At 48.5% G+C, this 115,343-nt stretch carries 81 protein-coding genes (1 of these 81 running past the window's edge); 31 read left to right on the forward strand and 50 right to left on the reverse strand.

Going from position 1 to position 115,343, the window contains the following annotated elements:
- Positions 1 to 248: 248 nt before the first annotated feature.
- The 11 genes from V7S65_RS30685 to V7S65_RS30735 form a co-directional block, all read right to left on the reverse strand.
- Complete coding sequence (locus V7S65_RS30685; RefSeq protein ID WP_336389396.1) at positions 249 to 1,004, reverse strand: hypothetical protein; 756 nt, start codon at positions 1,002 to 1,004, stop codon at positions 249 to 251.
- Positions 1,005 to 1,073: 69 nt separating this feature from the next.
- Positions 1,074 to 2,687: an alkaline phosphatase PafA gene (gene pafA / locus V7S65_RS30690; protein WP_336389397.1), complete on the reverse strand. Its 1,614-nt coding sequence runs from the start codon at positions 2,685 to 2,687 to the stop codon at positions 1,074 to 1,076.
- 9 nt (positions 2,688 to 2,696) lie between these two features.
- The gene (locus V7S65_RS30695; protein WP_336389398.1) at positions 2,697 to 4,838 is read right to left on the reverse strand and encodes a hypothetical protein; all 2,142 of its coding nucleotides are present in this window, start codon (positions 4,836 to 4,838) and stop codon (positions 2,697 to 2,699) included.
- Between the two features lie 10 nt (positions 4,839 to 4,848).
- Positions 4,849 to 7,074: a glycoside hydrolase family 20 zincin-like fold domain-containing protein gene (locus V7S65_RS30700; RefSeq protein ID WP_336389399.1), complete on the reverse strand. Its 2,226-nt coding sequence runs from the start codon at positions 7,072 to 7,074 to the stop codon at positions 4,849 to 4,851.
- 45 nt (positions 7,075 to 7,119) lie between these two features.
- On the reverse strand, positions 7,120 to 8,340 hold the full coding sequence (locus tag V7S65_RS30705; protein ID WP_336389400.1) for a metallophosphoesterase family protein: 1,221 nt from the start codon (positions 8,338 to 8,340) through the stop codon (positions 7,120 to 7,122).
- Between the two features lie 5 nt (positions 8,341 to 8,345).
- On the reverse strand, positions 8,346 to 9,824 hold the full coding sequence (locus tag V7S65_RS30710) for a SusD/RagB family nutrient-binding outer membrane lipoprotein (RefSeq protein WP_336389401.1): 1,479 nt from the start codon (positions 9,822 to 9,824) through the stop codon (positions 8,346 to 8,348).
- Positions 9,825 to 9,836: 12 nt separating this feature from the next.
- Positions 9,837 to 13,304 (reverse strand): SusC/RagA family TonB-linked outer membrane protein, encoded by a 3,468-nt coding sequence (locus tag V7S65_RS30715; RefSeq protein WP_336389402.1) that lies wholly within the window; start codon positions 13,302 to 13,304, stop codon positions 9,837 to 9,839.
- 20 nt (positions 13,305 to 13,324) lie between these two features.
- Complete coding sequence (locus V7S65_RS30720) at positions 13,325 to 14,305, reverse strand: FecR family protein (RefSeq protein ID WP_336389403.1); 981 nt, start codon at positions 14,303 to 14,305, stop codon at positions 13,325 to 13,327.
- Positions 14,306 to 14,386: 81 nt separating this feature from the next.
- Positions 14,387 to 14,983, reverse strand: coding sequence for an RNA polymerase sigma factor (locus tag V7S65_RS30725; protein WP_336389404.1), 597 nt, complete (start codon positions 14,981 to 14,983; stop codon positions 14,387 to 14,389).
- 87 nt (positions 14,984 to 15,070) lie between these two features.
- The gene (locus tag V7S65_RS30730; RefSeq protein ID WP_336389405.1) at positions 15,071 to 16,015 is read right to left on the reverse strand and encodes a dihydrodipicolinate synthase family protein; all 945 of its coding nucleotides are present in this window, start codon (positions 16,013 to 16,015) and stop codon (positions 15,071 to 15,073) included.
- Between the two features lie 20 nt (positions 16,016 to 16,035).
- Positions 16,036 to 17,565, reverse strand: coding sequence for a sodium:solute symporter (locus tag V7S65_RS30735; RefSeq protein WP_079472364.1), 1,530 nt, complete (start codon positions 17,563 to 17,565; stop codon positions 16,036 to 16,038).
- A gap of 139 nt (positions 17,566 to 17,704) precedes the next feature.
- Between V7S65_RS30735 and V7S65_RS30740 the strand changes: the two genes are divergently transcribed.
- The 9 genes from V7S65_RS30740 to V7S65_RS30780 all read left to right on the forward strand — a co-directional run bounded on the left by V7S65_RS30740 (position 17,705) and on the right by V7S65_RS30780 (position 30,327).
- Positions 17,705 to 18,562, forward strand: coding sequence for an AraC family transcriptional regulator (locus tag V7S65_RS30740; RefSeq protein WP_336389406.1), 858 nt, complete (start codon positions 17,705 to 17,707; stop codon positions 18,560 to 18,562).
- A gap of 97 nt (positions 18,563 to 18,659) precedes the next feature.
- Complete coding sequence (locus V7S65_RS30745) at positions 18,660 to 19,172, forward strand: hypothetical protein (RefSeq protein WP_336389407.1); 513 nt, start codon at positions 18,660 to 18,662, stop codon at positions 19,170 to 19,172.
- A 101-nt stretch (positions 19,173 to 19,273) separates the two neighbouring features.
- Positions 19,274 to 19,813 carry an RNA polymerase sigma factor gene (locus V7S65_RS30750; RefSeq protein WP_133256293.1) on the forward strand — a complete coding sequence of 180 codons (540 nt, stop codon included), beginning with the start codon at positions 19,274 to 19,276 and terminating at the stop codon, positions 19,811 to 19,813.
- A gap of 49 nt (positions 19,814 to 19,862) precedes the next feature.
- Entirely contained in the window at positions 19,863 to 20,885 is a 1,023-nt protein-coding gene (locus V7S65_RS30755) for a FecR family protein (protein WP_336389408.1), read from the forward strand.
- Positions 20,886 to 20,971: 86 nt separating this feature from the next.
- Complete coding sequence (locus V7S65_RS30760) at positions 20,972 to 24,421, forward strand: SusC/RagA family TonB-linked outer membrane protein (protein ID WP_336389409.1); 3,450 nt, start codon at positions 20,972 to 20,974, stop codon at positions 24,419 to 24,421.
- Between the two features lie 21 nt (positions 24,422 to 24,442).
- Entirely contained in the window at positions 24,443 to 26,152 is a 1,710-nt protein-coding gene (locus V7S65_RS30765; protein ID WP_336389410.1) for a SusD/RagB family nutrient-binding outer membrane lipoprotein, read from the forward strand.
- 42 nt (positions 26,153 to 26,194) lie between these two features.
- A complete protein-coding gene (locus V7S65_RS30770) occupies positions 26,195 to 27,547 on the forward strand; it encodes a PhoPQ-activated pathogenicity-related family protein (RefSeq protein ID WP_336389411.1) in 1,353 nt (450 codons plus the stop codon).
- Complete coding sequence (locus V7S65_RS30775) at positions 27,547 to 29,157, forward strand: glycerophosphodiester phosphodiesterase family protein (RefSeq protein ID WP_336389412.1); 1,611 nt, start codon at positions 27,547 to 27,549, stop codon at positions 29,155 to 29,157. The genes V7S65_RS30770 and V7S65_RS30775 overlap by 1 nt, the downstream gene beginning before the upstream one ends.
- 90 nt (positions 29,158 to 29,247) lie before the next feature.
- Positions 29,248 to 30,327 (forward strand): hypothetical protein, encoded by a 1,080-nt coding sequence (locus V7S65_RS30780; RefSeq protein WP_336389413.1) that lies wholly within the window; start codon positions 29,248 to 29,250, stop codon positions 30,325 to 30,327.
- Here the strand turns inward: V7S65_RS30780 and V7S65_RS30785 are convergent.
- The gene (locus tag V7S65_RS30785) at positions 30,324 to 30,761 is read right to left on the reverse strand and encodes a hypothetical protein (RefSeq protein WP_336389414.1); all 438 of its coding nucleotides are present in this window, start codon (positions 30,759 to 30,761) and stop codon (positions 30,324 to 30,326) included. The two genes, V7S65_RS30780 and V7S65_RS30785, sit on opposite strands and share 4 nt — an antisense overlap.
- Positions 30,762 to 30,772: 11 nt before the next feature.
- Entirely contained in the window at positions 30,773 to 31,174 is a 402-nt protein-coding gene (locus V7S65_RS30790) for a winged helix-turn-helix transcriptional regulator (RefSeq protein ID WP_079472373.1), read from the reverse strand.
- Positions 31,175 to 31,255: 81 nt separating this feature from the next.
- Here V7S65_RS30790 and V7S65_RS30795 point away from each other — a divergent pair, with 81 nt between their 5' ends.
- Positions 31,256 to 32,155 (forward strand): NAD(P)H-binding protein, encoded by a 900-nt coding sequence (locus V7S65_RS30795; RefSeq protein ID WP_111580307.1) that lies wholly within the window; start codon positions 31,256 to 31,258, stop codon positions 32,153 to 32,155.
- A 38-nt stretch (positions 32,156 to 32,193) separates the two neighbouring features.
- On the opposite strand, the gene V7S65_RS30800 is transcribed toward V7S65_RS30795, so the two are convergent.
- Both V7S65_RS30800 and V7S65_RS30805 read right to left on the reverse strand, forming a co-directional pair.
- Positions 32,194 to 33,012, reverse strand: coding sequence for an HAD-IIA family hydrolase (locus tag V7S65_RS30800; RefSeq protein ID WP_079472375.1), 819 nt, complete (start codon positions 33,010 to 33,012; stop codon positions 32,194 to 32,196).
- A gap of 174 nt (positions 33,013 to 33,186) precedes the next feature.
- Entirely contained in the window at positions 33,187 to 33,984 is a 798-nt protein-coding gene (locus V7S65_RS30805; protein ID WP_336389415.1) for an alpha/beta fold hydrolase, read from the reverse strand.
- Positions 33,985 to 34,050: 66 nt separating this feature from the next.
- Here V7S65_RS30805 and V7S65_RS30810 point away from each other — a divergent pair, with 66 nt between their 5' ends.
- On the forward strand, positions 34,051 to 34,641 hold the full coding sequence (locus V7S65_RS30810) for a TetR/AcrR family transcriptional regulator (protein ID WP_079472377.1): 591 nt from the start codon (positions 34,051 to 34,053) through the stop codon (positions 34,639 to 34,641).
- 2 nt (positions 34,642 to 34,643) lie between these two features.
- Here the strand turns inward: V7S65_RS30810 and V7S65_RS30815 are convergent, their stop codons facing one another.
- A complete protein-coding gene (locus V7S65_RS30815) occupies positions 34,644 to 35,036 on the reverse strand; it encodes a DoxX family protein (RefSeq protein WP_336389416.1) in 393 nt (130 codons plus the stop codon).
- Positions 35,037 to 35,102: 66 nt separating this feature from the next.
- Positions 35,103 to 36,656 carry an MFS transporter gene (locus V7S65_RS30820; protein ID WP_336389417.1) on the reverse strand — a complete coding sequence of 518 codons (1,554 nt, stop codon included), beginning with the start codon at positions 36,654 to 36,656 and terminating at the stop codon, positions 35,103 to 35,105.
- Positions 36,657 to 36,837: 181 nt separating this feature from the next.
- On the opposite strand from V7S65_RS30820, the gene V7S65_RS30825 reads away from it, so the two are divergent.
- From V7S65_RS30825 to V7S65_RS30855, 7 genes are all read left to right on the forward strand, one after another.
- On the forward strand, positions 36,838 to 39,288 hold the full coding sequence (locus V7S65_RS30825) for an ABC transporter permease (RefSeq protein ID WP_336389418.1): 2,451 nt from the start codon (positions 36,838 to 36,840) through the stop codon (positions 39,286 to 39,288).
- A gap of 137 nt (positions 39,289 to 39,425) precedes the next feature.
- Entirely contained in the window at positions 39,426 to 40,424 is a 999-nt protein-coding gene (locus V7S65_RS30830; RefSeq protein ID WP_336389419.1) for a lipid A-modifier LpxR family protein, read from the forward strand.
- Between the two features lie 78 nt (positions 40,425 to 40,502).
- The gene (locus V7S65_RS30835; protein WP_159454429.1) at positions 40,503 to 41,408 is read left to right on the forward strand and encodes an AraC family transcriptional regulator; all 906 of its coding nucleotides are present in this window, start codon (positions 40,503 to 40,505) and stop codon (positions 41,406 to 41,408) included.
- A gap of 225 nt (positions 41,409 to 41,633) precedes the next feature.
- On the forward strand, positions 41,634 to 42,662 hold the full coding sequence (locus V7S65_RS30840) for an efflux RND transporter periplasmic adaptor subunit (RefSeq protein ID WP_079472382.1): 1,029 nt from the start codon (positions 41,634 to 41,636) through the stop codon (positions 42,660 to 42,662).
- Between the two features lie 39 nt (positions 42,663 to 42,701).
- Positions 42,702 to 45,821, forward strand: a complete 3,120-nt coding sequence (locus V7S65_RS30845) for an efflux RND transporter permease subunit (protein WP_200817347.1) — start codon at positions 42,702 to 42,704, stop codon at positions 45,819 to 45,821.
- A 45-nt stretch (positions 45,822 to 45,866) separates the two neighbouring features.
- A complete protein-coding gene (locus tag V7S65_RS30850) occupies positions 45,867 to 47,150 on the forward strand; it encodes a TolC family protein (RefSeq protein WP_336389420.1) in 1,284 nt (427 codons plus the stop codon).
- A 31-nt stretch (positions 47,151 to 47,181) separates the two neighbouring features.
- On the forward strand, positions 47,182 to 47,784 hold the full coding sequence (locus V7S65_RS30855; RefSeq protein ID WP_111580300.1) for a TetR/AcrR family transcriptional regulator: 603 nt from the start codon (positions 47,182 to 47,184) through the stop codon (positions 47,782 to 47,784).
- 55 nt (positions 47,785 to 47,839) lie between these two features.
- Here V7S65_RS30855 and V7S65_RS30860 read toward each other — a convergent pair whose 3' ends face one another.
- Positions 47,840 to 49,384 (reverse strand): alpha/beta hydrolase-fold protein, encoded by a 1,545-nt coding sequence (locus tag V7S65_RS30860; protein ID WP_336389421.1) that lies wholly within the window; start codon positions 49,382 to 49,384, stop codon positions 47,840 to 47,842.
- A gap of 122 nt (positions 49,385 to 49,506) precedes the next feature.
- On the opposite strand from V7S65_RS30860, the gene V7S65_RS30865 reads away from it, so the two are divergent.
- The 7 genes from V7S65_RS30865 (at position 49,507) to V7S65_RS30895 (ending at position 58,975) form a co-directional block, all read left to right on the forward strand.
- The gene (locus V7S65_RS30865) at positions 49,507 to 49,860 is read left to right on the forward strand and encodes a hypothetical protein (protein WP_133256291.1); all 354 of its coding nucleotides are present in this window, start codon (positions 49,507 to 49,509) and stop codon (positions 49,858 to 49,860) included.
- 6 nt (positions 49,861 to 49,866) lie between these two features.
- Positions 49,867 to 50,070: a helix-turn-helix transcriptional regulator gene (locus V7S65_RS30870; protein ID WP_111580297.1), complete on the forward strand. Its 204-nt coding sequence runs from the start codon at positions 49,867 to 49,869 to the stop codon at positions 50,068 to 50,070.
- 52 nt (positions 50,071 to 50,122) lie between these two features.
- Entirely contained in the window at positions 50,123 to 50,689 is a 567-nt protein-coding gene (locus tag V7S65_RS30875; protein WP_111580296.1) for an RNA polymerase sigma-70 factor, read from the forward strand.
- Between the two features lie 61 nt (positions 50,690 to 50,750).
- Positions 50,751 to 51,764 carry a FecR family protein gene (locus V7S65_RS30880; protein ID WP_336389422.1) on the forward strand — a complete coding sequence of 338 codons (1,014 nt, stop codon included), beginning with the start codon at positions 50,751 to 50,753 and terminating at the stop codon, positions 51,762 to 51,764.
- A gap of 100 nt (positions 51,765 to 51,864) precedes the next feature.
- On the forward strand, positions 51,865 to 55,221 hold the full coding sequence (locus tag V7S65_RS30885) for a TonB-dependent receptor (protein WP_336389423.1): 3,357 nt from the start codon (positions 51,865 to 51,867) through the stop codon (positions 55,219 to 55,221).
- 11 nt (positions 55,222 to 55,232) lie between these two features.
- Entirely contained in the window at positions 55,233 to 56,018 is a 786-nt protein-coding gene (locus V7S65_RS30890) for a hypothetical protein (protein ID WP_336389424.1), read from the forward strand.
- A gap of 140 nt (positions 56,019 to 56,158) precedes the next feature.
- On the forward strand, positions 56,159 to 58,975 hold the full coding sequence (locus tag V7S65_RS30895) for an outer membrane beta-barrel family protein (protein ID WP_336389425.1): 2,817 nt from the start codon (positions 56,159 to 56,161) through the stop codon (positions 58,973 to 58,975).
- 50 nt (positions 58,976 to 59,025) lie between these two features.
- Here V7S65_RS30895 and V7S65_RS30900 read toward each other — a convergent pair whose 3' ends face one another.
- Entirely contained in the window at positions 59,026 to 59,841 is an 816-nt protein-coding gene (locus tag V7S65_RS30900) for a GLPGLI family protein (RefSeq protein ID WP_336389426.1), read from the reverse strand.
- 159 nt (positions 59,842 to 60,000) lie between these two features.
- On the opposite strand from V7S65_RS30900, the gene V7S65_RS30905 reads away from it, so the two are divergent.
- Both V7S65_RS30905 and V7S65_RS30910 read left to right on the forward strand, forming a co-directional pair.
- Positions 60,001 to 61,506 carry a sensor histidine kinase gene (locus V7S65_RS30905; protein WP_133256290.1) on the forward strand — a complete coding sequence of 502 codons (1,506 nt, stop codon included), beginning with the start codon at positions 60,001 to 60,003 and terminating at the stop codon, positions 61,504 to 61,506.
- Between the two features lies 1 nt (position 61,507).
- On the forward strand, positions 61,508 to 62,191 hold the full coding sequence (locus V7S65_RS30910; RefSeq protein WP_111580290.1) for a response regulator transcription factor: 684 nt from the start codon (positions 61,508 to 61,510) through the stop codon (positions 62,189 to 62,191).
- 98 nt (positions 62,192 to 62,289) lie between these two features.
- Here V7S65_RS30910 and V7S65_RS30915 read toward each other — a convergent pair whose 3' ends face one another.
- A complete protein-coding gene (locus tag V7S65_RS30915; protein WP_336389427.1) occupies positions 62,290 to 63,168 on the reverse strand; it encodes a polysaccharide lyase in 879 nt (292 codons plus the stop codon).
- Positions 63,169 to 63,214: 46 nt separating this feature from the next.
- A complete protein-coding gene (locus V7S65_RS30920) occupies positions 63,215 to 64,843 on the reverse strand; it encodes a glycosyl hydrolase family 18 protein (RefSeq protein ID WP_336389428.1) in 1,629 nt (542 codons plus the stop codon).
- Positions 64,844 to 65,024: 181 nt separating this feature from the next.
- Here V7S65_RS30920 and V7S65_RS30925 point away from each other — a divergent pair, with 181 nt between their 5' ends.
- Positions 65,025 to 66,155 carry a M23 family metallopeptidase gene (locus tag V7S65_RS30925; RefSeq protein ID WP_336389429.1) on the forward strand — a complete coding sequence of 377 codons (1,131 nt, stop codon included), beginning with the start codon at positions 65,025 to 65,027 and terminating at the stop codon, positions 66,153 to 66,155.
- A gap of 2 nt (positions 66,156 to 66,157) precedes the next feature.
- On the opposite strand, the gene V7S65_RS30930 is transcribed toward V7S65_RS30925, so the two are convergent.
- Complete coding sequence (locus V7S65_RS30930) at positions 66,158 to 67,060, reverse strand: AraC family transcriptional regulator (protein WP_079472396.1); 903 nt, start codon at positions 67,058 to 67,060, stop codon at positions 66,158 to 66,160.
- Positions 67,061 to 67,238: 178 nt separating this feature from the next.
- On the opposite strand from V7S65_RS30930, the gene V7S65_RS30935 reads away from it, so the two are divergent.
- Complete coding sequence (locus V7S65_RS30935) at positions 67,239 to 67,640, forward strand: GlcG/HbpS family heme-binding protein (RefSeq protein ID WP_079472397.1); 402 nt, start codon at positions 67,239 to 67,241, stop codon at positions 67,638 to 67,640.
- An 18-nt stretch (positions 67,641 to 67,658) separates the two neighbouring features.
- Entirely contained in the window at positions 67,659 to 68,849 is a 1,191-nt protein-coding gene (fdhA, locus tag V7S65_RS30940; RefSeq protein WP_079472398.1) for a formaldehyde dehydrogenase, glutathione-independent, read from the forward strand.
- An 87-nt stretch (positions 68,850 to 68,936) separates the two neighbouring features.
- Here fdhA and V7S65_RS30945 read toward each other — a convergent pair whose 3' ends face one another.
- The 11 genes from V7S65_RS30945 to V7S65_RS30995 all read right to left on the reverse strand — a co-directional run bounded on the left by V7S65_RS30945 (position 68,937) and on the right by V7S65_RS30995 (position 90,296).
- Positions 68,937 to 70,214 (reverse strand): TCR/Tet family MFS transporter, encoded by a 1,278-nt coding sequence (locus V7S65_RS30945; protein ID WP_111580364.1) that lies wholly within the window; start codon positions 70,212 to 70,214, stop codon positions 68,937 to 68,939.
- 255 nt (positions 70,215 to 70,469) lie between these two features.
- Positions 70,470 to 72,161, reverse strand: coding sequence for a GH39 family glycosyl hydrolase (locus V7S65_RS30950; RefSeq protein WP_336389430.1), 1,692 nt, complete (start codon positions 72,159 to 72,161; stop codon positions 70,470 to 70,472).
- Between the two features lie 6 nt (positions 72,162 to 72,167).
- Positions 72,168 to 73,799 (reverse strand): hypothetical protein, encoded by a 1,632-nt coding sequence (locus V7S65_RS30955; protein WP_336389431.1) that lies wholly within the window; start codon positions 73,797 to 73,799, stop codon positions 72,168 to 72,170.
- Positions 73,800 to 73,809: 10 nt separating this feature from the next.
- A complete protein-coding gene (locus V7S65_RS30960) occupies positions 73,810 to 76,113 on the reverse strand; it encodes a heparinase II/III domain-containing protein (RefSeq protein WP_336389432.1) in 2,304 nt (767 codons plus the stop codon).
- Positions 76,114 to 76,122: 9 nt separating this feature from the next.
- Entirely contained in the window at positions 76,123 to 77,526 is a 1,404-nt protein-coding gene (locus V7S65_RS30965; protein ID WP_336389433.1) for a glycosyl hydrolase family 28 protein, read from the reverse strand.
- Between the two features lie 3 nt (positions 77,527 to 77,529).
- Positions 77,530 to 78,609 carry a serine hydrolase domain-containing protein gene (locus V7S65_RS30970; protein ID WP_336389434.1) on the reverse strand — a complete coding sequence of 360 codons (1,080 nt, stop codon included), beginning with the start codon at positions 78,607 to 78,609 and terminating at the stop codon, positions 77,530 to 77,532.
- A 9-nt stretch (positions 78,610 to 78,618) separates the two neighbouring features.
- Positions 78,619 to 80,517, reverse strand: coding sequence for a glycoside hydrolase family 97 protein (locus V7S65_RS30975; RefSeq protein WP_336389435.1), 1,899 nt, complete (start codon positions 80,515 to 80,517; stop codon positions 78,619 to 78,621).
- 6 nt (positions 80,518 to 80,523) lie between these two features.
- Positions 80,524 to 83,997 carry a cellulose binding domain-containing protein gene (locus tag V7S65_RS30980; RefSeq protein ID WP_336389436.1) on the reverse strand — a complete coding sequence of 1,158 codons (3,474 nt, stop codon included), beginning with the start codon at positions 83,995 to 83,997 and terminating at the stop codon, positions 80,524 to 80,526.
- Between the two features lie 18 nt (positions 83,998 to 84,015).
- Positions 84,016 to 85,758, reverse strand: coding sequence for a RagB/SusD family nutrient uptake outer membrane protein (locus V7S65_RS30985; RefSeq protein WP_336389437.1), 1,743 nt, complete (start codon positions 85,756 to 85,758; stop codon positions 84,016 to 84,018).
- 22 nt (positions 85,759 to 85,780) lie between these two features.
- Positions 85,781 to 89,050: a SusC/RagA family TonB-linked outer membrane protein gene (locus tag V7S65_RS30990; protein WP_336389438.1), complete on the reverse strand. Its 3,270-nt coding sequence runs from the start codon at positions 89,048 to 89,050 to the stop codon at positions 85,781 to 85,783.
- Between the two features lie 202 nt (positions 89,051 to 89,252).
- Entirely contained in the window at positions 89,253 to 90,296 is a 1,044-nt protein-coding gene (locus V7S65_RS30995; protein ID WP_336389439.1) for a LacI family DNA-binding transcriptional regulator, read from the reverse strand.
- 215 nt (positions 90,297 to 90,511) lie between these two features.
- Between V7S65_RS30995 and V7S65_RS31000 the strand changes: the two genes are divergently transcribed.
- Positions 90,512 to 91,624: a LacI family DNA-binding transcriptional regulator gene (locus tag V7S65_RS31000; protein WP_336389440.1), complete on the forward strand. Its 1,113-nt coding sequence runs from the start codon at positions 90,512 to 90,514 to the stop codon at positions 91,622 to 91,624.
- Here V7S65_RS31000 and V7S65_RS31005 read toward each other — a convergent pair.
- The 17 genes from V7S65_RS31005 to V7S65_RS31085 all read right to left on the reverse strand — a co-directional run.
- Positions 91,530 to 92,762, reverse strand: coding sequence for an MFS transporter (locus tag V7S65_RS31005; protein ID WP_336389441.1), 1,233 nt, complete (start codon positions 92,760 to 92,762; stop codon positions 91,530 to 91,532). The two genes, V7S65_RS31000 and V7S65_RS31005, sit on opposite strands and share 95 nt — an antisense overlap.
- A gap of 33 nt (positions 92,763 to 92,795) precedes the next feature.
- Entirely contained in the window at positions 92,796 to 94,295 is a 1,500-nt protein-coding gene (locus V7S65_RS31010) for a S41 family peptidase (protein WP_336389442.1), read from the reverse strand.
- Positions 94,296 to 94,317: 22 nt separating this feature from the next.
- On the reverse strand, positions 94,318 to 95,634 hold the full coding sequence (locus V7S65_RS31015; protein ID WP_079472402.1) for a MutS-related protein: 1,317 nt from the start codon (positions 95,632 to 95,634) through the stop codon (positions 94,318 to 94,320).
- Positions 95,635 to 95,647: 13 nt separating this feature from the next.
- Positions 95,648 to 96,946 (reverse strand): MutS-related protein, encoded by a 1,299-nt coding sequence (locus V7S65_RS31020; RefSeq protein WP_336389443.1) that lies wholly within the window; start codon positions 96,944 to 96,946, stop codon positions 95,648 to 95,650.
- A 10-nt stretch (positions 96,947 to 96,956) separates the two neighbouring features.
- Positions 96,957 to 99,287 (reverse strand): Gldg family protein, encoded by a 2,331-nt coding sequence (locus V7S65_RS31025; RefSeq protein WP_336389444.1) that lies wholly within the window; start codon positions 99,285 to 99,287, stop codon positions 96,957 to 96,959.
- A 9-nt stretch (positions 99,288 to 99,296) separates the two neighbouring features.
- The gene (locus V7S65_RS31030; protein ID WP_336389445.1) at positions 99,297 to 100,223 is read right to left on the reverse strand and encodes an ABC transporter ATP-binding protein; all 927 of its coding nucleotides are present in this window, start codon (positions 100,221 to 100,223) and stop codon (positions 99,297 to 99,299) included.
- 36 nt (positions 100,224 to 100,259) lie between these two features.
- Positions 100,260 to 101,045, reverse strand: coding sequence for a DUF4397 domain-containing protein (locus tag V7S65_RS31035; RefSeq protein ID WP_079472406.1), 786 nt, complete (start codon positions 101,043 to 101,045; stop codon positions 100,260 to 100,262).
- Between the two features lies 1 nt (position 101,046).
- The gene (locus V7S65_RS31040) at positions 101,047 to 102,492 is read right to left on the reverse strand and encodes a RagB/SusD family nutrient uptake outer membrane protein (protein WP_336389446.1); all 1,446 of its coding nucleotides are present in this window, start codon (positions 102,490 to 102,492) and stop codon (positions 101,047 to 101,049) included.
- A 64-nt stretch (positions 102,493 to 102,556) separates the two neighbouring features.
- Positions 102,557 to 105,928 (reverse strand): SusC/RagA family TonB-linked outer membrane protein, encoded by a 3,372-nt coding sequence (locus V7S65_RS31045; RefSeq protein WP_336389447.1) that lies wholly within the window; start codon positions 105,926 to 105,928, stop codon positions 102,557 to 102,559.
- A gap of 225 nt (positions 105,929 to 106,153) precedes the next feature.
- Positions 106,154 to 107,338 (reverse strand): FecR family protein, encoded by a 1,185-nt coding sequence (locus tag V7S65_RS31050; RefSeq protein WP_336389448.1) that lies wholly within the window; start codon positions 107,336 to 107,338, stop codon positions 106,154 to 106,156.
- 51 nt (positions 107,339 to 107,389) lie between these two features.
- Positions 107,390 to 107,968, reverse strand: coding sequence for an RNA polymerase sigma factor (locus tag V7S65_RS31055; protein ID WP_079472410.1), 579 nt, complete (start codon positions 107,966 to 107,968; stop codon positions 107,390 to 107,392).
- A gap of 94 nt (positions 107,969 to 108,062) precedes the next feature.
- Complete coding sequence (locus tag V7S65_RS31060; RefSeq protein WP_336389449.1) at positions 108,063 to 108,950, reverse strand: DMT family transporter; 888 nt, start codon at positions 108,948 to 108,950, stop codon at positions 108,063 to 108,065.
- A complete protein-coding gene (locus V7S65_RS31065; protein ID WP_336389450.1) occupies positions 108,928 to 109,134 on the reverse strand; it encodes a hypothetical protein in 207 nt (68 codons plus the stop codon). The genes V7S65_RS31060 and V7S65_RS31065 overlap by 23 nt, the downstream gene beginning before the upstream one ends.
- 44 nt (positions 109,135 to 109,178) lie before the next feature.
- Positions 109,179 to 109,589 (reverse strand): VOC family protein, encoded by a 411-nt coding sequence (locus tag V7S65_RS31070; protein WP_111580278.1) that lies wholly within the window; start codon positions 109,587 to 109,589, stop codon positions 109,179 to 109,181.
- Positions 109,590 to 109,771: 182 nt separating this feature from the next.
- A complete protein-coding gene (locus V7S65_RS31075; RefSeq protein ID WP_336389451.1) occupies positions 109,772 to 113,050 on the reverse strand; it encodes a TonB-dependent receptor in 3,279 nt (1,092 codons plus the stop codon).
- A gap of 44 nt (positions 113,051 to 113,094) precedes the next feature.
- Entirely contained in the window at positions 113,095 to 114,108 is a 1,014-nt protein-coding gene (locus V7S65_RS31080; RefSeq protein WP_336389452.1) for a fasciclin domain-containing protein, read from the reverse strand.
- Positions 114,109 to 114,110: 2 nt separating this feature from the next.
- Positions 114,111 to 115,343: the 3' portion of a hypothetical protein gene (locus tag V7S65_RS31085; RefSeq protein ID WP_336389453.1), read on the reverse strand. 75 nt of this gene lie beyond the right edge of the window; 1,233 of the gene's 1,308 nt are visible here — the last part of the coding sequence; its start codon lies beyond the right edge, outside the window — the gene reads right to left on this strand; its stop codon occupies positions 114,111 to 114,113.

Below are 115,343 nucleotides of genomic sequence, written 5' to 3' on the forward strand. Positions count from 1 at the left end.
AGGACTAAAAACTTATATTGTAAACTTCAAACAGGATTATCTAACAAAAGTGTAAACCTATACCAGGACTAGACCCATACCCTCAGCCCGGAATTTTTAGCGACCTCATGTGGACATAGTGCATGGATAGTGCATCAATAGTGCATGAGGAGTGCATGAGGAGTGCATGCGAATAGTATAGATAGTGCATGGATGGTCCATGAGATACCCATGTCCGAAGTATTGGAGAGGCATCCGGGAAGTAACCATTACACCTGTCTTTCAAAGGGAATCGAATTTTCAAGTAGTAGCCGCTGCCGCAGCTTATCCGCGTATTGATGCGCAAATTTCTCTTTCTCATCTTTAGGCAGATGCAGATAGATCTCTTCCCGCTTTTCCTGGTCGTCCTGGTCGTCCTGAAATGGTTTTACCACCTGCAAATAATGCACATAATGACCGAATTCATGAGGCAATGTTCTGTATAATTGGGTGCTTCTTACATTGTCAGCTTCCAGCAATGCAGTATAATTCCTTTTGCTTTCTGTAAAGAAATGTCCGTCGCTGCGAAGCCTGGCTAATTCCTGCTGACCATCAGGATCAAGCTTACGTGACCATTTCAGTTTGCTCTTATAGTCAGCCGCTTCCAGTATAACTGCAGGATAATAGTCATCCTCAAACTCATAGGAGTAAATAAGCCGTCCCCAAACCCCTGAGAGAATTGCCTCTTTTCTTTTGGGCTGACGTAATACAATGAGTTTCAAATTACCATAGTCAGCAGGAGGAATATAACTGATCATCCTTTCGATATCTTTTACAGTACAGGCATGCTTGAAAGAAGTCGTATTTTTTTCGATAACAAAAAGAAATGTATGTCCATTTATAACCCGTTCTTGCTTTTCGTATGTTCCCAGGCGCTCATAAAACATCCGGTAGTCCGCGGACTTTGGTATAGTGAGCGTATTTTGCTGGCCATGTCCTTGTTTGGGAGTACCGATATTCCTGTTTCTCCGGGTGGGATTACGCACAAATTCATTTTTTCCGAAGATATATAAAATAGCGGTATCAGCTTTCAATGATGCTACTCAACAACATCTCTACTTAAACACCTCCCAAATCACCTCCCCGATATTCCCACCCGGCACCTGTATATTCAGCAGCGCCGCCACTGTAGGCGCAATATCCGTCATACCGGTGGTACGGTAGGTTTTCCCGGGCTTAATCCCCCAGCCCATCCATACAAGCGGGATATGCGCATCATATGGATACCACAGGCCATGTGTGGCGCCGCTGCGACCACCATCTTTCCAGCCGGCCTGCATCAGCAGGATCACATCGCCGCCGCGTTGCTTATTGTAGCCATTTATCAGCATGGTGCGTAATGGCTCATGCAAAGCGGCCGTACCGAGGTCGTGTAAACTAACGGCGTCGGCTATACCGGGCGTTGCTTTCAGTTTCTCTGTTACCAGTGTTATTACCTGTTGCAGGGGAATGTTCCGGGCGGCAAAGGCGGGCCGGTTGAGATACAGCTGGTAAGCCGACAAAGCCACTATGCCATTTGCCACACCAAAATGTTCCGCAATAGCGGTGTTGATATCTTTCAATACCGCGTCTGCATCCAGCAAACCGGTTGGCAGCCGGTGTGTTTCAAGGAAGCCGGGCGACTGCGACACGCCATGATCAGCGGTGATAAAATAGAGATAGTTTCCTTTGCCGAATCTTTTATCGAGATAGGTGAAGAATGCTTCCAGGTCTTTATCAAGCCGCAGATAGAGATCTTCTTCTTCAATAGAGTTAGGACCAAACTGGTGGCCAACAGCATCAGGAGAAGAAAAGCTGACGGCCAGAAAATCTGTTTCTGTACCGGCGCCGAGCGCGTACCCCTCTATGGCTGCTTTGGCAAAAGCAAAAGTAAGCGTGTTGCCATAAGGAGTGGTACGTATGGAGTTCTTTTCCCTGCCGGTAAAAGTATGCGGAAACACCGGCGCCTTTTCATGACCAAATGATTTCTCATAGTCTTTATTATCCGCATCACTTTGCGTATAGCTGCTGATGGGATATAATGTTTCCCAGCCTTTGTCCAGGTATTTCACCGGGAGCTGTTGTTCATTGAAGCGTTGCGCCCATTCGGGCAGCGCCTTCATGTAATAGCTGCTGGAAATAAAGTTGCCCGATTTACCATCATACCAGAAAGCCGCATTGGCAGTATGCCCTGCAGGAAGAATAGAGGCCCTGTCTTTCAGCGCTACGCCTACTACTTTGCTTTTGAAATTGGTGGCCAGCCGCAGCTCATCTGTTACGGTAGAAACAAGCAGATTGCGGGGCGACATATTCCCTGCTTTTCCTTCTGCGCCTACCGTGGTTTCGGTGCTGTCTTCCGTGCAGTACATGGATCGCTGTAACTCCCGGCTGTACCAGTCGTTGTCCACGATGCCATGCACTGCCGGGCTGCTGCCGGTATATACGGAAGTATGTCCGCAGGCAGTTACCGTAGGCGCGTAATTGATATACGTTTGCTCGCATTTAAACCCTTCGCGCAACAGGCGTTTAAAGCCGCCATTCCCATATCTTGCGGCGTAGCGGTACAGGTAATCCCAACGCATCTGGTCTACCATCATGCCTACTACAATTTTGGGTTTGGGTGCAGGCGACTGTGCCGCCGCATTCATCGCCAGCATCAACAGGATGCCTGCCGTATAAAGTTGTTTCATACTTTTAAATTATTCTAATACTTTCAGGTAACGCGCCATCCAGTAGGGCAACAAAAATTCATCTCCCGCCAGCTCGGATTCGCCGTTGCTGCCACCATCCAGGGTAAAGGCATTGGCGTTATGACGGTGTACGGGCTGTTCATCCAGTGGCAGCAGCACTTCGGTGTACTGGTGCCGGAAATTTGGCGGAAGGAGGGTAATATCTTTACGGTTAGAATTGGTAATCTTCCAGCTAATCAGGTCCATCGGGAAAGTTTGCAGCCACCAGGTAGTGGCAGATGCGTCGAAGTCTCCTGTGGTGGCCAGTGTAATCAGGTTCCATACGGCGTTCTTCTCCGGTTGCTCCACTTCCCAGTGGTTACGGATAGCGCCTTTGTATTGTGCCTTCAGCTCATCGGTGAATGCGTATTTATACAACACCCAATAAGTAAGAAAAGCCATTTCATCGTCAGAATGATTCCAGTCGCCCATCCCCATATCAATTCCCTGATGCAGGTATCCCGGTGTGGGTTTGATGGTGCGATAGTCGATCTGTATATTTTTCAGATAGCCGTACTTGTTAAGTAGTTTATAGGCTTCTGTTTTATATTTTTCTTTGCCTGTTAATTTATACGCCAGCTGTAAACCCGCAATGATAGTAGTGCTGCCCAGTCGCCGGTCGCCGATGGTAGTCGGGTACCAGTTGATGTACTCCGGATTCCAGCGGGCCCAGAGCGTGGGCTTGTTATCAATGTCCACCATTGTATACTTATGATCTACAATGTGCGTCATGATCTTATCAATAAAAGCAGTGACCCGTTTCTTTTCCTCCGGCGTTTCTGCCACCATCTCGTTTAATACCGCGGTAATCCAGATATAGGCTACATATTCATCGCTGCTGGTATGGCCCTTCCACTCCCATTCGGGATCGGGTGAATCGCGCCATCTTTCAGGGTCAGAATTTTTATAGCCTTTTCTTTCAAATGTCCGGGAAGGAAATCCTGTTAACTGGTTGATGGATAAAATTCTTTCAAATGCTTCAAACGCTTCCCAGGCATATCTTTTAGCCGTTGGATCATGTGTAACCGCATACCGGAAAGCCTGGCTGCCGAGGTAAAAGCTGCTCCACAATCCGTCATTATCAGTATCCGCCATTTCAGCTGATCCTACGTCGCCGGGAGGATTCAGGTGGAGGTTGGCGATGAAGCCATAACGGATGTGCCGCTCACGGATCTTGCGCTCAAAGAAAGCGGTTTTCTGCGCGAGTGTTTGTTGTATAAAAGCAATTTTATTAAGACCGGTACCGGTTAATACATACACATCACCATGACTATCGGCGGCCATACTTTTCACCACATCCTGATCCAGCCAGCGTTTGGAAGCAAAGTAACGGTAGGTGCCGGAATCGGTGTGCATAAAAGCACCAGCACCGGTGCCTGCCCATATATGCCCGTTGGTTACCAATAGCTCACTGATAACGGGAACGGGTACACGCGTTTGCAGCGACATACTCGTATCACCACTGTTGCGGTTAATACCATAGTAGCCATTAGCAGTACCAAGCAGGATATCGTTTCCTTTGAAAGCCATTGCGGTAGCATCTTTCACCATATGTACCGGTACAAACCGGTGGTCCTTCAGCGCATACACGGCTTTATTGGTTAAAATAAAGAAAGTGCCTCCATTGGCTTCCATCCGTTGCACGCCTTCAGGAATAAGCGGCAGCTCCTCCAGTTTTCCGTTGTTACCAATGGCAAGTGCATTGCTGCCAGACAACAACATACGACCGGCAGCATCTACTGCTATCCGGTTAAATTTCCCCTGCGGGAGATTGATATACGGGATGCCTGCATAGCCATTGGTCAGGCATTTATCTGCATAGAGATAATATAAATGACCACTTCCTTCCTGTGTAGTAACATCCACGGGGATCTTCTGCGCCAGCGGGCGGAAACGCAGATCGCGCACCAGGTCATTTCCGCTGAGGCGATAAAAGCCCTGCTTCGTAAGCACCTGTACGTTATCGTTGTAATCGGTGATCACTTTGATCAGCTCCAATCCCTGCGGAACGTTGTACTTAACAGAAACCGCCTGTGTAAAAGGCAGGTCGGACGTGGCACGGGCAGAACACGACAGCAGCAGGGCTGCCGCCAGGTAAGTTATTTTCTTCATCCCAATAATTTTATAATTTAATGAGCCACACTTCTGTGACCCTTGAATGTTGTCGCCAGTTAAGATGTTCTTCGTCGATGTTATCCCATGTCAGCAGCAGGGTACCGCTTTTACTGATAGCTGCGGGTACCGGAAATTCTTTTATTTCTCCTATTCCTTTGTTATAGAGAGATGGCTTGAGCAATACGCCATTCGCGCGCAGCAGGCTTTCGCCATAACCTGTTATTCTCACCACGTAGTGCGCGGTAGTATCGAGGTGATCATAACGCATGGCGGAAGGCCAGCGAAGGCTCACCATCCACGACAACCGTTTACGGCTGTAACCACTCTCCCACCAGTCGAACCCCGGCGTATCACTGCGGCGCATCAGCGGATCGGTGTGCAGGTCCTCTGGCCGGACTACATGCGGTGATTTTGATACATTGCCAATATCATCGTAGAAACTACCTGGCCCCGGATTCTCCCATCTCCCTATAGTATCCAGCGCCTTACGCTGCTCTGCCAACGGAAGCGTTTTGATATAACGGAACTTATCTTCCAGCCACCAGCGGTTATTCAACGGCCGGTCCAGGAAATCCAGCACCGCCCCTCTTTCCGGCCCGGCGGCTTTATACTTTGCCACACTGGTTTGCAGGGATACCGATTTATACAGCTCATCGCACAACGCTACAATACGATCGCGCCATTGCGGCATTACTTTTTTATCTGCCTGTTGCAATATCTTTTCGGCATTGGCGATCTCATTGCCCTTATGCTCGAGCAAGGTGCGGTTCACCTCCGCTTCCAGCGCGGCTTCCCGGATGGCACGCTCACGGGTATACGCATCGTAATAGGCTCTTAACAAACACATCTGCCAGCGCCAGTTGCCGGACAATTCTCCGTGTAGCCGTTCCTGTTGCTGCCACAGTGCAAGCGTGGCCGTTATACCACCATTATCTGCCACCGGTCCCTCCCAGTTCTTTTCCAGCGCAAGGATACCATCTGCTATCAGCTCCGGTGAAGCGGAAGGGAAAAAGTAATTGGCGTACTGGGTCATCATCTCCCGCACATCGGCCTGGCTGTTCCAGCCCAGCATGCTCCAGAGCATTTTATTGATATCATCGTGCGCGCCATCGGAGTAGCTGATAAAGCCATCCATATCGGGCGCAATAAAACGGTAGACGTTTGCATAATATACCGGCTGCGGATTCACCGGCTCACGGCCAAGGCTAAACGCAAATGCCGGGTCCCACCACACTACGGGATAGTCGCAGCGAACGGTATGGGTAATATCCGGGTAATGACGGATCTTGTATTGCGGTGGCAAAGCTGCACGGGTATCTTCCAGCGTAGGACTGGAAGGCCCCACTACTATACCTCCCAGCCACAACGGTTTGTATTGATGGATATAGGAATAAACGAATGCGCACTCCGTGGAATCGTAGCCTTGCAGCGATAACCAGATAGCAGCTTCCGGGTGATACTGTTTTAAGGGAACGGCTAAGTCCTCCAGCAATGGCAGCACCAGCTGCGGCGCATTGTTGCCGGGATCGCCACCGGGGAAGAACACCGCATCCAGCCGCACCGATTCGCGGAACAGCGTATCAAACTGCATCAGGAAATGATGTCTTTTAGCAGTATCCTTCAGGTCAAAAGTAGCGGGTGTCCATACTGAAAAATCCAGGTCGTATTTTTTACAGTACCCGCTGATCCGGCGGGTCATTTCGTTGGAAGAAACGGTGAAATGCGGCGATGCCGGCATAAACGGAATGGCTTCTATACTGTTAGCCCCAAAGATGGCCAGGTCGCGGATATACTGTTCATATTGTTCCGGCGTCCACCCGTCGTAGGAGTTAGCCAGGTTGCGGTAACCGATCTGGTGACCACGGATACCCTTTTCAGGTGTGGCATCTGCATTGATCACCTCCGGTAACACGGCCTCCTTTTGCCGGTACTGCATGATGCGCAGCAGGTAGCCCGCACCATATAACAAACCGCGGGGGCCATCTCCTTCTATGAGAATGGTACGCCCTGTGGTGCGGATATGATAAGACTCCTTATCACATTTCTTTGTTTGAAAGATGATCACCCTCCCTTTTTCCGGCGTCTGCGCTGTAATGGGCCATACGATACCAGTACGGCGTTTCACTTCTTCCTGTAATACCTGTGCGGCGATCTGCTTATCTTTCGATACAATCGTTACCTGTGCTATACAGAGTTGCGGAATGAAAAACAATATGATAAGGAATCCTCTCATTATTTCATAAACTGATTAATATAAAAAAAAGGAATAGCAGGACGGTTATTTCATTTTATTCTTCAGGAGATTTTCTCCGTTGGCTTGTTTCTCCAGGTCAAACGCATCATACAATTCGCCGGTGGTTGTGTAGGCGCGGAACGATACCATCTTTGGTTTCACATCCACTACCTGGAATAGCTGTGTATAGGAGCCGGTGCGGGTCATCCACGGCTGCGGATTTATCTCCGACATTTTGGGTCCGCTTACAGACACCACGTATACCGGTCCCTTGTTGCCATCGCGGCCACGTGCGTAGGTATGGTCATGCCCCTGCAATACGAGGTCTACTTTATACCTGTCGAATAGCGGCTTAAAGTTTTCACGCAGCCGCTCATTGTTGCGGCTCTTCTTGGTGGATAATACCGGGTGATGGAACGTGATGGCCGTCCACCGGTTGGGATTGTTTTTCAGCAACTGTTCCAGCCACACCTTCTGACGGGCCAGTAATGTATCGGATATTTCCACCTCCTGTGAGTTGAGTGAAATAAAACGCATGCCCTGTACATCTGTATAGTAGCAGGTTTCCTCCAATCCCACCGGACCGTTTTCCGGCAAGGTAAACTGTGGCCGCCAGAAAGCAGAAGGAACATCCTGCCCTGCAGCGTTTTCGTAATATTCGTGGTTACCCGTGGTCATCATACCGGGAACGGTGCCATGAATAAAGCCACCTGCCTCAAACCATTGCTGCCATTCGTTGTTATTATTGCCCCTGTTCACGAGGTCGCCCGCATGAATGATGAGGCGCGCATCCGGCGCCACCGACCAGGCTTTGCGGATAGTTCTTGACCACATGGAAAAGATGTTTACCTGCGCATCTCCCAGGTAAATAAATGAAAACGGTTCGCCCGGCAATCCTGCTGTGCGGAAGGAAAACCATTCACTCCAGTTGTCCCCCTGCCCTACGCGGTATACGTAGTTGGTATTGGGTTGGAGGTTGTTGAACGTAAAATGATGATACCGTACCGGTAAGGAATCTGCGAAAGGCGGTGTTGTAACCGCAGTATATCGTACAGCCGTTGCCGTGAAACGCGGATCGGCAGTAGCAGGCGCCAGTTCGGCATAACTGATAGCTGCATCCTCACTGGTTCTCCAGGTAACAGCTGCTGAACGGGAAGGGTCTTCCGTTACATTCAATACAATCCTGTCGGGCCGCAAACGCTGGGCATATGCTTGTTGTAAAAAGCAGGTGGCCAGCAGCCACCCGCTTATCAGTATTTTCTTCATAGCTTTTACTTCAGGTACCACATCAGCGTGGTTTGTTTATCTGCTCCAAATACGGTGAGTGCTTTCTGGTATTGTTCTTCATTGGTATCTCTTTCGCCGGTAGGATAAATATATCGTTTAGGCAGCACCGTAGTGGACGACATAGGACCCAGTACAAATTTAGGCAGGCCGGTGCGGCGGTTATCAAACCACGCTTCCGCGCCTTTCAGGAAACCGGCAATCCACTTCTGACCGATGAGTTGTTCCAGGGTACCATTGTATTTTACAGACGCCTGGTTGAAATAACCGGCATCAATGGCAGCCTGATCTACGCCATAAAATTTCATGTTGGCATGGATGCCATCATAGTAGAGGCTTTCGGCTGTTTTACCCGGCACGGTTACTTTGCCCGCCTGCACACACTCTGCGAGGATGAAACAAACTTCTGCATAGGTAAGCATGCTGGCTTTTAACATATCCGCCTTGCTGCTGCTGAACAAAGAAGAAAGACGGGAGATATTATTCTTACCCCCATTATAATCGTAAGGTGCAGGAATCGCATTAGGTACACCCACATAAGGATTGGGATCTGTTTTCCATCCTGTCAGCGAATCCACGCGCGCTATCCATACTTTCAGGCGGGGGTCATTCCGTTGTAATAATGCATCCACAATTTCCTTGCTGGGCTTGCGCTTATCGAATTCATCATATGAACTCGCCTGCAAACTACCCGGCCAGCTGTTGGCAGCTACAGCGCCCTGGTAAATGATTTCCGCGTTATCTGCATTACTTTCAAAGATGGGATACTTACTTTTATTGTTCAGGATCTCCTGCATTTCTGTGAATGCAGTGGGATAGTTTTTAGAGATACGCAACAACATCCGCAAACGGAGTGAGTTGGCAAACTTCCGCCAGTTCAGCGGCTCTCCTTTGTACATCACATCTGCTTTAGTATCTACCTTATCGGTCATGGTGGACAGCTCGTCATTGGCTTCTTTCAGCGTTTGCAGTAAAGCCGGGTATACCGCCTGTTGCGGATCATACTTCGGATGCGCCAGCGTTTGACTCTTCAGCAACAACGCTTCACTGTATGGAATATCGCCAAACAGGTCAGTGATATATGCAAAGTTAAAAGCTTCCAGCACCTTGCCTACAGATACGTACTGCGGCACATTCAGCTTCTTTGCCAGGTCCATCATTTCCCGGTTGGATGATAACTTTGAATAGTAGCCATCCCAGCTTTGAGGGCCCCAGTCGAACTTATCGTTTCCCTCGTTCCGCACCATCGTGATATAACGACCGGCAGAAGCAGGCTTATCAAAGTAAGCTTCTTTCTGGTAATCATACGCGGTATTGATCAGCACGGAGGACAACAGGAATTCAGGATTGATCACTTCCGACTCGTTCGGATTCACATTGATATCTTCCAGCCCCTTTTCGCAGGATGCAAAGAGAACGCCGAAAATCAGTATCAGGTATTTAAAAGGCATGCGTTGCATAACCATATAATTATTGGTTTAGAAATTGAAACCTACCTTAGCGCCATAAGAACGGGTGTAAGGTAATCCCCAGCTGGCTACGCCCGGAGAGAAACTACCGTTGGAGATCGTCATTGCCGTTTCCGGATCGTACCCTTGTTCTGCAGCAGTCCAGGTAAACAGGTTGCGTGCAATCAGTGATACTGTCAGATTTCCCAGTGGCAGCTTGCCCAGTGTTTTCTTTGAAAAGGTATAGGTGAGAGATGCTTCCCGGAGCTTTACATAACTGGCGTCGAAAGTAGACCGGCCATTGAAACTCCAGTAGTATTCACCATAATAGTTTTCCGGATCGGTAACCTTATCATTGAGTTTGTATTTACCATTTCCGTCATCTATATAACCGAAAAGGATCATGCCATCTGTGCGGTTGTTGCCATCTGCATCTTTCCAGGCCAGGCCACCGGTTTTCGGATCACGACCCGGAACCGTGGTTTGTGTACGGCCATCACTCAACAGGTTCTTTGCCACATAAGAGAAGAAGTTACCGCCCTGGCGCCAATCGATCAGCACATTCAGCGTAAACCCTTTGTAAGTAAAGGTATTATTAATACCGAGCATAAAGTCGGGGTTATAGTTACCTATCTTTACATAATCATTTAACTGCTGGTAACCACCTTCATCACTCAATAAAGGCTGACCTTTAAATTCCCCATCCGGTACGGTAGCCCAGGTTTGCGCATACATGTCGCCCATTTCAGCGCCTTCTTTTACAAGGAAGCGGATCCCTTCTGCACTGCCCAACTGGTAACTGCTCACGCCATCAATCAGCTTCAGCACTTTATTACGGTTACGGGTATAGTTTAATTGCAGATCCCAGCGGAATGGCCCTGCTACCGGTGTTGCATTCAACCCGATCTCAATGCCTTTGTTCCTGATCTTACCGGCGTTGGTTACCATGTTGGAATAACCTGTAGCCATTGTTACCGGTATCCTGATGATCTGGTTACGGTTTACGGTGTTATAATAAGTAAAGTCGATACCGAGTCTTCCTTTCAGGAAACGAACATCTGCCCCAAATTCATGCGAGGTAGCAATCAGTGGTTTCAGCCGGTTATTTTTCAGCACATTGCTGATGTTTGCCAGCTTCACATCGTTCCAGTCCTGGCCAAAGCTGAAGGTATTGTACAAATTATAGGGATCGGTATCACCACCCACCTGTGCCCAGTTGGCACGGATCTTTGCAAAAGACAATGCATCCGATTTAATACCCAGCATATCTGATACAATCAGGCTCAGTGAAGCCGAAGGATAGAAATAGGAATTGTTGCCGGCGGGCAGGGTACTGGACCAGTCGTTACGCGCTGTCAGATCCAGGAATGCATAGTTGCGGAAGCTCACCTGTCCCATGCCGTACACGCTGTTGATCCGTTTGGTATACCTGCTGGAATTATTTACTACCGTACCTGCTTTGGCATTGGAAATATTGTATAATCCTGGAATCACCAGTGCTTCTGATTTCTGGCTGGAGCCCTTGCCGGTTTGGTTCATGCGGTTGGCGCCTGCGGAAACAGATACAAAGAAATCGGAGTTGATATTCTTTTTATAACTCAACAGGAAGTCGGTATTCTGTTCCCTGAAAAATTCTGTTTCAAAAGCATACGCGCCGGTTGGGTTCTTTACTGCACTGAAAGGACGTTTACTTTCGCGTGTTTCAGAGTAGAGATCCATGCCGGTACGGCCCATCAGCGATAAGTCTTTCGTGATCTGGATATTCAGTTCCACGTTACCGGTCATACGGTCACGGTCAAACCCGTTGATGAATTCATATGCCACCAGGTAAGGGTTATCGGTAGATCCGGGTACATGTGAAAACTGCTTCAGTCCTTCTTTACCGGGCAACCAGTAGTTGCGCAGCTGCCTGATATCTACGTTCGGTGTAGTGGTATATACGATGTTACTCACGCTCCCCCGGTTAAAAGTAGGCCGGTTGCCGCTGCTGTTTTTCGTATAGCCGATATTGGTACTCACCCTGATGCTGGAATTCAGATTATATCCTGCTGCTAGGTTGAGCGTATTTCTTTTCAGATCGGTATTTGGAATGATGCCTTCATTTTTCAGGTTGGTAAACGACAGGCGGAAGTTACCATCCTTGTTATTACCGGTGATGGCAATGTTATTGGTGAAGGTAGATCCGGTACGGAAGAAGTCCTTATGCCGGTCGGGGTAAGATACCCAGTCGGTTGGAATAGGCTGTCCGTTTGCATCCAAAGGGCTGTTCCATTGTACATGTTTGGTACCTACGTCCAGCCGCGGTCCCCAGGAAGCGTCAGAAATAGTTTCATCAGAACCTTCACGGTCGCCGGAACCAAATTCATTCTGGAATTTCGGAAACAGCCAGGGCTGATCAAACATGGCGCTGGAGTTAACGGAAACGCCTAAACCTTTAGTGGCGCCTGAGCCGGATTTGGTGGTGATGAGGATCACGCCGTTGATAGCGCGGGAGCCATATAAAGCGGAGGCGCTGGCGCCTTTCAGTACAGAGATGCTGGCGATATCATCCGGGTTAATATCCGAGATGGTGCTGCCATAATCCACTACTACCTGTCCTACGGGTTGTTTCGGGTTACGCACCGCCGGTGCAATGGGGATACCATCCACTACATACAAAGGCTGGTTATAGCCTTCCATGCTGCTTTGGCCGCGAATGGTTACCAGCGAGGTACCGCCCGGATCAGAGCTGGTGCTTCTTACGTTTACACCGGTTACTTTACCGGCTAAGGCGTTGGCAATGTTAACTTCTTTTACGGTGCTTACCTGGTCGCCTTTCAGCGTGGCAATAGAGTAGCCGAGTGCTTTCTCCTGGCGCTTAATACCGAGGGCGGTAACTACCACGTCGTCCAAACTGCGTACGGTAGCCACTAACTGCACCTGCAGGTTACCGTTGCCGGCCACTGCTTCTTTTGATTGGTAACCAACGGAGCGGAATACGAGCACCGCATTGCTGCTTGCTACCTTAATGGTAAACTGTCCGTCTACGTTGGTAGCCGTACCATTCGAGGTTCCTTTTTCATGTACGCTTACACCGGGAAGGGCTACACCGCTTTCATCGGTGACGATGCCTTTTACGGTAACTTCCTGTGCTTTGGTGGTGTTGGCTTCCCCGCCGGAAGGACGGATCGCGTAATCATGATCGCTTAATTTTACTGCCTGTAAACCCAGTGGTGTAAGCATTTTCGTTAGCTGGACTTCCAGGTTACTGTCGGTAACACGGAGTTGTTTTCCTGCTACAAATTTATCCGCTACCTGTGTGGGCGAATAATTAAAGCTGATGTTAAACCTTGTTTCGAGGTTGGTCAGCATCTGCCGGAGTGGGATGGTTCCTGCTTCCCCGGGAGTATTTCCGCTTCTTACCATTAATTGCTGTGCGCTGGTTTCGGTGGTCAGCAGCAGCAACAACAGCAGCATTGCTCTCCAGGGAGAATAAAGCTTCGTAAAGCTCTTTTGCATAACTGTAAATTTTAAAAACCTTATTCAAAAATGATAACTGAATTGCTTTGTTTCATTTTCAGCTGATGTACGGTGGCCATAGCTTTCAACACCATCGAAGGATCGTCAGCAGGACCGGCGCCTGTAAATAACAGGCCTTCCATTTTCTTATTCCTGAACTGAATCTTATAACCGTAAATATCTTCCAGTTGCTGTGCAACGCTTATCAACGGCGTGTCCCTGAACAGGAGCCGGTGTTGCTTCCAGGCGGTAAGCTGCACAGGATCTGCCTGCAGCCGGTGATGTGCTCCCGGCGTAAAAGACATCATGTCGCCAGGCTTCATATCCAGGCTATCGTTCACTACAATCTTTCCTTCTTCCAGTAATACCTTCACCTGGTCGTGACGGTGGTATACATTAAAGGCAGTTCCTTTTACTTCAATGGTGACCTGCGGCATCAGCACCCGGAATTTGGGATGCAATCCGGCGGGCGATTTGGATACATTAAAATAGGCTTCGCCATTCAGCGTTACTGCTCTTACATTTTCTTTTGTCCATTTGCGGGGATAAGAAACAGATGAATTGGCATTTAGCTGTACAATAGAACCGTCGGGCAGTTGCAACGTTTTGGTTTCCCCGAAACCGGTTTGAACAAGAATGTTTTCAATGGGTGGTTCGCTTCCCTGTGCATACCATATACCGGCAAACAGCAACACGGCGGCAGCGGCAGCCAGGGCATAATACCAGGGCCTGCGGGCAGTTCCGTTATTTTTTTTAATAACGGGTTCGTCCAGCAACAGATCTATCTGATCTTTCACCGCATCCATTTCTTCCATGCTTATTTCGTTGGTACGGAACCGTAGTGCCAGCACCAATGCGCGGGCATCCTGCAGTGCCGCTTCCTTTTCGGGATGCGCTGTTATCCAGCCTTCCCAGAAAGCAGCACCTGTTTCTTCCAGCACCCACGCACGGAATAAGTCATCCGCAGCAAAATCTGCTGCGTCGAATTCACTATAGTTCATAAAAAAGTACCTTGTACAATAAGAAGAGTCACGAATCGAAAAAATACCCTCAGGGAAACGGATATTTTTTAAAACTTTTTTTTAACGGAACATCAGGGCTGATTCATCCTGTGCCAGCAGCTCTTTTAATTCTGCTATGGCCCGGTATATCAAGGTCCGGGCATACTTTACTTCTTTCAATACCATAATATCGGCAATCTCCTCGTAGGAAAGACCTTCATAGAAACGCAGGTATACGGCTTCTTTCTGGCGGAGGGTAAGGGCATTCAGTTTTTGTTGCAGCAACCGCGTGGCGTTTTCGGTATGCTGCCGGTTGATGAGGATACTTTCCGGGGAAAGCTCCAGGGCGAAAGTGGAGGCTGTGCCTTCGTCGAGGCTGGCAGGGCCGTGCGCCGACTTATCAAGATACCTGAACAGCTTTCTCCTGGCGGCTACCATCAGGTAACTTTTGAGGCTGACAGGAAGTGAAAGGCCGGCCCTTTGCATAAATAGCTGCGAGAAGAAGTCCTGTAACATATCCTTTACCAATGCACGGTCTGTTGTAAACCGGATGCAGTAGCGGAACAGCAACGGAAAGTAGCGCCGGTATATTTCCCCGAAGGCGTCCCGGTCTCCGTTACGGAGCCGGACCCACAGGAACTGTTCATCTTGCTGAGGATTGTATGGACTGCTTGACATCTATTGTGTGAATTAGCATAAGGATCTTTCTCTAAACTACACATTGGCCGGTTGCCGTCATAACTTCCTGTCAGAAATAACATCGATTTAATGTGAGGGTAAAGGCGCCGACACCACTTCCCAGATCTGTAAACGCTCGCACCAGCCTTTAAAATCACGGTAAATCTGCTGCAAGGTTTCTTTCTGTTCCGGCGTCAGCTCCAGCGCATGGGCGCGGCTGATGGTACGTACAGGAATACCTCTTAACTGCAGAAAATATTTTGCGCTCAGCGGATAAGCTATATGGATCAGCGGGTCTACTCTTTGCAATTCCGATTGTATCCAGCGCACATCTTCCTGCCGGCTTTCATCATTTACATGATTACACAGCCACACCAGTATTTCAGGATAAAAATTTCCGGAGATAGACGACATACCAGCTGCTCCCATTTCCATAGATGCTACCGCATTAGGCGTATGTGCATCGTAGAACTCCAGCCGGCTGCCCGCTGTTACGGCCAGTTTGGCGCGCACGTTTTCTACTTTGCAGGAAGTGTCCTTGTGATAAATGAGTCGGTTGGTAGCCAGTAAGGTTTGCAGGATTTCCGGTGTAATCACTCTTTTATAAGGCGCAGGGCATTCGTATAAGCCTAACGGAATATCGCCGGTCAGCGAAAACAATTCCTCAAATCTTTGCAGCAGCACCGCATCCGGCTCATCTATATTGGCGAAATGACCGGTGATCATGATCACAGAATCCACACCGGTATCATAGATCTTTTGTGTAAACAGCGCTTTGTCTTTGATGGTAAGACCAAACGACCCGGTGGCCACTACCGGCACACGGCCATTCACATAGCGCACTACGTGGCGTGTCAGCTCCAGTCGCTCATCCTCGCTGATACTGTACATTTCGGACGACAGGCAGTTGGCGAAAAAACCTTTTACGCCGGCATCCAGATAAAAATCTACCAGGTGCTCCACCATGTCATGGTCAATCTGCGCTTTCAGATTAAAGGGGGTGATCATCACCGGTACAAATTTCTTTTGCATAACAAACTGGTTTTAATAAATCAGGAAGTTTTAAGACGTTGCAGCCGCGATAGCAGCATTCCCGCCAGGAATATTGATAAAGTTCCCACCACGATGATCATATGCGCATGCAACGGGCTGCGCAGATTTACCCATCCGGCGGGCAGATACTTTGATAACGACATCCACAGGATCACTATAATACCAATGATGGTAGCAGTAACCGCTGTGGCATTTTTTGTTTTGGAGATAATACCCAGCAAAAACAATCCCAGCATGCCTCCCGCAAAAATACCAGACAGCTCCCACCACATGTCAAGAATACTCTTCACGCCTATCATGGAAATACCAAAACCAATAGCCAGCAAACCCGATAAGGTAGTGGCGATATACAATACCCGCATTTCCTTTGCAGGCGTGATTTTCGGATCAACATACCGCTGATAGATATCTTTCAGAAAAACAGTAGCGGTACTGTTCATGCCACTGCTGACGGTACTCATCGCAGCTGAAAGAATGGCTGCTACGATTAAGCCCATAAGTCCTTTAGGCACTTTGGTGACCATAAACCAGGGCAATACTTTATCGCCGTAATCAGCTGGCTGCAGTGATGCAACCGGTACCTGCCTTTCCGCAGCCACCTGTTGTTTCAGCGGCAGCAGCAGTTCCGGATGCTGTTGCGCATACGCATACAAGGCAGTGCCGATAAAAAAGAATACCATGCTCACCGGCACATACCAATACACGCAAAGCCATATACTGCGCGACGCTTCCTTTTCTGAACGGGCCGTATGATAGCGCTGTACATAGTTCTGGTCCATCCCGAAATTATTCAGGTTAATAAAAAAGCCATACAGGAACACCACCCAGAAAGTAGACGTACTGAAATCCCGCAGGGAAAAACTGCCCAGGGAAAATTTCCCATCTGCCATTCCTATCTTCCAGATATCCTTCACGCCATCGTTCATTCCTGTAATCACCAGCCAGAGGATCACGATGGCGCCGGCGGTTTTTACAATCCCCTGCAATACCTCTGTCCAGATCACCGCTTCCATACCGCCCAACACCGTATATATAATGATGCATACGCCGGTAACGGTCATGATAGTACGCATTTCCAACCCCGTAAGCGCCTGCAGCGCCAGCGCCACACCAAAAAAGATGGAGCCCATCCGCGCCAGTTGCATCAGGATAAAACAAACCATCGCATATGTTCTGGCCCACGGGCCAAAGCGGTGTTCCAGGTGTGTGTAGGCGCTCACTTCACCGCTGCGCCGGTAAAACGGCACAAAATATTTTGCCGCAATAAAAGCTGCCAGCGGCATAGATAAACTGAATACAAAAGCATTCCAGTTACTGCCAAATGATTTTCCCGGCACGCCGAGAAAAGTATTACTACTTAAAAACGTGGCATACAAAGAAAGCCCCAAAGCCCAGCCCGGTATAGTTCCTGATGCCGTGGTAAATTGTGCTGCGTTCCTGTTTTTCCGTGAAAACCATACCCCCACTCCAATCATACATAGCAGGTAAATGGCGATTACAGCCAGATCAATTATTGGCAGTTGGTGCATAACGATTCTCCGATTGGTTGATAAAACCAGTTCAATACGTGGATGAATAAATATTACAGTCGTTACACGAAGATTGCTAATTTTTATGGATCAAACAATGTTGAATGTTATGAAAAGAATAGCTTAAATTACTATTGCGATGAACAACCTGGCCGCCAACACACCGACCACCTGGAACTTACCGGACCACCTGAAACGCAAGCTGGAAAAGCATCCGCTTGGCAGGAACCTTTTTATTACCACCATTGGCCTCTATCCTGAAAATGCTGCCCGCGAAATCAGCGAACCAAAGGGCGCTCCGGTATACACCTTATTATATGTAACACATGGAAAAGGATGGCTGGAAACCGGGAAAAAGAAAGTGGCCATCAAATCCAATCAATACCTGCTTTTTCCAAAAGGCGCCGCGTTCCGCTCCGGCCCTTCGGCCGAAGAACCATGGCGCATCTACGCCGTACAGTTTTCCGGCAAGCTCGCTGACGACATCTACAGCTACCTCGGCACCGGCCTGAAACCACATACCATTCCGCCGCTTGTAGGGCGCAATGCGCAGTTCGATGATATCCTCCATCATCTCGACCTCATGAATAATATAGAAAACCTGCTGTATGCCAATTTCCGGTTCTATAGTTTCCTGGGTACCTTCCGGCTTACTGTTTTCAATTATATGAAGAAGGGCGCCGACAATATTATTGAGCAATGTATCCAGCTCATGAAACGAAAGCTGGACCAGCACCTCACCCTGGCCGACCTTTCCAGGGAAACCTGTATTTCCGCCTCATACCTGTCGGCCCTCTTCAAAGAAAAAACACGCTACTCTCCCATCCAGCTGTTTACCTCCCTGCGGATGCAGAAGGCCAGCCAGCTGCTGAAAGATACCCATCTTACCGTAAAAGAAATTGCGCAGGAAATGGGATACCCCGATCAATACACGTTTTCCAGGTCGTTTAAACTGATCATGGGGGTGTCGCCCAAAAAATTCAGGGATAAAGGCTAGTTTATATTAACCAATTGTTAAGCGGTGAGGGATATACCGTTTCAAAACGAATATATAGAAGGAACGAAACTCCTTCCATCATTTAATACCAAAACACATGCACTTTTTTATCCCCCGTTATCTATTTATTGTACTGTCTGTATTTTGTATACTTACAGGCGCCTGTAAAAAAGATAAGCCTGCAACGCCCCAAAAATCGCCTAAGTATGAACTGGTGACGGGTACCTGGAAACAACAGGACATCGTGCTGGCTGTAGCCGTTAAATTGAATAAACAGAACATTCCCGCAGGCACCAGCATCATTGCGCTTGCTCCGCTACTCGGACCGGGCGGCGCCCTGTTCACCTGCACCGTTAACAACACCTACCGGTTTAATGCCGATGGTTCCTTTGCCATTGAGGGCTGCACCACGCTGATCCTGCCTGTTGCGGGCAACAGCGGTACGTGGGACCTGGATGTACATGATTCGGTGTTGAAACTTATTTCTGCCAAAGGAGAAAACGACCCGCACTGGATCGAAAATATCAGCAGCACCAACCTGGATCTTTCCCTCACGGTAACGATCCCCGGTGTAGCTACGGTACCCTTAATATTAAAATTGAAGAAATAAACGAACCGCGGAGATATCGCATGCTATTGTTGAAAATAACAATAATATAATCGGTAATTCCTTGTATCTTGTTTAGGCTGATCAGATATTTGCTGGCAATTATGGAAAGTATTGTACAGGATATTATCAATGGGAATATCGAAAGTTTTAAGATGGTATACCAACAGTACCACACAAAACTTTACTTCTACGTGCTGAAATGTACACACTCCGTTTACATAGCGGAGGAAACTGTGCAACTTACTTTCATACTCCTCTGGGAAAAACGGGAGAAGCTTTCAACAAACTTCAATATCTCCACACAAATTTTTCGTATAGGCAAAAGCGTGATGACCGACCTGCTCCGCAAACAGCAGGTGCGTAACCGTCATACGCAAACACTGGTAAAGGATACCACTACCTGGCATGTGGAAACAGACATCTCTGTAAAGGAAGAACTGAAACGGGTGTACAACAGTATAGAACAACTATCTCCCATCCGGAAAAATGTTTTTAAACTCAGCCGCTTTGAAGGACTTCCGCACAAAGAAATTGCCAGGCAGTTATCCATCTCCCCTAAAACAGTTGAAAACCATATTGTACGGGCTATCCGGCAATTAAAAAATTCCCTGCTGCTACTGCTGCTACTCGTGATCTATTAACTAAATGTTATGCAGTGAGGGATTTACTGTTTTCAAACGAATACTTACTATGAAGCATTCAGCAACACTTATTGAAAAGTTTCTCCGGGATGAATGCAATGAAGCAGAGAAGCAATGGGTAAAAGAATACATTGCGCAGCATCCGGAGGCTTTACAACCTTACTTAACGGAAGAAAGCTGGCATGCTTTCCAGCCCGGCCAGCAATTACCGGAAGCCATTTCCGGTAAAATGATGACGGTGATCGAAGGTCGTACTTTTCAGAAGAAACAAATAAACAGGCGTTGGTATGCAGCGGCAGCAGCTGTTGTACTGATTATTTCCGGCGGACTCCTATGGACTTTGTTACGTCCGTTGCCCGTGAATAAAACAATGGCCGTAAAACTCGCGCAAACAAATGTTGCTCCGGCAACAGCGTTACGTACGGTGATGAACCACACCCGCAAAACAATGCCGCTGCAGCTGAGCGATGGCAGCATTGTTGAACTGTCGCCGCAAAGCGAGGTGAAATACCAGGAGCCGTTTACCGGCAGCCGCAGGGATGTTTATTTAAAAGGACAAGCCCTCTTCCGCGTAACCGGTAATAAAGAGCAACCATTCACCGTATATGCAGGCCAGCTTGGCACCACCGCATTAGGCACCGTGTTTAAAATAACTGCATGGAACGGGAAAGCGATCACACAGGTACAGCTGATCAGCGGCAAGGTAGTGGTAAAGCAGGAGCATGCACAGGCACCCGATGTTTACCTGCTTCCCGGCCAGGCACTGCGCTACGACCGGCAAAAAATGCTGGTAACTGTGAATGCGGCCATCAGCAATAAAAAAGATAAAGCACCTGTACGCATAAACGAAATTATCACGTTCAACAATGAACCGCTGGTGGGCGTTTTCAAACAGATGTCTGAGAAATACCACGTCAGCATACAATATACAGAAAGCAGCCTCACAGGCATGAATTTCACCGGAACATTCGACAGTAGCAAAGAAACATTAAAAGAATTCCTGACGACTATTGGTACGTTAAATAATCTTACTATTAATCAGAAAGATGATGTTATCTACATAGTACAATAATCCCGGAAAACAGTTCCCATACTTACAACACAGGCAGCCTCCATGAGGCTGCACGGACTTCCTTTTGCCTAAAAAACGAACATATTATGTATGTAAAAATCAAACAATCACGCCCCACCACCATTATCTGGCTACTGCTGTTGCTCTGGCAACTGATGGCCGGAAACGCAGTGGCGCAGAATGCACGCCCTGCCGCTATTGGTATGATAAAAAATGAAAGTAATGAAAGCCTGCCCGGTGTAATGGTGAAAATGGAAGACGCAGATAATAAAGTACTGGCCAGCACCGTCACCAACGAAAAAGGCATCTTTACCTTTGCCAAACTCCCTGCAGGTGGTCCGTATCATTTCGTGCTATCACAAATGGGTTACACCACCGATACGCTGCGCGGGTATATGATCAACGACTCCAGCAAATTATCACTATCGGTTGTACTGAAAAAAAAAGTAGAAGAGTTAAGCCAGGTACTGGTTACGGCACTGGGCATTAAAAGAGAAAAGAAAGCGCTGGGCTATTCTGTGGAAGAACTGGGCGGCAAGGAATTTAACCGGGTAGCACAGGAAAACGTGCTCAACTCCATGTCCGGAAAAGTGGCGGGCGTTACTATTAACTCCACCGGCACCACCGGGTCGTCTGTAAGTATGATCATACGCGGCGCTACCTCCCTCAGCAGCGATAACCAGCCGCTGTTTGTAGTAGATGGCGTACCTGTAGCCAACACCGTGAACAACATCAGCCAGATCGGTAAAGATAATATGGTGGACTATGGCAATGCCATTTCCGATATCAACCCCGATAATATTGAAAGCGTTACTATCCTGAAAGGCCCCAGCGCCGCAGCATTGTACGGTTCGCGCGCTGCCAACGGCGTAGTGCTCATCACCACCAAAACAGGCAGAAAAGTAAATAAGGTAACTGTTGATGCGTATGTAAACTCCGTATTCGACATTCCCTACAAATACCTGAAATGGCAAACGAAGTTTGGCTCCGGTCAACTTGCAGGCATTCCATTTTCACGCAGCGGCAACCTGCTCACTAATCCTTTCGGCACCATCATCCAGGAAAATGTAGACGGCACCTTTGGCGCCGAGCTGGATATGGGTTATGAAGAAGTGCAGTGGAACAGCCCGCTCGATGCAAACGGCAAAAAGATCCCCATGCCGCTGGTATCGCATAAAGATAATGTGAAGAATTTTGTCAACACCGGCATCACTACTATCGCCGGCGCTTCGGTAGCCAACAACAATGATAAGATCTCCTATCGTGTTTCCTATGCGAACATGTCCAACAAGGGAATCATCCCGAACACCGATCTCTATAAAAATACATTGAGCCTGAACTCGGGTCTGCAGGTAAACTCAAAGCTCAGCCTAAGCACCAACATCGATTTCAGCCGCAATAACTCCAACAACCGCGCTGCCGGCGATCGTGGCGCTAACCCGCTGCAGGCTGTATACAGCATCTCCCCGCATATTGATGTGCGCGACCTGGCCGACTACTGGATGCCGGGCCAGGAAGGATTACAGCAACGCACCCAATACAATGGCGTATTCAATAATCCTTACTTCCTCGCGTATGAAGTAAAGAACGGGTTTGTGCGGGACCGGCTGTTTGGTAATATCCGGGCCGACTGGAAAATACTGCCATCCCTTACTTTCATGGCGCGGTATGCACTGGATACCTATGGCGAAAAAAGAGAAACCAAAATTTCCAACAGCTACCTGAATAATCCCGGCGGCGCTTATGGTATCATCAACATCGATAACTACGAGCGCAACATGGACGTGTTGCTTACCTATAAAAAAGCCATTCATCATTTCGACATGTCCGTTTCTGCCGGTGGCAATATGCGGTACCAGACAGGCAGCAACGTTACCACGTCTACTAAAGACGGTACCGGTCTTAATACACCCGGTGTGTATACGATTCAGAATATTTCTCCCGCAAACCTCAACTTCTACAGCAGCACCTTTGAAAAAGGCGTGAACAGTATTTATGGTATGCTCAACGTGGGATATAAAGGGATGGCCTATCTTGATGTGACGGGCCGTACCGACTGGTCCAGCACCCTCCCCGACGCGGCTTCTTACTTTTATCCGTCGGCCTCGCTGAGTGTACTTCTGAATGAAATGGCGCACATCACCTCTTCCAATATCAACATGATCAAGTTAAGAGGCGGTGCAGCACAGGTAGGTAACGATGCTTCGCCATACCAGCTGGTAGCTACGCTAGGCAGCGTGGGCGCCTGGGGAAATATACCGCGGCTCACCACTTTCGGCACCTTGCTGAATCCTTTCCTGAAGCCGGAAATCGCCACTTCGTATGAAGGCGGTGTTGATATCAACCTGTTTCAGAACCGCCTGCATTTTTCAGGCACTTACTATATTGTTGAAAACAAGAACCAGATCTTCAGTCCTAAAACACCTCCTTCTTCGGGCTACTCTTCCCGCAGTATCAACGCCGGTTTGCTCAGGAGCAGGGGCATTGAATTAACGCTTGGCGGCACACCTGTGCAAACAAGAAACTGGAAATGGGATGTGAACTTTAACTTCACCCGAAACAGAACCCGCATCATTTCCCTGCCGGATGATATGCCTTATTATACCCTTTGGGAAGAAGGAAAAGGCGGCGCCTGGACTTATGTGGGAGAAGATATCGGCGACATCTACGATGCACAGCTGGTAACAGTTACAGACAAATCCTCCCCTTACTATGGCTACCCCATATTGGATAACACCGGTAAATGGCAAAGTATAGATGCTATCAATACAAAAAATAAGATTGGCAATTTTAACCCTGATTTCATCATGGGTTTCCAGACATCCATCTCTTATAAAAACTTTACACTGAACATGACCTTCGACTGGAGGAATGGCGGTGATTTTGTATCGCAAACTTATCGTTATGGAGAAGAACATGGCAACTCGCAGCTGTTCCTCGATAAACTCACGGACCCCGGTACTATGAAAGGGCAGGAACTGCGCGACTATCTCGTAAGTCACCAGGATCAGCTGGTAATCCCTACCGGCAACAACTTCCCGCTGGTAGGTGGTCCTACGCCTGAATACAACAGCTTTCCTTTTACTTATGGCCCGTATGTGCTGCCTTATGGCGGCGTATTTATTCCGGGTGTAAGAGCAAAAGGATATGATAGCAATGGCAACCCTACCGGCTATCTCGAAAATCTTGGTAACGATGGCACCCTCACGCTTCCTTATGCAGGTAGTACTGCCTGGTCGTTTACCAGGGCGTTCTTATTTCCTGCATCATACCTGAAGCTGAGAGAAGTGTCGCTTACTTATGAGCTGCCGCAGCGACTGATCAGTACCGCCAGGTTGCAACGCGCCAGCTTCTCGGTATACAGCAGGAATATTATCCTGTGGACAGCTGCCAAGATCGGCATCGATCCGGAAAATGCCTATCAGCCTTCTACCGCTGTACAGGGCTCTGGTATGCAGTTTAAGCAGGGTATTGAAAGATACAATGTTACTCCCTGGGCTATCCCGGTGGGCGCAAAACTGAACGTCACCTTTTAAGTGTTCCTTTAACTCTGATATATGAAAACAGTGCGTAAATCTATTATACTCAGTATCGGGCTCCTTTGTTTATCTGTTGCGTCCTGTAAAAAGGACCTGATCAACATGAACGAAAATCCCAACGGCGGCAATCCGGCTACCGTCAATCCCAACCTGGTGTTATCTACTGTGCTCACCACCACAGGGTACCAGCTGGTATTCCTGGGTTACCAGGATATGGCCGGGGTGATGCAGCACACGCAAAAAGATGGCTGGACCACCACTCACAACGAATACGACTGGTCCGGTTCCAACAGCTGGACCGGCTATTACGACGTACTGAGAAACAACCAGCTGGTATATAAACGTGGAGTGGAACTGAACAGTGAACTGCACCAGGGCGTTGCGCTGGTAATGAAGTCGCTGCTCTTTGGCCTGATCACGGATCTCTGGGGCGATGCGCCTTACACCTACGCCCTGCAGGGTGAAAATGGTACGCCCGAAACCACGCTGCCGGTATTTGATCCGCAGCAAACTATTTACGCCGGCATCCTCGCTGATCTTGAAAAAGCAAACGCCCTGCTTTCAAAGCCTAAAAGCGCTTATGCCAACCCGATTGACGCCGTGGATGTGTACTACCAGGGCGACCCCGTGAAATGGCGTAAAATGGCTAATTCCCTCGCATTACGGTATTATATGCGCCTGTCTGAGAAGCTGCCGGCGATCGCAAAAGCCGGTATTGAAAAAATAGTAGCCGATCCTGCGCAATATCCGCTTATCCTCAACATCGATGGCTCGGAAGATGCCACCATGTCGTTCCCCGGCAACAGCAATGCGGATTCCTGGCCCATGAATGTGGCCTACGATACCGACAGCAGCAACTACCGCCGGTTAAAAATGTGCAGCACGTTTGTAAATGCGCTGCAATCAAGACACGATCCCAGGCTGGGCGTATGGGCCAGTAAAGTACAGTGTTTTTTATTGGTAGATGATACCAAACCAGCCGGCACCGGCAACGTGTATAAAGCCACAGACACCGTGATAGCAGGAGAACCGCGGAAGGTAAGATACATCTCGCCCGATGTGCTGGCCTCCAAAGGACTTACCATCAATGATATTAACCAGGATGAAAATTACGTGGGACTTCCCCCGGCTATTTCCGGCCCGGCGGTATATAACCTCAGTCCCGATGCCAGCCAGGCATCAAGGAACCCGCATGTTTCGTGGCTCAACGATATCTATAAACAACCGAAAGGACCGTTGTTGAAGTCGAGGATCATTTCCGCATCGGAAGTACATTTTATTCTTTCGGAAGCTGCAGCGGTGAAAGGATGGGCGGCCGGTGATGCGGAAGCGCATTACAACGCAGGCGTTCAGGCATCGCTGAATGTATGGGGAGTGGCCGGCAGCAGCGCAGCTTATCTTGCGCAGCCTGCCGTGAAATTTAATCATACACAGGAACAGATCATCCTGCAAAAATGGATCGCCAGCTGGACTGCCGCTACCGAAGCATGGGCCGATTATAAAAGAACAGGCTACCCGGTGTTGCAGGCCGGTCCCTATGCGAAAGCGCCCGTAGTACCTGTACGTTTGTACTATATGCTGGAAGAACGTAACCTGAACAAAGCCAATATGGAAGTGGCTGCAGGCCGACTGGAAGTAACCACTTACTCGTCTTTTGGCGCCAATGGCAGCAAAAATAGTCCGTGGTCAAAACCCTGGATTATTCAGGGCACCGGAAAACCCTGGTAATTTCTTATATTTCATCAACCCTTAAAACAATGCTACCTGGATATGAAGCAACTCTTTTTACATGCTGCCACCGCGTTTGCTCTCCTGTTAAGCCAGGCGAACGCCTTTGCACAGCAAACCGTAACACCTGCCAATGCGCTGAAAAGCTACCTGAACAACGGAGATACTTCGTTCAAATGGGAACTGAAAGATTCTTTCAACGTTACTAACGGCAAAGGCTATAACGTACTCCTTACCTCGCAAAAGTGGCGGGAATACACCTGGAAACACCAGCTCACCATTTTTGTGCCCGACGAAATTAAATACGACGGCGCATTGCTGTTTATTACCGGTGGCTCCGTGAAAGAAGGACTCCCTAACTGGAACGGCCCTACGGATGAACTGTACCAGCAAATGGGAAAAATAGCTGCAGTGAATCACGCCGTAACAGCCGTATTACGGCAAACACCCAACCAGCCGCTCTTTGGTAAGCTAACGGAAGATGCGCTGATCTCTTACACCCTTCACCAGTTTAAGAAAGATGGTGATTACAACTGGCCACTGCTGTTTCCAATGGTAAAGAGTGCCGTACGTGCAATGGATGTGATCCAGGAATTTGCGAACAAACAACTGAACCGTAAAGTGAATGGCTTTGTGGTATCCGGCGCTTCCAAACGCGGCTGGACTACCTGGCTCACCGGCGCCAACGATAACCGTGTGGTGGCCATTGCGCCAATGGTGATCGATGTGCTCAATATGCCTGTAAGCCTGGATTACCAGATCAAAACCTGGAAAGAATATAGTGTGCAGATAGAAGATTACGTGAAACTGGGCATCCCCCAAACGGCTCATACCACCGAAGGCATGGCTATCAACACCATGATTGATCCTTACTCCTACAGAAGCAGCCTGTCTATACCCAAAATGATATTCATGGGCACCAACGATGAATACTGGGTAGTGGATAATATCAAGAATTACATCGACAGCATTCCCGGTAAAAACCTGATCAACTACGTACCCAATGCCGGTCATAACCTCGGCGATAAAGTACAGGCTTTCCAGGGACTCAGCGCTTTCTTCGGGATGACACTGAGCAAGCAGTCGTACCCCGATTGCAGCTGGACTACCCGTACGCACAGCGGAAAAGTACGGCTTACTGCCAAAGCCACCTCCGACCGTTTACTGGATGTAGTCCTGTGGTCGGCCAACTCTTCGGACCTGGACTTCCGCAATGATAAATGGGAGTCCAAAAGCCTGGGACTGGCGCATCAGTCGAAAGTAAAAGTGACCACCACCCTGCCTCCTAACGGATACCGTGCCTTTTACGTTGACCTGAAATACCAGAACGCCACCGGCGGCACCTACACCGTTAGTACACGTGTATTCGTTACCGATACTAAAGCCATCCTTTGATGAAGTCAACGTTATTACTGGCCGCTACCTGCTGCCTCGCCATTACCGCCTTCGCCCAAACGCTGCCGGCTACACGAAATAAATTTGTTGTGGTAGCGCATCGCGGCAACCACGTAAGTGTACCTGAAAACACCGTGGCGGCTATAGAAGAAACCATCCGCTGCGGCGCTGATTACGCCGAGCTGGACCTCCGCACCACTAAAGACGGGCAGCTGATCCTCATGCACAACGCCACCGTAGATAAAATGACGAATGGTACCGGCAATGTAACAGACCTCACGCTGGCGGACATCAAAAAACTACAGGTACGCAGTACTGATGGAAAAGTATACCGCGTGCCCACCTTCGCAGAAGCGTTGCAGGCATGCAAAGGTAAACTGAACATCTACCTCGATTTTAAAGCCGCCGATGTACCGGAAACCTGGAAACAACTACAGGCCGCCGGCATGGAAAAACAGGTAGTAGTTTATCTCAATGAAAAAGACCAATACAAAGCCTGGAAGAAAACAGCCCCGGAAGCGCCGCTGATGACCAGTCTGCCGGACGAAGTAAAAACGCCGGAGCAACTGGAATTCTTCCTGAAAAATATTCGTATAGCCGTACTAGATAATATTACCGATCCGGCAATGCTGGCCGTTGCGCGTAAGCAGAACACCGCAGTATGGCTGGATGTACAGTCGCCCGATGAAGGGCCGGACAGCTGGAAGACCGCGATGAACAAAGGCATTCAGGGCGTACAAACAGACCATCCGGAAGCGCTGATCAGTTATCTCAACACACAACATCTCCGGGATGGCATAGCGGCTGGCAACACCATCACCGAAGCGACGCCTACCTACCGCACCTTACGCAACGTGTCCTATGGCGACGCCGGGGACGATAACACACTGGACGCCTACATGCCGGACAACCACAAAGCCGGCACTAAAATTATTGTGTACCTGCATGGCGGCGGCTGGACCGGCGGCGACAAAAAAGAACTGCCCAAAGAACTCATCGACGAACTGGTTGGACGGTTGCATTATGGCGTAGTATCCATGAACTACCGCCTTATCCGCGATGGTAAAGACCGCTACCCTGCCCAACTTGAAGATGTACGTAAGGCATTGGAGTTTATATCTTCCAAGGCTAAAAAACTACAATTCGATGGCAGCCAGTTTGCCCTCATGGGTGGCAGCGCCGGCGGCTACCTCGCTTTGCAATACGCTTATGCAATGGATAGTTTGCGCCAGGTAAAAACCGTGGTGGACCTCTGGGGCCCTACCGATTTCACCGACAAAAAAGTAAGGCAGGAAAATAAAGACGCCGATGAAAAGGTAGTACGCTTACTCGGTGAGCCTGACCCTGCGGCTAAAATTGCTGCTGATGCCAGCCCTTATTACCGGCTTACAAAAGAAAGCGGCGTACCTACTATTTTATTTCATGGCGGTGAAGATCCGCTGGTACATGTAAGTCAGGCGGTGAAGCTGCACGACAAGCTCATTGCACTGGGCATCCCCACACAGCTGGAACTATACCCGCAGGAGAAACATGGTGTTGGCGGCACTGCTGCGATAGATGTATTCTCCAAGCTGGTCACCTGGCTGAAGCAGTATTATCCTGCAGAATAAAAAAATCAGTGGTAATCTTTTCCCATAAAAGACTACCACTGATTTTTTTTTGAAAGAACGCTACCTTTGATTTCTTATTCTACAGAAATCATGGCTGCACCTTTCAGAAGTATATCACTACCTATTCACCTGCAACTACCACTGGGAGAAAACCCGGCGGGCATCACCACTTTAACAAACGGCGGATATCTCCTCAATTTCAGTGCGCGCCCGGAAGTGATGCTGCTGGATGCCTCGCTGCGCGAAGTATGGCGTAAAGACCTCCAGGCGCAAACCACGCATTACGTTACCTGCGAAACAGCAGTTTCCCCGGATGGTAAGCTAATAGCGCTTTCCGGTGAAACGGCTGTAAGGATAACAGATAATAACGGTCAGTTGCTGTGGCAATACGAACATGCACCCTGGTATCATTTCCTGGGGTCCGGTTGCTTCTTTTCTGCGGATACACGATATATGTGGTTTGTATCTCCCGGCGATCAGGATACTTTGCAGATGCTCCGCCTCTCTGATTTTACGATCATAAATAGCCTCCCGCTGGAAGCCAGCCAGGAACGCAGCTATGTTTTTCATGCTACACCGGATAAAGAAAAGTTCCTCATCGAAACGCCTGCCGGTCAGGACGACATCACCTTGTATCTTGTTCAATTCAGCGATGATAAAATGATGCTGGAAGAATTGACGCAGTGCAACGACAGCGTGGCCGGCAATTTTTCGCCCGATGGAAAAGCCTTTGTTACAGGACCACATTACGAGGAAGCCATACAATTGTTTTCCTTTCCCGGCATGGAAAAAACGGCGGAGCTATCGCAGGAAGCGCTGTTCAATATCAACGACCGCTACAAAGCTGCGGAAGATCCCGACAATGTCAATTACACGGTGCTGTTTATTAACAACGATACTTTAGTGGCCTTTACCCGCTTTGGAAGATTGCTGCTGATCGACCGGCACACCTTCACCTGTTTTGGCGAGCTGTTGCCGGAAGGCTGCGATATCAGGGCGTATGATGCGGACGGAAGGCCCACCACCAACCCGGCAGCTATTGTTGATTACGGCGGGGATATTGTAACCCTGCTGTTAAATAAACGGGGGCAGCTGGTCGTTACGCATAGCGCCGGCGAGATCAGGGTATATGAACTACCGGAAATAAAAGCAACGGACACTACTCTTTAAAAGAAAATATCTACATAGTCCACTACATTATTTCCTTCGCAGTTATCCATTTCCTGCAGGCGCCAGTATTTACGCGCACCTTTGGCCAGGAAATGATAAGTGCCTGTTTTGTCGCATACCTTTCCGCCGTTCAGTGATTTATCCATCGTTTGGATGGTGCCTTCAAAAGTCAGTTCGCGGGGAGACACTACTTTTAATACGCCGTCGATGGTAACGAAGCCGCCATTCTGCGTGTCGCGTTGTTCCCCTTTCACGGTGTAGTTACCGTCCTTGTTTTTCTTTATCTGTACTTTACCGGGGTTATCCCAGCCTATCCACTGGAGCGTAAAGTTATGGGTACCTTCCCGCAGTTGGTTTGTGGGGGGTGTTTGTTGCGCATAAGCGCCATATCCTGTGAGGAGCATGCTGCACAATAACAAACGGATTTTCTTCATGATGATATCGTTTAATTAATGCCGGGGAAGTTCTTCAGATTCCTGGCGAATACCTTTGAATTTTCTTTACTGTCTGATACGGCCCATACAGCCATTGCATATAAAACAGGTTTTAAGTTAGCGCCTGTTTTTGTTAAGCTGTAGGTAACATGTGGCGGCACTACGGGTTTGGCTATACGTACTACCAGGTTATCTGCCTCCAGTTGTTTCAGGTGTTGGATCAGCATTTTTTCGGTGATAGCGGGAATGGCCTTTCTCAGGTCGCTGTAGCGTTTACTGCCCGACAGCAACTGGAACAGGATAATGGGTTTCCAGTATCCGCCAATCTTCTCCATTACATAAGTAACGGGGCATTCGTTAAATGCCGCCTGTTTGTTTGCCTGTATTACAGAGGTTTCTTTTACTTTGGTCATGATACATACTATAGGGTAAGTACTTGTACAAAAGTAAGTACAATTTTACTTTTGTGCAAGCATTACATAAACAAACAAATCATGAACATTACACTTACAGGATCATTAGGAAATATCAGTCTGCCGCTGGCGCAGCAGTTAATCAGTAAAGGACATACCGTTACAGTGGTGAGTCACAGCCCGGAGCGGGCAAGCGCCATAACAGCTATACAAGCCATCCCGGCAATCGGATCTGTAGACGATCCCGGCTTTCTGCGCGAAGCCTTTAAAGGCGCCGATGCCGTATATACGATGATACCGCCCGGTTTCCAGGCTGCTGATATCAGGCAGTATATGCGGTCGGTGGGCGACGGCTATGCCAACGCTATCGCTGACAACGGCGTAAAGTATGTGGTAAATCTCAGCAGTGTGGGCGCGCATCTGCCCGATGGTCCCGGGCCTGCCGGCGCTAATCACTATGTAGAGGCGAGGTTGAACGAACTAACGGATACGCATGTACTCCATCTTCGTCCCGGTATGTTTTACACCAATTTTTTTGGCAGCATCCCTATGATAAAACAGCAGCATATCATCGGCAATAATTTTGATGCCGGTGTAAACATGGTGCTTACGCATCCCCGCGATATTGCGGCTGTTGCCGCGGAAGCGCTGGATACCTTATCATTCACGGGCAAGCATATACGTTATATAGGCCATGAAATAACCGGCGGCGAAGTAGCCGCTGTACTGGGCAAAGCGATTGGCCAGCCGGACCTTGCCTGGATTGGTTTCTCTGACAACGACCTGCTATATGGTATGATGCAGAACGGACTAACAGAGCAAATGGCCCAAGTATATGTAATAGAAATAGGAGTGGCATTAAGAGAAGGCAACCTGCTCGATAGTTACCGGGAACACAGGAGCAGTGCGGCCGGCAGCATTCATTCCTTCCATCATTTTGCAGAAGAGTTTGCGGCTGTTTACCTGCAAGGTGTTGAATAAAAAAACAGGGGCGCATTCATTGCGCCCCTGTAATTATTTTAGTACTCCGCTTCCGCGAGTGCCGGTTCTCCTATTACTTTCATAAACAACTCTTCATCCAGCAAATCCTTTACTGATTTGATAATAAAATCAGGCGAATAGCCAAAATGTGCGAGGTCGCTTTCATGTGTTACGCCTGATAAGGTGAGCACTGTGGTAAAGCCCATAGAGCCTGCACCGAGGATATCCGTTCCCATTGTATCGCCTATCATCACGGTTTCATCAGTTGTGAGTTGTAGTGCTTTGCGTGCCATGCGCATCATTACCGGGCTGGGTTTCCCTACGCTAAAGGCTTTGATGCCGCTGGCAAATTCCAGCATCGCTACCAGCGCGCCGCAACCTGCCCTGTATTTACCATCGCCCATCGGGCAGTTAGGATCGAGATTAGTGGCTATCAATTTCGCGCCTTTCATGATCATGTTGATCGCTTTATCAACGGATTCCAGCATGATGGTTCTTCCTTCTCCTATAATCACATAATCCGGCTGATCATCTACAATAGAATAGCCGGCATTGTAAAGCTCTGTCAGCAAACCGCCTTCTCCGATTACATAGGCGGTACCATTTTCTTTTTTGGACGCCAGGTATCTTGCGGTAGCCATTGCACAGGTAAAAATATCTGTATCGTTTACCTTAAAGCCCATCTTATTCAGCTTATAACATACATCCCTGCTGGTTCTTTGGCTATTGTTGGTGAGGAACAGGAAAGGAAGGCCTTTGTCTCTCAGACCATTAATAAATTCTACAGCACCGGGAATAGGTTCGCTGCCTTTGTAGATTACGCCATCCATGTCGATTAAAAATCCCTTTTTTTTCATAGCAATCAGATGTTTGTTAATGAACTGGTTTGTGATTCAATAAAATTCATGGAATGAATAAAGGCAGGAAGCGGTATAGTCGCAGTGAAGCATCCGTAGAATTGGATATTCTTCCCCCTAAAGATAATAAAATAAATTAAAAACTTTTTTCTTTTTGTGAGAAGAACAACGGATCTATTTAATTCCCTGTAAAAATAATTCCAGGTGGCGATTAAAAATCTCCGGCTGTTCCATATTGGGCATATGCGAAGCGTCCTTTATTACAACGAGTTGTGCATGTTTGATGTGTTCCTGCATTCCTTTTGCTACGGCCACGGGGGTAAAGCCGTCTTCTTCTCCCACAACAATCAATACCGGGCAATGAATATCCGGCAACATCAAAGTATGATCCCTTCGCTCTGCCCTGCCCCGCTGTACCAAAGAGGCCCCCAACGGGTTGGTGGTCACCATCATATGCCGCAAATCCGCTACTACGGCCGGTTTCTCTGCCATCGTAGTTTTGCCGAGAAACTGATGCAGGTGTCGATCAGTATAAAAGGACATCCCTTTCTCCACTAAATCCTTTGATAACTGCAACCGCGCCTGGTAACTTTGTGCACTCTCCGACTTTGCATCGGTATCTGCCAGCACCAGGGCGTTGCACAAATGCGGCGCTAACCGGTACAATTCAAAAACCACCTGCCCGCCCATCGACAGCCCCACAAACGTGGCCTTTGTTATTTTCAGGGCCTCCAGCAAATGAATAATATCCAGCGCCAGTTCATCCAATAATGTAATCCCCGCAGGAATTTCACTTTCGCCATATCCCCTCAAATCGGGCACTATCAACCGGTAGCCGCTTTTAAAGGCTGCCACCTGCGGGTCCCACATACTGCGGTTAAATGGCTGCCCGTGGATAAATACAATCGTTTCCCCACTACCATAATCATCGTATACTACATTGATTCCCCTTATCTTCATATGCTGTTTCATAATTAATGATACTTTAGTCTCACGAAAGTAATACCTTTATATCTAAAATCAAACTTTAAAAACCGCATGGCGAAATTATCATTGGACGGGGGCAGGATTGCGCAGAAATTAAAAACACGGGAAACGCTGATAGCAGTGGCCAACACTCTCCTGTTACAGGGAAAGGACATCAGCGTGGAACTGGTAGCCAAAGAAGCCGGTATCTCCAAAGCCACGGCCTACCGCTATTTTACAGGAACAGAAGTATTAAGAAGGGAAGCCTCCCTGCAGCTCAAAGCCAAAACAAGCGACGACTTATTTGCCAACATCCCCGAAAAAGACCTGAAAGCGCGGGTCAATAAACTGATCGATTATCATTTTGAACTCTTTACAAAAAATGAAACGGAATTCAGACTGTTCCTCAGTTCTGTAATATCGGAATCCATTCATCCTAAAAGTGGCTACTCCAGGGCCGGCCGGCGTATTGTGCTGATAGAAGAAGCGCTGAAGCCATTGCGGAAAACAACCGATCCTGCAACCTTTAAACACATGGTAAATGCGTTGAGTATATTTTTCGGGATAGAATCTATTACGGTGCTGAAGGATTTGTGTAAGCTGGATAATGAAGCGATATTGGAAACCTGGCGCTGGTCGGTGCACCGGATTGTATTTGGGTGAGATTAAACTTGCCGCTTCTCCGCGGCAATCACCAGCAAAGCTACAATAAGTATAAAACTATACTCACACCCGCCGGTACCATGCTCCCCTACAAACCATCCCAGGGAGGCGTGAATCAATACAATGCCCACCAGCAACAAAATGATAAACCCCGCTGCGAGCAATCGCGTATACATTCCCAGCAGCAGCAACAGGCCGCCTGCAATTTCATAGACAGTGATGGCCCATACCCATGCCTCGCCAAAAGGCAGTCCTTTACTTTCCATAAACGCCGCAAACTGGGGAATGGTGCCATTACAGATCCTCACCACCGCATGCGCGAGGAATATAACGGCCACAGCTATACGTAATATCAGTAACGATTGCTTCAGGGTCAGGAAAGGGAATTTTTGCATCAGGAGTAGTTATTATACAAATATAGAAAAGCCGCGTCCGGAAACAATACCTGTAAACCGGTATTTCTATTGCCCTGCTGGAGGCGCTGCAGCCGGCCGTTTACGGATAAAAAGAAAACCCATCAGGCCGCCCATAAAGCCCAATCCTGCGGACAACCGCATAATATTTCCATAAGCCGCAATAAAGCCATCTTTATATACTTTGCGGATGGCATCCTGATGCGCGCTGTCGATACCCGCAGGCACAGAGGCATTGCCCAGGTTCACGGTTTGCGCGATCACCGCTTCCTGCTGTGAGCTATTCAGCGGCAGCTTACTAACTTCCCGCTGCACTGCTCCCGAAAAAAACAATACTGCCAGCGCACCAAAAATAGCATTGGCAAAAACACCGGCAATACGTGTAATGGCATTGTTTACACCGGAGGCTGTGCCGGATAAATGATCACTCACAGAACCCATTACGGCAGCAGTTAACGGCGCCACGGTGATAGACATGCCCAATCCCAAAGCTACCAGGCCGGGGAAAAAGGTAGTCCAGTAATCAGCTGCGCCCTGCGTTTGCTTTACAAAAGATAGCAGCAGTAAACCACCACCGGCAACACACGGACCCACCACCAGGAATAAACGGGGACCGTATTTATCAGCAAGACTCCCGGCAAAACGCGCAATAGTGATCATTAATACCGTAAAGGGTAAAAAGGTAAGTCCGGACTGAAGCTGGGTGTAACCCTGTACCTGCACCATGTCCAGCGAAAGGAACAACATTCCTGCACCAAGACCTGCATATAAAAAGAACGTCAGCAGGTTGGTACCGGTGAAGGTTAAATTCTTAAACAGGTGCACCGGCAGCATGGGGTGGCGACTTTTATTTTCCACCACTATAAAAACAATCAGCAATATTACACCGCCGGCAATGGTACCGTATACTTCCGGATTACGGAAGCCCAGCAACGGCATCCGCAGAAACCCAAACGTGAGCAGGGCCAGTCCTGCTGCAGTAAGCACCGCGCCCGGATAATCCAGCCGCTGATCCCCTTCCGTTTCCCTGCTCTCCCTTACTTTCAATGCCAGGAATACCAGGGCGGCCACACCAATCGGCACGTTGATGAAAAAGATATATCGCCACAGCCCGGCATCGGCAAGTGCGCCGCCGAGTATGGGCCCACCCATTGTCACCAGCGTGGTGATGGCCGACCAGGTGCCGATAGCCTTCCCTCTTTCATTTTCATTGATGGAAGAGGTAATTAAAGAAAGACTTCCGGGAATCATCAGCGCGCCGCCGATACCCTGTATCATGCGGAAAATGATCAGCAATGTGGCAGTGCCGGCAAACCCGCAGGCGGCAGAACCCAGGATGAATACGAAGATGCCGGCCATAAAAATTTTCTTTCGGCCCAGCCTGTCGCCCAATGTACCGCCTATCAATATGAGCGAAGCCAGCATGAGCAGATAGGCGTTTAATACCCAGAACAGGTCTGTCGCAGAGGCGTTCAGGTTATGTTGCAGTGCAGGCAACACCACGTTCAATGCGGTGCCATCTATAAAAGCCATAGCAGAGGCGAGAATGGTGGTTGCCATTACCCATCTGCCTTCGGAACTGCGGAGTGCTACGGTTGTCATGATAATCATTAACGTTCAACTGCTTAAAATGTTCCCTTCATTACCTGTTCATTTCCGGACACACCGGTTGCACAAGCGGACATTTAACATGATAATAAGAAATCATAACGTTATCAATATCAGTGCTTGTTATTATTGGCATATTTTTCATTCTTTAGCTGTCAATCCCACACTTCCTGTTATGCTCAAAAGTTATATAAAAATAGCCTGGAGAAATTTGCTCCGCAACAAAGTGTATGCTGCCATCAATGTGATTGGCCTCGCGCTTGGCATCAGTGCCTGCCTCGTGATTTTTCTCAGTGTTCATTTTGAACTGAGTTATGATAATTTTCATCCCGGCAAAGAAAATATTTACCGGATTGTATCGCAGCTCAATTCTCCGGACCGCGGCATCAGTAAAATGTCCCGTGTACCGGATTCGGCCCCGGAGACTTTATCCAACAAATTTGCAGGGGTTCAGACGCTGGCGGCTATCCATCCTATCCGTCCCAAAGTAGCTGTTTCCGGCAGCAACGGCGTGGTGAAGAAATTTGAAAGCGGCAGTAAACCTGATGTGGTGATTGCCTCCCCTGAATACTTCAGCATATTTCAATATACCTGGCTGGCCGGTAAGCCCGGCACTGCTTTACAGGAGCCCTTCAAAGTAGTACTAACAGCCAGCAAAGCGGTTAAATACTTCGGCGATCTGCCCGCAGAAAAGTACCTCGGGAAAATCGTCTACTATAACGACTCTATCCCGTTAACAATAGCTGGTATTGTGAAAGACCTTCCACAAAACAGTGATTTCCTCTTCAACGATTTTATCTCCTTTGCCTCGGTAAAAAACAGTCCGTTCGAAAATGAATTCGGGTTCGGTCAATGGGGCATGTTCGGCGGCACACAGGCATATGTAAAGCTAAACCCGGGCGCTGATACAGTATTGCTGAACAGGCAGCTGGCGGCCTTCGCCAACGAACGGGTATTAGGGCAAGACGGTGTAAGCAAAGCCTTCCGCCTGCAACCATTGGCAGATATCCATTTCAACGGCGACTATACGGATGAATTCGGGCATAAGGCACATCTTCCTACCATGTATGGCCTCATGGCCATCGCGTTATTTATACTGATCATTGCGGCCATCAACTTTATAAATCTCTCCACTGCCCAATCAGTGGAGCGCTCCAAAGAAATAGGGATCAGGAAAGTGCTGGGCAGCAACAAACGGAGCCTGGTGGTATATTTCCTTACGGAAACATTCCTTCTTACGACATCAGCGGTGTTGTTGTCGCTTTTAGCAGTAAAACCTTTACTGGAACTTTTCAGTTCGTTTATGCCCGACGGTGTGTCGCTGCATTTATTCAGCTGGCCTACCCTCCTGTTCCTGTTGCTCCTCACGCTGTTTACCACGCTGCTGTCCGGCTTATACCCGGCAAAAATATTGTCTTCGTTTAAACCGGTACAAAGTCTCAAAGGCAGCACCGGTGTGAAAGGAAACCAACGGGGATATCTTCGTATAGGCCTGGTCGTTTTCCAGTTTACCATCTCCCTGGTATTTATTATAGGCTCGCTGGTGATCAATAACCAGATCAGGTATATGCTGAACAAAGATCTTGGATTTACGAAAGATGCGATCATCACCTTTGATACCAACCGCGCATATGCCAAAACCCTTCCCGGTGTATTGGCAGAGAAGATCCGGTTGCTGCCGCAGGTGGAAATGGTGAGCTTAAGCCAGGGGCCACCGTCCGACAATGGCCACTGGGGCACAGATCTTAAATACACAGACAAAACCGAACTGCGGGCAAACTGCCACCTCGAATTCGGCGATGAAAATTATCTGCCTTTGTACCAGCTGAAACTGGTAGCCGGCAGAAACCTGCGCACTTCCGATACCATCAGCGAAGTGCTGATCAATGAAACCTGCGCCAAAGCGTTAGGATTTAAAAACCCGGCAGATGCGGTCGGCAAATTTGTAGAGTCGGGCATGAGCGACCGGCCGTCCCGGAAAATCATACCCGTTGTTGGTGTGCTGGCCGATTTTCATACCGTTGCGCTCCGCGATCAGATCAAGCCTGTTTTCATCGCTTCTTCCCAGGATATCTGCCGGTTTGTAAATGTAAAGCTGTCGCTGGCCGGTTTTACCGGCGAACAACTGCAACGTACCATTGCCGGCATCCGGAAAGCATATGCGTCGGTATACCCCGGCGAAAAATTCGACTACCACTTTTATGACGATACCATCCGCAAATTTTACGAACGGGAACGACAAATGGAACAACTCATGAACACCGGCATGACCATCGCCATCGTTATTTCGTGTCTTGGTTTATTTGGCCTCGCCGCCTTTACTGCCCGCCAGCGTACCAAAGAAATCGGTATCCGCAAAGTGCTGGGCGCCAGCGTGAGTAATATTGCGGCCCTGCTGAGCAAAGACTTTCTCCGGTACGTTTTCATTGCGGCCGTGCTGGCCTCTCCCATTGCCTGGTATGCCATGCACAAGTGGCTGCAGGGCTTTGCTTACAGCGCGCCTATCTCCTGGTGGATGTTTGTACTGGCCGGCATCATTGCCATGTTCATCGCACTGGTAACGGTCAGCTTCCAGTCGGTAAAAGCAGCTCTTGCTAATCCTGTGAAAAGCTTGAAAGCAGAATAGTCATATTATCTTTACATGATCATTTCAGATAAAAAAGCCGGTTGACAGATAACCGGCTTTTTTACCAATTATTCCGATAGATCGACCATCTTTATTTATCTTCATTGTCCGATCTTTGCAAAGATGTCAGGCGCCAGATGAAAAAGACGATCTTATCAGTATTAATTTACTGCGGTATAATAGGCACACCCTGGAATGATCTGAGAGCACAGGCTTCCACTGAAAATACGCGGTTGTTCCGCTTTTACGAAGACAACGACTTCATTAACCTGAATGGTAATGGAACGGACCAGGCATATACCAATGGTACCCGGTTCGATTTGTTTTATACCAGGCAGCACCCTCCGCATTCCTTTCCCGACCGCTGGATGCCAAAAGCAGGTAAAGAAAGCATCAATACCTATGGCTGGGGATTTATGCAGGTAATGTTTACCCCCCAGGACCTCCGGAAAGTGGTGCCTGTACCGGGCGACTTTGCCTATGCCGGCGGATTGTTTATCACCCATACCCTTCACTCTTCCAACCCCATTCATAAATACAACCTCCAAACGGAATGGTTTGCAGGTGTAATGGGGCCGTGGGCGCTGGCAAAAGAAACACAAACCCTTGCCCACCGCATTCTTGGCTATACAAGACCCCGGGGATGGCGTAACCAGATCGGGAACAAATTACTCCTCAATCTCAATCTCACTGCAGAAAAACAGGTAGCAGCGTATAAAAAAATAGCAGAAATAACAGCAGGCGGTCAGTTATACGCCGGCACCATGCTGAATGGTTTCGCCGTGTACTCCCTGATCAGGATTGGTAAAATGCTTCCTTACTATAACGGCTATATTTCCCAATACGCCACCACAAAGCGCTGGCAGCTTTACGCCACCATCCGGCCCAGTGTGGAGCTGATGTTCACCAACGCACTCGTGAAAGGCGTAGCTCCCCCCGAAGATCCGCAACAACCGCCCAAGCCAGGCAACCGCCCAACATTTGCCAATAATAAACTGTTAACTGGTATAGACTGCGGACTGGTGGCCGTATACGGAAAGGTTGGATTTTCTCTCACCCAGAGAACCATGTCGCCGGTGATCAACGGATTATCGCACCACGAAGTTGGCAATATTTCTTTCTATCTTGCATGGTAAACGGGCAACCGACTTTTTGACCAATATTGCCGACTTATTAACCTTTGAAGGCAACTCAGATCAATGAAACTTTGCAATATGAAACAGGGACGGGGCGAGCTATACAAACACGCGGAATTTTTGCGTGAAAACGGGTTGCCGGAAATACCGTACAACTTTGGTATCTCTATCTTTAATGATATGAGCCTTGCTGATTTTGACAATATCAGAACAAACTTCAGGTCCGATTTCACTACCATACTACTGGTAAAAAAAGGAAAAATCATAGGTTCCTTAAATCGCGAGGAGTATACCATGGGCGCCAACAGCCTGTTGCTGGCGTCGCCCAGCAGCACCAAAAAAATGATCTCCGTGGATAAAACAGCCGTGGTTTCTGTAGTGAGTTTCACACTGGACTTCCTGGTGGCCATTGGAATGCCTCCTGCTAAAATGGAGCTGTATGATTATTTCACTACCCGGTACTCCCCGCACTGGCAGCTCAATAAAGAAGATGCGAATACGATAGCGGAACACCTGAACCAACTGGCCATCCGCTCCGATAACCTGATGCAGAAATTACCTTTTGCAAAAGAGCTGCTGCATCATACCTTCTTCCTGTTGCTCTATGAACTGGCATCGCTGAGTACAAAATACCAGCAACAAAAAGCGTCCAATATTTCAAGAAAGGAAAGCCTGGTGATCAGCTTCACCAACCTGGTACAGCTGCAGTTCAGGCACCAGCGCAACCTGCAGCAATATGCAGAACAGTTATTTGTAACGCCTAAATACCTGACAGAAACCGTTAAAGAAATGACGGGCAAAAATGCAGGAGAAGTGATCGACGATTTCGTGATGCTGGAAGCCAAACTCCTGCTCGACGATCCGAAACTCAGCATCTCACAGGTAGCAGAGCTCCTGCATTTCAGCGACCAGTCTTTCTTTGGTAAATTCTTCAAACGACATACAGGCTACTCCCCTAAAGAGTTCCGCGCTGTTCATCAATAAAGATTATTGTTACGACTAACAGTGTAACAGTTGTAGGTTTAAGGTACAGGCCGGGATACTCTTACCCGGCCTCTTTTTTTTCGTATGGCCATTACCGTATGTAGCTAAAAAACAAACCGACTTTCAGACCAGCTTACCCGATTTATCAACCTTTTCCCACGCAATCATCTCCCCTAATTTTGTGCGCACAATACTTGTATTTCATCATAGTAATAAAATCTGTTTATGTCAACGACGTTTAAACCAGTTTCCTTTTTTATCATGGCGGCAGCACTTACCGCCTGTGGCAGCAATGAAATAAAACAACCGCAGCAATCTCCGGTGAAAGTGAACGTGTTTAAAGTTCAGAAAAGTGATATCGCCCGGGAGCTGGTTTACTCCGGCACCATAGAACCTGATAATACCGCGGAGATAGGATTTGCAGTACCCGGCGTGGTAAATAATATTGCTGTGGAAGAAGGACAGCTGGTGAAACAGGGACAATTGCTGGCATCGCTCGACGCCACCGAATACAGCAATTCACTTGCCATTGCCAACGCATCACTCGACCAGGCAGAAGACCTGTATGGCCGTTTGAATGCACTCTATGAAAAAGGTAGCTTGCCCGCGAAAGATTATATCGACATAAAAACAAAACTGGCACAAGCCAAAGCCAATAAACTGATCAGCGCCAAACATATCGCCGACAGCCGCCTTTATGCGCCCATCACCGGCATCATTACCGCCCGGAAAATTGAAAGAGGCAGCGCAGCCGCTCCCGGCGTTCCGGCGTTTACCATCATCAAAACAGATATGGTATACGCAAAAGTAACCGTGCCTGAAAGCGAAGTAGGCGCATTGAAACAAGGCGCCGGTGCAATGGTATTTATTCCCACGCTGAACGACAGCACCGCCGGGAAGATCACTATCATCAACCCCCAGGCCGATGCCACCTCACGTACTTACAGCGTCAAAATAAAACTGAATAATCAACACGGACAGCTTCTTCCCGGCATGCTGGCCACCATTAAAATGAATACCGGCAGCACCGTGAACGCACTTACCATCCCGGCCACCGCAGTAGTAAGGGATGCAGACGATATTACCTACGTGTTTATCACCAACGCGCAAAATAAAGCCGTACGTAAACGTATCACTGTAGGCGCACTCACCGGAAAAAATGAAGTAGTGGTAACAACCGGATTAAATGGCGGCGAACAGGTAGTTACCGCAGGACATTCCAACCTGAAAGACGGTACCGCCATCAGCCTGTAGCATTAAACAATTTTTACTTAGTCCGACAATCCTGGAAGAATGAAAAAAAGAAAGATCAGCTTCATTGAAGCTGCCATGCGATATAAACAGGTGACCATCGTGGTAACGGCATTGCTGCTACTGCTGGGCACCTACTCACTGCTCAATATGCCGCGGTCCGAGAACCCGAAGATAGATATGCCCGTAGCAATGGTATACGCATTTTACCCCGGTGCAGATGAAGTACAAATGGAAAAACAGGTAACCAATAAAATAGAACAATACCTGTTTTCCTTTGAAGAAGTAAATAAAGCGAAAACCAAATCACAGACAAAAGACGGCCAGGTTTTCATCACCGTGGAATTACACACCAGTATCAAAGACCGGAAAAAATTCTGGAGCACCCTGCAACACGGCCTCAATACCGTAGCCAGGCAATCGCTTCCCTCCGGTGTAATTGGTCCGGTAGTGAACAGTAATTTTGGAGATGTAACCGCACAAATCATTACGGTATCCTCTAATCAACGCAGTTATGCCGAGATAGAAAAGTACCTGGATAAAATAGAAGACGGGCTCAAAATCATTCCGGAAGTGTCCAAAATAAACAGGTCCGGCGGCCAGAAGCAACAACTATATGTTACCATCGATGATCAGAAGATGCAGCAGTATGGTTTTGACCTGTCAACTATTATCCGCACCCTGCAAATGCAGAACGTAACCGGCTATTCAGGAGAAATGACCATCAGCTCCAATACCTTCCCGGTGTTCACCAACAGCCAGTATAAAACCGAAGCGGACATCGCATCACAGATTATTTACACCACGCCGCAAGGCACAGTAGTACGATTGAAAGATGTAGCGAAAATTGAACGCCGCTTTGAAGAGCCATCTTCGTTTATCCGTATAGGTGACGACAAGGTAATGATGCTCGCCATTGAAATGCAGCCCGGCAACAACATCGTACAGTTCGGGCATATTGTACAGGATAAGCTGAAAGAGATCCAACAGGATTTTCCGGAAGATGTAAAAATAACCACCATCGTAAACCAGCCGGAAGTAGTGGATGAAAGCATCCGTCACTTTATGAAGGAGTTTGGTTTAGCCATCGCCTCCGTAATCATAGTGGTGATGCTGCTGTTACCTGTACGCGTGGCAGCCGTATCCTCCCTCGCCGCACCGATCTCTATTCTCATCACGTTTGGCCTGATCAATATCATGGGCATAGAACTGCACCAGGTAACCCTCGCCGCACTGATTATTGTATTGGGAATGGTGGTGGATAATGCGATTGTAGTGGTAGACAATTATATTGAAAAGCTGGACGAAGACATCACGCCGTGGACCGCTGCCTGGCAGGCGGCCAAACAGTTGTCGCTCCCCATTTTCACCGCAACGCTGGCTATCATCTTTGCCTTCGCGCCACTGGCCTTGTTCATGAACGGCATCTCCAAAGATTTCATCGCCGCTCTCCCGGTAACCATAGCAGTGGCATTGATCACCTCAATGGCGGTGGCTTTGCTGTTAACGCCATACACCTGTTATGTATTTATCAAGAAAGGGCTGAAGCATAAAGTAAGTACCACCAAACAAAGAAAAAGCCTGCTGGATCGTTTACAGAACACCTTTAACAAAGGCATTGAGCTGGCTTTCCGCTTCCCGAAAACAACCGTGGGCATTGCCGCAGGCGCCGTCGTACTGGCACTGGTGCTGGCAGGAAAAGTGAAACAGGAGTTCTTCCCGCTGAGCGAAAGCAAACAGTTTAACGCCGAAATATGGATGGCCAACGGCACCTCCCTCGAAGAAACAGAACGGGTGGTGAAGCTCGTGGAACAGGAACTGCAAAAAGACAAGCGCGTAACCAGCATCGCCAGCTTTGTAGGTACCAGCTCTCCCCGGTTCAACGTTACCTATGCACCGGAGATGCCCCGCAGGAACTTCGCACAGGTATTTATTACCACTTCCGGCAACGACGCTACCAACGACCTCGTAAAGGAATACCTGCCAAAGTTTGAAGGGTTTGTACCCAACGGCTATATCCGCCTGCGGCAACTGAGCATGCAGGAAGGTTCTCCGCTGGCTATACGCATCATCGGCGAAGATCTCCATGATCAGAAGCGCGTTGCCGCACAGGTCACAGAGATCCTCCGGCATACGCACGGCGCCAACTGGGTACGCTCCGATTATGAAGACGATTACCTCGGCGTAAGCCTCAAAATAAAAGAAGATGCGGCCGCCAGATTGGGTGTTTCCAACCAGCTGATCACACAAACCATCGGCGCCGGCCTGAAAGGCTATGCCGTATCCCAGATCTGGGAGGGCGACAAACCCATAGACATCTTCCTCCGGCTGGATGCCAATAACAGGAAAGAGTTCAGTGACCTCAGCAATCTTCATCTCATCAGCATGTATGGCAGCAAGGTGCCGTTGAAAGAAGTAGCGGAACTCACGCCTTCGTGGCATACGGGCGTAATAGCCCACAGGAACGGTATCCGTACCCTCACGGTATTGTCTGAAGCACAAATGGGCGTAATGGCCTCCGAAATACTGAAGAAAGCGCAGCCTGAAATTGAGAAGCTGCAGCTGCCACCGGGCATCAGTATACAATACGGCGGTGATGCGGAATCGTCCGGCGAAAATGCGCCGGGCATGGGTTTAGCATTGGGCACCAGCCTGATCCTGATCCTGCTTACGTTGCTGTTCCAGTTTAAAACCTTCGGGAAAACGCTGATCATCCTGGCCACTTTCCCGCTCAGCTTACTGGGCGCCTTCCTCGGCCTGTATGTAACCGGTAATCCGATGGGCATGACCGCCTTCATGGGTATCATCAGCCTGATAGGTATCGTGGTGCGTAATGGTATTATCCTCGTGGACTATGCCGATGAACTGATACGGGACCACGGCTATACGATAAAAGCCGCTGCACTCGGCGCCGCCAAACGGCGTATGCGTCCCATCTTCCTCACATCGGCAGCAGCAGCCATTGGCGTGTTGCCCATGATCATCGGGAAATCACCGTTGTGGGCGCCGCTGGGCAGCGTACTGGCGTCGGGGTTAATTGTATCGATGATACTCACCCTGTTTGTGATTCCCGTGCTTTACTACCTTTTTGTAAGACCCGCACCGGAAGCTGCGGAAGCGCCTGATGCGACCGTGGAAATCATGTATAAACCGGCGCATTAATTTATCCATACTGCCCGTGGCAGGAATATTTATAAAACAACAGCAATGAAATTAAGATCCATATTTATTATAATGGCGGTGCTGGCAGGGAATGTGACAATGGCACAAACGCCGGTGCTATCCATCGCCGATTGCCAGCGGATGGCACTGGAACAGAATAAAAAAATAAAGGCCGCACAATTTGAAATCAACGCGGCGCAGGCAGCGCTCAAATCGGCGGAAGCCAATGCCTACCCTTCTATCGACGGGTCGGTACTGGGTGCATACCTCGGCAAACCTATTGGCGGCGCATTAAACGGCGCCATCCCGGAATACTTTGCCACTGCTTCTGTTACGGCTACACAACCCATTTATGCAGGCGGAAAAATCCGCGCGGGCAAAGCCGCCGCTGCAAAAGGTATCAGCATCCGGGAAAATCAGAAAGCCCTTACTTCCGCAGAAGTGCTGCTGAATGTAAATAAAGCATACTGGCAGATTGTACAGGCCAACGAAAAAATAATCCTCGCCCGCAGGTACCAGGAGATGCTGACGTCTTTACAAAAAGAATTAAAGAATTCCTTCGACGCAGGACTCATCTACAAAAATGACCTGCTCCGCGTGGAGGTAAATCTGAATGAAGCCGCGGTGAATCTTTCGCAGGCAGAAGATGGCTTTGTGCTCGCAAAACTTTACCTGGCGCAGATCACAGGCATGCCCGGCAACACGGCTTTTGCAGTAGCGGATTCGGTTACGGGCGACTTTAATGAGCTTACCCTCAAAGAATGGCAAAACGCCGCAGACAACCGCCCGGAAATAAAGCTCCTGAAAAACTCGCTGGAAGCAGAAGCGCTACAGAAGAAAATACTGAAAGGCGATCTGCTCCCGACCATCGGTGTAAGCGCCGCGGGCCTCGCCACCGCCGGAAAAGGCGTGAATATCAGCAACGGCAATGATTTCATGGGATCATATTACGGTCTTGCCAGTATCAGCATCCCCATCTTCGACTGGGGCAAAAAGGCCAATAAAATAAAAGAACAATCTTTTAAGATCTCAGCACAGCAGCAACAGCTGGAGGAAACAAAGGAACTGATCAGCATTGAAGTACAACAGGCCTATCTCGCCCTTAATCAATCTGTCAGAAAAATAAATAAATCACTCCTGTCGCTGACACAGGCGGAGGAAAACCTCAAACTGGCCAACGACCGGCTCAAAGCCGGCACCATCACCGGTAAAGACGTGCAGGAAGCGCAGGCCATCTGGCAACAGGCATACAGCAGCATTATCGACAGTAAAGTGGAATATAAGATCAACGAAGCGGCTTATAAAAAAGCAACCGGCACCCTGCAATAATCAATTCCTGTAACAGCAAAAACTGCATTGTATGAAAAAAGAAAAAGAGAAGATAATGGCCACCGCATCGGCATTATTCTGCCACAGCGGTATCAGGAGCATTACCGTGGAAGATATCATGAAAAACTGCAGCATGTCTAAAAGAACCTTCTATGAATACTTCAACAGTAAAGATCAACTGGTGGATTTCATCATAGAGCAATGGACCGCGAAGTCCGCCAGGTACCTGTCGCTGAACCGGTATGTGTCGGTGAATGCCATCTCAGAAATGAGTAACTTTTTCCGCATCACCGAAAATATTCTCCGGCGCATGAAGCCCATCTTTTTTCATGAACTCAGGAAGTACTATGCAGACAGCTGGAAAAAACTTGACCAGTTCAGGGATGACGCCCTTATTCCTTTCCTGGTGCAAAATATTGACCGCGGACATAAGGAAGAAATTTACCGCAGCAACATCGACCGGGGCCTCATCGGGGAAATACACTTTACCTGTTTGCAGATTATCCTGGAAGACATCTGGATGCCAGGCGTTAACCCGGAAAGGGTTTATCGTGAAATGAATATGATATTTCTACACGGACTGGTAAATATAAAAGGCATGAAACTAATGGACGAAAGGCGGGATGATGATTAAACAGCTCCGGTACTGAACAGGCGGGTGCGTCTGTTCAGTACCGGATATATCAAACTTACTTCCCGCTGAAAAGCATTGCTGCCGGAAGGGGGAAATCATCCTGCCCTTCTGTTTTAAGATAAACGGGCTGCAAATCATTTCCATTCTTTTTATGAAAATAGTTGATCCGAAACGGGTAAAATCCTTTCTCCAGCGGCACCATAAAGCTCTCCCCTTCATCTGTTTTGAAATGCACACCAAGAATTAACCGGTTATTCAAATACACCTTTGTATGCTCATTGCCGGTTCCCATCTCAAAAATATAATATCCCGGTTCACTGATCTTAATATACCCTTCCTGCACCAGTGCATAATTATTTTTCTTTGAAGTTTTATTAAGATTAAAATCTGTCGTGGCAATACCTGTTTCACCCGGCTTTAATTTCCTGAAATCCGGTATGGTATCCCAGTTGCCTTCATAATATTTATACCGCAGTCCTCCCGGCTTCGATCCTGCCGGCATTGCCACAGCCGGAAACACTTCTCCCACCTGGAAAAAAGCGCTGGCTGATTTATTGTATTCTTTTCGTTTACCCATAGAGGTAACGGTTATTTTTGCATCCTTATCGATCGTAATGAGCGTTTCTTCGCCTGTTATCCGGGGAGAATAAATACCGGGTGTTGTACCATCAGTTGTATAATGGAGATATGCATCTGCTGCCAGGTTATAGCATATTAATTTAAAAGGCTTGTTGCGCAATACGATGCCGTTATCCGGCTTGATAGCAATTTTCCGGGACGTAGGATACCCTCCTGTAGACGCATAGAACCCGCCATAAGAAAATTTCAGTCCTTCCCAGAAGCCTTTAAAATTTGTTGAATAATGGGTTTCATTGCTATACTGCGCACATTTCCAGTCGAGGCCGGCGGGAGCTTTTGCTTTGAGAATGGAATCCATTCCCGCCACGCCCATGAATTGATAAGCCGCACCTTCGCGGCCGGCAATAAAAAGCGTGTTGTTCAAAGTATCACTGTGAGCAAATTTTTCAGCGGCCAGTTTATGCAGGTAAAAATTATCCCACCATAAACTCGGATCAATGGCTACATAGGAAGTAAACAAATCGGGCGCCGTTAAAAATGTATACATTACAAACAGTCCACCCATTGAACCGCCATACAACGTATGCCCACCTGGTTTTGCGTGATACTGCCTGTTGATATAGGGCATCAGTTCATTCCGGAAAAACAACAGGAACCGGTTGGCCTCCCCTGTATTGGCCGATGTTTTTGTTGGCGCCAGATCTCTTTCCCGCATATTCACGCCATCCCGTATAAAGTCCGGAATGCCCACCAGGATAGTGTTTTTGGGAATAAAGCCTTCCCATTGCAAAAGGCTCCATTCCACAGTCAGAAAGTCCGGGATGTCGCCCAGGCAATATATTACTTCGTATTGGATGGCGGGATCGTAATTCTTCGGGAGCACCACATTCACGGGCCTGGTTTCCTTTAGTATAGTGGAAAAAAGGGAATCTTTCACCGGGGAAATATCCTGCGATCTGGCGGTAATGCTGACCAGTAGCAGGATGAGCAGCTGAACTTTAGCGATGGTAAATGCTTTCATTGATAAGGTATCTTATAAAAATAAGGGTTTTCGGCCAGTGATGGTAATCCTTCGCAGGCCGTCAATAAAATTTGTCTTTTTGTAAAGTATACTTTACTTTTATAATAGAAAATATCTTCCCTATGTTTACAGCCACAAAATATTTTGGCATCGCACTGGTGCTTGCAGGCATCCCGCTTTTCTGGATGAACCATGCGCAAACCGGGTCCGAACTGCCGCTCATCACCGGGTTATTCCTGGTACTTTTTACCCGTGAAAAAACAGAAGACGAAAGGGCGCAGAGCCTGCGCGCCAATGCACTGATGATCAGCTTTGCAATAGGCTATATCATTGAAGTGGGAACTACCTATCTTCATAGCAAAGGCGTACTGGCCTTTCAGCTGTCTACTCCCCGCTACTTTATCATGCTGGTGCTCACCCTGGGTATCCTGATATTTTACACCAGGTTGCTCTTCACCGGCAGCTACAGCAAGTAAGGCGATATGAAAAACACGATTAAAGTGGAAAGGGCCAAACAAAATATCACGCAGGGGGAACTGGCGGAGAAAGCGAATGTATCCAGGCAAACCATTAACGCCATAGAACTGGGTAAGTTTATTCCCTCTACATTACTGGCGTTAAAAATAGCGCGCATCTTTGGGACTACCGTGGAACAGCTGTTTATACTGGAACCGCATGATGAATAAGAAAGCTTAACCTTGCGGTAACAATGAGTAGCTATTTTGTGCCTTATTTACATTGCCTTCCACTACTTTATATATCGCCTATCCCAATGGGGGTAATGAACAGCAATTGTTCACGGACCTGTTCCGTAAGCATGGGGCGAAGATCTTCTTCTATTTTAAAAAATATGTAAAACGGGATGAGATCGCAGAAGATCTTTTGCAGGAAGTATTCGCCAATCTATGGAGTAAAAGGGATCGCCTGCAACAGGAAAAAAATATCACCGCCTATTTATTTGTAAGTGCCCGGAACCAGCTGTACAATCACCTCAAACAAGCGGTAGCCACTGCTACCACTACCCTTCCTGAAGATACGCTGCCACTGTCATATGAGCATGTGGAAGAAGCGATCCGATACAAAGAAACAAAAGCCACGTATTACGAAGCGCTTTCCACTCTTCCTCCCCAACGCCGCAAAGCGTTTATCCTCAGCCGCGAAAAGGGATTGTCGTACCAGGAAATTGCCACAGAAATGGGTATTTCTTCCCGCACAGTTGAAAAACATATTTCGGCTACGCTCCACTTATTAAGAGGTAAAATGAACGATCCGTATGTCCTCTGCCTTTTGTTCATAATTTGGTAACACTGCGGCATACGGGTAGGGAAACAAAATTTTGTACCTGTTGGTATAAAGTATTGTCAACGTGAATTTACAACAAGCAAAACGCCTCGCACATAAAGTCCTGGCCAATGAGGCCAACCCGGAAGAGAAGGCCGCTTTACAGCAATATATCAAAGACAACGCCCACCTTCCCGGTTTGGAAGAACAGCTGTTCCCGTTACAGGAACTCATGTCAGTACCAGATAGTATGTTGCCTGCCGGTATGGAAGAAAGAATCCTTACCCCGCTGACCGGTGTAACCACTCCTGCAATTCCCACACGCCGGCCTGTACTACGCAAACTGCTGCGCATCAGTGCAGCAGCTGCTGTGCTGCTAACGGTATGCCTGGCCTCTTATCGCCTCTTTAATACTTATCGCACACCGGTGGCTACGCTCCAAACGCTGGTTACCCCCAATGGCCGCCAGGGTAATATTACACTGGCAGATGGTACCCGGATCCGGCTCAATGGCGGCACCACACTGCGCTATCCATCTTCCTTTACCGGTAAAACCCGGGAAATATACCTCGATGGCGAAGCCTTCTTTGAGGTAAGCAAAGATTCCACTCACCCGTTTATCATCCACGCGCCTGCTTTTACAACTACCGTGCTGGGTACCTCTTTTAATATCAAATCGGCTGCCGGGCAGCAATTATCCGAAGTAGCCGTAGCCACCGGTAAAGTTCGTGTAGCCGCCACCGTGGCAGGCACCGCAGATTCGGTCGCTTACCTCATACCGGGCGAAGTTGTTTATTACCGCCTCAAAGATCCGGCAGGCATACACAAAAGCAGCATTGCGCTCCATACTATCGGAGCATGGAAAGACCGGCGTTTCCATTACGACCAAACACCGCTGTACAGCATCCTTCACGACATGGAAAGTGCATATGGCGTACGTTTCCGGGTAATAAACCCCGCCGTATTGTCCTGTACCTTCAGCGCCACTTTTAGTAGCATGACGGCAACAGAGATCCTCCAGACACTGGCACTCATGAGCCAGGTGAAATTCCAGGCAAAAGACAGTCTGACCGAAGTATCTGGTCAGGCCTGCAACTAATAAAAAAACCGCCCTGTTTGCGGCAGGGCGGCGAAGTCCATCATAAATTATCATGAACATCAAAATCAATTTCAAAAGTATGTATTTTATCAGAGAGTTTTTGTCACTTCTAAAAAACAGGATACTACTGCAAAAATCAGGTGCCGTGTTGTTGCTATGCTTTATCTGCCTTTCCGGTTATAGTCAGCAACCCATTAAAACACCCGTTACCATTATTGCCAGCAACAAAACATTAAAAGAGATCTTTAAAGAATTAGAACAGAAAACAGGCTACACCATTAACTTCCAGGACAACGTGATCAATGCCCTGCAAAAAGTGACGATCGAAGCCCGCCAGCAACCACTGAACATGGTTTTACAACAACTGTTACAGGGCTCCGGGGCGAACTTCAGGCAACAGGGCAATATGATCCTACTGTTTAAACAACCGGCAGAAAACAGCCCTCCCAAAAAAGGGCCCGGCAAATTAACCGGCAAAATCATCGATGAGGAAAATGGTCAGCCCGTTGTGGGAGCCACTATCAGGATTGGCAACACGGGCACCACCAGTAATACCGACGGTGCTTTTAGTCTTTCCCTGCCCGCTGGTACTTATGTAGCCACAGTAAGTTTCATCGGATACGGCACAAAAGAAATCAATAAAATTGAATTGAAAGATAATCAACCCCTTCCTTTAAATCTCACCTTAAAAAGAGCAAAAGGTCAGCTGGCAGGAATTGTGGTAAAATCCAGCGCCGGTAAAGAAAGCACCGCTTCCTTTTATACCAGGCAAAAAAATGCCGCCACAGTAACCGATGGGATCTCTTTTGAACAACTCAACAAACTCCCGGATAATAATGTGGGTGCAGCCCTGAAAAGAATCAGCGGCGTATCGGTGGTTGACAATAAATATGTAGTGGTGCGCGGCATGACGGAACGCTACAACCAGGCCATGCTGGACGGGATGATACTCCCCAGCACTGATGCCAATAAAAGAAACTTTGCCTTCGACCTTATCCCCAATGAAATGGTAGGTGAAATACTGGTTAACAAAACCGCTACCTCCGATGCCAGCGCCGAATTTGTAGGTGGCCAGGTGATGGTAAAAACACTGGATATCCCTTCCCGGAATTTCACCACCATCAGCATTGGCGAAAGCATCAATACCCAAACAACCGGTAAAGATTTTTATAGCCTCGGCAAAAGACAAACAGGCGACTATTTCGCAGTGGAAGGCGGTCAACGTACCATCCCCGGCAATACCGTTTCCTGGGCGCTCTACAACCAACAGGAAGATCCAACAAAAATAGTTACCGACGCCAACGGGTATAAATATGGATTTGAAGGGGCCATAGACCAAAGTAAACGGTTTAACCCGGATGGCTTCCGGCTCTATCAAACCACCGTTTATCCAAATCTCAATTTCAAATATATTATGGGCAGGGTGTATCAACTGGATACCGCCGCCAACAGGAAGATCGGGTTCACCGGCGGGATCACTTACCGCAACCGGAATCAAACGGATGAATTCAGCACTACCCGCGGACTCGATCTTTCGCGGGATTACTTCGTTACTGATACCGCAGGAAAAGGGAAAATATACAGTTTCAGCACTATTGCCACGGCCTTACTGAACGTTGGCTATAGCACCCGGAAAAATAAAATCACATTGCGGAACCTCTATAGCCGGAGTTTTGCGGAAGACTACTACCGCTCGCTGGAGTTCACTGATGATATGAGTCACGGCCGGCAGCGGACTTCCCTGGTAATGCCGGTATCTACTTCCATACAACAACATAAACTGGAAGGCGAACACCGTATCACCCCTGGTGGACTCACCCTCAACTGGATGGCCGGCTATGCCGCCATGAACCAGGCGTATAATGATGTGCGCAGCTTTCAGTATGGCCCCACCAATAATACCTTTGGAGATATTTACCAGGCCAGCAATCCCTCCAGCAATGCGGCTACACAGGCAAGCTGGTCGTGGCCCTACCGGCTGTGGTCTAATGTGGAGCAAAAGGATTATACCTGGGGCATGGATGTCAGTCAGCCTTTCCATTTCCTCCGTGGTAACAGCATCGTGAAAGCCGGGTACAATGGCTGGGACAAAAAACGCCGCCAGTCGATGGATATCTTTAAAATCTATACCGCTTACCGCGGCATAGATGTTGAATTCCTGCCTTATCATATCCAGATGGACGCAGATCATGTAGGCGTGGGAAAAGGACAAACCTATTATTGGGGCGATCTGGAAAATGGCGACCAGGCAGCATCAGGCTCCCGGTACCACGCGATATACGCTATGCTGGATCAGCGCATTCTTCAAAAACTACGGTTGGTGTATGGTCTGAGAGCAGAGCACTTCGGACTGGCCAATCAGCAGCTTGCTGAACTCAGAAGGATAGAGCAATTTAAAAGAGAACATCCCGATCTTGCCTATAACGGCACACTCCCGGTGCTTACCGGCGAAAAGAACTGGAACTTCCTTCCCGCTGTCAATCTCACTTACAGCATTACCAGTAAAATAAACGGGAGAGCCGCTTACAGTAAAACAATGATACGCCCCACCTTCCGCGAAACATCCGTTACGTCTTTCCCCGACCCGGCTATGAGCGCACTTATCAGTGGTGGTAATATCAGCAGCACTAAAATAGATAATAAAGATCTGCGCTTTGAATGGTACCCGCAACCCGGTGATATGCTGTCTGTTTCTGCCTTCCATAAAAAACTCGATAAACCCGTGGAACTGGTGGTGAATTCACTCAACAGCACTCCTATCGGCATGGCTTATCAAAACCAGCATTCTGCCACCAGCAAAGGACTGGAAATGGAATTCAGAAAGAACCTGACCTTTATTTCAGGGCTGTTGAAAAACATTACCATCTATGGTAATGGCGCCTGGTTTGCCTCGAAAGTAAATACAATCAACCGGGTAGATGATCCGGCCGACCCAGGAAAGAAAATAGAAATACTGAAGGAACTCGACCGGCCCCTGATGGGCCAATCCCCCTATCTTATAAATCTTGGATTACTATATGAAGAAGACGGCTTTAGCGGTAACATTGTTTTTAACCGCACCGGCTACCGTCCCAACTTTGCAGTAGATGGGCAACCCGGCGCTTCAGAATTCCGTGCCGCCTATAGTCAGCTGGATCTGCAATTCTCCAAAAAATTATTTCATAATAAAGCAGAATTCAAACTGAATGTTACCAACCTGCTCAACCAGGAAGAATTTTATTACCGCAATATCAAAGGTTATGAAACAGGTTTTATAAATGGAAAATACCAGATCATTAAATTGAAATACTATGTTCCTGCCGATAGCTATTTCCCGCCAGCCAATGGAAACCCTGACTACCGCTATGGTGATTTTGTAAAATTAACAGACAACTACAGCGCAAAACAAGGCGATCAGAAAACTTACAGCATCAAAAGAGGGATCAACATGAACCTGTCTTTCTCTTATAATTTTTAATACCATCTGCTATGAAACAATTTCTTCATTATACTATATTGATAGTCATTTTACTTACCGGCGCTACTTCCTGCAAAAAGGAAACACCGGCAGATGATTTTATCGTATTCGGACAGCTGAAGATAAATAACGCTACTTCCTATAGCGCGCTCCGCTTCGGACTGGAAGGCTATCCAAAGCAAATGCAAACGACCGGCTTCATGAAACTGGAACCAGGCGCCAATCATCTGCAGATATGGGGACTTACAGAAGACCCGGCAGATAAACCTGTTTTTCTTTTCGACAGCCTCTTGCGGGTGGAAGCCTCACAAACCCATGAGTTCACCCTATTTCAGCCGGATGAAGTTACCGCTCCCATTGCGTTAGTTAACACCCAGGCGTCTGAATCCAAGCCGCCTGCAGGTTTTATGAAAGTGAAGGCAGCCAATTTTGCTACTCATTGCTTTCCCGGTGAAGTGGACCTGCAATTGTTAATGATGGACTTCAGCCTGGGCGACATCGCAAATGTAGCCACCATCCCGCAGTTAAAAGCCGCTTTTGACTCCTACGGATTATATCGGACACTGGATGCCACCAATACAGATGGCTATACGATCTTTTATATCCTGGACCCGGTTACACATGAACGGCTACATACCGATTTCATTTTCGGCATTGATCTCATGAATTACACCACCGGCAAACTTTATGAAGTAGTTACCCTATTTATCTATGAAAAACAGAACAGCGCAGGATTGTTCACCGGCGCAGACGGCAATAAATATGACATAGCTGTAAAGACCCTGTACCTCGACTAACCACTGTTGCTGCAAAGCCCTGCCCCGTACAGGCAGGGCTTTAATAATTTTTATTAACCTTCCTTAACATTAATGCAAGGCTTGTTAACCTGCTTTTGCTGCACGCGGACCTACTTTCGGTAACAAAGTAAATGTCCGCTATGCAAAAATGTTACCTGTGGCTTCTTATCTGTTGTTTATCACTTGCTGCCAACGCACAAAAGAATGGCGTAATCAAAGGTGTCGTGTCCGATACCAGCGCCGGGCGACCAGTGGCATCGGCCACCATCACCCTGCTGAAGAAAAAAGACTCCTCGCTGGTATCCTTTACCATGACCAACGAGAAAGGATCTTTTGAAATCACCGGAATACCCGCCGGCGAGTACCGCCTGCTCATCACGCATGTAAAATATCATTCCCTACAACGTACAGTGACTATCAGCGCTACCGCGCCGGTAGTAAACTTCCCCGCGCTGATCCTCCACGATCTAAGTGTTCAGCTTAATGAAGTGGAGATAACCGGCGAGGCGCCACCAGTAACGCTCATCGGCGATACCATCCAATATAACGCTGGCTCTTTTAAAACACCGCCCAACTCCAGCGTGGAACAACTGCTGAAAAAACTACCCGGCGTGCAGGTGGCTAAAGATGGCTCCGTAAAAGCACAGGGCCAGAAAGTGAACCGCGTACTGGTTGATGGCAAAGAGTTTTTTGGCAACGATCCCAAAATGGCTACCAAAAATCTTCCTGCCGATGCGGTAGACAAAGTGCAGGTATACGACCGTCTCAGCGATGCCGCACAACTCACCGGCTTTGATGATGGTAACAGCGAAAAAACCATCAACCTGAAACTAAAACAGGATAAAAAGAAAGGCATGTTCGGAAAAGCAATGGCCGGCGCAGGCACCAGCGACCGTTACGAAGGACGATTCAACATCAACGCCTTTAAAGGCGCCCGCCAGTTTTCCGCTGTCGGCATGGCCAACAACACCAATGCGGAAGGCTTTTCCTTTATGGATATGATGAGCTTCAGCGGGGAACTGAACCGCATGCGGCAAAGCGGCAGCGGCAATGCCAGCTTCACCATGAGTTCTGATAATCCGGCTGCTGCGCTCATGGGTGGCAACAGTGGCAATGGCATCACAACTGCATGGGGTGGCGGGATCAATTATAATAACATCATCGGGAAGAAAACAGACTTTACCAGCAGCTACTTCTATAACCGCTACAACCCTTACCAGGAAAGCGAAATACAGCGCCAGTATTTTCTGCCCGACTCTTCTTATTTCTATAAGCAGCGTGCTACCAGTGACAACCTCAATAATAGCCACCGCCTCAACCTCGGCGCCGACATCCAGATCGATTCCTTACACTCGGTTAAAATATCCTCGTCTTTCGGCTACCAGGAAAACCGCAGCAAAAGCTTCAGCAAATATGAAACCCTATCGGAAGATCAGCAGCTGGCCAACGAAGGCTTCAGCAACAACTATTCAACCGGTCATGGTTCCAATTTCCGTAATGATGTATTGTTCCGTAAAAAATTCCGGCGCAAAGGGAGAACATTTTCGCTCAACCTGCAAAATAGTTCCAATAACAGCGAAAGCAATGGTAGCCTGCTTTCTGTCAACCATTTTTATAACCGCCCTGCATCGCAACCCAATTACGATTCCATTCATCAGCGCAATACCATATCCGGCAATATGAACAGCTACAACGCACGCGCCGTATATACGGAACCGTTATTCAAACATTCGCTTATAGAGTTTAGTATCGGTAACAGCTATACGAAAACTACTTCCGATAAAATCACTTATGATTATAACGGTGATAATGGAAAGTTCGACCAACCGAATCCCGCGCTGACAAACAACTTCGAAAATGCCTATAGCTATACCAATGCAGGCATCCGTCTGCGTACAAAACAAAAAAAATACAGTATCGCTGCGGGCCTCAACTGGCAGGATGCTTCCCTGAAAGGCACTATTATCGCCGGCACCAAAGACTCAGTGATCCGTCAAACGTTTTATAACCTGTTGCCGTCGCTGCGTTTTCAATACGACTTTACCCGTTACCGCAACCTCAGCATCAACTATGCGGCCATCACCAACCAGCCTAATATGTCGCAGCTGCAGCCCGTTCCGGATATCAGCGATCCGCTCAACATCCGCGAAGGAAACCCCGACCTGAAGCCGGAGTTAACACATGCGGTACAGCTGAACTTCATCTCGGTAAATCCTTTCAGAAATAAAAACCTGTTTGCTTTTTTCAACATCCAGGAAACGCAGAACAAGATCGTGGATGCTGATGTAGTGGATAGTCTTGGTATCAAATACAGCCGGCCGGTGAATGTAAACGGCGTGTTTAACATGACCGGCAGCATCAACCTGGGACTACCCCTGCGTGCATTGAAAGGCACGCTTAACTTCAGCAGCAATGTGGGTTACAGCAAAACCAAACAGTTTATCAATAACGTGTCTAACAGTATCAGTACGGTTACGCTGGGGCCTTCTGTACGCTTTGACCTGAATCCTGCGGATAAGCTGGACATCTCGTTCAGCGCGGGTTTCAATTACTACAAAACGGCTTACTCTCTGCAGCCAGCCCTTAACACGGGCTATTTTCTGCAGCAATATGAAGGAGAAGTAAACTGGCAGCTGCCTGCAAATTTTTATGTCAGCACCAGTTTTAACTATGCTATTAACAGTCGCCGTACCGATGGATTTAATGCAAAGGTGCCGTTATGGAATGCGGCTGTCAGTCGCCAGTTCCTCCGTTTTAACCGTGGGGAACTGAAGCTGAGCGCGTTTGATATCCTGAATGAAAATGTGGGCATCAACCGCAGTACTAACCAGAATTATATTGAAGACAGCCGCACCAAAAACCTGCAACGCTTTTTCCTGCTGAGCTTTACTTATAGTCTTAGTAAGAATGGCCTTGTCACCGCCGCTGCGCCGGGTATCAGGATGATCCGGCGTTAAAGAGTGAGGTATATATAAAAGGGGCCGGAATATCATCCAGGCCCCTTTTCTTATTGTCCTATTCTGATAGTCCGGGTAGCTCCGCCGCCATTGCGTTGCATGTCTTTCATCAGCTTTTCGCGTGTTTTATTAAATTCTTCTTCCGTTACTTTTTTCCCTTTGGAGGGTTCGCGGATGGCGGCAAGATCTGTTTGTGCCGATACTTCCAGCGCCTGGTACACCATTTCGCCGTTGTTGATATCTACAGCCAGGATAAGACCAGGGAGCTGTCCCTGGTAATCCGGCCCGGCTGGTACGGGGATAGCCAGTGTAAACCAGACCGTGATATTGGCAGTATCGGCCACCTCGCTGGTTTTCATCTGCCCGTTTTCCATGGAGGTCATGGCGCGCTTGCCAATACGCTGTGTTACGGCCTGCTGGCAGGGATAATTGAGAATGGTGCGGGTTTCGCCGGTGATCTTCCAGTTGAGTTTATGGATACTGTCTGTAATAATATAACTCTTTGCGGCAAACTCACGTTGTTCTACTACGCGATCGTTTGAAAAACTGGTGTAGGTGATGTCGTTGTCGCCTGCTACCATCATGCGGATGTGCATGCCGCCTTCAGCGGCAAATTCTTCGGGCGCATCTTCTTCCACGGCGCGGCGGAGCGACTGCCCGTTGCCAAACAATACTTCGATCTTATCTTTCCTGGAATGCGGCAGCAGGTTATCGGGTTCTGCGCTGTCGTCTGCACCGGCGGTCATTCCCATCATACGCATCTTCATCTGTATAGTGCGTTCGTAAAGTACGCGCCCCTGCTGCTGCTGGCCACTGGCGGTTAACAGGCACCCGCTGATGGCCAGCGTAAAAATTATCTTCTTCATGTTAAATACATTTAAGAAAATAAAGCTATTTCCTTCCCGCCGGAACAGAGGTTAATGTCACTTGATTTAATGTTAATTTAGGTTAATGTTTCCGCGTTGGGAAGCAGGAAATGATACATTTGCGGTAGTATTGTTATTTCTGACCATTCAATCAACATAGTGCGATATAAACTTTCCACACCGGCTACTGTTTTCCTGATTGCGTTGACCATCCTGCTGATCACCGCTTTCCAGGCATACTGGCTGAGTAATAACTACCGGGAAGAAAAAAGACTGTTTACCGTCCGCACCAATATTCTTTTCCGGGAAACGATTTTTCGCCTGCAGGCCGTAAAGCTCAACCTCGATTCCAATATCAGCCTGCGGGTACACGACCGCGCAGGGATGACGGGCATCACCAATGTGCTGCAGGAAAGAATGAGAGATTCTACCATGGCAGCTCCTGCTATGCCTATGCGTGGCGTAAAACGGACGATGTTCGTGTCTGTAGACGCCGCATCGATGCCTGAAGACGACTCCGTGAATGTGCGGTATGGCGTTGCCAAAGCAGTTCCCGCTACAACGGTATTCCAGTTCCTGGCCGGTGTAGATTCCCTCCGGGATTCCATTACTGTAAAGGAAGTCACCGACCGTTACCAACGGGCACTGGAACGGGAAAACATTGACGTTTCCTTTATGATCAATACCATCCCGGTAGATACCAGCAACGATATGTTCAATACCTTCCCGGACGACCTGGAAGGCAATACGGTGACCATCGGTTTTACCAAACCCATGAGCTACCAGGTTTTATTTGAAAACAATACCTGGTACCTGCTGAAACGTATCAGTCAGCCTATACTGGTATCATTCTTTCTCCTGGCTGTCACCATCTTCTCTTTCCTCCTGCTTTACCGGAACCTGAAACAACAACAACGGCTGGCGCAACTGAAAAATGATTTTATCAGCAACATGACGCATGAGCTGAAAACGCCTATCGCCACCGTAAGCGTGGCTATTGAAGCATTGAGAAATTTTGATGCGCTGGAAGATCTGCAAACAACACTCGAATATCTCGATATATCGGCCAATGAAATGAACCGGCTCGCGTTACTGGTAGATAAAGTGCTGAAACTATCGATGTTTGAAAACAGGGAAATTCCTTTAAACAAAGAACCCTTCGATCTTACAGACCTTACCCGGAGCGTAATGATTTCCATGAAACTCCAGTTTGAAAAACAACGGGCTGTTACCACGCTGAAAAGAACCGGGCATAACTTTATCATCACCGCCGATAAACTGCATATGACCAGCGTACTATACAACCTGCTGGATAATGCGTTAAAGTACAGTACCGAGGATCCTGATATCCTGATCCATATCATTGATCACAAACAATACCTGGAACTACGTGTAACCGACAACGGTATAGGTATTGCACGCGAATACAAAAGCAGGATCTTTGAGAAATTTTTCCGGGTGCCCAGCGGCAACCGGCATAATATCAAAGGATATGGACTGGGATTAAGCTATGTATCTCACATTGTACAATCACATATGGGCTTTATTGAAGTGGAAAGTGAACTGCATAAAGGCAGCACCTTTTCCATCAAGCTGCCTTTTGCAGAAGCGCCGGTAATTCGATACGACAAAGGCCGCCGGGTTATAAAGCTTAAAATAGGATGAAATGAGTATTAAAATTTTATATATTGAAGATGAACTGTCGCTGGGCAAAATAGTGAAAGAAAGTTTGCAGCGGCGGGGATACGAAGTAATACTGGAAAGCGATGGCGCCAACGTAATGCAATTGTTCAAACAGGTAAATCCTGCCGTATGCGTGCTGGATATTATGCTGCCTAACAAAGACGGGTTTGAGATTGCCGCCGAAATACGCGCTATCAACCAGGAGGTGCCCATCCTGTTTCTCACCGCCAAAACACAAACCAACGACCTCGTAAAAGGCTTTACGCTGGGAGGCAACGACTATATCCGGAAACCTTTCAGTATGGAAGAACTGATTGTACGCATAGAAAACGTATTGCGTAAATCGGATAAAACACCCGCCCCATCCACCAACCACATCAAAATCGGCAAGTTCCGGTTTTATACCAACCGCCAGGTACTGGCCAACGACATAGAAGAAAAAAAACTGTCGTACAAAGAAAGCGAACTACTCAAACTACTATACGAAAACCGCGATGGCATCATCGACCGGAAAAATATCCTCGACCTGCTCTGGGGACATGATTCCTTTTTCAACAGCCGCAACCTGGATGTGTATATCACACGGCTGCGTGTACACCTGAAAGAGGATGACAACCTGCAGATCCTTACTATAAAAGGCGTTGGATACCGGTTTGTGCTGGGTTGATTTTTTTATTGCAGATAATGCATCTGCACTTCTTCTTAAAAAAACACCCGCATAAAAAAGCCTGCCGGCATTACGCCGGCAGACCTCAAACCCATTAATTAATTGATCTTATGAATGCTCAGGTTATCATAATAAATATAACCTACGGTAGATGATTCCCAGTAAGACTGGCTGCCACCGCGGAACGTATGAAACGTAACGCCCCTGATCAGCCGCTTGCTATCGTTGGTCGTCCACCGGATATCCCGGTCGAGCAGCACGCTGCCGTTGATCACGATCTGTACGTGGCCATCGGTATTACTGCCGGTATTGCTTTTAATGTACAGGTGTACGTGATAGGTGGTGCCTTTCTGGATGCTGCCACTGGCGGGATAAGTGAGCCCGAAGTCGTCGCCATACTGGCCCGGCTGGTCCCTGTAGTAGAGGTAAGGCTGAAAGTACACCCTGTTGGCATCATTGCGGTACCACATGAGCCGGAGGGTGCCGCCGTTCCCATCCCAGGCGGGGTCGCCGCCGGTGTTGCCATCACCGATGGAAAAGCCGAAACCTACTTTACCGCCGCGGCTCCAGTCGAACTGGCTGTGAAAACGGATATCATAATCCATTTCATAAGCGGCGCCGTCAGATACATCGATGTTGGCCACTACCCCGCCGGCAGCAGAAAGCGCGTTCGGATCCAGCTGGATGCGGAGGTTGCCGTTGGAGATGTACCCGCGGTTGTTGTTCCAGCCGGTTACATTCCCAAAATCATTGGCCGCATTCGTGGAAGTGTAGATGGTGCCATTGGCGTAATTGTCCCAGTTAACAGACCAGGTGCTGTTAATGGCATTAATCCCTATGGCTGCATCAGCAGCAGCCAGGGATGGGTTATCCGGCAGATTGGATTTGGCCAGCTCCTTCTTACAGGAAATAAAACTGATGCCTAACAACAGCAGTCCCGCTGCTGCAACAGTACGTGAGAAAACAGTGGAATTCATGAATGTGTAATTGTGGGTGAGAAAATAGGTTTATCATCAGGAGGGTTTACTGGATAATGATTTTCTTCACGAGCCGTTTATTGTCGTGCATCACTTCCAGGATATAAGTGCCACCGGCTATGCTGCCGGTATTTACGGTGAAGGTTTTTGCATTGGGTTGTTGCACGGCAACAGGCTGCATTCCTGCACTGATAAGCGTGGCCCTTACCGGCGCCTTCGGGTTATAGTGCTGCAGGGTAACGGTAAATGCGCCGCCCGAGCGGATGGGATTGGGATATACATTGATAGCAGTGGCGGCAGTTTCTTCCGGAATGGCGCCATGCGTTTCTGCTACCGCTGCGGTAGTGCTGCTGATGGCTGCCAGTGCGCTCACCACTCCATAGTTGAACGATTCCCAGGTACCGATAGTAGTTCTCCAGGAGCTCATTGCCTGCGTGCCATTTTCGGAACAGATGTAACCACCATTGTTGCATAGCAATGAAATGGTACCGTTGCTGTTATTGATCCAGGTAAACTTTTCCCAGTCCTGGATACTGGTACGGTTACAGGTGATGGCCTGTGCCCCGTTTTCGGAGGATACATACTTGCCCTGGCTGCGCAAAGCAATTTTGCCGCCACCGGCATCTACTACGGTAAACTGCTCCCATCCCTGCGCGCTGGTGCGGTTACAATTCATCGCCTGGGTGCCGTTTTCACCGCTAACATACAGGTTGTTGTTGCCACGCAGCCAGATAGTTTGCCCGACAGGTGCGTTGCCACCGGGGTTGCCGGTCCGTGTCAGCACCACTTCATGAATGGCCGATAGCAGTGAATTGGCCCCGGTGGCGTCCTGCGACAGCTCCCAGATCATTACGCCACTTCCCTGGTCAAAAGCAAGATTGGTTTTTTGCCTGATGGTGGTAATCCCGTTGTAGCCTACATTATCAAATACATCAGCATAAGGATTGGCGCCCCGTGCCACCAGCTGGGCAAATGACTCCCAGGTAGGGCGTCCGTAAAAAGGTACGCCCAGCACTGTTTTGGAAGCCGGCAGTCCGCGGCCGCGCCAGTAGTTCACCGACTGGGTAGCATAACTGTAAGTGGAGTGGTCGAAGTTATTGTAGTCGTAGGCCATGAGGTTATAAAAATCTACCAGCGCAAAGGCGCTGTTTAAGATACTGGCGCCGCCGGTACCTACAATGGCGCCGGTGAGGAGTTTGCCCCTGTTATGCATTTCGGTGCTGAGCTGCGTCATCAACGTGATATAGTTGTTGGCTGATGCGCCGGGGTCGGGATATTCCCAGTCGATATCTACTCCATCAAGACCATACTGGTTCACGAAATTGATCATATTGGTCACGAAATTATTGCGGTAGGTGCTGTTGGCGGCCAGCGATTCAAAGCCGCTGTCGTTGCCATCGTTCCAGCCGCCAACAGATATCAGCACCTTTACATTATTGGCATGCGCAGTGCTCACCAGGCTTTGTAACTTCGCGGGATTGTCGATCGCCTGCAGGCCACCGGTACTGGTAGGCAGCAGGAATGCGTAATTGATATGAGTAAGCTTACTATACTGCACCTGGTTTACATCGCCGGCCCAGGAAGGCATATATCCAATAACGCGGAAAGGGGTTTGGGCAATAGTGTTAAACGCACAAACAAGGAGGATAGCTAACAGCTTTAGAAATGGTTTCATACGGGTAGTTTTTTGGTTGAAAAGAAATGTGGATTAATCCTTTCAAAAGTAGGGGTTCGCATAAAAGAACCGGCATCCGGCACTACGGCATTACTACGTCACGCGGAATATTTTTTTGTATTTCGCCGGTAATCTGCAAACGGAAGAAGAACTTCCTTATCTTTTCATCTAAATAACACCCGTGATAAACGATCCAAAGAAAGCGCTGCTGTTTCCCCTGTTCATCCTGCTCACCTTCATCTGCCAGGCACAGGACAACCGCATCCCTGCCCTGCCTCCTGCGCTTGAAATAAAAGTTCTTCAGGATCCCAAACCGGTAGTAACCAGTGGTCATCCTGCACTCTTCTACGAAATTCATCTTACTAACTTCTCTCCCGGACCTTTGCTCCTCACAAAAGTGGAAGCACAGGATGCGGCGAATACCAATACCCTGACAGTAATAAAAGAGAACGATCTGTTACAACGGATTGCTGCTCCCGGCGGCGCCACCATACCACCGGGCAATGTAGCGGTGCTGTTTGTGGAATACACATCTGCCGCTGGTCAATTCCCTGCTGAAATTATTCACCGGGTATCTTTCAAAAATACCCTTCGTGATACCACAACGGTATACACCATCACCGGCGCCAAAACAAAACCTGTAACCGGGCCTGCCATTGTACTTGGTGCGCCGCTGAAAGGAGGCCCGTGGACGGCCATCTACAACCCTGCCTGGGCACGGGGACATCGCCGCGTGATCTTTGTAAAAGATGGCGTAGCGCGCATCCCCGGAAGATTTGCCATTGATTTTATAAAACTCGATAGCACCGGCAAAGTCGCCGCCGGCGATGACGACAGGATCACTAACTGGTACGGCTATGGCGCAGGTATACTGGCTGTAGCAGACGGCGTTGTCAGTTCCACAAGAAACGATTTCCCGGAAAGCAACACATTATCCGGTCACCCGGATTATGCCGCCCACCTGGCCACAGGTAACTATATCTCTTTAAAAATAGCGGAAAACACCTACGTGTTTTATGAGCACCTGCAACCGGCAAGCATCGTAGTAAAAGCAGGTCAGCGGGTAAAGAAAGGAGATGTGATTGCCCGGCTGGGATTTACGGGACAGTCGACCGGGCCGCACCTTCACCTGCACGTGGCCAACACCGATGCACCACTGGGTGCAGAAGGACTTCCTTTTGTATTTGAAAGATTTACTTTATCAGGCACTATTCCCGACTTTAACCAATTCGGCAACATTCCCTATATCAAACTTACGCAACCCGTACATCATGAGCTTCCTGCTTCCAATAGTGTTATCACTTTTCCCTGAAGCTATTTACGGTATTCCCTGGGCGTAATGCCTTCTGCCCTCTTAAACAATTTAATAAAGTAATTCAGGTTATTAAAACCCGACTGGTAGCACACATCCGTGATACTCAACGCCGGATCGGCCATGATCTGTTTTGCCTGCCTGATCCGCTCCCGCAGGATATACTCCAGCGGTGAAATACCATATTGCTCTTTAAACGCCTGGAAAAAAACAGAGCGGCTCATACAGGATACTTTTGCCAACGCATCAATAGTGATTTTTTGGGTAAGATGTTCCTTGATATATTGCAACGCGGGTGTAAACCGGTGATCGCTCACTCCCACATCATTAATGGCTACCAGGTTTTGTGTTTGTATAATACGTAACAATAAAAATTTCAGGGAGAGATCTGCCAGCGCATCCTTTGCAGGATCACTCTCCATGCTGATCCCGATCAGTTTATTCATACTGGCCGCCAGCTCTTTGTTATTTAAAAAGTGATACCGGCTGAAATTAAGCTGCCACTCAAATGGTGCTTCCCTGTTGGGATACTGCTCATTCAGAAAAGCCAGGTTCTTATTCACCATATCCCAGTCGAGCGCCAGGGTGGCGCACTGCACGGGATGCCGCTCATCCGCTTCCGGGAAATCCACTTTCATTGATACCCCTTCCGGCAGGATCACACTTTCTCCCGGCAAAAAAAAGAACTCTTCAGATCCGGATAACGACATGATCTTTTTGCCCCGCATCATACTGGACACTACCAGCCCGTTATACGACAATGCCACATTACTGCAGCGGTGAAAGGTTTCAAAGATGTTCAGCTCGCAGTGCTGTAAATTAAATACCCTGCGATGCTCTACCATCGTATCCAGCGAGGTGGCATCACTCAGGTTAATGGGAGAAAGATGGCATATCTGGTTCATGGTGGAATTTTTTTATCATCACGTGCGCTTCCGCCTTATAAATTTATCGATAAATTCCCGTTGGTTGAATGATCAATGAAATAAAAAATAGCATCGTTCTATCAATCAGGATAATCGTTCAATTTCCCCACCACCAATATGCTTAATATTGGTAATTCCTTCACCCAAAAATCCTGTTATGAATATTACGCTAAAACAGGCGGAAGCTGTTATTGCTGCCGCTAAAGCAAAAGCCACAGAAATTAAAACACTGATGAACATTGCGGTAGTGGATGCAGGTACCAACCTCATCGCCTTTGCTCATATGGATGATGCCTGGCTGGGCTCAATAGATATCGCGCAGAAAAAAGCCCGCACTGCACGTTACTTCAATATGCCTACCGGCGAAATCGGTAAGCTGTCACAACCGGGCGGCTCCCTGTATAATATAGAACACTCCAACGGAGGACTCATCACCTTTCCCGGCGGCGTACTAATCCGTAATGCAAAAAACGAAATCATTGGCGCCGTAGGCGTATCCGGCGATTCGGTGGAAAACGATCATTTAGTGGCGCAGGCTGGTGCAGATGCAATTAAATAACTTCTAAAAAGATACAGTATGTGTAAAAATCATGGCGTTGCTTATATAGAACCCGGCGTGGTGGAAGTACGGGAAATTGAATACCCCAAACTGGCTTTGGGCGACCGTAAATGCGAACATGGCGTGATCCTGAAAATAGTATCCACCAATATCTGCGGAAGCGATCAGCACATGGTGCGGGGACGCACCACCGCTCCTGCCGGGCTGGTACTCGGACATGAAATTACCGGCCTCGTCATTGAAGCCGGCAGGGACGTGGAATTTATTAAGGTAGGCGACCTCGTTTCGGTGCCTTTCAATATTGCCTGCGGACGATGCCGCAACTGCAAAGCAGGACAAACAGGCATCTGCCTGAATGTAAACCCTGCCCGCCCCGGCGCAGCCTATGGCTACGTGGACATGGGCGGATGGGTAGGCGGCCAGGCAGAATACGTAATGGTGCCGTACGCCGATTTTAACCTGCTTAAATTCCCCGACAGCGACCAGGCAATGGAAAAGATCAGGGACCTCACCCTGCTGACGGATATTTTCCCGACCGGTTTTCATGGCGCCGTTACCGCAGGCGTTGGCCCCGGCAGTATTGTGTATATCGCCGGCGCCGGTCCGGTAGGACTGGCATGCGCCGCCTCCTGTCACCTGCTGGGAGCGGCCGTAGTGATTGTGGGAGATATGATCGATGAACGGCTGGCACAGGCCAGGAGCTTTGGCTGCGAAACCATCGACCTGAAAAAAGAAGCTTCCCTCGCCGACCAGATTGCCGCTATCACCGGCACACCGGAAGTGGATTCCGCCGTGGATTGCGTAGGCTTTGAAGCCAAAGGACATGGACATAACAGCAATGTGGAACAACCTGCTACGGTGCTGAATTCAATTATGGAAATTACCCGCGCAGGCGGACAACTGGGCGTACCCGGACTATACGTTACCGGCGATCCCGGCGCAGTAGATGAAGCCGCCAAAAAAGGCAGCCTGAGCATCCGCATCGGGCTGGGCTGGGCAAAATCACACTCCATTCATACCGGTCAGTGCCCTGTGATGAAATACCACCGCCAGCTCATGAATGCCATCCTGTATGATAAGGTAAAAATAGCAGCGGCGGTGAATGTGGAAGTGATCACCCTCAACGACTCCGTAAGAGGCTACCACGATTTTGATAAAGGCGCAGCGAAAAAGTTTGTGATTGATCCGCACGGCATGATTAGGGCGTAGTAAACGGGAACATGTAACAATGGCCGCCTGTAAGAGGCGGCCATTGCTGTTTTATAAAGATGCTTTAAAATAGTATATCCCTTCCCGTTAGTGCATGGGCGTACTGCTCAGGTCTTTGCTGCCGATCACCTCTGCTAACTCCGGATGCTCCTTCTTTTCGCGGCTCAGCACCTTATGGATAATAACGATACTGAGTAAAATACATACGGCGCCTATCAGGAAATGTACGCCAGGCAAATGGAACGGCGCCCGGGCTGACGTAAAATACGCAAAGGTGCCATTCATGATCAGTGGACCGATAATAGTGGTAAGACTCATCAAACTGGTCAGCGCGCCTTGCAGTTCCCCCTGCTGGTTAGCCGGTACATGACCCGATATCACCGACTGTAACGAAGGTCCGCAAATCCCGCCCAAACAATATGGAATCAGGAAAACAAACATCATCCATCCCTGCGTGGCAAAGCCAAACAATACCAATCCAACGGCGTAAAGCGCCAGCCCGAGATAAATACTTTTTTCATTACCGATTCTCGGGTTAATCACTCTTGTTAATCCCGCCTGTACGGCTCCTACCAGTACTCCCACTACTGCAAGGGAAATACCCACCATTTCTTTGCTCCATTTAAAATTATAGATGGTAAAGAAATTCCAGTTACTCTGTACCGCCTGTGCGCCCAGGTAAATAAGAAAAAAGCCAAATGCCAGTCCGCCTATTTCCGGGTGCGTGGTTAAAAATTTCAGTGAACCAAAGGGATTAGCCCTTTTCCAGTCGAATGGCCGGCGGTTTTCTTTGCTCAAAGATTCCGGCAGGAAAAAGTACCCCCATAAACAGTTCAATAAACACAATGCAGCCGCCGCATAAAATGGCGCCCGGATGCCCCACTTAGCCAACAATCCACCCAGCGCCGGCCCCAGCACAAATCCCAATCCGAAGGCGGCGCCTATCAGTCCAAAGTTTTTTGCCCTGGAAGTTTCGTCGGTACTTACGTCGGCAATGTAAGCTGTGGCGGTGGTGAAGCTGGCGCCTGTAATACCGGCTATTACACGGCCTGCAAATAACCATCCATATGCAGGGGCTAATGCGAGGATAATATAATCGATCCCAAAACCCAACAGGGAAAGTAACAATACAGGCCGGCGGCCGTATTTATCACTCAGGTTACCGATCACCGGGGAAAATAAAAACTGCGTGATCGCAAAAACGGATAACAACAACGCGCCATAAGTACTGGCCTCGTTTTCTGGGATGTGTTTTAACTGTGCAATGAGTTCTGGCATTACGGGGATAATCAATCCCCATCCCATTACATCAATTAATAGCGTAATAAAAATAAAGCTGATAGCGGCCTTTCTGGATGTGTGCATATTGGTGATTTTGTATAATAACCGATAGATCTCTGGCGGATGTTTTTTCTTTCTCACAACGGGTATCCTCATCCGGGTTCAAATATAGATACCCCTGTTTTTTTATAGAAAAACTTTCCGGTCAGGATCATCATTCTACCGGTAAAACACTTGATTTTACCGGTAGAAATGTATAGGCACAAAGATATTTAGTTCATTGTCAAATGAAAGGGCGAAATAAGACAATAAAGGGGGAGTTTGCGACAGAAATAAATGTTACCACGTTAGTTGGAGCAACGATACTCCTTGTCCGGGTAAATCATTTGGCACTACTATTTCACCATTTTCCGGTTGCAGCCATGCGGGTGATGACAGCAACTCTAGCTGTCCTGCGTTTTCCAGCTGTGCGATTTGCGAAGCATCCGGGTGCTGAGGCGATCCCATTTTCTTCCAGGCTTCGTATGCATTGCTATGTGCGGCATCAATCCGGTAATGCTTTAGTAATACGCGGGTGGCGGGCAGTCCTTTTATTTTTATTTTTACGGGAGATGATTGTGCAGGAATAATGTTGTCGTCATGATAGTTCCACACCATTACGCTAACACTATGCTCATCACCGGCGGCCAACGCATTAATATCCCGCTTTGCCCCCCGTACGCTGCTGTCGAGGATTTGCCGGTAATCATAATTGGTGGCCCCGCTCACCTCCAGCCTGTTGCCCTGCATCAGGCCAAACATCCTGAATACATTTAAAACGGGTTTATCCACGCCGTTGGTAGCCAGGTCGCGGAAACCCGCAAACCAGGGCTGGTCTTCAAATTCAAAGGCCCAGGTAACAGCGCCTGCCAGGTTTACGCCACGGGCAGCCGCCAGGTCGTACTTACGCGCAAAAGAGGCGGCAGTATAACTTGAATACATAGTACCATTACGATACGCATTGGCAGGGTGAAATGCTTCTGAACACGCGGCGCATCCTTCCGGATCGGATTCACCGATAATGATAGGCAGCTTCTTCAGCGATGGATAAGAGGCCACTATTTCAAACCCTTTATCGATATCACGCAGTTGTGCAGCCATGTTCATCTGTACCATTCCATTCACCACTTTGGGCGCACCTTTCGCGTGAAAGGTGATTACGTCCAGCGGCGCGCCGGTTTTGCCGGTAGCATAGTTCTTACCGCTCACCACGTGATCCAGGAACGTTTTAAAAAACTTTGCAGATACATCCCAGTTAGGCCCTGTTACCTCCGGACCGCCAATCCTGGCAGTGGGCAATGCCCGCTTCACGGCATCTGCCGTGTAATCATACAGCTTAATATATTCTTCGGTAGTGCCTTTCCAGTAACCGATATTAGGTTCATTCCACAACTCCCAGTACCAGCTTTCCACCTCTGCTTTTCCATAACGCGCTACGGAATGCTTTACCCACTCATATACCAGTGTTGCAAATTTCTGATAGTCTTTCGGAGGATAGGCCCAGCCGGTAAATATATCGCCATACTTATTATCCGGCTGCCAATGGTGCCGGTAAGGCGACGGCTTCACAGATAATGCCTCCGGCATAAACCCGATCTGTGCAATCGGCTTCATGCCGCGTTCTATAAACGTATCAAAGATCTTATCAATGATCGTCCAGCTGTACACGGGGTTCCCGCTGGCGTCTTCGGTATAGGCATTGGTGGAGCCCCATTTCAGCGCAGCTGTACCATCGCCGGTTACCAGCAGGCTATGTACCCGTACGTATACCGGTACTTTACTCAATGCGGCAATTTCTGTCAGTAATTTTTTACCGTCTTTCATATAAGTATAGTTGGGCTCATCGTAGCCAAACCAGGCCCATATGGGTTTCAGGGGCCCTTTATTTTTGCGGGCATCTACTCCTATCACCAGGGTATCCTGCTGCGCATTAGCCGGCAATGCCGGTAAAAGCAACAAGAGCATAAACAGGCGTAACAGGTATTTCTGCATGATCAGTTATTTTCTTGTTATATAAAAACTACGGTAAACGGGAACCGCGGTATTAATACTATCCTTTATCCCATACTGCCACGCGCCAATGGTTACCTTAACGGGAAACCTGCTGCGGTACGGTATCGCGGTTGTATAAACACGGCTATCCCGGATACGGGCAGGCCCTTCCAGCACAAAATAATGTACCGGTAAACCGGCATCAGACGTCGCCTTTAACCGAACATTCTTTTTGCTGTATGGAATGTCCGGCATGGAGTCAAAACTGATCCGCTGTGGCCGTCCACCGGTAAGCGTAGCCGGTACTACCATCCGGGCTTGTTGCACCGATGGTTTAAACGCAGCATCTCCCGGGTGAACCGCTGCCAGCCAGATATCATAATGGCCTGTTGTATCCGGCAACATGCCAGGGCGGAACTGCAGCCGGAACTGGTTTGCCCCGGTAGCCACTGCAGGGCCGCATATCACGCGTACTTTTATATCAGCAGCGGCCGCGTGTTTTAACGGGGCCCCCACGGGCAGCTCTGTCCAGGCGGTCAGCCGCGGACTTCCACCCGGCACGGTATCCATAAAAACCGTTCCCACGGAAAAATGAATGCCGTCCTTTTCGGGGATAAACCGTAAGTCTGCCTGCTGATGCGTATTGTGCTGCGGCGTCACTACGCCCAACTGCACAAAGCCCGCCAATTGAGGCTGCTTACCACGGAAACGCGCACCATAGGCTACAGTGGCCCTGGCTGTTTCCTCATCAAAAAACCAGAACGCTTCCGCAGCATTGCCGGTATAGCCGGCTACCGCAGCGGCTGGCCACCGCGAACCGGCATGCTTCGCCCACCTGTCTGCCAGCCAGCCGGTATGGGTGGGATCCACTTGTTTTAATTGCGGATAGCCTTTACCGTTATAGTCCTGCGGCAAACGGTACTGCACCGCTTTGCCAATATAAAAAGCAATATACGCGGCTTTTTCAGCCGTTGATGCAAAATGCCCTTCCGCCGGGCAGGCCAGCATACTCAATGGCAGATAAGGATGCGCAGCTCTTTCCTTTAATCCTTCTATACTCCACGTATCGGCCTCTTCGTACTCTCCCATCGTTTCCAGGCAAGGCACAAAATCAATGTTACGATTGCCCCATATATCAGGCGCAAAGGTAGCATCGCGGAAATAAGGCCATTGCCCGCTTACAGAAACGGCGGCTAAAGTCCGCTCCGGCTTCCATGCTGCAAAATAGTATGGCCAACTGGCAGCCGCCGAATGACCCATTGGCACTACCGGCGCATAAATCAGCTCCTCATATCCTGACACTGATGCGAGATGCAGTAACATGGAATCAAACACTTCACCGGCACCTTCATTAAAACAAAAAAGATGATCAAACGGCGGCGACACCCATATCTCTGCAAAATTCAATGCAGCCATCTTCTCCCTGAAAACTACATCTTCCAGGATAGATACTTCTTCCATATTGTGCTGTGCCACTACCACTCCCTTTACCTGCTTACAGCCGGGAGGAATCCATAGCCAGGCACGCGGGTTATTTTTTCGTATGCCCGTTACCGGTACACTCCACTGCCATTCCTGCGCTTTTAACTCCGTAAATAAAAAAACAAGGCATATAATCATCAACCCACTTCTTTTCATAATCCCTGCTTTATGGTTCCTTCAATAAAAATGTAAGCTGCGGATGCGCATAGCTTATAGCAGTTTTCTTTCCATTCAGGGAAAAAGCAGCAGGCCGGCGCGCACTGTATATACCCACCCGTGCATACGGCTGCCCGCTGAAACGCGCATCTATATTATCTTTCCCATAACTAACAATACCGGATAGTTTCGACAGCGATTCATAAATAACTTTTTGTTCCTTTCTTACATAACTGCCATATCCTACAAAAAGATCCTGCAGTTCTTCCGGGTTACCATTGTCTTTATTTTCCGGCCAGGTAAAAGCAAGCAGGTAAGCATCCGTATCCCACCCATTGATGGTATTACAGCTGTTCAAATGCATTTTTCTCCCATCGGCCAACAGGTTCAGGTACACGTCTGTTACTTTTCCATGCTGACGGATACGCACACCAAGATAGTCTTTAGCCTCCATACGTTCTATCTGCGGAATATTGTTATCATTTACAGAATCCTTCAGGATAATAGCGGTTATGAATTTTGTTTGCTTTACTTCTTCAGGATATTGTATAGAGAAATAAGTTTCTGTTTTAGTAAGATCTTTTGCCTGTGGACCGGTTTTCTCCACCAGTTTCATCTTCTCCGGGAAATCATGATTGTATCCTGTTTGTATGAGCGTTTCCGGGAACAGCGGCCGCACCAGCACAGCAGAGTTATGCTGTTGTATACTGATATCCATACCTGTTTTACGCGCCGTTCCGCCAGGATGCAGGAGCCATTCAAACTTACCGGTATCATATGTTTTCACATCATCGATGATCAGGATCACTTTATCCAGCCATAAATAATGTCTGAAATTACGGGTGAAATTACGCGACGTTGGCCCGGTGGCATCCGACAAAATATACTTGATATGGCCTCCATCCAGCAAGTTACTAAGATGTCCTTTCTCCGGAGAGCCGTAGTACTGCTGCTCCGTGGGCTGCGCCTGACCATTAAACAGGATCACATTGTGCGCCTGGCTTTGAAAGAAATAATCCGCATATTCGTTTGATCCATACCCGCTGTTACCCGGATCCTTGATGATGGCTTCTCCCTTGTGAAATAAAATAAAGGAGTTCGCATCCGCATGAGAATGGTTCCAGGTAAAGCCGGATTTAACACCCAGCATAGTCGCGTTCTTTTTCCATGAATCACGCAGGGTAGCCCAGCCAATGGTGCTGAATATTTCAGAAGTGGGCAAATCAGGCAGCGCAGGCGCTTTCCGCATATCCGGCTGATAGGTAATGCCGATAGGCGTATTTACAAACAAGCCTTCGCGGTGCTGGAATTTTTCTATCAGCGATAAATACCAGAGATTATTGGCACGATGATCTCCCATCGCATATAATAACTTCACAGGCCGTTCACCAGCAGCACTCAAACCGCCATCACCAAAATTCAACGAATACAACATGCCATCACGGGGATACGCCACATGCATAAAATAACCCGGCACGTTATCCAGCACAGGTATAACAGGCGCCTGTTTACCCGGATAGGTATTTTCCCAGGCCAAACGGAAAAACAGGTATTCAGATACGCCAAAAGCAGCATAGTTCACACTCTCATACATGGCCCCTTTTTCATCCCAACTTTTGGGTTTAAACTGCAGCTCATCTCCATTAAAGGAAAACCATGCTATCATGGACTGGTTCACCGTTTCCACCCAGCCGGCAGCACGCGGTTCCTCATCAAGAATAGCCAGTGCCGCTACACCCGCCATTCCCACGCAGGCCGACCACCAGTTGTGACCCATAGAGTTAAGCGAATGAATCCTCTTCTCCGGGAAAATCCAGTCGTTCAACGCAGGCAGAATGCCCATGCGAACAACACCACCGGTGATGACTTTCCTTTCCTCCTTTGTAAGCTCACTCCGTATAGCATCATACCCGATGGCAGTTACCCAGCAATTATCTGCCGTTCCCAGATCGGAGGTCCAGGGCGGGTTCCGCTGCATCATCGAGGCATCCGTCCACGATGGCCGGGAGCATAACTGCAACAGGTATTCTTTTATCTTTCCCGCATATTCCTTTTTCCCGGTTACCAGGTAACTCAATGCCAGGTAATCAATTTTTCCTTTGGCATTGCCGCCCTGCAACACGGCATCCGCCTGTTGCAAAATCTCCTGCCAGTTGGCCGCAATAAAAGTATCGGTTTGGATACGTTGTTTCAGCAACGCCACTTTCTCTTCCGTAAAAAACAAATGCGGATGTTGTTTGCCCGGCTGCGCAAACGCAGGGACACAGGAAACAATAATACCAATAATCAGCAGGTTCATTCTTAGTTTATTCATGCGCAGTTATTATTTTTTGAATGTCAGTCCTTCTACAAAACCACCTACCTTGATACGCCCGGAATCGGCATCCATTACCAGTTTGCCATTGATCCGCAGGTTTTCAAAAGTTACGCCTTTTATGCGGTGATCTTTATCCAGCCCGTGTATCACTGACAGACTGCTGCTACCATTGTAACTGATATTTTTAAAAAGAATATTTTCAATTCCCCGGCCCGGACCGGTGTTGTACTTTTTATTAAATACCACACGCAAATTGAGCAGCTGTCCTTCTTCAAAATCTTCTACCCGGATATCTTCAAACCTGATATTTCTTACCAGGTTCAAATCACCATTGCTGATAGCCATACAACCCTCGTAATCCGGATCATCCTCATCCTGTTCCAGGATGTCGATATTCTTAAACAGGATATGCTCAATAGTATCTCCTGCCGCATTAGTATTGCCATGCAAACCAATATTTATGGGGTGCGCGATATCCGCCCACAACGTTGAATTAGTGATAGCGCAGTTACGCACGTTCCCGTAATAATCCCAACGGTGGCCATAAATGGCGATACAGTCGTCCGAGTTACGCATAAACACATCATCGATCACTACGTCTTCACAGCAAAACAAATCAATACCATCGCCCCAGCCCCTGCTGCTGAACGACTTTAAGTTACGGATGGTCAGGTGTTTCGACTCGCCACCCGTAACGGAGTAATGTTTGGGATTAACAACAATGATTCCGTCCAATTCCACGTAATCGGAATATTTTATCAGCACGCCCTCCGGGGCCTGATCAATAATACCTCTGCCAATAATTTTTACCTGCTTCACTTTATCACACAGGAATGCCCCTCTCACAATAGCGCCACCGGCAATGTACACCGTTTTACCACTGGCAATTTTATACGTTTTGGTAACACTGTCTGCAGTATGTACACCCGGACCAAAATATACCACATTCGGATCTGCACTGTCAGGCTTGTTGGTTTCAATAGGATTGGCAAATACATGCAGGTTGCTGCGGGTATCGCCGTTAAACTCTACCGAAATTTTGCGTGGCTGTGATATCGAAAAAGTGATGGTATTACCATTTACAACCGGCTTAATGCCATAAGACAGCGGCCGCACTTTCACCGATTGTACGTTCATATTATTTTTACGTACAGATACTTCCACGGTTCCGGAGCAGTCGAAATACACCATAGAAGCGTCTTTCACATTATCCAGGTCTACTTTTACATTATACTCAAACAAGTCCTGCCACTCCCCGCCTGGCTTACGTACCCGCACGGTATAGTCGTCGTTGTGCATAGAATATATAACCGCTTTTGGAGCCGGGTAAGTAACCAGTTCCTGGGCATCTGCATAAAAACAACAGGCAACAGCAAACAGGAAAAGTATCTTTCCTTTGATCGTATTCATCTTTTACAAACTTTTAGTTTTAAGTACTTCCCTCACCATCATTGGCAATACATAGCTGGCATAGAAAGAAGAAAAATGATGTTTCGCCGCCGTAACAGGATTTACATGCGCAATAAAAAAGCCGCAGACGTTGTTCCGGCAGTCTATCCACGGATAGGCGCCTGCCCAGGAAGGACTTGTAATCAGCGTTGCGGCGCCGCTGCTATCCACTTCTTCGCGCCATAATCCCAGGCCATAAACACCGGGATATGGAACGCCACGGGCAAGCCGCAGAAAATTATCCGCGGGCACAAAAGCATGGCCTGTCTGGCTGGCCGTCATTTCCTGAACAGATTGTTCCGACAGTACCCGTTTACCTTTGTACATGCCTCTGTTAGCAAACATTTCAAGGAAGCGGATATAATCACCCAGCGTGGTGCGGGCGCCACCACCCAGCATGGGACTATGCCCCGGCGTAGTATCCACCGGTGTAAAAAAAGTATGCGTCATGCCCAGCGGGCCGGCTATCTTCTCCTGGAATATAGTTTCCCAATCCTTACCGGTAGCCACTTCCGCCATACGGCCCGCCACCTGCATTCCCAAACCACCATAATGGAAAACCCTTCCCGGCATAGTATCAGCCGGCAAGGGTTGTATAAAAGATACGGATACACGTAGTGATGAGTAGTTGTCCGGTGGCCGGTTAGCCGGTTGATAACCCGGGAAGCCGGAGGTGTGGGAAAACAGTTGCCGCAGTGTAGCCGTACCTTTTATATCCGTAAATTCCGGCAGCCATTTATTTACCGGGTCGTCCCAGGAAAGACGGCCGTCTTCCGTTACGGCAGCCAGTGCTGCTGCCGCGAGCCATTTCCCCGCAGAGGCAATGTATACCTCTGTTTCCGGGGTATACTGTCCATAGCATTTTTCAAAAATAACCCGCCCGTCTTTTACAATCATCAGCGCTGCACCCGGGTAGTACGCCGAATCCAGCCAGCCATTTATTTTATTATTCACAGGCGAGAAGTCATACTTCACTTGTGCATAACCGTTAGGAGGCAACGCGCAAAGCATAGTAATAATACCAATGATAACAACACGATTCATATAAATCATTTATGCAGGACGGATCCATATGGCCTGTCCGCCGGAAGCCAATAAACGTATATCCAGCACCGTAGCCGCCGTTACCTTCATCGTTTTCACGCTTACTTTTGTTTTCGTTCCAACAGCAGGGTCATCCGCGTATATAGTAGCCAGGTATTTTTTTCCGGTTGTTAAAAAAGATAAGGGTACCTTCTGCGTACGTGCGTTATTGTTAGTAACAGCCCCTATAAACCAATCGGTTCCCTTTCTCCGGGCCGTGGTAATAAATTGCCCTGGCTCGCCGTTCAGTATTTTTGTTTCATCCCAGCTGGTGGGTACCTGTTCAAAGAAAGCGATCTCCGGTTCATTTTCATACAATGCCGGTTTATCGTACCAGAACAGGGTTTGCAAAGGGCTATACATTACCACACTCAGCGCCAGCTGATGCGCATGAGTGGTCTTTAACCTCTTATCATAGTAACAAATGGTATAATCGCCCGGTCCGGCAATCATGCGGGTAAAGGGCAACACGGTGTTATGCGTGGCGTCCGGAAACTCCTCGTTGCCCCGGATACCTTCCGCAGTAAGGAAATTAGGCCAGGTGCGCTGTTCACCGGTAGGGCGGTATTCATCATGAATATTCACCATGATGTTATTCTCCGCTGCCTTCTGCAACTCCTTCTGGATCCAGGTGGTCCAGCGATGCGACCCTACCTGTACAAACCCAAACTTAACGCCTGCTACGCCCCAGTTATGATACACTTTATACAGGGAATCCGACTGCGCCAGCAATGCCTGCTGATTTACATACAACCATACCCCTACATTTTTCCCCTTGCCATAAGCAATAATACGGGGCATATCCAGCGGCGCCACTACTTTGGTAGCATCCGATTCAAAGGTGAATGCAGGGCCGTACCATTTCCAGTCGAACAGGATATACTGCAAATGATGGGCAGCGGCAAAGTCGATGTACGCCAGTGCATCTGCCGTCGTTTGGGTCATCACGCGGATAATCTTTCCCGGCCTGATCCAGCTGGCATCCTTTACCTGGGAAGGCTTATTAAGATTTAAAACGATGAAATTATTTTCGATGATATCACCGGCCTTCTCTCCAGCCATGATCACGCGCCAGGGTGTACCCACCGGCGATACCAGGTCGGCAGGATCATGCAGGCTGGTTACAATGGTATTCGGTTTGCTTTTATCCAGTGTAAACTTTGTGCGGGAGTAATCTGTCATCTGCGCTTCCGCGAGACATACAAATTTCCCATCGGGCAACTGCAGGGTTAAGGGGCGCTCGCTGTTGCCGGGCCAGTTGCGCAGCGGCAGCAGGCGATAAGGCGCCTGTGCCCAGCTGGCGTGCCATGCCTGCGTGCCTTCCGGCAAAGTAAAGTTGGTGTTCTCCCCGGTAACCCGGTAATAAGTTCCTTTTTCATTTTCCGGGAAGAAGTAACGTAAGGCAATACCTTCATTGTACGCTCTTATCTCCACATCCATATTATACATGGCGTTATCCTCCTTTACCAGGTGAACCACCGTTTCATTGAAATGATCCCTGATCAGTTCCTGTTCGCCATACACCGGCTTCCAGGTGGTGTCCCGCGCGCTCCGGCTGATCCCCTTTACTACCAGGTTCTCACACCAGTTAGCATGCTGGTCTACTTTCAGCGCCATTGCCTGCTCACTGAGATGGTTATCCAGCTGGATATCCAGCAACGACTCCAGGATTACCGGCGTGTGCTTGTAACTCACGGTATAATACATCTGCCGCCGTTGCTGCACATCCTGGCGCTGATAAAACTGCAGTTCGTAGTTTTTATCGGGCGACTGTAACACCACGCGGCTTTGTTCGATAATAGCATCCTGCGCAATGGCTACTGCTGTGGAAAGCAGGCACAGTCCCAGGCTAATGATTTTCTTATACATCTTTCGTTAAGGATTTATTACAATTCTCGTAGCCGGCTGTTTATTCAGCTGCACCATATATACGCCGGCAGCCACCTGTTTGTCCAGTTGTACGGTTACCACGCCGGAGGTATTCTTCTGGAACAGCTGATCATGCACGCTTTTCCCGTTCATATCATATACGACTATACGCAGATCCCGCTGCAACAGTTGTTTATCTACCCGTACATAAAATTCACGGCCGGTAAGCGGGTTAGGATACAGCAGGGTTGTGTTCAGCTCCTCCGCCGGCGCATACGCAACCATGTTCTTCAAACTCGCCGCCGGAAAGGGTTCTGTTCCATATATCAGCTGATCTTTATAGTAAACAGTTACCCGTTCATTCTCTCCGAAAGCACCCGCCGGTTTATAGGAATAGTCATTTAACTCATTGAATTTACTCCAGTCGGATTTGGAGATCCGGTATTGAATATTACCGGTATTGGCTAAAGGATAAAGGATGCCTGCTGCGCTGTCTGTTTGCAGGTCAAAATAAGTATCGGCACTGTCGGCGGCAGGGTTCACGGCAACAAACCTGCGTGTCACATTGCCGGTGCCAATAGCAGCGTATTCAATCGAGCTGTTCAAAGCGGCATTGCCATCTTTGGTAAACCAATAGCGAAAGGAAAGGTCTTTATACGCCAGTGGCACATTACCCGTATTATTTACCCGGATGTAATGGCTGATGGTATTGGTGTTAGCCACCGTGTTCCGGTTCTGAAAATACACTTTTACCTGCAGGGAATCAGGTATTATTTCCGGCTCGGCGCCTTGTACCAGGATGCCATTCCTGTACAGCGTGAAATGATTGTTCACCGCATAAGCCGCCTGCGCCTGGTAGGAATAATCGTCCGACTCATTCAATACAGGCCAGCCGGCAACGCCAAACCGGGATTTTATTTCACCGGAAGTATGGTTGGGCAGCAGGTTTCCGGCGGTGCTGTCAAAACTGTATTCAATATAGCCATAAGCGCCGTGGTGCGGATTGGGCAAAGCGGCATATTTCATTTTCACCTTACCGCTACCCAACTGCGTATAGTCGACCAGGTTATTAACCGCGCCATTGTAATTTTCAGCCGTAAGCCAGTAACGGGCAGTTAGCTCCCCGTATGGAAAACCAACAGAATCAGCATTAATGATTTTGAAAAAAGGTTTGATCATATTGTTGGTGAGATGCTGGTCATCTCCATCTTTATACTGCACCTGTAACTGCAGTGGCTTGCTTTCCAGCAGCTGCGATACGGTATCGGCAGCGGCATACAGGCTATCACCCGGTTGCGTGGCAACAATCGTACAACTGCCTGCTCCTTTCACCTGTATTTTACCGGCGATGATGGTGGCAATAGTGGTATCTGTACTACTGTAACTAACGGGCAGGCCTGCACTGCTCACGGCGCCGGCATCAAAGGCAGTATCGCCGGGCCTTTTGGCCGGCAGTGCATTAAAGCTGATCGATTGCCCTAACACTACAGACACGTTATCGAAAGTAGAAGTATTGAGAGCAGTGGCGCTGCCGGAGCTTACTGCTACGCCTATGTAGTAGCTGTTACTCATACTGGTAGTAGCTGTGCCTACCATCAGCCAGTTCACGCCATCGGTAGATTCATAGGCGGTAAAAGTACTGCCATTGCGCGTGAGCCGGAACCATGCGGGCAGCCAGGTGTAATCATTGCCGCCGGTCCAGGTCATGCTGCCGGCAGTAGCCGTGCGTGCGCCGAAAGCGGCCTGCCGCCAGCCGGCGTCTCCAAGTTTCATAAAGAATGTTTTCGCATCAGGCGCCAGCGACTCCCGGATCATAATACCCGCTTTACGCAGCGATCCGCTGATAGCAGAAAGCCTGGTGGTGATGGTGGCGTTGCCGGTTACATTTTTACAGGTAAATGCAAAAGCATCGGCAGTGCCGCTGATATCTGTTCCGGCGCCGGTAACCACAAAGCTGTTCCCTGCTACCGCTGCAAAGCTGCTGGTACCCGCGGTAGTTACGCTGCCAATGTCCTGCCGGCTCCAGCCTGTGGGCAGTGTGTCCGAAGCCGCCTGTGGCCGGGCATTTACCGCTGCCGTTTCACTGCTGCTGCCCGACTGGTTCACCGCCGACACCACGTAGTAATAGGTATTGCCGTTGGTAACGGTACCATCCACATAGCTGGAAGTCGTATTATCTGTCCACGACGCAATCGTCGTATAGGGGCCACCGTTAGCATCCGCTCTTTTTACTATATAGCCCTGCGCTGTATTACCCGGAGGCGCTGTCCATTTCAGCCATACCCGCGAAATACCCGCGGTGGCTGTTAAGCCGGCAGGAGCCGCCGGCGTGGGCAATGGCGGATAAGGGGATGCAGCGGCATCCAGCGTAAAGGCCAGGGTACCATAACCAAAATGATCGGCACTGCCATGCTCCGGCCGCATCAGCTGCGCCATCGCCTGTGTATTGGGCGCACTCAATCCTTTCCTCACTACATAATGATTATAGATCATCTCCCATATGGGACGGTCATCGAGCCGGCCGCGCCCATTGATAGATACCCATCGCTGGTTGGCATTCTTACAGTTATTATAAGCTGTATAGGGTACCTCATTCCAGAGATTTGTTTTGGCTACGTATTCCGCACCTGCGAGCAGGCGGTTATTATCATAACTATAAAGATCCAGTCCCTGGTTCCATGCCACCTCGCAAACGCTGGCCAGCAGCCCTACTCCCAGTTGCGCATGCTCCTGGTCACGACCGCTTTCCTGCCACTGTCCCAGGCCGCCGGGATGCAGCACGTATACCGCATTGGCAATGCTTCCAGCGCCGGGCCCGGTTTTGTAGTAGGTGATTGCTTCATTATATTTTGCGGTATCATCGCATAATACGCCTATCGTAAGGATAGCGCCTATGTTACACGCATCCCAGTTGGCCCAGTAGTTAGTGATACAGGCGCCGTTATGATTGGTAAGAAAGTTATGGCACACGGGGTACCAGTAAGTGATCATCATATCTTTAAACTGCGTAAAATCAGCAGGCGCCCAGCGCGGGCTGATACGCAGCAACTCTGCTGCCAGTGCAAATTCAAATATGGGAATACCACTCAGCCCCGGGATATCGGTACCGGTAGGCACCTGGTTCACGGCTGCCGACCATGCATTACAGATCCTGATGGCACAATCAGCATAACTGGTGTCGCCGGAAATATACCAGCGAAGCGCATTCAGGTAAGCAGCATGCGCATCGGCGGAAGCGCGTTGCCTGCTCCCGCCCATATTGGCGCGGGGTGCAGGCGTATAAGTATTCCGTGCCTGGGGATCTGCAATCAGCCGGTTCCAGTCGTCAATCCAGGGATGAGCCCCGGCGGCTACTTTAGCTTTCATCCGGTCGAGGTCTGCCTGTGTATGCAAACCACCCGGATGAACAAACGACTGGGCTTTCACCTGGGTGTATGTGCTGGTTAACAGCAACAATGAACAAAGAATATACTTGTGCATAACTGTGGAATTAAAGGGTTATTCCCATCCCGGGTTTTGTTTAAGTTGAGGGTTTAGCTGGATCTGGTTCGTAGGTATGGGGATCAGGTAATTCTTTTCTGTAAACTTTCTTTCGCTCACAGGATCGGCGAGTACGTCTCCATCAGCGGTAAGCGGCGGCGCCTTCGTATACTTAGTGGCAAACTCGGTGCCTGCCCAGCGTACGCCCAGCAATGGTTTCGTCAGTTCAATATGCGCAATATGCCAGCGTTTCAGGTCGTCCATCCGCTGACCTTCTCCCTGTAATTCCACGGCTCTTTCTCTTCTTATTTCCTCCCGCATATCCAGACCATGAAGCGCTGCAAAACTATTGCTCAGTTTGGGCATGGCATTGCTGGTATTGATACGCAGCCGCACCAGGTTTAAAGAGCGGTCCAGGTCTGCATCTGTGATCAGGCCATTGCGTTCGTATACAGCTTCGGCATAGTTAAGATATACTTCTGCCAGCCGCAATACCGGGTAATCATATCCCTCCTGGCTGTTGGGCACCTTTCTTTCAGCAGCCCATTGCTGGTTGTTATACGCGGTAATATCATTGGCCCAGGGATCAAACAGCGGGCGGGCATTAGCGATATCGGCGGGGCTCCAGTCCCAGTTGATATGCCAGTTGGTGGCATTCTGCCAGTATAAATACCCGGGTACCATCATGAAGTAACGCATGCGGTTATCGCGTTGCTGGTATTCGGAATTCATTTTAGCGCGACTGAAAGCCGTTGCCGTTTTGCTGATCGGCAGGCCATCGCTGCACAGGTACATATCGGCCATTTTACGGCTCATATCTGCCCCCAGCGCTCCAAAGGAAATCTGGTTGGGAATTGTTTTCAGCAGGTTATTCGATTCATAGCGTACAGCCAGGATATATTCATTGTTTAATGCTTTGGTAACGCCTGCCGGGTTGGATTTCTGGTTCTCCAGGATAAACAGGTACTTCAGCGCAGAATCACCGAGTACCGCAGGTTTAAACAAAGAGAACTGCGCACTGGAAATCACTGCGTCTGAATTGGCGATCGACTTACTCAGCAAAGCATTATACCGGCTGGCATCTCCATTCCGGTACTTCTGCCAGGTGCCTTCGTATAAACAAACCCTTCCCAGGAAAGCCTGTGCGGCCTGTTTACTGATGCGGCCTTTATCGGCATCGCCTATAGCGCCCTCCAGTGGCAGGTCCGGAATAGCCGCCTCCAGGTCTGCAATAATGAAATCGATGGTTTCATCACGGGTATTGCGTGCAGCGGTCAATTCAGGAGATGTTGTAGTTAACACATCTTCCACCAGGATTACGCCGCCATAGGAAGTGAGCAGTTTATCAAAGTACACATAAGCGCGGAAAAATTTTGCTTCCGCTACATATTGTTTCAGCTCCGCCGGGTTTGCATACCCACTTGCTTTCGCCAGCAGGTAATTGATATTGCGGATCCATTTATAGGCATCGTTATAGTTGTTATCATTAGACACAATGGTGTTGGTGCCGCGGGCAATAGCGCCACGATCGGCCGCCAGGTCGGACCCGGTATGACCATCGCCGTTACCATTGCTGAAAGAACGCAGGTAATTATAAAAAGTATTGGCCGCCAGTTTAAAATCATTGGGCTTCCTGTAAAAATTGGTGTCCTGCACTGCATCCTTTGGTTTCAGGTCCAGTGCGCTTTTACAACCATAAGGTGTTATTGCAAACAGGTAAGCTGCCAATATCAGCGGAGTATATTTCAAAATCTTTTTCATGTGAATGCTTTTTTGTTGGAAACTAGAAAGTAACGTTTACGCCAAAGGTGATCAGGCGGAAGAAAGGATAGCGTTGCGCTCCGCCAATTACGTCGGAAGTTTGTTCCGGATCCCATTTGTCTTCCACTTTGGTGAACTCCCAGATGTCGTTGGCAGACACGTATACCCGTAACCGTTGCATCTTTATCCGTTTGGATAATTCAGGCGAAAGCGTATAGCCGAGCACGATATTCTTCAAACGGATGTAAGCGCCGTTTTGCATAGACCAGTCGGAGATCTGGTAATTATAAGCCGCATAGTTACCAAACCCTTTATTGGTAGCAGTAGTCAAAATAGGCAACTCCGCATTGGGATTATCGGGTGTCCATGTTTTACCTACCCACCAGTCGCCATGTCCCTGCCAGATGGTACCAAACGGCGTACTCCAGTCGGAGCGACGATAAATCTGTTGTTTGGCAACGCCCTGGAATACGGCGCTGAAATCAAACCCATTCCATTCACCGCCAAAGTTTACAGCATATACATACCGTGGATCGCTTCTGCCCAGGTACACTACATCGCCATCAGGGATAGGATTGCCATTAGCATCTTTCTTTCCAAGTAAATACTGGTTGGCGCCCGCATTGGTGAGCCTTCCATCTCCGTTAATATCTTTATAACGGTTAATTCCTTTGATCATCTGCGTAGCGCCGGGCATATTGGGAATACTGCTTCCGGGCACCAGGCTGGCATAATCTGCCGCTTCTTTATCTGTCTGAATACGGCCATCATACTTAAATCCAAAATAAGAATTCAGTGCATACCCTTCTAAGTTCTGTTTACCCGCAGCAACAATATTGGCGCCACCAAAATTCACCAGCTTATTGCTGTTGTCGGTGAGCGTTCCGTTAATATAGTAAGATACCTTGCCTATCTGATCTCTCCAGCCTATGGACATTTCCCATCCCCATACCTTCAGTGCGCCAATGTTGGCTGATGGCGCCACAGCGCCTAATACAGCGGAGTATACCTGCGGCAGGAGCATGTTATTATTCTGCTTCCAGAAGTAATCGAATGTACCGTACAAATGACTGTTCAGTACCGTAAAGTCCACACCGATGTTCTGGTTATGCACTTTCTCCCAGGTTCTGTTCAGGCTTACCAGCGTATCTCTCGGACCAGCCATCACGGAGCGGGAACTGTAATTGCCGAGTACCGCGCCCTGGCCGAAATTTACCCGGGAAATATAATCGTATAGTCCTATACCCGACTGGTTACCTACCGTACCTGCGGAGCCGCGCAGTTTTAATTCGTTTACAAATTTTATGTTGCGCATAAAGTTCTCCTGCGAAATACGCCAGCCTGCAGAAAGACCGGAATAAAATTTCCAGCGGTGATCTGCATCAAACCGGGAACTGCCATCGTAACGACCGTTGGCTTCAAAAAGATATTTATCCTTATAAGCGTAGTTAAAACGACCAAATGCAGACCCGATGGCCCATTCGGAGATATTTTCCGCATTGGAGCGGGTGGTGTTATCACCCAACCCAAGACCTAAAGCCGGCACATCATTGCTGGCCAGGTTGGTAGTAGTGGTGGAGAAAAAGTTGTTCTGATCACGTTCATAGTTAATACCTGCCACCACCGAAAAATTGTGTACGGTTTTTATATTCTTTTTATACTCGAGATAAGCATTGGTATTAAAATAAACATCCCTTAACTCTCCCCTGGTGTAGGAAGACTGATCCTGTGAAGGATTATCGAGGTATTGGTAACTTTCTGAATAATTGTAGATGCCGGATATTGATTTATACTGGTTCTTCGTACCTATAGACGTCCAGTTATAACCTACTGATCCTATCAGCTTCAGATCTTTAGCGAGGGTGAAGTCGAGCCGTGTATTGGCAAACACGCGGCTGTTGTATGTTTTCGACTCTCCGCCCAGCTCCAGCAACCAGTTGCGTGCAGGTTGCGTACCCCAGGCATAAGGCTTGCCGTGGATAGTAGCCACGGGAAAACCAGGTTGCGAACCATAATTGATTTCACCCTGCCGGGTAGGTACTACCACATCATTTTTCTCCATTGAGATATTGGTATACATTTTAAACCAGGGCGCAAAAGTATAATCGTGCGTAAAGCGTACGTTATAGCGTTTGTTGGAGTTCTGGCCCCATTTGAGCATACTGCCGTCGTCCATATAACCGAGCGATAAACGGTACCCCATTTTGTCTGTGGCCGCAGATATACTCAGGTCGTGCTGTGTAGAGGTAGCCCTTCCGTTGCCCCACAGGATATCTATCGGGTTGGTATCAAAAAAAGTATAGTCCTTTACATCTGTAAAACCAATGGTTTCGCCTCCTGCCTGGTAAGCCGGTGTGTTTTTATCGATATACAAACTATCGGGGCGGTTGATCCATGCCCGTGCATATTTGGTCCAGATCCAGTTTTCATCGGGTACGCCACCGGTAGAAGCGTTGGAGATCGCCTGGAGCATATATTGCCCATACTGATCACTGCCCAGGAAGGATGGTTTTAAACCCATTCTTTTTTGTGACACCGAGCCGTTGTACTGGATAGAAGGCAGTCCGGCTTTTGCTCTTTTAGTGGTGATCAGCACCACGCCCCCTGCTGCACGTGCACCGTAAATGGCTGCTGCCGCATCTTTCAGGAACGACATATTATCTATATCCGATGGATTGATAGAATTGAGTACGCCCACGCCCTGCATCGGAATGCCGTCTATTACCACCAGCGGTTCTGTACCATTGGTAGAAGTGGCGCCTCTCATCTGGAAGTTCCAGCCCTCCTGCCCGGGGGCTGCGGCCCTGCGGGTAACGATCACACCGGGTACCTGGCCCTGCAGTGATGCCAGTGGATTGGATACCACGCCGCGGTCCTGGAATACCTTTGAGTCTACTGTGGCAATAGCGCCGGTGAGGGTGGCTTTCTTCTGCTGACCGTACCCCACTACCACTACTTCATTCATGTCCGCATTATTAATCTCCAGTTTAATGGTGATGGCGGTTCTGTTGCCCACAGGCAGTTCCAGCGCTTTAAACCCGATGCTGCTGATCACCAGTATATCGGTGGGTGCTGCTTTAACACTAAAGCGACCGTTGGCATCTGTGGCGGCGCCGGTATTAGCGCCTTTTACGCGAACGGTGGCGCCTATCACGGGCTCATTCTTCGTGGCGTCCGATACCGTGCCTGTTACCGTTTTTAAGTCTTGTGAATAAACAGCTGACGGCATGCCCAGGAGAAAAATGCAGGGCAGCACACAGCGATAAACGACATGGTTGTACAATCGTTTCATAACGGGATAATTTTATGTTTTAATAAATGAATGGTTGTTGTGCGGGCAGCTGTTGCGCCTGGCTTAATTGAAAAGGAAACCATTCCATACATCGTGGATTAAATCCTGGTTGCATTGTTTTAATTTTTATCAGTAACGTGAATAATTCCGGGATGCCGGTTAATCGATTAAGTTATATTCTCAAGCAAACGTTTGCATGTAATTATGAAGATGAATACTTTTTGCTGTTTGTCCGCAAAGACGACTCCCGGATGATCAGCCGGGTGGGCAATACAACGGTTGAAGCGCGGGAAATATCTGCTGTATCCGCCATGCAGGCAATGAGCTTTTTCATCACCTGTTCTGATATTTCCTGCATCGGTTGTGCAACAGCGGTGATAGCAGGAGAAAACAGGGAGAAATGTGTGTTATCATCAAAGCCCACAATAGCCATATCGGTAGGAACCTTTTTGTGCAGGTTGTTAATAGCATCCAGTCCGCTGATGGCGAGGTAGTTGGTGGCAAATAGTACACCGTTCATGTCCTTATTCTTTTTGATAAACAGTTTGACTTTCTCCGCAATCTTGTCCGGGTGAAGCCGGTAAGGGATCTTCAATACCCGGAGCTGTATGCCTGCTTCCTGCAGGGCTGCTGTATAACCGGCCAGGCGGTCGCTCATCTGGACCTGCGTTGAATCCAGTGTAACAAAGCCGATGTGCCGCGAGCCCTGTTCCAGCATATGCCGCGTAGCCTGGTAGGCGCCATTGAAATTGTCCACTACCACGTTCACGGTGGGCAGCCCGGGGAAATACCGGTCGAAAAGGATCACCGGCAGGTGATCATCTATCAAAGCCTTTACCTCCTGCTCAATACCCGGCGCCGGTGCAATAATATAACCATCTACCTGTGCATCGCGGAACACTTTGATCAGTGCCTGCGTAATACGCGTATCGTTTTCTGTACTGGAATAAAAGATCTTATAGTCAAGCCGGCTGGCTATTTTTTCTACCTCCCTGGCAATACTTGAAAAGAAAGGATCGGCGATATCTTCCACCAGCATGCCAATGGTTTTGCTTTTACCGGTACGCAGGCTTTTAGCCACCATGTTAGGCCGGTAGCCCGCCTGCCGCGCAAAAGCCAGGATCCTCTTTTCCTGTACGGCGCTGATGCGTTTCTCCTGTGCCTTTCCGTTCAGCACATAGGAAACCGTGGCAGAGGACACATTTAATTGCCGGGCAATGTCATGAATAGATATCTTCTTATACACGTGGATTGAGCTTAATCGATTATGCCGTAGATCTGAAAAAAATAAAATTCTCCCCCGGCAGACTGTAAAAAGTAGCCCGCAAACATTGAATTTCTAATTAATTGTCAAATTAACACTTATATTTGAACTACTGCCATCAGCCGGACTATTTATTAGGGCAAACGTTTGCATAAATATGGGCTTCTATCTTTTAAATATTTTTTAATAGCCATGTTATGATAAAGCAACCAATCACAATTAAAGACATTGCCAGATCACTGGGCCTCTCCTTTTCCACGGTATCCAGGGCATTGAAAGGAAGTTACAAGATCAGCGACGCCACACAACAGCTGGTAAAGGAATATGCTGCCAAACATAACTACCGCCCCAACCTCATGGCCCAGAGCCTGAAGAACAAAAAAAGCCGCTGCCTGGGCATCGCCCTCAGCAGTATCCCCAATAATTTTTATGCGGAAGTAATCAGCGGCATAGAATCGGCCGCTTATAATAAGGACTACCTGGTGATGATCACCCAAAACGATGAATCTTATGAAAGAGAGATAAAAAACCTGGAAAATCTTTCCTGGCGGGCCATCGACGGACTACTCCTTTCCTTATCCGCCGGCACTACCGATGTAGGGCATATACAGCAACTACATGAACAGGGACTGCCCATCGTATTATTCGACCGTGTTACGGATGCCATCAACACCCACCAGGTGATTGCCGATAATAAAGGCGGCGCCTTTAATGCCACCACACACCTGCTGGAATGCGGCTACCGGCATATTGCACACATCACCGGCGCCGCTGGTCTTTCTATTACAAAAGAACGCCTGCAGGGTTACCAGGATGCATTGCTGGCCCATCACCTGCCTGTGCGCGACAGCTACATCAAATACTGCGATGCCTGCGGCAACAATATTCCCGAAGCCGAAAACGCTATCCGCGAACTGCTGTCGCTGGAAACGCCGCCGGATGCATTGCTGGTAGGATCAGACCGGCTTACCATGCGCTGCTTTTCCCTCCTGCACGAACAAGGTATACGCATCCCCCAACAAATGGCCCTCGCCGGGTTCAGCAATTTCAGCTCCCCGGAACTCCTGTCGCCCTCCCTCACCACCATCCGGCAATCTGCCTTTGAAATGGGAAAAATCGCCGCGGAACTGCTGATAGACCTGATAGAAAGGAAACGGCCGCTCACCACTTTTGAAACAAGGGTCCTGCCTACTCATCTCTGCATCCGGAACTCCACTATTGGCCATCCCCTATCGCCTTCCGCTTCCGGTACAACAGGAACACGCGGTACATCACCAATGCACTCGCAAGGATCAGGAGTACATAGCTAAACGACAAATGCCTGCCATCTTCGGCAGGCAACACATATATCAATCCATAACTCAGCATGGAAACAATTACATAACACAACCCACCCGTGAGCCCGCCGGCTATCCCCGCATTTTTGGGAAATATCTGCAAACAAAAAGTAAAGTAATTATTGTAGGTAAACCCTGCGCCCACATGCACCAGGAAAGCAAACGCCAGTATGGTCCACAACCCGCCATACAGGGAAAACATCACCAGCAAGAGCAACGCCGCTGCCAATTGCAACACCACGTTGATGCTCATCTTCTTCACAAAAGGTTTATTGATCATCCCCTTCCCTAAAAATCCGCCCACCATCCAGGCAAAACCCAGGAACAGCGAACAGTAACCAGTGATCACGGGCGACAGGTTAAAATAATGCTCAATAATAAAAGGACCGGACATGTTATATACCATCACCATCGAATAGGCGAGCCCCAGCATCACTATACCCAGTATAAAACTGCCGGTACGGATCATCCCGTAATAAATAGACAGGATCTTTGCCGGGTGAAACGGCGTGGTATGCTGGATGGTTTCCCCGCTGAAGATCAACTCCATCAATAATAACACAGCGGCAAAACCACCCAGGAAATAAAAGTTGGATTCCCAGCCAAAGTTCACTTCAAGATATCCGCCGATAAAAGGCGCTACAATAGGGCCGGTAGACCAGATAATCGTAAAAAGACTCAGGTAATGCTTCAACTGCTCGCCCTTGTAGAGGTCTACAATAAAGGCGCGTTTGCTTACCACCATCGCTGCTATGGTAATACCATGCAGCACCCTCATGGCGTAAATCACATAAATATTGTGCGTGTTGGCAATGGTAACACAGGATGCACAAAAGATCAGCATCGCCACCAATGCAATCCGGTACCGGCCAAAACTATCCAGCAGGCCACCTATAAAAAGCTGCGATAAACCGTAGCTGATCAGGAAAAGACTCAGCGTAAGCTGGGCCTGGCTGTTGGAAATACTGAGGGCATGCGTCATGCCCGGCAGCGACGGGATGTATATGTCCGTGGCAAACCCCGACATGGGAATCATGGCAAAAGCCAACAGCGTGGCTATTCCTATATTCTTATCTTTTATTCTTTGTTGCTTAACGTTGCCGGTGGTCATATTACAGTTGCTGGTGATTCATTCACCGCAAAATTACTGCATCTGGTCAACTTTACCACCCGATTTGATCAGCTCAAGCGTATACGCGATCTCTGGGTCCTTACCCGACTGGATATACGTAGTAAATTTTGTCAGCGGAATTTCCCTGTCAGGGATAATACCACGGCCATTGTCGGCGCTGGCATTAAAGAAATACAACTCCGATAACGGCACGGTTAACACGCAATTAGTTTTTGGCAACAGGTATTTCAGAAACCACGCGGCTGTAGTAGCGGCCACCCCACTGCCTGTTTCCTTCCCGATGATCTCGCCCCGTTTGTTTTTCTGCACAAGCGAAGCAAAGTAAGTAGCCGCAGAAACAGTGCCACCGCCCGTCAGCACATATACGTTCCCATGAAACGCATCTTTATCGGGCGGAAAATTTTCCAGTAACCCTTCTTTCAAACGGGCATTACCCACATAAAATCCGGAAGAGTCTTTATCAAACCGCTGGTAAAGAAAATTTTTATGCCCCTGGATATCTTCGTCAGATAACCGCCTGCCATTATCCGCCACCGCATATTCCGGGTAGGCCAGGTCTATGGTACGGGTGCGGTAATTATAAACATTCCGGAAAGGCGCATCTACCAGGAAAGAATAAAGTAATGCAGAGATAGCCGGATTCCCACCGCCGTTACTACGGATATCTATAATCACCTGCTTGTATTTCCGTTTGTTTACTTCCCGGAAAAATTCACTGAACTCTTTATAAGCGTCCGCTTCATTTAACGCAAAGGTATTTACGGTGAGCAGCCCCGTTTGTGTATCATCAAAATAATTATTGTAGATGTAATACGCCCGTTGCAAAAGGTTCACCGGGAATACCGACTGCCGCCCTGCATGATAAGCTTGTGTAGGATCTGCAGCAGGAAGCGTAATCCGTTTCACCTCCCTGCTCCCCGGCGCCAGAAAAGCTACCTGGTAACTTTTAAGCCGCGGGCTACGCAAACTGAAAATTACCTGGAAATTAGGGTACAGCCTGTCCATCCCGGTAGTAATGTAGCCATCGCTGTAAGCCGGCGCCGATAAGGCCCCGAGAATCTCTTTCGCCGGCACGTTGTTAATACTCACCAGCTCCGCCCCGAAAGGAATACTGCCGCCTTTGAGGTTTACGAATATCTTCTCCCGTTCTATCACCACCGGAAACGGAAAAAAATTGATCATGCTGTACAACTCCTTCCCGTTGTTATTTGAAAACGCCAGGTTGGTGTGTACATCCTTTACCAGGTAAATAGGCGAATACTGCACGCCCGACAATACATCCGGCTGCTGCGCTACCTTATTCAGTAATGAATCCACTTTACGCGCAAAGGTGACGGAGTCTATAAACTTATACGGATTGGGATGTTGTTTTTTTAAGATCTCCACCGCCAGTTTAAAATCTGAAATAAGATCTTCCTTTGTCAGGTTCGATAATTTTTTTTCCTGTGCGGCTGTGTTCAGGCAATAGAAAGCCTGTATGGCGGTTACGCCAAATATCAACAGTTGCTTCATATGATGTTATTGTTTTTCTGTGTTAAGAACCGATCAGCTCCAGGATGCCTTCATTCCGGATGATCATCATTCCCTGACGGTCTTCCGTAATGCCTTCCTGCAACCGGTAAGTATAACGCGGACGGTTGCCATCCATAATAGTTGGTAAATAAACGAATTGTACATTACTGCTGCCTCTTAATGCCTCCCCCACTTCAATGATATGCGTTGATACAATAAAGAGGCAGTCGTGGTACTCCGCAAAAGCGGCCGTCACCGCCAGCGTACCATCGTACGCATCTTTTACGTTGGTACCTTTGAACAGCTCATCAAACATCAGCAGTAAGCGCTGCCCGCTGGCGGCGGCTTCTGCAGCGTGTTTCACGCGTACCACTTCTGCGTAGAAATGGCTGTAGCCAAGACTGATATTATCCGCCACATTGATAGAAGAATATATTCCCTCCCGCACAGAAAACTGCATATGCGCCGCCGCCACCGGGAATCCCATGTGCGCCAGGTACATCCCGATGCCTACAGATTTCATCAGGGTGGATTTACCGGCCATATTGGCGCCGGTTAAAAACAACACATTGCTGTGTTCATGCATCTGCACAATGTTTCCTACGGCGCCGTCGATACATGGGTGGGCCAGTTCTTCCGCGGACAACATATTTTCCGTGGGCGGCAACGCATCCGCATAGGTAAATCCCCTGGCGCGCGCCACATCACTCACCGCGATGTTTACATCCAGCTCATAAATAAATGACAGCACTTCTTCCATCTCTTTCCGGAACCTGCTCTTCAGCAGGTGATCATAAAAGGCCAGGGTTTTCACCGGCAACGCCTGGTAGATATCCATATTCAGCAGGCGCTCCAGCAGCTTATCGGAGAGGATGGTTTTTACCGCCTTTAAACGGGCGGCATAAGCCCCCATATCGGGCGGCACCATTTCGAGAAAAGAATAACATCGCTTCAACGTAACAATCGTTGCCTGCAATCCCTGCACTTTTTTCTTGTAGCGTTCGTCGCGGGTAAGACCGGAAAGCCATTTTTTTAAGAGGGTATCCGCCAGCGTCAGCAACCCGTTGGCCAGCATGCCTGCATCCAGGTACTCGCGCATTAAATTCAGCTGCGATATATCAAAAGGAAAATTCAGTTTTGCCCGCTGAAAACTCCGGAAAACACTGCTGCGGTCATTGATGGCGCCGGCCTCCTCCAGCGGGTGACGAAACATATCGTCGAGCAACTGTTCCCCTCCTCTCGTTTTTACGTGGTTGAACAAATGATATACGGAGCCCTGCCGGTACTTGCCCAGCAGGTTCAGTTCATCCATCGTTTGCCTGTCTGTATTAAAACCCATAATGATTATTTTTTTATTTCACAAGATGTGCAACGCTACGCTTCTTCCCGTTCTTCAATGTTTCCAGGATCCCTTCGTTCCGGATAATGATCATACCATGCCGGTCGTCGGTGATCCCCCGCTCCAGTGTGTAGGTATACTCCGGCGTATGGCCGTTCATGCGCGTAGGTAAATACAGGAACCCGATACTGCCCCGTTGCTTTAACTCTTCCCCGGCCTCCACAATGTGCGAGGAAATGATGAACATACTTTTCTTTTTCCCTGCAAAGGCACTGGTAATAGCTACAGTGGCTTCATGCGCATCTTTTACGTTGGTGCCGCGGAACAGCTCATCAAATATTACCAGCAACGATTTTCCGGCGCTTAGTTCTGTTGCTATTTTTTTTACACGCAGCACTTCCGCATAAAAGTGACTGGCGCCAATACCCAGGTTATCCGGCAGGTTGATGGTAGTATAAATACCATCCATTACAGAAAACTCCATGAACGCCGCGGCTACGGGAAAGCCCATGTGCGCCACATAAACCGCGGTGCTTAAAGAACGCAGAAAGGTAGACTTGCCCGCCATATTGGCCCCGGTTAAAAAGATCAGGTTCTGACTGGCATTCATCTCCAGGTTGTTGCCCACAGGCTGTTTCAGCCCCGGATGATATACCCCTTCCAGCTTCAGCGCAGCAGTACCTTTGTCCAGCGCTTTTGGAAAAACGAATTGCCTGTCTACCGCTACTTTTGCCACGGAGAGATACACATCCAGGTAATAGATATAGCCCATCAGTTTCTCTATCTTATACCGCTCGCGGGTCCGGAACAGCAGATCATAGGCGGTTACGGCCGCATAGGATAACTTCCCTTTCCCGCTTTCTTTCAGCGCCGGTTCAAAAGCGGCATCCGTGAGTAATACGGCAATGCGTTCCCGTTCCCGTGCATAGGCAATGATACCGGTTACTGCTTCTTCTTCTATAAAATTTTTTATAAGATGAATAAGCGATATCACGGCGCTTACCCCGTTGGCAATATCTTTTTCACTCAGTACCGTTTGTTTTTCGCCGGTATTTGCCAGGTACTTCTCGGCCATATCAAACAAGGCCGCATCAAAGGGGAAGGCCAGCTTCAGGCGGGCAAAATGCGCAATTACGTTGCTCCGCCTGTTGATCTCCTCCCGGTCCGACAGTGGATTACGGAACATCTCTTCCAGTACCTTTTCGCCGCCGCGGGTGTGGGTATGATTGTACAGGTCGTAGATGCCGCTCACATCACGTTTACCAAATATCCGGAGGTCTTCTATCGTTTGATCATCTGTTTGTAAGAACATAGTTTCCGTTTTATTTTCTCTTACGCCTTATCAATAATATGATGGCGAATAGCAGTACTGCGCCCGGCAGTATCCATACGTATAAAATCTTCAACATTGCTGCTGTGGCCGACGAAACGGTGAACAGGCTATCCAGTGGCCGGGGCCGGGGTGTATAGATAGGATAGTGATTGAAGTCGAGCCAGCTGTAAAAACCCTTGCTAACGAAGCCGCCGCCCTGGCGCAGGTTGCTGAACACATCTGCATCGCCGCCTAAAACAATCCGTTGTTCCTTGTTGTTCACCTTTCTTTCCAGGGAGATGAAGGTGGCATAAGCTTTCGCCTGGCTATCGCCTTCCGCGGGGTTAAATACCGGCGGTGTGGAATCGGTTACCAGTGCGCCGGCTTTCAGCCATGCCCTGTTTTCTATTGTTTGCAGTAAAGGCTTTATCACAAAGGCGCCGGTATCTGCATAAGCAAAAGCGGTAGTTCCCGGCGTGGTGATGAACATGCTGTCGCCATGTTCTTTATACGCTTCCCTCAGCAGGATGAGGGCCGGTTCATCGGCCAGGTAAGCCGTGGTATGTGTAAGAAATGGCGTCGCCATATGCGGCATTTCATCCCTCGAAAGCTGTACCAGGGTACCGTCCATTAACCGCACGCCCAGCTGTGCCAGTAAAGGGTTGAGCAGCTGTTGCTTGCCTGGTTCACCTACTATGAACAGGTTGCCGCCTTCATCGATATACTGTTTCAGTTTACTCATTGTGGTGGCGCTCAGTGCTGTTTTTGGATCTGCCAGCACCAGCGTGGTGGTATTGGCAGGAATATCGGCGTTGTCCAGCGAAAGCGTGTCCGATTCAAAGCCTGCATTGATCAGCGCATTGCGGTTCGTTTTATCAATGGTATGAAGCCTGAATTCCCGCTCCCCTCTTTTGGTAATACTCCGTTCCAGGTTTCCTGTCAGGAAGATGTTTCTTGGCAGATCGGCTTTTAAAAGCCGTTTCAAGGCCGGCGCCACCTGCTCTTCCTGGGGCCAGAATACGTTGTCGTCGAAAGTCCGCACGAAAGCAGTTTCACCTTTGTACTTCAGCTGCATTACCAGCCGGTAATTTTCCGGTCCCAGGTCTATCTTCTTACGGATCTCTTCCCGCGGCATAAACATGGAAGCATTCAAATCATATCCATCTGCTACCTGCGCTGCAATTTCTTTCAGATTTTTACCGGGCCAGTTTCTGTAAATGGAACTGTCGTTATCATCCGTATCATAGTAGTACACGTACTTAAAAGTGATATCCGGCTTAAAGCGCTGGTAACGCTCCCAGAGAGCGGCCAGGTAATCGTTGCGGGTTTCGGGAAAACCGCGGTTGGCGCCGTTACCCAGCAGGTTGGTATAAAGCGTGATCTCCAATGGTTCTTTGCCAAGTTCTTTGATGATCTTTTGCGTATTCGGATGCAGGGTATTAATATCGCCCACGGTAGTATCCCAATAGCCGGTTAAAGCCGGGCGTGACGATACATAACCAATCGTCAGCACCAGTATCATTACCGCTGCATATCTTGCTGCCTTCACAAACCAGGGCTTTGATTCCCGGCCACCTTTCAGTTTGATCATCGTAAAAGACACAAACATGTAAATGATCAGTACAAAGTAGATAACATCCTTTGTGGTAATGAGTCCCTGCAACATTTTCCCGGTGCGGCCGGAGAGAGAAAGGAAATAGGTCAGGTCTCTCACAAAATCATACTTCTGCCATAAACTGCCGATACGGCCCAGGATAAAAACAATCAGGAAGCTGCCAATAGCGGATACAATCTGGTAGGTAGTAAGACTGGACATAAACAACCCGATGGCGGTATAGCTGCACATCAACAGGTAAAAACCCAGCATAGCAGATAGCAACATGCCATAATCTGCCGACCGGATATTAAAGAGACCCGTTACAATAAAGATCGCTACAATACCTACCAGCAACAGGTTATACAGCATGATGGCGAAGTATTTGCCAAAAACAATTTCGCGCAACTTCACCGGGGAAGAATAGAGTAACTTGATGGTGCCATTGTTAATTTCGCGGCTGATCAATCCCATCGTAAGCAATGGAACAAACAGGTAAAGGTTTTGCAGCACATTGGCAAACATACCCGCCGGATCTAAAAAAATTCCGGACGTCAGCGAAACATTAAAGTCTTTAAACTTCGGATTATTTTTCTCAAAGATCTCCTGCCATTTGGTAAACGGATATAATGTGTAGGTATAAAAAAACGCACATTGCACCATAAACGCAATCGTCAGGAACCAGGCTACAGGAGAATAAAAGAGGTTTCGAAGCTCTGTTTTCGCAACTTTAAATATCATCTTCATGTCGTGAGTTTATTGGTGGGATTGAATAGTTAATTGCTTGAAAATATCGTCGAGCAGTCCTTTGTCAAGACTGATCTCCTGGAGCCGCCATTCATGCTGTACACTGGCCGCAATAATCCTTTCCGTGATATCCTTCTCTCCGTCGAAATAAATACGCGCCTGTTTTTCGGTGAGCACCTCTACTTTGGAAACTCCCCTGATCTTCATCAGCTCGGCTACAGGCGGCATATTTTCCATCCCCACCAGTACTGTATGCGGCTGCACATAGTTGTTGAAGGCGTCCATTGTATCGGAGAAAATGATCCGTCCTCCTTCAATCATGATCACCTCTTTACAGAGCAGGTGTATTTCAGACAAAATATGCGACGACAATAACACCGTATGATCCAGGGCTATTTCCCTGATCAGTTTACGGGCTTCAATCAGCTGGTTAGGATCGAGCCCGTTGGTGGGCTCGTCCATTACTACCAGTTTCGGTTTATGGATGATGGCCTGTGCAATGCCAACCCGCTGGCGGTATCCGCCGGAGAGGTTGCGGATCAGCCTTGTGCTGAAGTGTGCAATGCCGCAACGTTCCTTGGCTTCGTTCACCGCCGCTTTGATGCGGTGCTTTTCTATTAAGCGCAACTCCGCGCAATAAGTGAGGTATTCATCTACCGTAAGATCTGTATACAATGGAGGATTCTGCGGTAAAAAGCCGATCTCTTTTTTTGCCAGCTCCGGCTGCTGCCTGATATCGATCCCGTTGATATAAACACGGCCTTCCGTTTGGTTCAGCACACCGCACATAATATTCATGGTGGTAGACTTCCCTGCCCCGTTGGACCCCAGCAATCCTACTACGCCGGTTTGCTGTATTTCCAGGTTGATATCACGTATTGCCCAGGATGTGCTGTACCTGTGTGAGAGCCCCTCAATTTTCAGTATAGTGCTCATAGTGCGTTTTTAATAAATAAATATTGATGAATGAATTCAGTACCTGACCAACATTACTGCGGGTGCGTTTACACCTGTACCACCGGGAATTCCCACCAGTGCCAGGGTAAAATTCTTATACATCCAGGGATGCGCATAAATAGTATTCTGATGATAGATGCCCTCTGTGATATAGCTTCCCAGCAATGCGCCGCTGACCGCATCGCGGAACTCAAATTCATAGTCGTGTACCTCAAATCCGGCGGCATACTTCTTAAAAACAGTGCTGCCTTTATAGGGCAGGCGTGCTACTTCCGGCGCGCCTGTTTGCCCTTTGATGCTGACGCTGATATCGCTGCTGCCGGGGGAAAGGTTTACAAACCTCATTCCCATTGAGCTGTCGGCATGATACGGCAGGTCATCCTTCACCAGCATAGTATCCGGCGCCGACACCGTACCGGTTAAAAACAACGTTTGAACAGAACCAACGGGCAGGTCCAGCACCAGGTTAAAAAGAGGAACACTTTTCTCCGTCGTATCGGGATACTGGTACAGGGCTACCGGTTGGGTGCCGCTAAACTGTGCATAGCGGTTACTATTATTATTAAATGTTTTATAGATCAGCTGGGTGGCGTGATAGTACTCAAACGGGTTACCTCCCTTGAAATTAGTGACCAGCGGGCTACTGCCCACTACTGCGTTAATCAGGGTGAGTGATGCGGCGCCGGGCGCCACCGTTTGTTTGGCGCAGGAGGCCAGTATCAGCATCAGCAGCGGGGCTGTTATCAACCTGCTGCGAAGCAGCTGCCATGCGGTTGCGTAGCGGGGAAATATCTGCTGCATATTAATAACCGGGATTTTGAGTGAGGAAATGATTGACAATAATTTCCGATACCGGAACAGGATAAAGCAATTGATAATCGCCTGACCAGGGTTGCTTCAGCGGCATGGCCGACAGCACATCATGCGCCATACCGGTACGCTTCAGATCAAACCAGCGGTGGCCCCATTCTGCGAACAACTCTATTTGCCGCTCCTTTGCCACTGCAGCCTTTATTTGTGGCGCCGTGAGCGTAGCCGGCAGATCACCTAACCCTGCCCGGCGGCGGAGTACATTCAAATCAGCAATAGCTGCAGCGGCGCCTCCGGGGCCTCCGTTGGCAGCGGCTTCTGCACGTACCAGGTACATCTCGGCAAGACGGAATACTACATAGTATTCTTTTGCTTCTGCGCCGAAAACCCCGTTGCTGATCCCGATCCTGTACTTAGCCGGGTAATGGGTGGTCTCCCCGGGGGTACCTTGTGAGCCGGTGTTATTGGTGCTGTCGGTCCATGCTACAAAGCGCTGGTCCCCTTCTTCAAAACTGTTCAGTAATTCATCGGATAAAACAAACTTTGCGATGCCGGTGACGGGCACACCAGGCAGCATCTGGTATCCTTCCGGGGTAGCATTCTTCAGCGTATTATCCGTATTGGTTTGTTTCAACTGCCAGATAGCCTCGCGGCTCTCCTTCAGGAAAACACGTGTCAGATCAGTTTCCAGGCCATACGATGCTACGTTGTCAATCACTGTGGTGGCGGCAGCGGCGGCATTGCCATACTCGCCCAGGTAGAGATATACTCTTGCCAGCAAAGCATTGGCGGTGGCTTTGTTGGCACGCACCCTTTCCCCGTTACCGGTAGGATAGCTCTCCGGTAAATTATCCGCAGCATCCTTTAAGTCGGATACGATCTGCTGATACACCTGTTGCTGTGGTGTTCTGGGCATGCTGCTGGTCTGGTTAAAATCTACCGTGAGTGCAAGGGGTACATCGCCAAATAAATTGGTGAGATAGAAGTAAGCAAAGGCGCGGATAAATTTTGCTTCGCCGGTGAGCGCTTTGCGTGTACTGTCTTTGATCGTTACCGCCGTAGATGCCGCAATACCTTCTATTACCGAGTTGGCTGCATAGATGGTTTTATAGGCCGTTTCCCAGGCCAGTATTGGCCTGTCGGTATTATAGATGTTAACCTTGTTGGTACTCAGTACATATAACGCCTGGTCGTTGGCGCCGGAATAGGAATACATCTCACCGGACGACAATCCGCCCATTATGGTAACCAGCCCGGCACTGAAAACGCTTTGTGCGGACGACCATGTACTAAACGATTTATCTCCATTAATCATAATGCTGTATATGCCGGCCATTGCAGCATTGGCCTTTGCTTCCGTGCTGAATACCTGCGTGGTGGTAATGGTATTCACCGGCGCGGGAATAGCGATCAGCTTTCTGCAGGATGAATGTATCATGCTCCAAAAAAGACTACTGATAACGACGAGTATTGTTCTTTGATAGATCCGCATCACTGGTATTTTAAAGCGTAAATGATAAGGCGCCGGAAAAGGTGCGGCCGGCCGGAACAGCTGAATAGTTCTGTATCTCCGGATCTAAACCCGGATAATTGGAAATCGTGAAAATATTCTGCAACCGGAACGACAGGGTACATCCTTTCAATCCTGCTTTCTTTGATAATTTATCGGAGAAGGAATAGCCAATGGCCACCGACCGGAGACGCAGGTAGGACGCGTCTGTGATACCTGCATCGGAAGCGTTTATATCTCCTACAAAATAAGTGGAATAGCGGGCGTACCGCGCGTTATCACCCGGCTTTTGCCAATGGTCACGGAGTGCTTCTACAGGAAAATTATTCATCTGCCCTTTTACGTTAGTGATAAACGGATCCTGTCCCAACTGCTTCTTGAAATCAAATAAGAGATTAACGGAAAGCCCCTTATAGTTCACAGTGCTGCCAATACCGCCAAAATATTTCGGGGTCCTGTTGATGGCGATGTACCGGTCGTCATCCCCGGTACCGGCAGGAATATTGTAATTGTATTTTGCGAGGCCGTCTTTGTTATAATCAACAAAACTGTATCCACCCGTTTGCGGATCTATCCCCTGGTAATGCAGTAGATATTCTGCATTCAGCGACTGCCCCACTTTATACCGGGTGAAGTAAGGCGATAATTCAATACCCGGATAAGACACCAGCAGGTTGCGGTTGGTAGCAATATTGAAATTCACGTTCCACATTATATCCTTTTTCCGGATCAGCGTAGCAGAGATCATTCCTTCCCATCCGCTGTTTTGTATCAGTGCCGGCCAGTTGCCCGTCACAGATTTGAAGCCTGTATAAGCAGGCGTGGGCAGGCCGGTGATCTGATCCCCGGAACGGTTCCTGTATGTGGATACCTCCACACTAATGCGTTCTTCCAGGAAGCTGGCGCTGAAGCCTGCCTCAAATTTTTTATTTGTTTCCCAGTGATAATCCTGGTTAACGGCATGTATCGGCACAAAAGGCTGCACACCATTGTAGCCGGGAAGCGGCGCAATATCGCCAGGTGCTATTGCCGCCCATTGCGACAGGTACTGGTAATCCGATGGCGCATTTCCCCCAACGATACCGTAGCTGACTCTTAACTTCATAAAGGTTACCCACGACGGCAGGAAACGTTTGATCCATTTTTCTTCTGAGAAGTTCCACGCCACAGCTGCCGATCCGAAATTCCCGAACTGCCTGCCGGGTGCAAAACGTGAAGACCCATCCCGCCTGGCAGTCATATTCAGGATATACTTGTGCTCCCAGTCATAATTGATACGCGCCAGAAAACCTATATACTTATACTTACTGTACCCTTCACTGGTTTGTGAAAAAGGCGCGCTGCCCACAGTATGAATCAGGTCATCATCGCCGTAACCGGCGGCAAATGTGGTGGTGCCGTTTGTCATGGTGGATTGATACGTACCACCCACCAGGACGCTCAGATCGCCCCGGCCTATAAAGCGGCTGTATGTGAGCTGCGGCTCAACGGTCAGGTTTGAATTTTTCGATGTACCGAAAACAGCTGACCCGGTGGGATTACCAATCGGGTTCTGCGACGCGATGGGCATGAGATAGTTGTTTGCCCCCATCATATAGGAGTAGCCCCCGGTAGTAACAAATTTTAATCCTCTTGCCAGCTCATAGCCCATCCTCATACTGCTGCTGAACTGGTTGGTTTGCGCATTATTTGTCCGTAGGAGATCCGCAAAAGGAAACTGAGCTCCTATACCGGCGGCATTCCACTCTGCATAGTTTAGCTCACCTTTGCTGTCGTATACCGGTGGCGCATTGGGAGCCAGCGTTATTACGGAGGCGTTGGCAAAAACTGCATCTACGTTTGTATAGCTGTAACCAAGCGTCAGTCCAAGTGAAAACTTCTGGTTAACGCTGCGTACATCAACACTGGATGTTATGGACGCCTGCTGATTAAGACCGCTGTTCTTCACCACATCTTCCTGCCGCGCATAATTCGCACTGATGCGGTACATGGCCAGGTTATCGCCGCCCGTTAAACTGGTTACCACTGCACTCTGCTTACCGGTTCCCAGCAGTACTTTTTGCCAGTCGGTATACCGGGTGCTATCCCACAATACCAGGTCCGGTGCGGTAGTCAATGTTGGAATTATACCATCGTTCCGGAACGCCTCCCGCCGCATCTGTAAATACTGCGGGGTGTTCAGCATCTGGTAGCGTTTGGGCACATCAATAATTCCCTGGTTAACTTCCATGTTGAAGGTAGTTTTTCCCGGCTTGCCTTTTTTGGTGGTAATTAATATCACACCATTCGCAGCGCGGGAGCCATATATAGCCGTGGCATCTGCGTCTTTCAATACTTCTATACTGGCAATATCCCTTGGATTCATGCTGAACAAGGGGCTTTGCCCGCCGGTAACTGAAAGCCCTCCCTGGATATATCCCGGCGATGCACCGCCTTCATACCTCACAGAACCACTTACATCCAATACCGTTAGCGGAACCCCGTCTATTACATATAACGGATCAGACAACATATCGGGGCTTAGTGAATTACGCCCCCTTATTTCTACTTTCACGGGCGAAGCAGCGTAGCCGCTGGTTTGTGTAACCAGTAAACCTGGTACTCTCCCCTGCAATGCCAGCAATGGATTCATCACCGGCTGTCTTTCTATTTCTTCCGCCGTTACCCTGCTGATATTCCCGGTAGCCAACCGTTTGCTGGTAATACCATACGCCTGCACTACTGCCTGGTCTAACACGCTGGTAGCCGTTTTCATGGTTACATAGAGCAGCGACTGCCCTATTGGAACGGTTACATTCACTTTTTCAAAGCCGATACAGGTAATCGTGAGCTGCTCATTATCCTTTAACTTTCTTAAAACAAAAGATCCCTTTTCATCCGTTTGCGTTCCTTTGGCAGAACCATTCACAATAACGCTGGCGCCTATTACCGGGGCGCCGGTTTTTTCGTCATACACCAGCCCGGAAATATCATGTACAACCGGCTCCAGAGTAAACTTCACCGAATCCGGCATATTATCCACCCTGGGGAAAACAACAATAGTAGTCCCTACAATGGTATAGCTCAAAGGTTGTTTAGCCAATATCGATTTCATAAATACTTCCAGCGGCTGCTTTTTTGCATTCACAGAAATGGCCACGTTTACATTGATCAGCTCGGGATTAAAGATCACCGCGTAATTGGCCTGTTTCTTTATTTCGGTAAAAGCCTGTTGCAACGGTACCTGTTTGCCGCTGAAGGTGATGGTCTGGGATAATACGTCGACTGGCAAACCCAGTGCAGCAGTGATAAGAAAACAAATCATCAGCCTGCTGAACACCCGGTCCCTCCTGCCCAACCGCTTGTAAAGTCTGGATTTTAGCATAACAATTTTTTGGTTGATTTAAATAACTACTTCTTTCCTGTGGAGCATACCGCTCCCGGAGGAGTCACTTTTGCTGTGATCATTCCCCGCTTCAAATGCATGTAATTTTCAGTTTGGACAAAGCTCCGCCTGCAGCGTTACCGCTTTGCTTTTAAACATACCGGACAGCTATCGTTCCGGACTGGCATACCCCTTAAATTGATGTTGATTGATACTACGCCTAAGCTATGGCATTACTATTATTTTCTTTCCTTCGATCCTGTAATGAACGCCCATCTTTTCCAGCACAACAAGTGCCTGCGATAAATTCAGATCTCTTTTTATTTCCCCGCTGAATATGATATCCGGTACCCCGTTTTCATAAACAACCCCTACGTCGTACCACCGCGACATTTGCCGCAACACTTCGTCGAGATGCGCATGATCAAACCGGAATAACCCATTCTTCCAGGCTACTACCATTTCCACATCCGCGTTGTTAATGATATTCATCTTCAGTTCATTGTTGATCTGCGCCTGCTGCCCCGGCCGAAGCATGGCAGTTTGCTGATCATGAATCATCATGATGCTTCCTTCCAGTAAGGTAGTCCGGATATTTTGTTCATCCGTATAGGCGTTCACGTTAAAGCTGGTACCTAAAACAGCTACAGTGGCTTTACTATTAACATCTACCATAAATGGCTGATCCTTATTTTTTGCCACCTCAAAATAAACTTCTCCCATTACCTTTACCTTCCGGTAGTTATCTGTGAAAACAGTTGGATAAGTGATGCTGGATTCCGCATTAAGCCAAACCGCAGTACCATCCGGTAACAGCAGCCGGTACTGGCCGCCACGGGGTGTGGTAAGCGTGTGATATTCCATCTTGCCGGCCTTTCCTTCATAATCCAGTTTGCCGCTGTCATTGTTCACTTTAAAATTTCCATTCCGTACAATATTGCCCTGCGTGCTGTCCAGCAATATTTCTTCTCCATCGCCCAGTTTCAGCACCGCACGACTGGAACCCGAAACAATTTCCCCGGAAGGAGATACATTCCCCGCCAGCGATGGTACGCTTTTTTTATAGTTGCTGATAAACCATACCGCCATAGTGGCCACCGCAGCAATCAATACCGCTGCCGCCGCGTAACGCCACCAGGAAGGGATACGGCGAACGGGTACTTCCTTATTATTATCTTCCACTGCTGCCAGTAACCGGTGCAGGATCCGCTGACTGGCATCGCCCGAAAGCGCTGGCGGCTCGGCAAACGACTGGTCGTATACCTGCTGTAATAAGGCTTCCAGGGCTGCATTGTCTTCAATATCCTTCTTCTTCAGCAATTCAAACAACGCTGTGCCTTCGGCCTCCGTAATGGTGCCGTCCAGGTACTTTTGAAGCAAGTCAGTTTCGGAAAATTTGTTCAGCTCCATATCAATAAGACTAATGAATAAAACAAATGGGTGGATGCGGAGGGAAAAAAATTATTTCAGTGACACCAGAAGTATCAGCAATGAAATATCGCCATGTTCCAGCAGGTACTCTTTTATCGACTTCACTGCCAGCGACAGGTGCTGTTTAAAGGTATTACGGGAGATGTCCATCAGTGCAGCGGCTTCTTCATATGTTTTGCCCTGCTGCCGGCAAAGGATAAATGCCTCGCGGCGTTGCGGAGGCAGGCTGGCTACCGCTTTCTGCAGCAGCTCTTCATACTGCTTTGCTTCCACGGCGTTCATTAAGGCCTGGTCGTTGATACCCAGCGAAACCCGGTGCAGTACCTCATCCCGGATCGTATCGTACAGGGAGATACGGTTTAACTGCGTTAATGCCGTATTCCTCGCCAACCGGTACAGGTAAGCCTGGAACGACGATTTAATATCCAGCTGCCCCCTTACCTCCCATATCTTCAGGAAAACATCATGTACCAGGTCTTCAGTAAGTATGGGATTCTTGGTAAATTTCAGCAGGTAATTATATATACCGCCGTGGTATTGTAAATAGATAGCTGTAAACGCCTCCTGGTTGCCAAGAGCAAGTTGGTTTAGTAATTCCTGTTCATTCATTATGCTGTGATAATATCGTTCAATCAGAAGACCGTTCACATGACGCCAGGTAAATTAAACATTAATTATCAGATTTAATAGCAGGACAGGTGATCTATTGTTTTACCCGTTTTGAACTTAACCAGATACCCGCCAGCACCAGCAGGCCGCCGGCCATCTGCCAGGGCGTAAAGGTATCTTTCAGGAAAATCACCGCAATCAACGCGCCAATCACCGGGTTTAAGTTCAGGAAGTTACCTACCTGGGCAGCCGGTAAACTTTCCAATGCCCTGTTGTAAAGAAAATAGGCCAGCGCAGAAGCAAACGCCCCCAGGTAAATAATCCCGGCCCAGGCCCTCCCGGATATTTCAGGTATGCCATGCTGATACAATTCCACAGCAGCTATAGGTATTAAAAAAGTCGAGCCAATAAAAGTACTGACAGACGTGGCTAAGATGGTATCTGTATCTTTTAAACTCCTCGATAATAACGTGTATGCACTCCAGCAACAAACCGCCAGCAGCATCAATATACTCCCCCGCAAGGTGTGCCCCCCCGCCGGACTCCCCACAAAACCCACCAGCACTACGCCCGTTACACATAATATAATACCGGCAATACTTCTGCCGCCGATATGTTCTTTCAGCAGCAATGCGGCCGGAATAGCTATGGCTACCGGTATCAAGCCCTCTACCAGCGCACCGGTAGACGCCGGGATATAAAGCATGGCAAAGTTGAAAAGGCCATAGTATACCGTAATGCCCAGGATACCCATTAACGCCAGCCTTTTATAAGGTAGCTGTTGTTTTACCTTTTTACGCTGACGAAGATAAAACGGTAAAAGCAACCCGCAGGCAATGATATGCCGCAGCGTGGCAAACAGGTAAGGAGATACTTCCTGCACCACCGTTTTGGTAACAGTAAAGGAACTGCCCCATATGAGCATAACAAACACGATACTGATAAATCCTTTTGCACGGTCAGTAATAACAATTTTTCCCACGCGTCAGTTTTTCATTTTTATCATCATCTGCCTGGAAGCCCACAGCCAGGCAACTACTACACCCATTCGCCAGGTCCTGTCCGGCTTCTTCAAAAAACCATAACAACTCCAGGATAATTATCGTCACCAGTTGAGCGGCAACCGCGTATTTTCTACCAATTTGTCTTGCTGTATATAATGTCATCTTATGTGAAAATAAAAATCATATTCCTATCCAATGTATGTGAGCTACGGTTTACCTGCCACGTTATCCTGATCCACCTCATCTTTGGGTTCCCAAAGCTCAATAATATTTCCTTCCGGATCAAGTACATGAACAAATTTACCATAGTCATACTCCGCAATCTCATCAACAATGGTTACGTTTTCTTTTTTTAGTTCCTCTACCAGCGCAACGATATTTTCCACCCGGTAATTAATCATAAATGGCTTGGCAGACGGATTGAAGTATTGGGTATCCTGCGGAAACGTACACCAGGCAGTAGCTCCTTTTTTCAACGGATCATCGGCCTGCCGCCACTCAAACGTTGCACCGTATTCACTGGTAGCCAATCCGAGGTTTTTGGCGTACCATTCGTTCATACCTTGCGGATTTTCGCATTTAAAGAATACGCCACCGAGGCCCGTTACTTTTTTCATATTTAAATGTGTTGTACGATTAAATGAATGATATAAAAACCTGGCAAGTTCCTATCAGGTATTGTGAATTTACACTTTTTCCTTTTACCTGCTTTCAAAAGCCCGCTTGTAGATTGTCATTATAAAGAAAGCCTTCAAATCAATTGATTTGAAGGCTCATCAGCTTTACTTATTTGCTCACCCTAAAACGTATATCTCATCCCCAGTTGCAGCTGCGCCCTGGAGCCGAAATAGTCAATGCTGTACGACTGCCCCGGCTCATCGAACGTGAATACCGGATAGTTCCCCGGATTCTGTTGTGTTGGAAACAGCACAGGCGTTAGCCCCACGCTGCTGGTTGAGTTGAATGTATTCGGTGAAAAATATTGTATCCCCCACTTCTTATAAAGCAGGTTGGTGAGGTTCATTACATCTGCCGTAATGGTGATGTACCGGCGTTTACCTTTATCCAGGTACAAATCATGCCCCAGGTGCAGATCTGCCTGGAAGTTCCACGGCGTTCTGCCGGTGTTCCGTTCTGTGAAGTTTCCTCTCCTGCCAGAGAGATATTTGTTGCCGTCGATAAAGGCATTAAAAGCCGCCGCCTGCTGTGCAGCCGTCAGGTTTTCCTGGTCTTTGAAATACCTGTACGCTTCATCACGGGCAGGAATATATGCCAGCGACACTTGCTGCGGAAGCCCCTGGATACTGTTATTTACAATGCCATAGGTAAACGGACTGCCCGACTGCGCACTAAAGAACAGGCTGACAGTGGTGCTGCCCGCCGCATTCCAGCTGTGATTGTAACTGATGTTGGTTACGATGCGATGGCGGATATCAAAATTGCTGTACGCCAGGGTTGGACTATTGGGCGTTAGCGACTGGTTCAGTTGCCAGTTAGACTCCATCGAGTTACGCACCCCGTTACTCAGATCTTTTGCTTCTCCGTAAGTATAGCTCACACTCACATTCAGCAGCCGGGCTATTGCACCCGATGCTGTTCCCGTGATACTGTAGCGGTATCCCTGGTTGGTATTGCTCAACAGGTAAACGTTGGTGAACTGTGGATTTACGGTACCGCTGTAAACAGGTTGCTGCCGGTTTATATCATATCCATACCAGTGCGGATTATCACTGGTATTCAATTGCTGAAACAGTACATCACTGATATTCTTTGTATACAGTCCTTCTACGGTGAATTTCCAATCGTTCTGCAAAGTATAATCGATGCCCAGGCTGGAACGGAATACCTGTGGAAATACGAAGTCGTTATCCACCAGGTCAATCTGTGTTTTCCCGCTGTTGGGATTATTGATCACGGCGCCGTTCTGTTCAATGAAGTTGCCGATACCATTGGGACCGGGTTTGATGGCATCGCTTCCGGGTGCAAAGGGTTTCTGGTCAACACGCTGATCAAAGGCCCCGTAGCTGTTGCCGGTATTGTAATAGGCGTATGCCAGCCATGCGAAAGGAATGCGTCCGGTAAACAGGCCCGCACCTCCGCGGAAGAGCAGGCGCTGATTACCGAGTGCATCATAGCGGAAACCCACTCTGGGAGATAGTTGTACCCTATTCAGGAATTTATTCCTGATACGGTTTAAAGGTGTATAGGTATAGGTGTTGCCGAAGTACGGATCGGCGGCCGCCTGGCTCATTTTATCGCTCAACACAGGTGTTTGCGGCAGGCTGGTATAGTCGGCACGCAAGCCCGGCGTAATGCGGAACTTTTCGCTCACACGGATCTCGTCCTGCACATATAAACTGTACATATTTACATTGAACTTCGCTGCAGGATTGGCCTGTATGTATTCCCTGGTATTGTTGACGTAATTATAGCTTCCCCTTACCCGGTAAGGATTATTGTCGAGAAAATCGGCGATGCTCAGGTAATCCACCCGGCCATTCCAGCTGTTCACAAACCCATAGCTGATATCATACAATTCATTGTGGGTACCCAGCAATATTTTGTGCCTGCCTTTGGTCCAGTTGAGATTCGCTGTCAGCTCCCAGGTCTTCTGCCGCATGTTAAAAATGCTGGCTTCCCTGTCGGTACCCAGATAAATAGTAGTACCGGGCGTATTACCCTGGATTTGCACCTGTGGCAGCGTGGGGTCACTCAGCGGATCACGCTTGTCGTTTACTACAGTGTAGCCCACTACCAGGTTCCCGGAAAGTTGATTATTAAAACGGCTTTTCAGCTCGGCTACGGTACTGCTCTGGTTATTTGTTTGCTCAAAGGCCATGCTGCTGAACCGGAAGTCCTGCTGGTCGCGGTCCATATGCGTAGCCTTGCTGAAGATGGTGTTGTTGCGCACCGCGAGCTGATGCCGGTCGTCAATATTCCAATCCAGCCGGTTAAAGAATTTTTGCGACTTGCTCCAGTTGGTATATACCCCGGCCGTTCCGGCGTCAAAAATATCTCCATACCGGCTTTTCACAGCGCCCGCAATAGAAGCGGCATCTGCTTCGCTGAGGATATGTGCGGTTTCCTGCTGACCAGCTGCCAGCTGGGTAGGATCCTGCCTGCGGGTAATTTCTTCATTACTGAAGAAGAACAATTTATTTTTTATAATAGGGAAACCGATACGGACGCCTGCCTGGTGATCGTAAAAATCATTCGACATCTTACCCAATGTGCCTACCCTATCCTTGCCGGTGATAGCGGCGTTACGGCCATAGCCATACACTGAGCCACTTAATGTATTAGTACCACTCCTGGTTACAGCATTTACGCTGCCTCCGGTGAAGTTACCGATCTTCACATCATAAGGCGCCAGGTATACCTGCATATCTTCTATAGCATCCAGGGAGATAGGATTGGTGCGGGTACTGCTGCCAGCCATACCGGAGGTGCCGGTTTGTCCGCCGAGTGAAGGACTGAAACCGATCACATCATTGTTAATGGCGCCATCGATAGTAACGTTGTTATAGCGGAAGTTGGTACCACCAAAACTATTGTCGCGGCTCCCCTGTGGCACCAGCCGGGTAATATCGGTAATGCTGCGGTTAGCGGTGGGCAGGTTTTTTATCTGGCTGGCAGAAATATTCTTTCCTGCGCCATAACTATCCGCACGTTGCCCGGTGGCGCGCGCCTGGATGGTTACCTGTCCCAGTTGCTGCACATTATTCTGTAAAGTAAAATCCAGTTGCTGCGCCGCTCCCAGTCTTACCATAATATTTTCCCTTGTAACCGTTGTCATTCCCATTGCGGAAACGCTCACGGTATAAGGACCTCCGATGCGCAGGTTTCCCAGGTAGTATTGTCCGTCTGCCGCCGCTGCCAGTCCATAGCGTGTACCGGAAGGCGTATGAACAGCGGTGATTACAGCGCCGGGAAATGCCTGCCCGGAGGCATCTGTAACACGGCCCGCCAATGCCCCGCTGGTTTCCTGTGAAAAAAGGAGATGCGGGAAAAGTAACATCATGATCCCGGCCAGTATAACGGAGAAGGACAAACGAATAGTAGTGTAGTTTTTACTCATGTTGATCAGGCTCTTTTCATGCTTAAAATATCTTTCTAAAAAAATCATGGTGCTGCCAGCAATACGCCATTCAGGATATGCAGTACACCATTACCTGCCGCCATATCCTGTTTTTGCAGATACACATTATCCGTATTAACGGCACCTTTCAGGGAAATACCGCCGAAACCTCCCGGCTCAGCGGGGTCCTGTAATAACACGATCTCTGTTTTATTGCCATCCAGCATTACCTGTTCATTGGTGTCTGCCGGGCCGGCGCTCAGGATATAGTCAGAGATAAATCGCCTGTTACGGAGTATATGATAGCTCAGCAACTTTTTCAGGACGGCGGGTGCGGTTTCATTTATTTGTTGAACTGTAGCATAGCCCTGGGCTACCATAGCTGCATTATTGGGCGCAAAAATGGTATAAAGTCCTTTACTGGCCACTGTATCCAGCAAACCGGAAACCTTCATGGCCTGTGCAAAAAGCGTCAGGTTTTCATCGGATGCCACCGCTTCGGCCAGCGTACTATGTACAGCAGGTTGTAACACCCGGTTGAGTACTTGTATATTGCCATTGGAAGCAGCGATATTGCTGCGCATAACTCTCGCACCATTTATGGTGATGGCAGTATCCAGTCCCCTGATCCAGTGGGTGACATATAGTTTTCCACCGCGGGAGGTTAATTCCTGGTTGAAACCATACGGCAATTTTTCCAGCTCAATACGGCCATCTATCACGTGATAACGGACCAACGACGACACAACGTCTGCATTGGTAGTAATAATACCGGGGATATCGCTATAGCCAGCCAACGCAAAGGCGGCATCGGAAGGCGCCAGCACAGTGAAGGGGCCGTCTTCCAGCAGGGTTTTGTCCATGATCCCGTGCTTCACAGCCGTACTGAACAACGACAGGTTGAAGTTATCTGCCAATACTTTTGTGATGCGGCTGTTATCTGTTTGCGGCCCCTCTGGTTTTTCTTTCCCGCAGGCAAACGAAAGCAGCAACACAAATACGATCAGCGGCGTAAACGTGAATGGACATTTATAAAAATGGTAAGTATGTTTCTTCATGATCAGTCTATTTTAAACCCTTTGGGAAGCAACAGCCGGTCTACTACATGAATGGGCCCCATCAGCGTGTTGATGTCGGCGTCAATAATGGTAGCAGCGGGCGCCTCCCCATTTTTTACATGCAGCTGGATTTTACCAGCGGCATCTTCCCTGAAAACATAGGGCATATAATAAGCCCCGTCCGGCTCTGACCCGTTTGGATCCCCCAGCTTGGGCATAATCGGATAATTAGCAACGGTACTGCTGGTGAGCATGTTGCTGTAAAAAACAATAGTGCTGTTAAGATATATGGGATAAACATTGTTAACAACAAGACCCCAATTCAGATGATAGTCGAGCATTTGGCTGGTAGCAATTGATCCCGCCATCGTGTAAGTATTCCAATCAAAGTAAGGCAACCCCCTGCGCCGGTTAAATGCCATCAGGTCTGCCACACTGTTAAATCCCGCTGCCCGGAAAGCATCATCCGTAGGTAAAAAAAAGGTGGAAAAAGTGATGTTGGGACCGGTATTAGTTCCAAACTCCTCATCTGGCGTAATCATCCAGCCATAGGACAAATAAAAATCCGCGTTGGTTGGATTTTCGTTGGGTGGGGCTCCCCATGCCGCGTTGTAGATACTATCATTAAGCTTCCATGCTTCGCGGATGATCTCCAGCATCATGGTAAAACGACCATCCATTTCTATTGTTTCCAGCACAGTTTTTTCCGGCTTTACTATCATTTGATCCAATAACCAGATGTATCCATCCCGTGCCGTTATGGAAAGGCCGCTACCCGCAACTTTGCCATTTACAATCGTTCTACCATTCTTCACCTGGAGACGCTGCCGGTAATAATAGGGATCAGCGTCAAATGTCCCGGGGATGCCATTGAGAAACCTGGCAGCACGTATACCTGGTTTATTCAGCAAACTGATGGCAGTGTAATCATCCTGCCTGTTGGTCAGGTCTTCTTTGGTAATCCGCTGGTGAAGCGTGTAGTACATCAGCAGGCTATCCAGTTCAGGGATGTCCATCGTCATCAGCACCTGTTCCGTATAGCCTTTCTGATCCAGTGCTGCATCGCTGAGCGCCAATATGGTGAACATGTTCTTTCCGGCGCTGAGCGAGTCCAGCAGATGCTGCATATGACTGCGCTGCCACGCCTTGTAAAATCGATGAGCACCGGATTGTTTCAGCGCATCGGTGAGTGATACTGTCAGTGTGTCCTCAAAGGGTATTTGTTTTCCTTCAGC

This window comes from Chitinophaga sp. CCNWYY40 (assembly GCF_037483205.1).
GTDB classification, from domain to species: Bacteria; Bacteroidota; Bacteroidia; order Chitinophagales; family Chitinophagaceae; genus Chitinophaga; species Chitinophaga ginsengisegetis.

Coding starts and splice junctions, on each gene's coding strand:
- pafA (WP_336389397.1), bottom strand. CDS start 2,687: ATGAAACAACTTTATACGGCAGGCATCCTGTTGATGCTGGCGATGAAT.
- V7S65_RS30695 (WP_336389398.1), bottom strand. CDS start 4,838: ATGAAGAAAATAACTTACCTGGCGGCAGCCCTGCTGCTGTCGTGTTCT.
- V7S65_RS30700 (WP_336389399.1), bottom strand. CDS start 7,074: ATGAGAGGATTCCTTATCATATTGTTTTTCATTCCGCAACTCTGTATA.
- V7S65_RS30705 (WP_336389400.1), bottom strand. CDS start 8,340: ATGAAGAAAATACTGATAAGCGGGTGGCTGCTGGCCACCTGCTTTTTA.
- V7S65_RS30710 (WP_336389401.1), bottom strand. CDS start 9,824: ATGGTTATGCAACGCATGCCTTTTAAATACCTGATACTGATTTTCGGC.
- V7S65_RS30715 (WP_336389402.1), bottom strand. CDS start 13,304: ATGCAAAAGAGCTTTACGAAGCTTTATTCTCCCTGGAGAGCAATGCTG.
- V7S65_RS30720 (WP_336389403.1), bottom strand. CDS start 14,305: ATGAACTATAGTGAATTCGACGCAGCAGATTTTGCTGCGGATGACTTA.
- V7S65_RS30725 (WP_336389404.1), bottom strand. CDS start 14,983: ATGTCAAGCAGTCCATACAATCCTCAGCAAGATGAACAGTTCCTGTGG.
- V7S65_RS30730 (WP_336389405.1), bottom strand. CDS start 16,015: ATGCAAAAGAAATTTGTACCGGTGATGATCACCCCCTTTAATCTGAAA.
- V7S65_RS30735 (WP_079472364.1), bottom strand. CDS start 17,565: ATGCACCAACTGCCAATAATTGATCTGGCTGTAATCGCCATTTACCTG.
- V7S65_RS30740 (WP_336389406.1), top strand. CDS start 17,705: ATGAACAACCTGGCCGCCAACACACCGACCACCTGGAACTTACCGGAC.
- V7S65_RS30745 (WP_336389407.1), top strand. CDS start 18,660: ATGCACTTTTTTATCCCCCGTTATCTATTTATTGTACTGTCTGTATTT.
- V7S65_RS30750 (WP_133256293.1), top strand. CDS start 19,274: ATGGAAAGTATTGTACAGGATATTATCAATGGGAATATCGAAAGTTTT.
- V7S65_RS30755 (WP_336389408.1), top strand. CDS start 19,863: ATGAAGCATTCAGCAACACTTATTGAAAAGTTTCTCCGGGATGAATGC.
- V7S65_RS30760 (WP_336389409.1), top strand. CDS start 20,972: ATGTATGTAAAAATCAAACAATCACGCCCCACCACCATTATCTGGCTA.
- V7S65_RS30765 (WP_336389410.1), top strand. CDS start 24,443: ATGAAAACAGTGCGTAAATCTATTATACTCAGTATCGGGCTCCTTTGT.
- V7S65_RS30770 (WP_336389411.1), top strand. CDS start 26,195: ATGAAGCAACTCTTTTTACATGCTGCCACCGCGTTTGCTCTCCTGTTA.
- V7S65_RS30775 (WP_336389412.1), top strand. CDS start 27,547: ATGAAGTCAACGTTATTACTGGCCGCTACCTGCTGCCTCGCCATTACC.
- V7S65_RS30780 (WP_336389413.1), top strand. CDS start 29,248: ATGGCTGCACCTTTCAGAAGTATATCACTACCTATTCACCTGCAACTA.
- V7S65_RS30785 (WP_336389414.1), bottom strand. CDS start 30,761: ATGAAGAAAATCCGTTTGTTATTGTGCAGCATGCTCCTCACAGGATAT.
- V7S65_RS30790 (WP_079472373.1), bottom strand. CDS start 31,174: ATGACCAAAGTAAAAGAAACCTCTGTAATACAGGCAAACAAACAGGCG.
- V7S65_RS30795 (WP_111580307.1), top strand. CDS start 31,256: ATGAACATTACACTTACAGGATCATTAGGAAATATCAGTCTGCCGCTG.
- V7S65_RS30800 (WP_079472375.1), bottom strand. CDS start 33,012: ATGAAAAAAAAGGGATTTTTAATCGACATGGATGGCGTAATCTACAAA.
- V7S65_RS30805 (WP_336389415.1), bottom strand. CDS start 33,984: ATGAAACAGCATATGAAGATAAGGGGAATCAATGTAGTATACGATGAT.
- V7S65_RS30810 (WP_079472377.1), top strand. CDS start 34,051: ATGGCGAAATTATCATTGGACGGGGGCAGGATTGCGCAGAAATTAAAA.
- V7S65_RS30815 (WP_336389416.1), bottom strand. CDS start 35,036: ATGCAAAAATTCCCTTTCCTGACCCTGAAGCAATCGTTACTGATATTA.
- V7S65_RS30820 (WP_336389417.1), bottom strand. CDS start 36,656: ATGACAACCGTAGCACTCCGCAGTTCCGAAGGCAGATGGGTAATGGCA.
- V7S65_RS30825 (WP_336389418.1), top strand. CDS start 36,838: ATGCTCAAAAGTTATATAAAAATAGCCTGGAGAAATTTGCTCCGCAAC.
- V7S65_RS30830 (WP_336389419.1), top strand. CDS start 39,426: ATGAAAAAGACGATCTTATCAGTATTAATTTACTGCGGTATAATAGGC.
- V7S65_RS30835 (WP_159454429.1), top strand. CDS start 40,503: ATGAAACAGGGACGGGGCGAGCTATACAAACACGCGGAATTTTTGCGT.
- V7S65_RS30840 (WP_079472382.1), top strand. CDS start 41,634: ATGTCAACGACGTTTAAACCAGTTTCCTTTTTTATCATGGCGGCAGCA.
- V7S65_RS30845 (WP_200817347.1), top strand. CDS start 42,702: ATGAAAAAAAGAAAGATCAGCTTCATTGAAGCTGCCATGCGATATAAA.
- V7S65_RS30850 (WP_336389420.1), top strand. CDS start 45,867: ATGAAATTAAGATCCATATTTATTATAATGGCGGTGCTGGCAGGGAAT.
- V7S65_RS30855 (WP_111580300.1), top strand. CDS start 47,182: ATGAAAAAAGAAAAAGAGAAGATAATGGCCACCGCATCGGCATTATTC.
- V7S65_RS30860 (WP_336389421.1), bottom strand. CDS start 49,384: ATGAAAGCATTTACCATCGCTAAAGTTCAGCTGCTCATCCTGCTACTG.
- V7S65_RS30865 (WP_133256291.1), top strand. CDS start 49,507: ATGTTTACAGCCACAAAATATTTTGGCATCGCACTGGTGCTTGCAGGC.
- V7S65_RS30870 (WP_111580297.1), top strand. CDS start 49,867: ATGAAAAACACGATTAAAGTGGAAAGGGCCAAACAAAATATCACGCAG.
- V7S65_RS30890 (WP_336389424.1), top strand. CDS start 55,233: ATGAAACAATTTCTTCATTATACTATATTGATAGTCATTTTACTTACC.
- V7S65_RS30895 (WP_336389425.1), top strand. CDS start 56,159: ATGCAAAAATGTTACCTGTGGCTTCTTATCTGTTGTTTATCACTTGCT.
- V7S65_RS30900 (WP_336389426.1), bottom strand. CDS start 59,841: ATGAAGAAGATAATTTTTACGCTGGCCATCAGCGGGTGCCTGTTAACC.
- V7S65_RS30910 (WP_111580290.1), top strand. CDS start 61,508: ATGAGTATTAAAATTTTATATATTGAAGATGAACTGTCGCTGGGCAAA.
- V7S65_RS30915 (WP_336389427.1), bottom strand. CDS start 63,168: ATGAATTCCACTGTTTTCTCACGTACTGTTGCAGCAGCGGGACTGCTG.
- V7S65_RS30920 (WP_336389428.1), bottom strand. CDS start 64,843: ATGAAACCATTTCTAAAGCTGTTAGCTATCCTCCTTGTTTGTGCGTTT.
- V7S65_RS30930 (WP_079472396.1), bottom strand. CDS start 67,060: ATGAACCAGATATGCCATCTTTCTCCCATTAACCTGAGTGATGCCACC.
- V7S65_RS30935 (WP_079472397.1), top strand. CDS start 67,239: ATGAATATTACGCTAAAACAGGCGGAAGCTGTTATTGCTGCCGCTAAA.
- fdhA (WP_079472398.1), top strand. CDS start 67,659: ATGTGTAAAAATCATGGCGTTGCTTATATAGAACCCGGCGTGGTGGAA.
- V7S65_RS30945 (WP_111580364.1), bottom strand. CDS start 70,214: ATGCACACATCCAGAAAGGCCGCTATCAGCTTTATTTTTATTACGCTA.
- V7S65_RS30950 (WP_336389430.1), bottom strand. CDS start 72,161: ATGCAGAAATACCTGTTACGCCTGTTTATGCTCTTGTTGCTTTTACCG.
- V7S65_RS30955 (WP_336389431.1), bottom strand. CDS start 73,799: ATGAAAAGAAGTGGGTTGATGATTATATGCCTTGTTTTTTTATTTACG.
- V7S65_RS30960 (WP_336389432.1), bottom strand. CDS start 76,113: ATGAATAAACTAAGAATGAACCTGCTGATTATTGGTATTATTGTTTCC.
- V7S65_RS30965 (WP_336389433.1), bottom strand. CDS start 77,526: ATGAATACGATCAAAGGAAAGATACTTTTCCTGTTTGCTGTTGCCTGT.
- V7S65_RS30970 (WP_336389434.1), bottom strand. CDS start 78,609: ATGAATCGTGTTGTTATCATTGGTATTATTACTATGCTTTGCGCGTTG.
- V7S65_RS30975 (WP_336389435.1), bottom strand. CDS start 80,517: ATGTATAAGAAAATCATTAGCCTGGGACTGTGCCTGCTTTCCACAGCA.
- V7S65_RS30980 (WP_336389436.1), bottom strand. CDS start 83,997: ATGCACAAGTATATTCTTTGTTCATTGTTGCTGTTAACCAGCACATAC.
- V7S65_RS30985 (WP_336389437.1), bottom strand. CDS start 85,758: ATGAAAAAGATTTTGAAATATACTCCGCTGATATTGGCAGCTTACCTG.
- V7S65_RS30990 (WP_336389438.1), bottom strand. CDS start 89,050: ATGAAACGATTGTACAACCATGTCGTTTATCGCTGTGTGCTGCCCTGC.
- V7S65_RS31000 (WP_336389440.1), top strand. CDS start 90,512: ATGATAAAGCAACCAATCACAATTAAAGACATTGCCAGATCACTGGGC.
- V7S65_RS31005 (WP_336389441.1), bottom strand. CDS start 92,762: ATGACCACCGGCAACGTTAAGCAACAAAGAATAAAAGATAAGAATATA.
- V7S65_RS31010 (WP_336389442.1), bottom strand. CDS start 94,295: ATGAAGCAACTGTTGATATTTGGCGTAACCGCCATACAGGCTTTCTAT.
- V7S65_RS31015 (WP_079472402.1), bottom strand. CDS start 95,634: ATGGGTTTTAATACAGACAGGCAAACGATGGATGAACTGAACCTGCTG.
- V7S65_RS31020 (WP_336389443.1), bottom strand. CDS start 96,946: ATGTTCTTACAAACAGATGATCAAACGATAGAAGACCTCCGGATATTT.
- V7S65_RS31025 (WP_336389444.1), bottom strand. CDS start 99,287: ATGAAGATGATATTTAAAGTTGCGAAAACAGAGCTTCGAAACCTCTTT.
- V7S65_RS31030 (WP_336389445.1), bottom strand. CDS start 100,223: ATGAGCACTATACTGAAAATTGAGGGGCTCTCACACAGGTACAGCACA.
- V7S65_RS31035 (WP_079472406.1), bottom strand. CDS start 101,045: ATGCAGCAGATATTTCCCCGCTACGCAACCGCATGGCAGCTGCTTCGC.
- V7S65_RS31040 (WP_336389446.1), bottom strand. CDS start 102,492: ATGATACATTCATCCTGCAGAAAGCTGATCGCTATTCCCGCGCCGGTG.
- V7S65_RS31045 (WP_336389447.1), bottom strand. CDS start 105,928: ATGCTAAAATCCAGACTTTACAAGCGGTTGGGCAGGAGGGACCGGGTG.
- V7S65_RS31050 (WP_336389448.1), bottom strand. CDS start 107,338: ATGGAGCTGAACAAATTTTCCGAAACTGACTTGCTTCAAAAGTACCTG.
- V7S65_RS31055 (WP_079472410.1), bottom strand. CDS start 107,968: ATGAATGAACAGGAATTACTAAACCAACTTGCTCTTGGCAACCAGGAG.
- V7S65_RS31065 (WP_336389450.1), bottom strand. CDS start 109,134: ATGACATTATATACAGCAAGACAAATTGGTAGAAAATACGCGGTTGCC.
- V7S65_RS31070 (WP_111580278.1), bottom strand. CDS start 109,589: ATGAAAAAAGTAACGGGCCTCGGTGGCGTATTCTTTAAATGCGAAAAT.
- V7S65_RS31075 (WP_336389451.1), bottom strand. CDS start 113,050: ATGAGTAAAAACTACACTACTATTCGTTTGTCCTTCTCCGTTATACTG.
- V7S65_RS31080 (WP_336389452.1), bottom strand. CDS start 114,108: ATGAAGAAACATACTTACCATTTTTATAAATGTCCATTCACGTTTACG.